The 115,343-nt window shown below is 61.0% G+C and carries 72 protein-coding genes, 1 tRNA gene and 2 pseudogenes (1 of these 75 running past the window's edge); 60 read left to right on the top strand and 15 right to left on the bottom strand.

Annotated features, from left to right (window positions below; all coding sequences use genetic code 11):
• The 3 genes from BW14_RS12090 to BW14_RS04030 all read left to right on the top strand — a co-directional run.
• Nucleotides 1-199 (top strand): hypothetical protein (locus tag BW14_RS12090; RefSeq protein WP_219847185.1); only part of this gene is annotated, 199 nt, incomplete at its 5' end.
• A 20-nt stretch (nucleotides 200-219) separates the two neighbouring features.
• The gene (locus tag BW14_RS04025; RefSeq protein ID WP_044090102.1) at nucleotides 220-3,783 is read left to right on the top strand and encodes a DNA-directed RNA polymerase subunit beta; all 3,564 of its coding nucleotides are present in this window, start codon (nucleotides 220-222) and stop codon (nucleotides 3,781-3,783) included.
• 141 nt (nucleotides 3,784-3,924) lie between these two features.
• Nucleotides 3,925-7,971 (top strand): DNA-directed RNA polymerase subunit beta', encoded by a 4,047-nt coding sequence (locus BW14_RS04030; RefSeq protein ID WP_044090103.1) that lies wholly within the window; start codon nucleotides 3,925-3,927, stop codon nucleotides 7,969-7,971.
• 112 nt (nucleotides 7,972-8,083) lie between these two features.
• Here the strand turns inward: BW14_RS04030 and BW14_RS04035 are convergent, their stop codons facing one another.
• From BW14_RS04035 to BW14_RS04065, 7 genes are all read right to left on the bottom strand, one after another.
• Nucleotides 8,084-8,695 carry an FHA domain-containing protein gene (locus BW14_RS04035; RefSeq protein WP_238566976.1) on the bottom strand — a complete coding sequence of 204 codons (612 nt, stop codon included), beginning with the start codon at nucleotides 8,693-8,695 and terminating at the stop codon, nucleotides 8,084-8,086.
• 127 nt (nucleotides 8,696-8,822) lie between these two features.
• Complete coding sequence (locus BW14_RS04040) at nucleotides 8,823-9,458, bottom strand: hypothetical protein (protein WP_044090105.1); 636 nt, start codon at nucleotides 9,456-9,458, stop codon at nucleotides 8,823-8,825.
• Between the two features lie 35 nt (nucleotides 9,459-9,493).
• The gene (locus tag BW14_RS04045) at nucleotides 9,494-11,983 is read right to left on the bottom strand and encodes a transglutaminase domain-containing protein (protein ID WP_044090106.1); all 2,490 of its coding nucleotides are present in this window, start codon (nucleotides 11,981-11,983) and stop codon (nucleotides 9,494-9,496) included.
• Nucleotides 11,980-13,218, bottom strand: a complete 1,239-nt coding sequence (locus BW14_RS04050; RefSeq protein ID WP_375137548.1) for a DUF58 domain-containing protein — start codon at nucleotides 13,216-13,218, stop codon at nucleotides 11,980-11,982. The genes BW14_RS04045 and BW14_RS04050 overlap by 4 nt, the downstream gene beginning before the upstream one ends.
• Nucleotides 13,219-13,229: 11 nt before the next feature.
• Nucleotides 13,230-14,426 (bottom strand): MoxR family ATPase, encoded by a 1,197-nt coding sequence (locus tag BW14_RS04055; protein ID WP_044090107.1) that lies wholly within the window; start codon nucleotides 14,424-14,426, stop codon nucleotides 13,230-13,232.
• Between the two features lie 63 nt (nucleotides 14,427-14,489).
• Nucleotides 14,490-20,678 (bottom strand): Ig-like domain-containing protein, encoded by a 6,189-nt coding sequence (locus BW14_RS04060; protein WP_140489285.1) that lies wholly within the window; start codon nucleotides 20,676-20,678, stop codon nucleotides 14,490-14,492.
• Between the two features lie 45 nt (nucleotides 20,679-20,723).
• A complete protein-coding gene (locus BW14_RS04065; RefSeq protein WP_223847925.1) occupies nucleotides 20,724-22,121 on the bottom strand; it encodes a serine/threonine-protein kinase in 1,398 nt (465 codons plus the stop codon).
• Nucleotides 22,122-22,248: 127 nt separating this feature from the next.
• Here BW14_RS04065 and BW14_RS04070 point away from each other — a divergent pair, with 127 nt between their 5' ends.
• The 21 genes from BW14_RS04070 to BW14_RS04175 all read left to right on the top strand — a co-directional run bounded on the left by BW14_RS04070 (nucleotide 22,249) and on the right by BW14_RS04175 (nucleotide 56,217).
• Complete coding sequence (locus BW14_RS04070) at nucleotides 22,249-26,523, top strand: PD-(D/E)XK nuclease family protein (RefSeq protein ID WP_140489286.1); 4,275 nt, start codon at nucleotides 22,249-22,251, stop codon at nucleotides 26,521-26,523.
• Nucleotides 26,520-30,491: a UvrD-helicase domain-containing protein gene (locus BW14_RS04075; RefSeq protein WP_140489287.1), complete on the top strand. Its 3,972-nt coding sequence runs from the start codon at nucleotides 26,520-26,522 to the stop codon at nucleotides 30,489-30,491. The genes BW14_RS04070 and BW14_RS04075 overlap by 4 nt, the downstream gene beginning before the upstream one ends.
• A gap of 180 nt (nucleotides 30,492-30,671) precedes the next feature.
• Complete coding sequence (locus BW14_RS04080; RefSeq protein ID WP_140489288.1) at nucleotides 30,672-32,054, top strand: MFS transporter; 1,383 nt, start codon at nucleotides 30,672-30,674, stop codon at nucleotides 32,052-32,054.
• A 238-nt stretch (nucleotides 32,055-32,292) separates the two neighbouring features.
• On the top strand, nucleotides 32,293-33,048 hold the full coding sequence (dapB, locus tag BW14_RS04085; RefSeq protein ID WP_140489289.1) for a 4-hydroxy-tetrahydrodipicolinate reductase: 756 nt from the start codon (nucleotides 32,293-32,295) through the stop codon (nucleotides 33,046-33,048).
• Nucleotides 33,049-33,231: 183 nt separating this feature from the next.
• Complete coding sequence (gene dapA, locus BW14_RS04090) at nucleotides 33,232-34,137, top strand: 4-hydroxy-tetrahydrodipicolinate synthase (RefSeq protein WP_140489290.1); 906 nt, start codon at nucleotides 33,232-33,234, stop codon at nucleotides 34,135-34,137.
• 66 nt (nucleotides 34,138-34,203) lie between these two features.
• Nucleotides 34,204-36,048 carry a ribonuclease J gene (locus BW14_RS04095; protein WP_140489291.1) on the top strand — a complete coding sequence of 615 codons (1,845 nt, stop codon included), beginning with the start codon at nucleotides 34,204-34,206 and terminating at the stop codon, nucleotides 36,046-36,048.
• 200 nt (nucleotides 36,049-36,248) lie between these two features.
• Nucleotides 36,249-38,858: an aminopeptidase N gene (gene pepN, locus BW14_RS04100; protein ID WP_140489292.1), complete on the top strand. Its 2,610-nt coding sequence runs from the start codon at nucleotides 36,249-36,251 to the stop codon at nucleotides 38,856-38,858.
• A gap of 316 nt (nucleotides 38,859-39,174) precedes the next feature.
• Nucleotides 39,175-40,560 (top strand): phosphoglucosamine mutase, encoded by a 1,386-nt coding sequence (gene glmM, locus BW14_RS04105; RefSeq protein ID WP_044090115.1) that lies wholly within the window; start codon nucleotides 39,175-39,177, stop codon nucleotides 40,558-40,560.
• A complete protein-coding gene (locus BW14_RS04110; protein ID WP_044090117.1) occupies nucleotides 40,560-41,213 on the top strand; it encodes a peptide deformylase in 654 nt (217 codons plus the stop codon). Before glmM ends, BW14_RS04110 begins: the two co-directional genes overlap by 1 nt.
• Nucleotides 41,214-41,341: 128 nt before the next feature.
• Complete coding sequence (gene prfB, locus BW14_RS04115; RefSeq protein ID WP_044090118.1) at nucleotides 41,342-42,466, top strand: peptide chain release factor 2; 1,125 nt, start codon at nucleotides 41,342-41,344, stop codon at nucleotides 42,464-42,466.
• Nucleotides 42,467-42,567: 101 nt separating this feature from the next.
• Nucleotides 42,568-43,827, top strand: a complete 1,260-nt coding sequence (gene ftsE, locus BW14_RS04120) for a cell division ATP-binding protein FtsE (RefSeq protein WP_044090119.1) — start codon at nucleotides 42,568-42,570, stop codon at nucleotides 43,825-43,827.
• Nucleotides 43,828-43,835: 8 nt separating this feature from the next.
• Complete coding sequence (gene ftsX, locus BW14_RS04125; RefSeq protein WP_044090120.1) at nucleotides 43,836-44,759, top strand: permease-like cell division protein FtsX; 924 nt, start codon at nucleotides 43,836-43,838, stop codon at nucleotides 44,757-44,759.
• Nucleotides 44,760-44,840: 81 nt separating this feature from the next.
• Nucleotides 44,841-46,181, top strand: a complete 1,341-nt coding sequence (locus BW14_RS04130) for a CHAP domain-containing protein (RefSeq protein WP_044090121.1) — start codon at nucleotides 44,841-44,843, stop codon at nucleotides 46,179-46,181.
• A 318-nt stretch (nucleotides 46,182-46,499) separates the two neighbouring features.
• Complete coding sequence (gene smpB / locus BW14_RS04135; protein ID WP_044090122.1) at nucleotides 46,500-46,976, top strand: SsrA-binding protein SmpB; 477 nt, start codon at nucleotides 46,500-46,502, stop codon at nucleotides 46,974-46,976.
• A gap of 285 nt (nucleotides 46,977-47,261) precedes the next feature.
• Complete coding sequence (locus BW14_RS04140; protein WP_044090123.1) at nucleotides 47,262-48,215, top strand: ABC transporter substrate-binding protein; 954 nt, start codon at nucleotides 47,262-47,264, stop codon at nucleotides 48,213-48,215.
• 223 nt (nucleotides 48,216-48,438) lie between these two features.
• Nucleotides 48,439-49,377 (top strand): ABC transporter substrate-binding protein, encoded by a 939-nt coding sequence (locus BW14_RS04145; protein WP_044090124.1) that lies wholly within the window; start codon nucleotides 48,439-48,441, stop codon nucleotides 49,375-49,377.
• Between the two features lie 134 nt (nucleotides 49,378-49,511).
• Nucleotides 49,512-50,495, top strand: a complete 984-nt coding sequence (locus tag BW14_RS04150) for an amino acid ABC transporter permease (RefSeq protein WP_044090125.1) — start codon at nucleotides 49,512-49,514, stop codon at nucleotides 50,493-50,495.
• Between the two features lie 22 nt (nucleotides 50,496-50,517).
• Nucleotides 50,518-51,339 (top strand): amino acid ABC transporter ATP-binding protein, encoded by an 822-nt coding sequence (locus BW14_RS04155; protein ID WP_140463285.1) that lies wholly within the window; start codon nucleotides 50,518-50,520, stop codon nucleotides 51,337-51,339.
• A 533-nt stretch (nucleotides 51,340-51,872) separates the two neighbouring features.
• The gene (gene glmS, locus BW14_RS04160) at nucleotides 51,873-53,765 is read left to right on the top strand and encodes a glutamine--fructose-6-phosphate transaminase (isomerizing) (RefSeq protein ID WP_044090127.1); all 1,893 of its coding nucleotides are present in this window, start codon (nucleotides 51,873-51,875) and stop codon (nucleotides 53,763-53,765) included.
• Nucleotides 53,766-53,841: 76 nt separating this feature from the next.
• Nucleotides 53,842-54,801: a pseudouridine synthase gene (locus BW14_RS12220; RefSeq protein WP_330935785.1), complete on the top strand. Its 960-nt coding sequence runs from the start codon at nucleotides 53,842-53,844 to the stop codon at nucleotides 54,799-54,801.
• Between the two features lie 414 nt (nucleotides 54,802-55,215).
• Complete coding sequence (locus BW14_RS04175) at nucleotides 55,216-56,217, top strand: hypothetical protein (protein WP_052381984.1); 1,002 nt, start codon at nucleotides 55,216-55,218, stop codon at nucleotides 56,215-56,217.
• A gap of 287 nt (nucleotides 56,218-56,504) precedes the next feature.
• Here the strand turns inward: BW14_RS04175 and BW14_RS04180 are convergent, their stop codons facing one another.
• On the bottom strand, nucleotides 56,505-57,494 hold the full coding sequence (locus tag BW14_RS04180; RefSeq protein ID WP_081977833.1) for a LacI family DNA-binding transcriptional regulator: 990 nt from the start codon (nucleotides 57,492-57,494) through the stop codon (nucleotides 56,505-56,507).
• Nucleotides 57,495-57,813: 319 nt separating this feature from the next.
• Between BW14_RS04180 and BW14_RS04185 the strand changes: the two genes are divergently transcribed.
• The 5 genes from BW14_RS04185 (at nucleotide 57,814) to BW14_RS04205 (ending at nucleotide 65,597) form a co-directional block, all read left to right on the top strand.
• Nucleotides 57,814-58,740, top strand: a complete 927-nt coding sequence (locus BW14_RS04185) for a carbohydrate ABC transporter permease (protein ID WP_044095769.1) — start codon at nucleotides 57,814-57,816, stop codon at nucleotides 58,738-58,740.
• 64 nt (nucleotides 58,741-58,804) lie between these two features.
• Nucleotides 58,805-59,806 carry a carbohydrate ABC transporter permease gene (locus tag BW14_RS04190; RefSeq protein ID WP_044090617.1) on the top strand — a complete coding sequence of 334 codons (1,002 nt, stop codon included), beginning with the start codon at nucleotides 58,805-58,807 and terminating at the stop codon, nucleotides 59,804-59,806.
• A gap of 181 nt (nucleotides 59,807-59,987) precedes the next feature.
• A complete protein-coding gene (locus BW14_RS04195; protein WP_044090618.1) occupies nucleotides 59,988-62,069 on the top strand; it encodes a beta-galactosidase in 2,082 nt (693 codons plus the stop codon).
• A gap of 614 nt (nucleotides 62,070-62,683) precedes the next feature.
• The gene (locus tag BW14_RS04200) at nucleotides 62,684-64,030 is read left to right on the top strand and encodes a sugar ABC transporter substrate-binding protein (RefSeq protein ID WP_044090619.1); all 1,347 of its coding nucleotides are present in this window, start codon (nucleotides 62,684-62,686) and stop codon (nucleotides 64,028-64,030) included.
• 145 nt (nucleotides 64,031-64,175) lie between these two features.
• The gene (locus BW14_RS04205) at nucleotides 64,176-65,597 is read left to right on the top strand and encodes an ABC transporter substrate-binding protein (protein ID WP_044090620.1); all 1,422 of its coding nucleotides are present in this window, start codon (nucleotides 64,176-64,178) and stop codon (nucleotides 65,595-65,597) included.
• Between the two features lie 18 nt (nucleotides 65,598-65,615).
• Here BW14_RS04205 and BW14_RS04210 read toward each other — a convergent pair whose 3' ends face one another.
• On the bottom strand, nucleotides 65,616-66,395 hold the full coding sequence (locus BW14_RS04210; RefSeq protein WP_044090621.1) for a type III pantothenate kinase: 780 nt from the start codon (nucleotides 66,393-66,395) through the stop codon (nucleotides 65,616-65,618).
• Between the two features lie 168 nt (nucleotides 66,396-66,563).
• Here BW14_RS04210 and BW14_RS04215 point away from each other — a divergent pair, with 168 nt between their 5' ends.
• From BW14_RS04215 to BW14_RS04265, 11 genes are all read left to right on the top strand, one after another.
• The gene (locus BW14_RS04215; protein WP_044090622.1) at nucleotides 66,564-68,243 is read left to right on the top strand and encodes an ABC transporter substrate-binding protein; all 1,680 of its coding nucleotides are present in this window, start codon (nucleotides 66,564-66,566) and stop codon (nucleotides 68,241-68,243) included.
• A 217-nt stretch (nucleotides 68,244-68,460) separates the two neighbouring features.
• Nucleotides 68,461-69,438 (top strand): ABC transporter permease, encoded by a 978-nt coding sequence (locus BW14_RS04220; RefSeq protein ID WP_140489293.1) that lies wholly within the window; start codon nucleotides 68,461-68,463, stop codon nucleotides 69,436-69,438.
• Entirely contained in the window at nucleotides 69,435-70,463 is a 1,029-nt protein-coding gene (locus BW14_RS04225; protein ID WP_081886490.1) for an ABC transporter permease, read from the top strand. Before BW14_RS04220 ends, BW14_RS04225 begins: the two co-directional genes overlap by 4 nt.
• On the top strand, nucleotides 70,453-71,274 hold the full coding sequence (locus BW14_RS04230; RefSeq protein WP_044090624.1) for an ABC transporter ATP-binding protein: 822 nt from the start codon (nucleotides 70,453-70,455) through the stop codon (nucleotides 71,272-71,274). Before BW14_RS04225 ends, BW14_RS04230 begins: the two co-directional genes overlap by 11 nt.
• Nucleotides 71,275-71,470: 196 nt before the next feature.
• Nucleotides 71,471-72,274 carry an ABC transporter ATP-binding protein gene (locus BW14_RS04235; protein ID WP_140489302.1) on the top strand — a complete coding sequence of 268 codons (804 nt, stop codon included), beginning with the start codon at nucleotides 71,471-71,473 and terminating at the stop codon, nucleotides 72,272-72,274.
• Between the two features lie 139 nt (nucleotides 72,275-72,413).
• A complete protein-coding gene (locus tag BW14_RS04240; protein WP_140489294.1) occupies nucleotides 72,414-73,856 on the top strand; it encodes an MATE family efflux transporter in 1,443 nt (480 codons plus the stop codon).
• A gap of 511 nt (nucleotides 73,857-74,367) precedes the next feature.
• Nucleotides 74,368-75,438: a pyridoxal-phosphate dependent enzyme gene (locus BW14_RS04245; protein ID WP_140489295.1), complete on the top strand. Its 1,071-nt coding sequence runs from the start codon at nucleotides 74,368-74,370 to the stop codon at nucleotides 75,436-75,438.
• Nucleotides 75,439-75,631: 193 nt separating this feature from the next.
• On the top strand, nucleotides 75,632-76,816 hold the full coding sequence (locus BW14_RS04250) for a cystathionine gamma-synthase (RefSeq protein ID WP_044089995.1): 1,185 nt from the start codon (nucleotides 75,632-75,634) through the stop codon (nucleotides 76,814-76,816).
• Nucleotides 76,817-76,849: 33 nt separating this feature from the next.
• Nucleotides 76,850-78,895: a RecQ family ATP-dependent DNA helicase gene (locus BW14_RS04255; protein ID WP_044089993.1), complete on the top strand. Its 2,046-nt coding sequence runs from the start codon at nucleotides 76,850-76,852 to the stop codon at nucleotides 78,893-78,895.
• Nucleotides 78,896-79,031: 136 nt separating this feature from the next.
• Entirely contained in the window at nucleotides 79,032-79,526 is a 495-nt protein-coding gene (locus BW14_RS04260; RefSeq protein ID WP_044089992.1) for an S-ribosylhomocysteine lyase, read from the top strand.
• A gap of 282 nt (nucleotides 79,527-79,808) precedes the next feature.
• Complete coding sequence (locus BW14_RS04265) at nucleotides 79,809-80,351, top strand: N-acetyltransferase (RefSeq protein WP_140463299.1); 543 nt, start codon at nucleotides 79,809-79,811, stop codon at nucleotides 80,349-80,351.
• 156 nt (nucleotides 80,352-80,507) lie between these two features.
• Here BW14_RS04265 and BW14_RS04270 read toward each other — a convergent pair whose 3' ends face one another.
• Complete coding sequence (locus BW14_RS04270; RefSeq protein ID WP_044089991.1) at nucleotides 80,508-81,959, bottom strand: APC family permease; 1,452 nt, start codon at nucleotides 81,957-81,959, stop codon at nucleotides 80,508-80,510.
• Nucleotides 81,960-82,236: 277 nt separating this feature from the next.
• Between BW14_RS04270 and alr the strand changes: the two genes are divergently transcribed.
• From alr to BW14_RS04305, 7 genes are all read left to right on the top strand, one after another.
• On the top strand, nucleotides 82,237-83,595 hold the full coding sequence (gene alr, locus BW14_RS04275; RefSeq protein ID WP_044089990.1) for an alanine racemase: 1,359 nt from the start codon (nucleotides 82,237-82,239) through the stop codon (nucleotides 83,593-83,595).
• A gap of 38 nt (nucleotides 83,596-83,633) precedes the next feature.
• On the top strand, nucleotides 83,634-84,920 hold the full coding sequence (locus BW14_RS04280) for a deoxyguanosinetriphosphate triphosphohydrolase (protein WP_044089988.1): 1,287 nt from the start codon (nucleotides 83,634-83,636) through the stop codon (nucleotides 84,918-84,920).
• 245 nt (nucleotides 84,921-85,165) lie between these two features.
• The gene (gene dnaG, locus BW14_RS04285; RefSeq protein ID WP_044089986.1) at nucleotides 85,166-87,259 is read left to right on the top strand and encodes a DNA primase; all 2,094 of its coding nucleotides are present in this window, start codon (nucleotides 85,166-85,168) and stop codon (nucleotides 87,257-87,259) included.
• Nucleotides 87,260-87,430: 171 nt separating this feature from the next.
• Entirely contained in the window at nucleotides 87,431-90,286 is a 2,856-nt protein-coding gene (locus tag BW14_RS04290) for a transglutaminase domain-containing protein (protein WP_140463301.1), read from the top strand.
• A 166-nt stretch (nucleotides 90,287-90,452) separates the two neighbouring features.
• Nucleotides 90,453-91,328 carry a pyridoxal 5'-phosphate synthase lyase subunit PdxS gene (gene pdxS, locus BW14_RS04295; protein WP_044089984.1) on the top strand — a complete coding sequence of 292 codons (876 nt, stop codon included), beginning with the start codon at nucleotides 90,453-90,455 and terminating at the stop codon, nucleotides 91,326-91,328.
• A 215-nt stretch (nucleotides 91,329-91,543) separates the two neighbouring features.
• Nucleotides 91,544-92,182: a pyridoxal 5'-phosphate synthase glutaminase subunit PdxT gene (gene pdxT, locus BW14_RS04300; RefSeq protein WP_044089983.1), complete on the top strand. Its 639-nt coding sequence runs from the start codon at nucleotides 91,544-91,546 to the stop codon at nucleotides 92,180-92,182.
• A gap of 366 nt (nucleotides 92,183-92,548) precedes the next feature.
• Entirely contained in the window at nucleotides 92,549-94,312 is a 1,764-nt protein-coding gene (locus tag BW14_RS04305; protein ID WP_140463303.1) for a PLP-dependent aminotransferase family protein, read from the top strand.
• A gap of 309 nt (nucleotides 94,313-94,621) precedes the next feature.
• Here BW14_RS04305 and phnX read toward each other — a convergent pair whose 3' ends face one another.
• The 4 genes from phnX to BW14_RS04325 all read right to left on the bottom strand — a co-directional run bounded on the left by phnX (nucleotide 94,622) and on the right by BW14_RS04325 (nucleotide 100,498).
• Nucleotides 94,622-95,401, bottom strand: a complete 780-nt coding sequence (gene phnX / locus BW14_RS04310) for a phosphonoacetaldehyde hydrolase (RefSeq protein WP_140489296.1) — start codon at nucleotides 95,399-95,401, stop codon at nucleotides 94,622-94,624.
• Nucleotides 95,402-95,461: 60 nt separating this feature from the next.
• Nucleotides 95,462-96,670 (bottom strand): 2-aminoethylphosphonate--pyruvate transaminase, encoded by a 1,209-nt coding sequence (gene phnW / locus BW14_RS04315; RefSeq protein ID WP_140463305.1) that lies wholly within the window; start codon nucleotides 96,668-96,670, stop codon nucleotides 95,462-95,464.
• A 156-nt stretch (nucleotides 96,671-96,826) separates the two neighbouring features.
• Nucleotides 96,827-99,694: an ABC transporter permease subunit gene (locus BW14_RS04320; protein ID WP_140463307.1), complete on the bottom strand. Its 2,868-nt coding sequence runs from the start codon at nucleotides 99,692-99,694 to the stop codon at nucleotides 96,827-96,829.
• A 3-nt stretch (nucleotides 99,695-99,697) separates the two neighbouring features.
• On the bottom strand, nucleotides 99,698-100,498 hold the full coding sequence (locus BW14_RS04325) for an ABC transporter ATP-binding protein (protein ID WP_140489297.1): 801 nt from the start codon (nucleotides 100,496-100,498) through the stop codon (nucleotides 99,698-99,700).
• Between the two features lie 400 nt (nucleotides 100,499-100,898).
• Here BW14_RS04325 and BW14_RS04330 point away from each other — a divergent pair, with 400 nt between their 5' ends.
• The 5 genes and pseudogenes from BW14_RS04330 (at nucleotide 100,899) to BW14_RS04350 (ending at nucleotide 106,464) form a co-directional block, all read left to right on the top strand.
• Nucleotides 100,899-101,768 (top strand): MurR/RpiR family transcriptional regulator, encoded by an 870-nt coding sequence (locus BW14_RS04330; protein WP_044089978.1) that lies wholly within the window; start codon nucleotides 100,899-100,901, stop codon nucleotides 101,766-101,768.
• 367 nt (nucleotides 101,769-102,135) lie between these two features.
• Nucleotides 102,136-102,208, top strand: a tRNA-Arg gene (locus tag BW14_RS04335).
• A gap of 420 nt (nucleotides 102,209-102,628) precedes the next feature.
• A pseudogene (locus BW14_RS04340) lies at nucleotides 102,629-103,351 on the top strand (ABC transporter ATP-binding protein); the annotation flags it as partial.
• 314 nt (nucleotides 103,352-103,665) lie between these two features.
• On the top strand, nucleotides 103,666-104,949 hold the full coding sequence (locus BW14_RS04345) for a COG1361 S-layer family protein (protein WP_238566984.1): 1,284 nt from the start codon (nucleotides 103,666-103,668) through the stop codon (nucleotides 104,947-104,949).
• A 15-nt stretch (nucleotides 104,950-104,964) separates the two neighbouring features.
• Nucleotides 104,965-106,464: an ABC transporter permease gene (locus BW14_RS04350; RefSeq protein ID WP_044089960.1), complete on the top strand. Its 1,500-nt coding sequence runs from the start codon at nucleotides 104,965-104,967 to the stop codon at nucleotides 106,462-106,464.
• Here the strand turns inward: BW14_RS04350 and BW14_RS04355 are convergent.
• The gene (locus BW14_RS04355) at nucleotides 106,448-108,820 is read right to left on the bottom strand and encodes a 1-deoxy-D-xylulose-5-phosphate synthase (protein ID WP_375138430.1); all 2,373 of its coding nucleotides are present in this window, start codon (nucleotides 108,818-108,820) and stop codon (nucleotides 106,448-106,450) included. The genes BW14_RS04350 and BW14_RS04355 overlap by 17 nt on opposite strands.
• A 171-nt stretch (nucleotides 108,821-108,991) precedes the next feature.
• On the opposite strand from BW14_RS04355, the gene BW14_RS04360 reads away from it, so the two are divergent.
• The 8 genes and pseudogenes from BW14_RS04360 to BW14_RS04395 form a co-directional block, all read left to right on the top strand.
• Nucleotides 108,992-109,984 carry a zinc-binding dehydrogenase gene (locus BW14_RS04360; RefSeq protein ID WP_140463313.1) on the top strand — a complete coding sequence of 331 codons (993 nt, stop codon included), beginning with the start codon at nucleotides 108,992-108,994 and terminating at the stop codon, nucleotides 109,982-109,984.
• A 146-nt stretch (nucleotides 109,985-110,130) separates the two neighbouring features.
• Complete coding sequence (gene purE / locus BW14_RS04365; protein WP_044089958.1) at nucleotides 110,131-110,631, top strand: 5-(carboxyamino)imidazole ribonucleotide mutase; 501 nt, start codon at nucleotides 110,131-110,133, stop codon at nucleotides 110,629-110,631.
• Nucleotides 110,615-111,781, top strand: a pseudogene (purK, locus tag BW14_RS04370) (5-(carboxyamino)imidazole ribonucleotide synthase); the annotation flags it as partial. The gene purE and the pseudogene purK, both read left to right, overlap by 17 nt.
• Nucleotides 111,782-111,892: 111 nt before the next feature.
• On the top strand, nucleotides 111,893-112,285 hold the full coding sequence (locus tag BW14_RS04375; protein ID WP_044089957.1) for a Fur family transcriptional regulator: 393 nt from the start codon (nucleotides 111,893-111,895) through the stop codon (nucleotides 112,283-112,285).
• A gap of 286 nt (nucleotides 112,286-112,571) precedes the next feature.
• Nucleotides 112,572-112,778, top strand: a complete 207-nt coding sequence (locus tag BW14_RS12490; RefSeq protein ID WP_044089956.1) for a zinc-ribbon domain-containing protein — start codon at nucleotides 112,572-112,574, stop codon at nucleotides 112,776-112,778.
• A gap of 250 nt (nucleotides 112,779-113,028) precedes the next feature.
• Nucleotides 113,029-113,874 (top strand): hypothetical protein, encoded by an 846-nt coding sequence (locus BW14_RS04385; protein WP_044089954.1) that lies wholly within the window; start codon nucleotides 113,029-113,031, stop codon nucleotides 113,872-113,874.
• The gene (locus BW14_RS04390) at nucleotides 113,868-114,803 is read left to right on the top strand and encodes a hypothetical protein (RefSeq protein ID WP_140463318.1); all 936 of its coding nucleotides are present in this window, start codon (nucleotides 113,868-113,870) and stop codon (nucleotides 114,801-114,803) included. Before BW14_RS04385 ends, BW14_RS04390 begins: the two co-directional genes overlap by 7 nt.
• A 23-nt stretch (nucleotides 114,804-114,826) precedes the next feature.
• A protein-coding gene (locus BW14_RS04395) for a helicase-related protein (protein ID WP_140489299.1) crosses the window boundary here: on the top strand, nucleotides 114,827-115,343 show its start. Its footprint extends 3,821 nt past the window's final position; the window shows 517 of its 4,338 coding nt (coding positions 1-517); its start codon is at nucleotides 114,827-114,829; its stop codon lies beyond the right edge, outside the window.

Raw genomic sequence — 115,343 nt, forward strand, 5'->3', positions numbered from 1 at the left:
GAAAAAATGTGGCGAACAGAAGGCGAAAGCTTGTCCGCGCAAGACAGGCGCAAAGATAGTTGTTTTGTCAGCGCTTACTGCTATTCTTTGGAATTTGCATAAGGTGTGTCATATTGCGGGCATGCCGACGACAATGAAGCGCCCGCAGAGGCATATGGTGGCCATGCGCGCGCTCCCAGGGGAATTACCACATTTTTAGCGAGCGATAAGGAACGTCCATTGGCTAACACAGCTACGACGAACACCACTACCATCATCGCACGCGCCGACCAGCATGACATTGATCTGCACAAGGCGTCGGATCGCGTGAACTTCGGCTCCATCAAAGAGCCTATTGATGTACCCTATCTGCTGGGCGTACAGACAGACAGCTTCGACTGGCTGATCGGCAATGAGCGCTGGAAGAAGCGCGTCGAAGAGGATGAGGCGAACGGCACCAACACCGTCGCCCATACTTCCGGACTCGATGAGGTCTTCAACGAAATCTCCCCGATCGAGAACTTCGCGCAGACCATGTCCCTGACCTTCTCCGACCCGTACTTCGAGGAGCCGCGCCACACGGTTCAGGAGTGCAAGGAGAAGGACTACACCTACTCCGCGCCGCTGTACGTGAACGCCGAGTTCGAGAACGGCGACACCGGCGAGATCAAGTCGCAGACCGTGTTCATGGGCGATTTCCCGCTGCAGACCCCGCACGGCACGTTCATCATCGGTGGCACTGAGCGAGTCATCGTCTCCCAGTTGGTGCGTTCTCCTGGCGTGTACTTCGACCGTCAGCAGGACCGTACTTCCGACAAGGAAGTCTTCGGCGCCAAGATCATCCCGTCCCGTGGCGCATGGCTCGAGTTCGAGGTCGACAAGAGGGATCAGCCGCAGGTTCGCGTGGACCGCAAGCGCAAGCAGTCCGCCATCGTATTCCTCATGGCCATCGGCATGACCAAGCCCGAGATCGCCGAAGCCTTCAAGGATTATCCGCTGGTGCTGGATGCTCTCCAGCGAGAGACCCTGGAAACCCAGGACGAGGCTCTGGTGGACCTGTACCGCAAGATCCGTCCGGCCGACACCCCGACCCCGGAAGCCGGCAAGAACCTGCTGGATTCCTTCTACTTCAACACCAAGCGTTACGACCTTGCCCGCGTGGGCCGCTACAAGATCAACCGCAAGCTTGGTCTTGAGGCCGATTTCAATGACCGCTCCCTGCACCGGGAGGACATCATCGCCACCATCAAGTACCTGGTGGCCCTGCACGACGGCGCCAAGACCTTCGCCGGCAAGCGCAATGGCGAGGACATCGACCTGCGCGTGGACGTGGATGATATCGATCATTTCGGCAACCGTCGCATCCGTCAGGTCGGCGAGCTGATCCAGAACCAGCTGCGCACCGGCCTGAGCCGTATGGAGCGCGTGGTGCGCGAGCGCATGACCACTCAGGACGCCGAGGCCATCACCCCGCAGTCCCTGATCAACATCCGCCCGGTGAACGCCACCATCAAGGAGTTCTTCGGCACCTCCCAGCTCTCCCAGTTCATGGATCAGAACAACCCGCTCTCCGGTGTGACGAACAAGCGTCGTCTCTCCGCTCTGGGCCCCGGTGGTCTGTCCCGTGACCGCGCCTCCATGGAAGTGCGAGACGTGCACCCCTCCCACTTCGGTCGTATGTGCCCGATTGAATCCCCTGAAGGCCCGAACATCGGTCTGATCGGTTCTCTGGCTACCTTCGGCCGTGTGAACCCGTTCGGCTTCATCGAGACCCCGTACCGTAAGGTCGTCGACGGCCACGTGACCGACGAGGTCGAGTACATGACCGCAGACCGCGATCTGGACCACGTCATCGCCCAGGCCAACCAGGAACTCGACGAGAACGGCAACTTCGTGCAGAAGTCCGCTCTTGCCCGAGTCGGCGAGGAAGAGGCAGTCGATGTGCCGGTGAGCTCCGTCGATTACATGGACGTCTCACCGCGCCAGATGGTCTCCCTCGGTGCCTCCCTGATCCCGTTCCTGGAGCACGATGAGGGCCACCGTGCACTGATGGGTACCAACATGCAGCGTCAGGCCGTGCCGCTGATCGAGTCCGAGCGTCCGCTGGTGGGCACCGGTTCCGAATGGCGCGCAGCCAACGATTCCGGCGATGTGATCAAGTCCGACAAGGACGGCGTGGTGACCTACGTCTCCGCCGACCTGATCCGCGTGATGAACGACGATGGCACCACCAGCTCCTACAAGCTGGCCAAGTTCCAGCGCTCCAACCAGACCACCTGCTACAACCAGCGCCCGATCGTGCATGACGGCGAGCGTGTGGAGGCCGGCTCGGTCATGGCCGATGGCCCCGCAATCCAGAACGGCGACCTGGCTCTGGGCAAGAACCTGCTCATCGCCTTCATGCCGTGGAACGGCTACAACTACGAGGACGCCGTGATCATCTCCCAGCGCCTCGTGCAGGACGACACGCTCTCCTCCATCCACATCGAGGAGTACGAGATCGACGCACGTGAGACCAAGCTCGGCGCCGAAGAGATCACCCGCGACCTGCCGAACGTCGGCGAGGACGCCGTGGCAAACCTCGACGAGCGCGGCATCATCCGCATCGGCGCCGAAGTCGAGGCCGGCGACATCCTGGTCGGCAAGGTGACCCCGAAGGGCGAGACCGAGCTGACCCCGGAGGAGCGACTGCTGCGCGCCATCTTCGGCGAGAAGTCCCGCGAGGTGCGCGACACCTCCCTGCGCGTGCCTCACGGCGAGACCGGCACCGTCATCGGCGTCAAGGAGATCACCCGCGAGGATGCCGAGGAGGACGGCGACGAGCTGCCCAACGGCGTGAACCAGATGATCCGCGTCTACATCGCCCAGCACCGTAAGATCACGGTGGGCGACAAGCTCTCCGGCCGCCATGGCAACAAGGGCTGCATCTCCCGCATCCTGCCCGAAGAGGACATGCCATTCCTCGCCGACGGTACCCCGGTGGACATCATGCTGAACCCGCTGGGCGTGCCTTCTCGAATGAATCTGGGCCAGGTGCTCGAACTGCACCTCGGCTGGATCGCCCACGCCGGCTGGGACATCTCCCTCGACCCGAACCTGGAAGCCGAATGGAAGAAGCTGGTGCCGGCAGGCGCCGAGAAGGCCGAACCGGGCACCCCGGTGGCCACCCCGGTGTTCGACGGCGTCAAGCCGGAAGTGCTCAAGGGCCTGCTGTCCACCACGCTGCCGAACCGCGACGGCGACCGCCTCGTGGGCCCCGACGGCAAGGCGACCCTGTTCGACGGCCGTACCGGCGAACCGTACACCAAGCAGATCTCCGTCGGCTACATGTACATGCTGAAGCTGCACCACCTGGTCGACGACAAGATCCACGCACGCTCCACCGGTCCGTACTCCATGATCACCCAGCAGCCGCTTGGTGGCAAGGCCCAGTTCGGTGGCCAGCGCTTCGGCGAGATGGAGGTGTGGGCCCTTGAGGCCTACGGTGCCGCCTACACGCTGCACGAGATGATGACCACCAAGTCCGATGACGTCGACGGCCGTGTGCGTGTCTATGGCGCCATCGTCAAGGGTGATAACCTGCCGCCGGCAGGCATCCCTGAGTCCTTCAAGGTGCTCCTGAAGGAAATGCAGTCCCTGTCCCTCAACGTCGAAGTGCTCAACGCCGAAGGCGTGGCCATCGACATGAAGGACGAGGAAGACGATCCGGTGAGCTCCACCGACGACCTGGGCTTCAACATCGGCGCCCGCCCGGACGCGGCCGCCAAGGAAGACCAGAAGGTCGACGAGCCCGAATACCAGTGATCCCACGGGCCGCATGCCCGATTACGATGCCCCCGGCATCGGCCGGTCTCAACGGTATGAGACCGGCCCCGGGGCAGCCCGATCGATATGCGGCTCCACACAGCGTGAACGAAACATTTTCAACAAGGAACGGATTTATAAGTGCTGGACGTCAACGCATTTGACAAGCTTCGCATCGGCCTGGCCACTGCAGACGATATCCGCGGCTGGAGCCACGGCGAGGTCAAGAAGCCTGAAACCATCAATTACCGTACTCTGAAGCCCGAGAAGGACGGTCTGTTCGGTGAGCAGATCTTCGGTCCGACCCGCGACTGGGAGTGCGCCTGCGGCAAGTACAAGCGTGTGCGCTTCAAGGGCATCGTCTGCGAGCGTTGCGGCGTCGAAGTGACCCGCAGCCGCGTGCGCCGTGAACGCATGGGCCACATCGAGCTGGCCGCACCCGTGACTCACATCTGGTTCTTCAAGGGTGTGCCTTCCCGTCTCGGCTACCTGCTGAACGTCACCCCGAAGGATCTGGAGCGCGTCATCTACTTCGCCTCCTACATGGTCACCGAAGTGAACGATGAGGAACGCCACAACGACCTGCCCGGCCTGCAGGACGAGTTCGACTCCGAGATCTCCCGTCTCGAGCAGCGTCGTGACGCCGATATCGAAGCCCGCGCCAAGAAGGTGGAGGAGGATCTCGCCGCTCTCGAGGAGGCTGGCGAGGCCAAGGGCCCGGCCCGCGCCAAGCTGCGCAACGGAGCCGAGCGCGACATGGCAGCCATTCGCACCCGTTACAACGACCAGATCGCCCGCGTGGACGCCGTCTTCGACAAGTTCAAGAAGCTCAAGCCCGGCGACATGGTCGATGACGTCGATCTGTGGCGTGAGATGCAGGATCGCTACGGCGACTACTTCGACGGCTGCATGGGCGCCGAGGCCATCAAGAAGCGCCTGCAGTCCCTCGACCTCGAAGCCATCTCCAAGGAGCTGCGCGAGGAGATCAAGGACGCTTCCGAACAGCGTAAGACCAAGGCGCTGAAGCGCCTGAAGGTCGTCAACGCCTTCCTGACCACCGGCAACAAGCCGGAGGCCATGGTGCTCGACGTGATCCCGGTCATCCCGCCGGATCTGCGGCCGATGGTCCAGCTCGACGGTGGCCGTTTCGCCACCTCCGATCTGAACGACCTGTACCGTCGTGTGATCAACCGCAACAACCGTCTGAAGCGACTGATCGAGCTCGGCGCCCCCGAGATCATGCTCAACAACGAGAAGCGCATGCTTCAGGAGGCCGTCGACTCGCTGTTCGACAACGGTCGTCGTGGCCGCCCTGTCACCGGTGCGTCCAACCGCCCGCTCAAGTCCCTGTCCGACATGCTCAAGGGTAAGCAGGGTCGTTTCCGCCAGAACCTGCTCGGTAAGCGAGTCGACTACTCCGGCCGTTCCGTGATCGTGGTCGGCCCGTCCCTGCGTATGCACCAGTGCGGTCTGCCGAAGCCGATGGCCCTCGAGCTGTTCAAGCCGTTCGTCATCAAGCGCCTCGTCGACCTGAACTATGCACAGAACATGAAGTCCGCCAAGCGTCTGGTCGACCGCGGCGACTCCGAGGTGTGGGGCGTGCTCGAAGAGGTCATCTCCGAGCATCCGGTGCTCCTCAACCGTGCACCTACGCTGCACCGTCTGGGCATTCAGGCCTTCGAACCGATCCTGGTGGAAGGCAAGGCCATCCACCTGCCGCCTCTGGCCTGCGCCGCCTTCAACGCCGACTTCGATGGCGACCAGATGGCAGTCCACCTGCCACTGTCCGCCGAAGCCCAGGCTGAGGCACGCTCCCTGATGATGGCCTCCGACAACATCCTGAAGCCGGCCGACGGCCACACCGTGACCATGCCGTCCCAGGATATGATCCTCGGTCTGTACTACCTGTCCACCGTCATCGACGGTGCCAAGGGCCAGGGCCGCGTGTTCTCCTCCCTCGAGGAGGCCGAGATGGCTCTCGACCGTCACGAGATCGACATGCAGGCCAAGGTGCTTATCCGCCTGCCCAAGACCTTCACCCTCCCGAAGAACTGGGAGCCCGGCGAAGTCAAGGTGGTCGACCCGCGCGACGGCGAGACCGGCGTGGCCAAGGAAGAGCGTCTGCACGACGGCACCGTCCTGTTCGCGACCTCATATGGCCGCATCCTGTTCAACGAGACGCTGCCGACCGACTATCCGTTCGTCAACGAGCAGGTGGCCAAGGGTCGCCTGTCCAAGATCGTCGATGACATCGCCATGCGTTACTCCACCCAGCAGGTGGCTGCGACGCTGGACGCCCTGAAGGACCTCGGCTTCACCCGCGCCCCGTGGTCCGGCGTGTCCTTCGCCTTCTCCGACGTGAACGAGCCGCCTGAGCGCGACCAGAAGATCGCCGAGTTCGAAGCCAAGGCCGACAAGGTCAATGCCAACTACGAGATGGGTCTGCTGACCGAGGAGGCCCGCCGTCAGGAGCTCATCGACCTGTGGACCGAATGCACCGCCGAGGTGTCCAAGGAAGTCGAAGACAAGTTCGACCCGACCTCCAACCTGGCCATCATCGTGCAGTCCGGTGCACGAGGCAACATGATGCAGATCAACCAGATCGCAGGCATGCGTGGCCTCGTGGCCAACCCGAAGGGCGAGATCATTCCTCGTCCTGTGAAGTCCAACTACCGTGACGGCCTGTCCGTGCTGGAGTACTTCATCTCCCAGCACGGCGCGCGTAAGGGTCTGGCCGATACCGCACTGCGTACCGCAGAATCCGGTTACCTGACCCGTCGTCTGGTGGATGTCTCCCAGGACGTCATCGTCCGCGAAGAGGACTGCGGCACCAAGGCCGGCCTCATGATCCGCGTGGCCGACCGCGACGCCGACGGCAACTTGAACCTCGTCAAGGCCGCCGACGGTGGCCCGTACTCCCGTCTGCTCGCCGCCGATGTCATCGACCCGGCCGACGGCAAGACCGTGCTGTACAAGCGTGACGACGCCCTGTCCATGGACGTGCTCAACGACCTCGTGGCCCACGGTGTGGAAGAGGTCAAGTGCCGTTCCGTGCTGACCTGCGAATCCAAGCGTGGTGTGTGCTCCAAGTGCTATGGCTGGTCCCTGGCCACCAACACTCTGGTCGATGTCGGCGAAACCGTCGGTATCGTCGCCGCCCAGTCCATCGGCGAGCCTGGTACCCAGCTGACGCTGCGTTCCTTCCACTCCGGTGGCGTCGCCGCAGCATCCGATATCACGCAGGGTCTTCCTCGTGTCACCGAGCTTTTCGAAGCCCGTACCCCGAAGGGTGAGGCTCCGATCACCGAGTTCGCCGGCACCATCAAGATCATGGAGAACGATCGCGGTCGCCAGATCATCCTGACCCCGGACGCCGATTCTGGCGCACCGAAGGAAGACGGCGTGATCAAGCCGATCACCTACCAGGTCTCCAAGCGCGTTCCGCTCAAGGTGGCCGATGGCGATCACATCAAGGTCGGCACCCAGCTGGTCGAAGGTTCCGTGGATCCGAAGAAGATCCTCACCATCCTCGGCAAGCGCGCCGCTCAGGTCAACATCGTGGAGGAAGTGCACACCGTGTACCGCTCCCAGGGGGTGGACATCCACGACAAGCACATCGAGGTCATCGTGCACCAGATGACCCGTCGCGTGACCATCATCGACTCCGGCGACACCGACCTGCTGCCGGGCGAGCTGGTGGACAACGCTCGCTTCCGCGAGATCAACCGCAACGTGGTCAAGAACGGTGGCAAGCCTGCGGTCGGCCGTCCTGCCCTGATGGGTATCACCAAGGCATCCTTGGCCACCGATTCCTGGCTGTCCGCCGCCTCCTTCCAGGAGACCACCCGCGTGCTTACCGAAGCCGCGCTCTCCGAGAAGGTCGATGACCTCAAGGGCCTCAAGGAGAACGTCATCATCGGTAAGCTCATCCCGGCCGGTACGGGTCTTGCCCGTTACCGCAACGCTGTGGTGGAGCCTGACAAGGCCATCCGCGACACCATCTACCCGAACTTCGGTCTGGGTGGTGACAACGATCTCGGCGATGCGAGCTTCTCCGACTCCGATCTGTCCGATCTGAACTTCTCCAACTTGGAGTTCGGTGATCTGAAGCTCGGTGACGACTTCAACCCTGACGATTTCTACTCCGATCAGGGCGATTTGACTGACGGTGATGATGCGCAGCAGTGAGCGCTGATTGACCGATGACAGGTCGATGACGGGTGTCGGGCGTTTGCCTGGCACCCGTCATTTGTTAGCGAGACAGACCACTAGGGTTTGTCACAGGTCTGTCACAGGTCTGTCACATTTGGGTCAGCTTGAAGAAGAGGTCGCCCAGACGGACCGTTGCCGGAATATCGAGACGCATCGGTGTGCCCGCTGGCACTTGGGTTTCATGGTTGCCCCGGATGATGTAGGTGCCGTTCAAAGAGTCACAATCCTCAATCCAAAGCCGCCCTTGGTCGTCGATGCTGAGCGTCGCATGGGTGCGGGAGGTCGTGCGCGTCGGATCGTCGATTCGTGCGATGGTGAAGCCCTGCAACGAGTTCAGCGCCGGTTTGCGTCCGAGAAGGGTATTACGGCTCACTGTGATGTTTTGACCCGTCGTGTCGTTATGCAGCACGAATCGGTGGGGTGCTTCTGATGGTTGTGCGGCACTGCTCGGTGGTGAAGTATGGTTGGGCTGTGCCGTGATGATTGGCCGCGCAGAGCTGGCTGGTTGTGCGATGCTGGCTGGTTGCGCGGTGCCGGCTGGTTGTGCGGTGCCGGCTGGTTGTGCGGTGCCGGCTGGCTGCTTCGCGGTGTTCGGCCGCATGATGCCGTTCGGCTGCACCCCGTCTGCCAGCGGGGTTTTGTTCGGCTGTTGCTTGCGTATTGGCTGGGGTAGTGGATGGCTGACATCGCTGGTCTTCACATCGTCGGCATACCATCCGGGTTCAGGTGCCGGTGGATAGGGAAGTATGGCCATGATTACTGTCCTTTGTTGTTAGCCTGTGACTGCTTTGCGGCATGTCGTCGGTGTAGTGCGCCGGCGATGAACGCTACCTCCTGGAGGCCAGCGCCGCATCGATGTCGGGATCGCCCAGTTGTCGGAGCCAATCCAGCAGTGCCGGATACGTGTTGGGATTGCGGGCTATGCAGGCGCGCAGTTCAGGCGCATATTGTGCGATCTGTGCGATGGTCATCTGGTCGGTGGTGGTCAGTGCCTGCTGCACCGTGAATCCATATGGGTTGGTGGGCACCGGCTCTTTGGCTGCTGGCGATTGAGCTTCACGCTGGGACTGGAATTCGTGAGTGGCGGAATTTGCGGCATTTGCGGCGGAACTCACGGAGGATTTTGCAGCGGCATCTGCAACGGAACTTGCAGCACCCGCAGCGGCATTCGCGGCAGCTGCAGCGGAATTCACAGCAGAACGCTCCGCCTCTTCTCGCTCGATGTCAGGTCGGTTCTGCACCGGCCCACCGATGGAATCGGCGGTAATGCCCAGTTGCGACAGCGTTTCACGGGCTCGGGCATCGCCGAACTCGGCGAGCCAACGTTTCAGTCCGGGGTAGCAACGGGGATTCACCGCCACATTGGCACCGAACTCCGGGTTCTCATAGGCGATTTTCGCCAATAGTATCGGATCGGCATCGGGATCTTGAACTGCAGCGACTGCGGTGTCATAGTCGACCATGGGACTGCCTCCTTGGAAGATTGCCTCCTTGCTCTCTACGATAATCGCGACTGTTGCCTATCCTGCCGTGTCGTTTCATGATGGGACTCAGCAGGATGGGCAGTGCGTACGCGCGTGGTACTGTCACGCCGGACTGCGTTGCGCGCAATCCCTTGTAGGGAAAGCATCGTGACGAGTCGCCTCAGCCGAGGCAACGAATGCAACAGTGCTGCACGCGCCGCATCAACCTGGTTCCAATACCTATCGGCTTGTGCCGGTGGTATGTCTTGGCCGGAGAAGGTGACATAATCTGCGTCCCGGCTCAGTTGCTGCAACAATTTCGGCGATGTATGCAGTTCGTGGGCTATGCCGTTCGCCTGTTCGCGTCTGGTGCCGCGTACGGAAACGCCGCTTTGCAAGGCCAGTGTACGGACGGCCTCCCATCCCGCGGCCACACGCGTTTTCGGAGAGCCTCGACGTCTTGCGCGGGCCAGTAGCAAAGCCTTATAGGCGAGAATCATCGTGCAGACGAGGATGAGTGCCCATAGTGGACTGCCATACACGAGTATTGGACGGGCGATGTGCCATACGCGGTCCCAAACCGAGCTGGCCGGCGGATCGGCGTCCACGCCCGACAGTGAGCTCAGCCCTTTGGCCTGCGTCTGATCGCGCAGCGGATTGGTCAGTGGCACGGGTGGCTGCCGCACCAGTGTCTGCGGCTTTGGGGGAACCAGATTCTGAGTGTCGTCGGGGACCTTGGTCTCTTTGGGGGTGGGATAGAACGCCACCCAGCCGAAGTCGTTCAGTTTGATCTCCACCCATGCGGCGACGTCATTGCCGGTGAACGCAATGGTGGTCGTATGATCCGATGTGGTGGTACGGGACTTGGAAATGCTGCCGTCGCTGTCTTTGGGCAGGAATCCCATGACCACTCGGGAGGGTATGCCCAATTCGCGTGCCATCAAAGCCATTGCCGATGCATATTGTTCGGAGTCGCCCACCATTGCCGTGCCCGTGAGCAGCGCGTTGATGCGATAGCTGCCATGTCCTGCTGCGGACGGGTAGTCGCCTTGCAGCCCGTGCGAGAACCAGCCGGAGTCTTTCAGTGCCTTGGTGATGGTCTCGGCGGCGGCGCCACCGGTGGCCTGTCCGCCGGCCACAGCGGTGGCGAACTTGCCGACGGCATCCGGTACATCGTCGGCCGGCGGCTGATCGATGTGTGCGGCTGGTGCATTGCTGATTTGCGATGCGCTGGGAACAGTGGGGAGGACGCCGGATTCGCTATAGGTCATGTCTGCACGCAGGCCGGCGGCGAAAATAGCGGAATCGGTGCCGGAATTGTAATAGAACGAATCGGCATCGTCGCTTGTGGTAAATCGAACACGGGTGGCGGCACCGGCCAAGGGTAGCCACGTGTCGCCGAGCCCTTGATGTACATGGAAGGTGGCGGTGAATGGCTTGCCCCGTTCATCTGTGGCGATGGATGAGCCCACCCGGCGATAATCGGAGGAATCCGATGCCTGGGCGGAATCGGACAGATTCCACACCGAACCATCGAAGCGGTCCATCACGGCCAGGCGCACCGGTGTCCCGGCGGGCAGGCCGGTGACGCTTAGGAGCACGTCATCCTTGTGGTTCTTGAAGTATGAACGCATCCCGCTTAACGGGCTGGTGTAGTCATACGGGTTGATCGGCGGCTCATAATGATCCCGCAGTATCAAGCGATGCTGCGGAATGGCTATCGTTCCTGCGATCGCCAGGGTGGCGGCGAGGGCCGGAATGATTAGTGAGGGAACCCATCGCTTCCATTCCAGGAATCCCACGCGCCACGACAGCCAGACAATGAGCAGTATGGCGGTTATGATGCCGCTGGTTGCACGATGCCAGCCGGTACTGGTCCCCAACAGCGCGCATGATGCCATGGCCGCAGCCAATGGCAGGGCACTGACCAGCGAGAGCCAGGCGTTGGACGACACGGCGAATGATCCCGCCAGAAAAGTCAGCAGAAGGCCCATGCTCCATACAGCCATCAAGGAGCCATCTGCGGTGCCGACGGGAGGATCGATGGAAATCAGGTATGTAAAGGAGCCAAGCATGGCATACCAGCCTTGGCTTATCGTATCAAGACTGGGGATTACGTGGGCGATGGTGGTGTGAGGAAGTGTGATGATCGGCCCGAGAAGGAACTGGGAGCCGGCGAGGAACACCAGTTGCCACCATAATCGCAATGACGGCACCAGTCCGGCGAATGTGATCACGGCGCCAAGCAGGGTGGCGGTGATTGCGGTGATGGCCCATGCCGCAGGGTCGCCGTATACGTCGATGAGATTTGACAGTGACAGCAACATCAGGATGACGATGACTGCGAGACTGCCGATGCTGGCGGTTCGCGACTGCCGTGTGGCGCTCGCCGCATGGCGTGTGCCGTTGCCGATTGTCCAGATCGCCGATTGGGGAGAGTCCGCCCATGAACCGGTGTCTGAGGTGTTGGCGGACAGGCGGGGCAAAAGACGGGTGGATAGGCGGGAGAGTATGTCGGCTGTCATGTGAGGGCCTTCATGATGAGGGGAAGGTCATCCAGTTCGCCCACCGTCGCCAGAGTGAAGCGGGCGAACCGTTCCATGGAGCGATATGCGCCTACGCTGGCTTGCAGCACCACGCACTTGGCTGATGGGGGTAATGCCTGAGTGGCTTGCTTGAGCTGATCGACGGTGATGAGAGAACCCACGACGAACATGTAGCATGAGGCGTCGGGCGAGTGCTCCAGAGTGCTCTGTACGGGATTGAGATGGTCTTGACTCTGCCGGCTCGGTGCGATGCCGCTGGCTTCGTCAAGCAGCAGCATCGCATTGCGCGGGCGGACGTGTCTGGTTCCGGCATGCGTGGAGACGGGTCTATGCTGTGCAAGACATGCGACGCCGATGGACGCATGGATGGAGACCCCCAGTTCGAATTCCTGTGCTGTGGCGTATCCATCAGGATTGACGCTGATGGTCAGCGAGGTGTCTGTGCGTTTCGTGGCCTCATACTGACGGATCATCAGGGAGCCGGTTTTTGCCGAGCTCAGCCAATGCACGTTGCGCACATCATCTCCGGGCGTATACTCACGCAACCCGTGGAAGTCGAGGTCGTCATCGACGATCTGTCCGGAAGGACGCCCTTCCAGGTCGCGGGGAATGCCCGCATTCACTGAACGCAGCGGAATTGTTTTCGGATGGATGTAGACGATGATGCGCTCGGCCAATCGTTTGTCATGGCGAATCAGTCCGAAGGGGTCCCCTTTGCGGATGTGCAACGGTCCGATGGGCAGGGCGGCGCGTTGCAGGGCGCGGAATGCCAGCTCGGTGCGTTTGGCTTGCCGTGGCGCCAGCATGGGGATGCTGAACCATTCATGTTCGTCTCCGATGGGCAGGCTGCCTTGCGCGCTGGCCGTGGCTGCGGCACTGGTGTTGTCGATATCAATGGTGATGCGTATGTCGTCACCCACGGTCACGCGTTGATTTGACGCGCTGATATGTGCGGTGAAACTGGTGTTGCCCAGGGACAGTACGACCGCGACGATGAGCATCACTGCGGCCGTGATGCCGAAAGCGAGCAGCTCATGCCATCCGAGCCATGCGAACGATCCGAGGCAGGCTGCGGCGCTCAGCCCTACCGCCCATCCGAGCGGGGAGATGCAGGCATTGACAGCATGGGCGATATGTCTGACCGCATTGACGAACATGCGCCTGGGATGTATGCGTGACGATGAATGCGGCATGGTGCTGGATCGAATACTCATGGCCGTGTCCTTCAGGTGCTCAACGTGGGCGTCGGCACATCATTGAGAATCTGCGTGATCAGACGCTCTGCGGAGGTGCCGTCGAACGAGGCTTCGGGGGCAAGCACGATGCGATGGGCCAGAACGGGTATGGCAAGTTCGGTGATGTCATCGGGTATCACATAGGCCCTGCCATCGGCTGCGGCCCAGATTCGGGCGCATCGCGCGAGCGCCAGGGCGCCGCGCATCGACGATCCCACAGCGATGCGCTCGTTATGGCGCGTCGCCTCGACCAGGCGGACGATGTATTCGCGGATGGAGTCATCGATATAGACGCTGGTGGCGGTTTCCCGCATACGCAGCACGTCATCGCCGGTGAGCACCGGGGAGACGGTCCGTGCGCGGTCGACCACGTCGATCTGCCTGAGCAGGTCCACCGATACGTCATGGCCGGGGTAGCCGATCGATGTCTTGATAAGGAAGCGATCCATTTGCGCTTCAGGCAGGGCGTATGTGCCAAGCTGCTCTATCGGGTTCTGTGTGGCAATCACCATGAACGGTTGCGGCACCTGATGCGAGACCCCATCCACAGTGACGTTCTGCTCCTCCATGACCTCCAGCAACGCCGATTGGGTTTTCGGGGAAGCGCGGTTGATCTCATCCGCCAGCACTATGGATGCGAACACCGGCCCGTTGCGGAATTCGAATTCGCCATGCTTCTGGTCGTAATAGGTGATTCCTACCACGTCGGATGGCAGAAGATCGGGGGTGAATTGGATGCGTTTGAAACTCGCGGATATGGAATTGGCCAGTCCGCGAGCCAGTTGTGTTTTACCGGTACCGGGATTGTCTTCAAGCAGGACATGTCCGCCGGCCAGAAGGGCGGTGACGCATAGTCTGATCGGCATGGTCTTGCCTACGACCACGGTGCCGATGCTGTGTACTAGCCTGTCGTAGGAGTTCTGGAACGCGGCTATCTGCGGTGTCGATTGTTCCAGCATGCTGGTCGTTGCCTCTTCGACGACCGAGGTCTGGGCCATGGTGTCTTCCGTCTTGCCTGAGATGGTTTCCGGCGTGCCGGAAGGGGTGCGCGGTGCTGTGCCGGAAGGGTTATGCGGTGCCGCGTCGGAAGGGTTATGCGGCAGTCGGCTGATCCTCGTGCTGTCCGATATCCGAGTGGCATCTGAAAGCCGTGTCTCGTCGGTGATCTGTTCGCTATGCTCGCTCATACGTTCTCCCGATGTGTGATGTGTGAAGTGTGATGTGTGAAGTGTGATGTCGTGCGGAATGAATCAGGGATTTGATGGTCTGGGGGTTGTTTTGCTCGGGGTGTCATTGGAGATGTTCCCGTCTGCGCCGACGTTTGTCGGTGTGTTCGCCAGACCGAGAATCCATGGATGCCGTGCAAGGTCGCTGACGCTGGATGAGGCACGCAGCGACAATGGTTGTTCATTCGGAGTCGCTGGTGGTCGGGTCGTATACCGCTTTGTGGCGCCATTGTGCGTGACGGTGTTGTGATCTGCATTATGGTGTTCTTTGACGCTGATATGCCGACCGATGCCGGCATGGGGGTCGTCATCGTCATCGACACCAACGGGGTTGACGGTCGGGACGGTGCCTGTATCGGCTGATGAGGCAGCGCGCATCCCTTGGATCGTGCCGCCTTGTGCCGTGTTGTCGAGCCCCTGCAGGCCATTGTCTCCGGTCACCTTGACGCTCCATACGTATGTGGTCTCCTGTGGAAGACCGGTGACATCCAACGGTTGCCCGGGAATCCATGTGAATGGTCGGTCGTTGATGATGATCTGGATGCTTGCTGCCTTGCCGAAGGTGTTCACCGAGCCTCCGGACACATTCACCACGTGCTCATTGTCTCCCCAGCGTAATTCATATGGTGCGGTGATGGCTGCGCGGACTTGGTGGACATATGGTTGTCCTGAGGATGGTCCGCCCTCTGCGGCCGCGCTCGCCGTGCCGTTCAGTTTCTGCTGCACAGATGCATGGTTGCAGGTGGCCCAAGGCTGCATAGCGAATGAATACGATGTCTCGTCCGTGGTTTCGGCCGTGCCTATACCGTCTGCCGTGACGATGAATGATTGTGCAAGTCCCTGTCTGCTCCAGCGCACGGTGCATTGGTCGGCCGCTCCCGAAGTGCTCACGTCGGAAGGTGCTTGAATGGCGTATGCCGGCGTGAACGTGGTGGTCGCGGTTGCGCCTGTGGCATCGCGTTGTGGATTGACTGTTGCTTTTATCGTATATTCGGTGGTGTTGAGTGCGGCTTGCGGCACAGTGAATGTGGCGCTGCCGCCATTGCAGTCCACAGTGGTGTCCACGAGCTGGCCGATGACGTCGATGCCTTTGCACCCCGCGTTCCGGTTGTCGTTGGCATGCGAAGTCACTGTCACTGTGGTGCCCACGTTGGACACGGTGACGGTCGGGGCATCGGGGTCTGCCCATATGCTTGCGGGATCCGAGGCTGCGGATTCCGGCCCCCAGTTGGTCGCGTTGTGGGCTCGGACCGTTGCAGTGACCGCAGTGCCGTCCGTGATGTCGTTGGTGTTGAAATCGAATGTTGCGCTGGTGCTGGTCCCACCCGTCTCTTTGCTCTGGGTGGCCCCTGCGCCAGTGACAGTCACCGTATAGTTGTCCACTGCGCTGAAGTCGCCTTGAGGAGCGGACCAAGTGACTGTCGCTTTTCTGTTGCCTCCTTCGACGGCGACGTGCGATGGGGCGTTGGGTGCCTTATCGGGTGTGGCCGTGACGGCGACGGATGGTGCGGACCAACCGACTTCGTTCCTGGCGCTCACGGTGAATGAGTATGTCGTACCGTTGGCCAGGCCGGTGATCTGGCAGGAGGTCACTGCGCCACAGGACCGTTCACCGCTTCCTCCTCCCGTCCATTGCACTCGATAATCGGTTATCGGACTGCCGTTGGCTGATCCCGCAACCCAGCTGAGGGTAACTGCGCCGTCTTGAGCGGTACCGGCGACGGGAGAGAGCAGTGGGGTGTCCGGCTTGTCCACGACAGAAGCCGTGATGCTGCCTGTGACCTCACGTTCCTTGGACTTGGTGCCGTCTTGGACGGTGATGAGCACCGTATGCGAGGAGGCGCCGATATCGGAGGCCGCAGACAGTTCGATGATTCCTGACTTGCCGCATGCGGTCACGAACAGTTTGGATGCATCGTCTGTGCGGCAGCTGACTACGGTCAACGCCGAGTGGGGGAAGGGGTTGTATGCTCCATCTAGCATGTCCACTGTCGCGGAAGCCCCGGCTTTGATGGTGATGTCCCTGTTGCCGACGTGAGCCAGCGGTTGTGTGGATACTGCTACCCGCACAGTGAGTCCCGCATGTACGACGCCTTTGCTGTAGGTGATGGTAACCGGTACGGATGCCGTGGTGCCGGGTGCCGCGTCGATGGTCGCCGTGATGGTGAGCAGACCGGTCGAAGATACGGTGGCGGTGACCGGGCCGGATGCGATTCCGCCGGAATATGAGTATTGCTTGTCGTTTTCCTCAAGACCCGTCGGCGCATGGGTGAGAGCGGTCAGGTCGATGGTCGTCGTTGTCGCACCTGCCTCCACATCAATGGTGGGGGAGGAGAACGTGGGTGGCGGGACAGTGCGCCCGAGCACTGTGATCTGCAATGTGATGACAGCCGAATTGATGATTTTCGCCTTGGAACCGTGTTTGCCGTCCACTGCGGTGAAGGTGATGGAGGCCGGGCCGGCATAGTCCTGATCTGCGGTGAACTTCAGTGTCGTGCTGTTGACATACAGGTCGGAATTCATGGATTTGGTGGCGCTTACGGAATCGGCGTTCGTGATATACGCTTCCTTGCCGGCGCCTACACGCACATAGTCATTGATGTTGATTTCAATGGTCTCACCTGCATTGACGTTGAGCGCTGGCGCCTTGGGACGCAATGTGGGCGGAAACACGCCATAGGCCGGTACCTGTATGAACGCGGTGGAAGTGATGCCGTATGTGGTGTTGGTCACCGTGTAGGGGACGGCACGAGCCTCATCAGTGAGATCGACGGAGATGATGGTCGAATGCTTGCCTCCGGTGACTCGCGCATGGTCCGAGGCGGAGGGATGTACCGCCACGGCCAGCTCGTCGGTTGTGCCCGAGGGATTGGCGATCCATTGTGAGACATCCACGTCGACCGATCGCTTGTCTATGGTGGCCGCAGAAGGAACGCGGTAATCGTATGCCGTTGGTGGCTCTATGGGGGCTTCAGGATTGACGGTGATGCTGAGCGTCGCCGTATCCGAAAGACCTGCCTTGTCCCGAACTGTGTAGGCGATGTACGCGGTGGTGGATTCGTCCGGCGTGGTGAAGGTGATGGCGTTGTCCTGAACCGTCGCGTTGCTGACGCCTTGTGCCTGTATGGTTTGATCGACAGTCAGGTCCGTATTGTCTCCGGAGATGTCGTTCTGGGCCACCGGTACGGTGGCGGTGGTATTGGGGCGCAGGGCGATGGCGTCATCTCTTGCATAGACCCCCGAATCAGAGGTTCCTTGGAATACGCCTACGCGAATCTGTGCTTGCGCACGTTGGCCGGTCCAATCCTCTACGGCATAGGAGAAGGTGTCGGTGCCAGATGAATCCGGGTACGCCTCATAGACCAGATAGTCGGACCCGATTTCCGAAATGCGTCCCAATGAGGGAGCCTTGTTCCCCAATCCGAGTAGCTGGTCGTCATCGCCGTCCGCATCGATGCCGGTCAGGGTGATGGGAATTCGGACCTTGTGACCGGCGGCCACCTGAGCTTCGGTGTTGTGCGGGGTTGGAGGCGCCTTGCTTTCGGCATTACTGGCATGCACGGTTATGGTGATGGTGGCCGATGCCGCATTGCCGCGGTTGTCTTCCACGGTATAGGTGATGGGGAAGACGCCGGTATCCTGTGATGCCTGATATCGAACGGTGTCCGCCGAGACGAAGGCCAGGCCTTTGAATGTGTTGCTGTCATATTGCAGCTTGTTCTTCAACCGTATGGTGGTTCCGTCCGGATAGTCCACATGGTCCAGCACATCCACTGACACAATGCCGCCTGTACGTACTTGGGCATTGATATTGCCGGCTTTCGGAGTGGAAGTGGCGACGGTCAGAGCAGGTGGCTGCAATACGATGGTGCCTGTGGACGTGCCTGCGGCATTCGCCGCGATATACGTGATGGGCACGGGCGAGGTGGGTATCTGACGGGCGGTGATGTATACGCGCTTATGGCTCACCAGCCCCACTTTGATGCTTGAATCTGCCGGGGCACTCACGGAGGTGACGGATAGTATGCCGCCCATGGGGTCGACATCGTTGGAGAGAGGTTCCACAATCGCCGTATTCCCGGCACTGAGCAACGCCACGTCGTTGGCGGCGACCGGTTTCGCGGCCTCTCCGGCGACAGGTCGTACATCGACGCGCGCCAGGCCGTTGGTGGTATTCGATCCTTGGGCAATCGTATAAGGCACGTAATAGGTCCCCGGCTCGGAGGCCGTGAATGCAATCGACATGTCAGCCGTGTTGGTGGTTGTCGTCGCATTGTTCGGTGTATCCACTTGGTTGAGCTGTGCAGGCTGCACGGAAGTGCCATGCACGTATGGGACAAGGTCGATGATGGTCTCTATGCCGGGGGCTGCGGTCTTGACGACTGGATCGATGATTGCCGACAGCGTGTTTGCCGGCTTGATGGTGAAATACAGCGTGCCGTTTCCGGTGGCCTCGCCGTCGGAAACAGTGACTGTGACGCCTATTCGGCCTGAGGTCTGGGAGCCGGCGTTGAACGTCAGCTGTCCGTCTGCCCGTGTGGAGACCTGCACTTGGTCGCTGTTCTGCGGGACGGCCGAAACCAACGTCAGCGGGTCGCCGTCGGGGTCGGTGAAGCTGCCCAACGCATTGGCGTTGTAAGTTGCACCTTGCTCGATGCTGACCTCGGGGGGTGTATCGGATTGCACTGGCGCACGATTGCCTTGGTCCGTGAGCTCCACGGTCACGTTGGCGTTGGAGCTTTGGCCTCGACCATCGGAGATCTCATAGGAGAATGTCGCGGTCCCGGCGGGCGTGGAGGAGGCGTCCAATTGCAGATAGCGCCCATCATAGATGGGGGCGACTTTGACAGCTGCCCCGCTGACGGCGCTCACGTTGGTGATGCTGAGCACAGAGCAGTCCGTCTGCTCGTCATTGCGCAACACGTCAAGAATCTGCCCGCTGCCGGCACGTGCGCCTATGTGGTCGTCGGCGGCGTGAATCTCCCCGGATTGCGTGGAACACGACTTTGAGAATTCACGATGATTGTCGGCGGAATCGCTGTCGCTTTTGGTCTGTTCGGTGGTCTCGGTATGGATCCTGTTCCATTGGATTCGGATGACCTTGGTATTGCGGGCGACGTTCCATACATTGCCGGTGACCACGTCATTGAGCACGATGAGCCTGTGGTTGGTGCGGAACACCAATTCCGAGGTCCCGTCGACGGATTCGAGGGACTGCATATCGCGCTGCGATCCATTGGCCGCGCATATGCGGATATAGTTGTTCGTCTGTTGGCTCCACGCCGCATATACGCAATTGTTCATGGACGCTGGTTGGGCGGGATTGCCTGTGCCGCCTGTTTTGATGAATGTCGCTTTGTGGCTGGGGCCGAGATGGACTATGGCGAGTCCCTGCGTCGATGCGGCGGCAACCCATCCGGTTTGCTTGCCGTCTATGGAAGGTGACTGCAGGGTGAGCGGGCCTTCGGCATCCACGGTGGCTTGGCCGTCAAGGAACATCATCGTGTTTCCGGATGTGATTGCCGGGGTGTTGTCGATGACGGTGAAGCTGTCGGCAGGTTGTGGTTTTCCTCCTGATAACGATCCGATTTGCTGCGCAGATAGAGCGTGTGCATCCTTCAACATGAGTACCATGCCATCTGAGGGACGATATCCGTATACCTGTCCGGTGTCGGTCACGGCTATGCGTGCGCCAGTGCCCAGCGCCATCTGCGGGGCGGTTGTGTCCGGTGCCAGTGAATCGAGGTGGTCGGACGGCCCGGCCCATACGTTTCCGGTTCGTGTATTGAGGAACGCAAGGGTGCTTCCGCCCGACACGGCAGTGATATTGGGTGACGTATCAGTGGTGACTTCGGTGCCGAGGGTGGATGCCTTGATGGCGGTAGCACGTCTCGGTTCGGTGAGGATGGTATCGCCATTATGCTGGGCGATATCAAATCGTGGAGCCGATGACGAGATGCCCGCGTCCGCTTCCTGATTCCGGACATTGAACCGTGCGGCTTTTTGCTGATTGAGCGATGTGACCCATACGGTTCCATCATCCAATTGCACATGACTTCGCGTTGCCGCATTTACGATGATGGCCCCGACGACCAGTGTGAGCAGTACGAGAAGAGCGATCACCGGAAGGGCCCAGGATTGTTTCGCCGCAGGCGTCATGCGCCGCATGAAGGCATTCTTCCGCCTGTCCTGTTGGTGTGATGATGTGGCCATTGGCTTTCCTGAACTTTCATGTCCTGTGCACTAGCGTAGTGCGGTCTATGGGCGGACTGCGCAGGCTATGGCCGGATTCGCGGACATGTGCCTGTCGCTGCGGATGATGGAGACCTGAATGCAGGTCTGGGCGCCATCTTGAGGTGCGACCGAAATCGATGTCGCCGACGTGATAGTGGCTTGAGACCCGATGTCCGATGCATCGTTCTGTACGAATGACCAGGCGTAGCTGTCTCCCTGTTGTGGGCTTGGATTCGTCCAAGTGAACGTCACCGATGAGCCATCGACGGCATACTGGCCGGAGAGGTTCTGCGGAGAGGGAATCTGACCGTTCGCGGTGCCGGTGACGGTATCTTCGGCCTGATTGTTTTCCTTGCCCGGCATGTCCGCGTCCCGAGCATTCGCATGAGGTGCATGCGCCGAGGTGAACGACGGTGCCGCAATGATGACCGACAGGCATAAGGCGGCGATGACCGTGACCAGCGTGATTGCGATCGCGGTGCGTTTGCCCCAATGCCGGTGGGAAGGTCCGGACCCTTGATCGGTTGAGGTGCGACGTTGACGTGTGGTGTCGTCAGGGTATGCCGGTATGCCCTCTGCCGTTATCGCGGTGGTGTGCCCATATTCGGTTTGCTGAACACGCTGCATTGCTTGGGCGAATTCCAGCGCGGAGTAGTACCGCTGATCAGGTTCCTTGGCCAGCGCCTTGCCCAGTACGGATTCCACATTCGCGGGGATATCCGGTCGTTGTATGGGCGGCAATGGCGAGTTGATGATCAGGTCGGCAAGCTCTGCCTGCGTACGCGGGTGATAGGTGTGCTGATATGGCGAGTTTCCTGCCAGAAGGGCATACAACGTCGCTCCCAGGGAATAGATGTCTGCGGATTCGGATCCGTTGGAACGATGCTCTATGACTTCAGGCGGCGCCCAAGGCAGCGAAAACCCGGTATCGGTGTGGTCATAGGCGTCGGTCGAGATGCCGAAGTCGCTCAGCACTGGTACTCCCTGCGCCGTGATGAGGATATTGCTTGGTTTGATGTCATGGTGGATGATGTTGCTGCGGTGGGCGCAAAAGAGCGCTCCGGCAAGTTTGATGCCCAAATCGAGCACCTGATCGCAATCCATGGATCGCGATTGCACCTTGTCGCTATAGGAGCCCCCGGGCGCATATTCCATGACCATGTATCCGTGTCCGTCCGGGGTGATTCCGGCGTCGTAGACGGTCAGGATATATGGATTCGAAGAAAGCCTGGCCGTGAAGTTGGCCTCTCTGTGGAACGTGACCGCGGATGCGGAATCCAGTGCGGCATTGCTGACCTTGATGGCGACGGGGCGTTGCGGCATCTGTTGGTTGTAGAGGAAGACCGTTGCGGCGGCTCCGGAACCCAGCTGCTGCACGACATCATAGCCTGGCAGTTGCGGTGGTGCTATGGCAGTGGACATCAGAGCCTCCCCCTTGACGCTGGAATCATTGTTTCCCCCTGTGTGTTCAGGATACTGCCAGCATACGTGCATTCCTCAGGTGAGGTAAAAATTTTCCCTCTCGAAAAACAGGGCTTAGGCTTGAATCATGAATGAGAACCTGAACCCTGCAAGGCTGATTGATGAGCTCGAACGCGATGGCGCCTCGAGATTGGTGATAGGCGTGCCTGATGCGGGGAAAACGGAGTATGCCCTGCAGGTGATGCTTGAAGGCCTGCGCAGATATGGTGCATCCTGCGTGGTCATGACGGTCTCCAGCCGTGTCGTCGCCGACAGTCTGGGCAATCGTGTCATTCGCGAGTTGGGGGCGTCGGATCAGGTCAGGCCGGTCACCACGATTGGAGCGGTGGCGTTCCGTGTCATTGCATCGTCGCATGCGGCGCAAGGTCTTCCCGCGCCGCGCCTATTGAACGGAGCCGAGCAGGACGCGTTGCTGAGACGGGTGCTGGCTGTGCACGTAGGTCATGCGGTCGCGGGAGATGATTGCGGCACGTGCACGCTGTTGCGCGATTATTTCGCTCAGGCGCAATGGGCGTCCTTGGTAGTGGACGATCATGGGGCAGTGTCGGGCGGGTCGACCAGTGCCGATGTGTTTATGCAGGGCATCTCAGACACGTTTGTCAGCCAACTGCGTGACATGCTGGCGCGATTGGATGAACTGGGGGTCGGGCCTCATGAGGAGCCGGCTTTGCTGGATGCGGTTGCCGCCGATGACAGGCTGACGGTGCAATGGCGTCTGGCTTTTGCGCTTCGTCGGGAATATATCGAGGCTCAGCGTCAGGCGTATCCCGGTCAATACCGTGTGGATGCGTCATACCTGTTGGTGGATGGTGCGCGTGCAGTTCATGGAATACGCGCCTCGCATGTCAGTCAGGATGCCGTGGACATTCCCCGGTTGGTGGTGGTGGACGATGTGCAGGACATCACGTTGGCCGGTCTGCGTTTTCTGGAGGAGCTGCACCAGTCCGGGGTGTCGATAGTGCTGATTGGCAATCCGGATGAGGCTGTGCAGACTTTCCGTGGATCGTATCCGGAATATGTGATCCGGCGAGCCGTCACGGGCCCTCTGCAAGCGGTGGCGTTGCCCCTGCAACGGGACGTGGCTCCTGACCGGCATGAGGGCTACGCCGATGTGGTTGCATCACGGGTGTCGCTCTCCATCCCCTCTGAAGAGGAGGAGGAACTGCCGTTGTCACGACGCCCGGGCAAATTGGTTGCAGCATTGCGGGTTGCATCCCAAACTGGGCTGGAGCATGACGGAACAGTGCAGACCGGGCTCTACCGATCCGCCCGCGAAGAGCTTGATGACGTGGTGTGGCGCATCAAAAGAGCACATCTTGACCGACGGGTCCGATGGAACGATATGGCTGTCATTGCACACGACAATGCCACTGTGCGGTCGTTCGGCGAACGGTTGCGGCGCGATGGCGTGCCGGTGCGTTACTCTTCGGTCACGCGTCCATTGAAGGATGAATCCTTCATACAGGGGCTGTTCGCCTTTATCGAGCTTGCTTATCTGCGCATGGAAGGCATGAGTCGTCGTGACGGGCAGAATGGATGGCGCGGCATGGGGCTGACACGTACGGCTGCATATGTGCGGGCCCGCGTGAACACCATAATGAACAGTCCGCTCATCACTACAGGAACGAGACCCGGACAAGGCGGGCCGGCTCGCCTCGCACCTGTCGAATCCGCCATGGATGCTTTGGAATCATTGGCACCGGTAGCAGATCAGGATGCCATGTTGTCTGAGTTGGTCCATGGTTGGGAATCACTGATGTCGATGATGTCGGGGACGTTCCGGAAGGGACAGGATGAGTCTGAGACCCTGTCCGCGGGCATACCCGATTCCACTGCTGGGAGAAGCGACGGTATGACGGCGGAATCAGACGCGGTGGAGGACGCCGGTCAGACCGCCGAATCCGGACAGCCATTGATTCAGGTTGATGATGCCCTGGTCGAAGATGGTGCCGTCTCGCAGGACGAGCTTGGTTTCGGGTCTGATGCGCTGTTCGTGATGTTGGCATTGGATGATGAGTCGGCACCGGCAGCTTCAGTGCTTGCCGCGATCGACGCCGTGCTTGGTGGCAATCCACAGTCGCGTGCATTCAGCCGTGTGTGGCGGATGGTCGCGACAATATGCGCACAACTTCGCGCGTTGCCATACGACCAGCGCGAGAATCCCGGCAACGTGCTGTCCATCGCATGGAATGCTGTCGAGGTGGCGTCTGCTTGGCAATCAACGGCACTCCTCAACACGGCAGACGGCCGTGTCGCCAATGACCGGTTGGATGCCGCCATGCGACTGTTCCAATTCGCGACGGACTCCAGTGCGAGCGCAACCATCAGGGGCTTCATGACACAGGTCCGCACGATGCAGGTGCAGGCGGACTCCTTGGCGCACGTGGGCCCGGTGGAGGATGCGGTGACGCTTGCCACGCCTGCCGGTGCGTCCGGACGACATTGGCCGTACGTGTGGATTCCTGCTCTGCAGGAAGGTGTCTGGCCGAATCTGGCTGGGCGAAACACCATGTTCGGCGGTGAGGAACTGGTCGAGCTGGTCCTGCGTGGCGCGCTGGCAGCGGCCGATGGCACGGGTCATGACCCGCGATTCGTGGCCGTGTTGTCGGGGGAGAAGAAGAGCTTCCTGGTCGCATTGACCCGAGCGACGCGGCAAGTGACCGTAAGCGCAGTGTGGAACGACAAGTCCAGTCCCTCTGATTTCCTGTTCGGTTACTTGCCGGAGATGTATTCCCGCGACAAAGAGCAGTCGCGATTCACGGAGGTCGGCAATCGGCAAGACGGCGTTGAATCAGATGCGTGGTTCGGACTTGATGGCGATCCCCGTGGACTGGTGGCCATTGCGCGAGTGGTGCTGTCATCGGCGGCGGAAGACTCCGATGAGCTGAATGACGCGGCCGCTGCGCTGGGCATATTGGCGGCGCATGGCATCGCCGCCGCTCATCCGGATGATTGGCCGTTTGTGCGGCAATACAGTACACCGGATGCGGCGCCATCCATATACGGGAATACCGATGATTCGACTTCGGCATCCGATCATGATCAAGACGATCACGCCAATCGGCAGGCCGATGGTCGGCTTCGGTCCCCTGATGACGGCGCCCCGGTGGTGACACTGTCCCCCTCCGCAGTCGACGGTTTATGGGCTTGCCCGGTGTGCTGGATGCTTGAACACCAGTTCGCCGGTCCGCAGCCGGGGTCGGTGAACGCTGGTTTCGGCACACTTATCCATGCCGTGGCTCAGCAGGGGAGCGAAGAACGGCTCGATCACCTCCATGACGACGACGAAGTGTTGCGTGGATTGGGGTTGAACGCTTCCTCGACCTCCGAACAACGCGTTCAGGCCGTCGCCGAAAGGCTTGTCGAGATCTATCGGGGCAAACGTCCCGATCCCGATGCCATAGCGGATGTCCAAGAACGGTATCGGGCCATCCGGAAAGACGATTCGGCGTCCGACATGTTGAAACACATCGCAAGCTATTTCGTCCAAGGTGCAGAGAACTCCTATCTGGAGAAGAATTCCAGCAAGTTCTCCATCGGCACATTGGTCCAGGCTGATTGCGAGCTGCCCTTCAGCGCGCGTTTCGGATTCGACGATATCCTCGCTGCATACAATGCAGTGCCCGGCGTGCATGCGATTGACCGTGACACCTTGATTGCGTTGATGGGCGAGCTGGTCGGTGGGTGGCCTGAGGGCGTGGACGGGAACATGACGGTGCGACTTTCCGGCCGCATCGATCGCATGGAGACGCGTCGGATCGCGGACGGAGAGGAGATCAAGCGCCTGATTGATTACAAGACAGGCGCGGTGCCGAGCGGGAAGCAGATCTTCAACGATTTGCAGCTGGTGTGCTATCAGCTGGGACTGGTATTCCCCGAAGGCGGGCCGCGTGGAGCGGCGGCATTGCGAAAAGCGCCTCGAATCGAGCAGAGCGAATTGTTCCACGTCGCCAAGAACCTGGCACCTGCACAGAGCTTCGCGCCCGAAGGCATGTTCCAGCCGCCGCTGTTTACCAAGGGCAGCCTGAACGCCGAACCGTTTACCGTGCGCTATCATTACGCATCTCCGTCGGCGTGGTATGACATGCCCGTTCTTTGCGCCGAACAGCGTCCTGAGCATGTCGGTGAAGCGGCGTGGGAACAATGCATGAGTCTGAATGGTACTCAGGCCATATGGTCGCTGACCATGATCGCCCGCGTATTCTATGCCGCGGCCGCGAGCCGGTCGATTCATCTTGACGCGCACCCCCAATCCGAACACGTCAGATTCTGCCGTATGGGCAATGTATGCCCGGCTTGCGCTCGGCAGGTCGACACCGTATTTGAAACGAGGCAAGCATGAGTACCTTCACACCAAGTGCCGAGCAGGCCGCCATCATCAATGCTCCTGCAGATGCCGACGTGCTTGTGGTGGCGGGTGCCGGCTCCGGCAAAACCTTCACCATGACGCAGCGCATCATCGCATTGATTGGTCAGGGGGCGGCTCCGGAGCGGATTCTCGGCCTGACGTTCACGCGCAAAGCCGCAGGGGAACTGTTGGACCGTGTCTCGTCCGCAGTCTCCGGCCAATCCGTTGCAAACGCCGTGAACGCAGAGAACGCCGATGCGCATCATGAGGATATCGGGCGTCCCTCGTCATGGGACAGGTCATTCCTGAAGCCGTCGATCTTCACCTATGACGCTTTCTTCCAGACGTTGGTCAGTCAGTATGGACTGCTGGTCGGCTTCGACCAGAACACCCAACCGCTCAGCGAAGCGGGCGCACTGCAACTCGCCGTTGAGGTGATCGACCGACATATGGATTCGGCAATGGCGGGGGACTTCGGTTCGTTCGCCAATCTCGCCAAACAGGTCATCGAGCTGTCAGGCGCCATCGGCAGCGCCATGATTGGCACGGGGTGTGCGGATTTCGATACGGCCGTGAAGCGGGTCAAGCGTTGGGACACTGCGTTCATTGAGGTTCTGGAGCGCAATATAGGCGAGGAAACCATGCCGGAAAGCGAGCCGCGCATTCCGTCCATAACCAGACGCAAGAAAGACAGTGACGCTGATTGGCGGGCCAAAATAGAGGAACGTGCCGAACGATTGCATGCCCGATGCGTGTACCATTGCGGTGAATTGCTCGCCGCCACGCGCAAACGTGACATACTGTTGGAACTGGTGCAAGCCTATGCACAGGCCAAACGAGCGCGGAATATGGCGGAATTCTCCGATTTCACGATTGCCGCATATCAGCTCATCGAACGTTTCCCCTCCATCGGCGAGCGGGTGCGACGTCGGTACAGCCATGTGCTGCTGGACGAATATCAGGACACCTCCACCACGCAGGCGGCATTGATCGCCGCACTGTTCCACCCGGACGACGACAATCATTGTGCGGTCAACGCGGTAGGTGACCCATTCCAGTCCATTTACGCATGGCGTGGGGCGAGTCCAGGCGCGTTCCGCATGTTCCAGCGTGATTTCCATATGGCGCAAGACGTCGCACCGTTCCCGCTGTCCATCACGCGACGTAACAGCAGGATCGTGCTGGAGGCAGCCAACGACCTGACGCTTCCGCTGCGTTCCACGCCGTTGCGCCTTTCCAGCTCGCTGATGCATGAAGTCGACGTTCCCGCGCTCGGCGCCATGAGCGATGCCGAGGAAGGCACGATGGGCGTGCTCGGGTTCGACACGGCAGGACAGGAGATCGATGCCGTCGTCCGGTTCTGCGCTGCAGCCGTAAACCGCTACGGAGAGAAGCGGCAACATGGAACCGGGGCACAGGCGGAACAGGGCGCCGGACAACGGGTGCATGTGGCCGTGCTGTTTAGATCGAAAACGCGTATGCCCCTCTATCAGGAGGCCTTGGAACGTGCGGGACTGACCACATTTGTCGTAGGCTATTCGGCCTTGCTGGACCGTCCGGAAATCCGGGACGTGCTGGCGCTGCTGCATGTGGTATCGGACCATACCGACACAGGCTCGCTGATGCGTTTATTGGCCACGGCTCGGTTCAACATGTCGGCGTCCGATCTGACCGCACTGGCCCGCATCGCGGAGAATCTCAATACACAGCAGCGTTTCCGGGCTCTGGTGGAAGCCGGATTGGCTGACGCCGATACACCGGAAGCCGAACGTGCCGATGTGGTGCGCGAACATCGCGATCAGGTGGCCAATGCGGTGTTCGTCCCCGACCTACTATTGCGCAACGATACGCCTGCGAGCTGGGAGGGAATGAGCGAGCCGGGGCGTCGTGCCGTTCGGCAGGCGGCACAGGCGGCGCAACAGGTGCATCGTGCCATCGGACATCCTCTTGCGGATGTCGTCAGAACCGCCATCGAGGCTTTGAACCTTGATATCGATACGGTCGTAGCGAACGCATTGCGCGACCCCGGTCATCAGGTCAATCCCACACTGGCGCGAACGCCGATGAACACCATCGTGGATTTGGTGGATACCTATACGCAGGAACTCGCCCCTGACCAGACGCCATCATTGCGTGGATTCATCACATGGGTCGATTACCTGAGCAGCGTGGAGGACGAGGCGGCGAGCCTGCCTCCGGCTCCCGTGGATGTGGAATTGATGACCGTGCACCAGTCCAAAGGACTGGAGTGGGATGCCGTGGCCATAGGGGGCATGACTGCGGGCGGATTCCCCAGCAATCAAGGCGATCACCTTTCGGTGACATTGGACGACAATCATCCGGGAGGCACGGAACAGGGGCACTGGGTGGCCCCGGAATACCAAGAGACCGCAGACTCGTGGCTGACCAACCCCGTGGCCGTCCCGGTTCCCATGAGAGCCGACGCCGCCATCCTGCCACGATTCCCGCACGATGCCGATGTGGACGCAGACCCAGTGGAGTCCTTGGAATCCTTGGAAGATGTCGAGCTCATCGATGATGAGGCGTTCGGATCGATGCGTCAATACGGTGATGGGGTCGATGAGGTGGATCCGGCAGGATGGTATCTCACACAGGCCGAAGAATACGGACGAAGACTGCATGCCGACGAACGTCGACTCGCCTATGTGGCATTGACGCGTGCCAGATATGATGCCATGCTGACCTATTGCCGTCATTCGAGCGAATTGAGTCGGGATGCATCGGCGGCGAGTGCTCGATCGCATGCTGCCAAACCGTCCAATTTCTGGCTTGAGGTCCATGATGCCCTGCACGCTCATGAGCATATGGTCGATGCCGGAGAGTTCGTGGAGCGACTTGGCGATGCCGTGGCGCTTGTCTCCACGCAAGGGGAGCGCATGGCTCCGCCGGACGGATTCTTCGCGGGGGAGCATGCCGAGGAATACTGCGAGACAGTGGTAGGCGAGGCGTGGCGCACCCCATTGGAACAGGAAAGCCGTGTCGTGGACTTGCAATGGCCGGTTTCGTTGAGCGCGGATGTCGAACGGCGCTTGCATCGCGGAACCGCTGAGGCCCGGCATGCCATCGCCATTGCCAAGTCCATGATGGCGACTGATGTTGGTGCCGCCGGCAAGACACCTTCCAGAGGCGCCGCCCCTTCCGATGGGTCGTATCAACGATCCACTGCGGCGTTGATATGCGGACCATTGTCGCAACGCGCGCAATTGCTGGCCGACGATGTCGATTTGATGGCGGATACGTTGGAGGGCGAGGCGCTGGATCGGGCAGTCAAGGCCCGAGCGCAGCGTATCCTCGCATCCGGGCGGCAGAACGTCACCGGTCTGCAGGCCAGGGTGGGTGGCATGAGCGCACGGGAGGAACGCTCCTATTGGCGTTATGTGGTGCGCCCGATCCCGCGCCTTTCCTCACCGGTTGCGCAGGCGGGCATCCGTTTCCATGACTGGGCCGAGCACTTCGTCGACGCTGCCGCGGATGGCATGCAGACGCCGCCGGACCTGCCTGCTGCGGAGCATCAGGACATCCGGGACTGGTGCATCAGGCTCTCGCAATCACGGTGGGCCATGCGCAGGCCGTTGTGGGCCGAGCGTTCGATCGTCGTGGACATACCTACAATCGGCATCGTCAACGGGAAGCTGGACGCGGTGTTCGAGGGCGGCCTTAACGCCTCCGATACGTCGAAGCGCTTCACCGTGGTCGATTGGAAAACCGGCAGACGACCCTCGCGCCCCGAGGACATCGAGCGCAAACTCGCCCAGCTGGATATGTATCGGCTGCTGCTCTCCGTGGTGGAGGACGTGCCGCTGGATGCTATCGACGCCACCCTCTACTATGTCAGTGAGCCTCAGGAAGGCTTGCGCGAGCTGCATGCCCGCGACAAAACCAAACAGGAAATCCTTACCGAGTTGAGCTCCGGAATTCCCGAACAATCTGACAACGACTAGACCTCGACATGGTCTATGACATGGGTGCATACAGGGGCGGCGGATGGACGCCGCCCATCGCATACACCGCTATGTCCGCGGGAGAAACGCGCCGCGTGACGTTGCTCGGGAACCGCTACCCTCGGAAGGCACGTGTGGGCGGGCGCACGTGCCGGAGAACCCACCAGTAAGGAGCATTACGTGTCTACGGCTCGAGCTGTTACCAAGTCGTATCCCACCCCTTCGCCATATCGGCGTCTGTTCGCATTGCCCGGCACCAAGGCGTTCTGCGTCTCCGGTGCCGTGGCCCGTCTGCCGATCTCCATGATGAGCCTCGGCATCGTGCTGGCATTGAATCATCTGTACGACAATTGGACCATCGCCGGCACCATGAGCGCGGTATATGTGCTCGCCATGTCCTGTGTCACACCGTTCTACGCGCGTGCGTTCGACCGGTTCGGACAAGCTCGTGTCGGACGGCTGGCGCTCGCCGTCCAGATCGCGGCCATGCTGGGATTCGCGTTTGCCGCGCTGGTTCGGGTGCCCATTGCGCTGCTGTTCGTGCTGGCCATCATCATGGGGCTCACGCAGTTCTCGTTCGGCGCATTGGTCAGAACACGATGGTCATATGCCTTGCGCAACGTGGAGGACGGCGAGCAGCTGCTCAACACCGCATATGCCATGGAGGCTGCCATTGATGAGGTCGTGTTCATCCTGGGGCCGATCCTTGCGGCATGGCTGGCCACCTCGGTGCATCCGGTATCCCAGCTGTTCGTGCCTACACTCGCATGCGGCATCGGCGGAACCATCTTCTTCTCGCTGAAATCAACCCAGCCCCGCCTCCTTGTGGAGACGGTGGCCGTCGACGCCGCATCGGACCGGCGGCGTCAGGCATCAGATGCCACGATGGGCAATGGCACCAATGGCGCCGGCGGCACCGGTGGCGCCGCTGGCACCGCGCCGGTCGCCGACCAGCTGACGCTGCGCCAGCTGAAAACGCAAGGCGCCAAGCCCAGAAGCGCCTTGCTCTATGCGGGAGTGCTGCCGTTGCTTGCTGTGTTCATCGTGTTCAACATGAGCTTCACCTCATTCGACGTGTCGATCACCGCATCCATGAAGGCGCTTGGCCTCGAACCGTTCCTGGGCCTCCAGCTGGCCATGTTCGCGCTGGGATCGTGCATCGGCGCCCTGGTTTTCGGTTCGCGTCAGCTCAAAGGCTCACATTGGGCGCACATGGTGATGTTCCTCGCACTACTCACCGTGGGATACGTGTTCTTCCGCATCACCATGGACAACCTTCTTCTGCTCGGACTGGTGGAGATACTCGCCGGTCTGACAGTGTCGCCGCTGTTCGCCACCGGCAATCTCATCGTCAAGGATCTGGTGCCTGCTCAATCCCTGACCGAGGGACTGAGCTGGGTGACCACAGCAGGTACTGTAGGCACTTCGATTGGATCGTCGGTGGCAGGCATCGCATTGGATGCGGCCGGTCCGCATGTCGGCATGATGCTGCCGTTCCTGTTCACGCTGGCGGCGGTGCCCCTTGCCCTGGTGGGTTGGTGGCTCGCCAGACGGCGTGATTGACGATAGTGGATGACCGGCTGGCATGGCGGTTTCGTCGATCTCCGGTCTGTTGATGCCGTTGCGTTCGTCGCAGCCGGTGTCGCCGCGTCCGACACGCCACAGCCGGTGTCGCCGTGTTCGTCATATTGAACATTCGTGTGGCGCGCACGCTGTCCAGTGATAGGCTGGTTGCCGTTTACCGGCAATACAACGGCAATACAGCAAGCAATACGCGCCTGACCTGAAACAGGGGGTAGACATGATCAGAGTTTCCGTAGTCGGTGCCAAGGGCCGTATGGGTTCGCATGTGGTCGAGGCGGTGAACAACGCCGAAGACACACAGTTGGCCTTGGCCTTGGACGCAGGTGATGATCTGACGCAGATCGATGCCGACAACACCGACGTGGTGGTGGAATTCACCGTGCCCAGCGTCAGCCTGAACAATGTGCTCACCCTCATCGGTCAGGGCGTGGATATCGTCGTCGGCACCACCGGTTGGACTGACGAGAAACTGTCTCAGGTCAGGGACGCCATCGCCCAAAGTCCCAAGCCCCTGACGCAGAAGGTGTTCATCGCCCCGAACTTTGCTATTTCCGCCGTATTGGCCGATTACTTCGCCGTCAAAGCGGCCAAGTACTTCGAATCCGCAGAGGTCATCGAACTGCATCATCCTACCAAGGTGGATGCGCCATCCGGCACCGCCATCCACACCGCACGAGGCATCGCCGAGGCGCGCAAGGCCGCCGGGCTGGCTCCGGTGCCGGACGCCACCGAAACCGACGGCGGTTCGCGCGGCCAGGTCATCGACGGCATCCATGTCCATGCCGTCCGCCTGCGCGGGCTCAACGCACATGAGGAGGTGCTGTTCGGCAATGCGGGAGAGCAGCTGACCATCCGTGCGGACAGCTTCGACCGCACCAGTTTCATGCCGGGAGTGCTGCTCGCCGTACGCAAGCTCGCTTCCGACGCCCCGGCCGGCCTGACCGTCGGGCTCGATCACTTCCTTGATCTGTGATTCGGCGGACGCCGGTTCGCAGATCATCGAACAACGCACGTGCGACGCCCCGGCTGGTTACCACTCGGCCCTTCACGTGCGCCATCGCTGTTGCAGCGATTTATTCGTCGCCGCAGCAGCGCAGACAATCGCATCAATGAATCAATAAGATAAGAGTCCACAATGGGAAGTACGGTGAACACTATGAGCGAGCATGATATGCATCTTCTTGACCCAGCGCCTTTCGGTCGTATTCTGCCGGCGATGGTCACGCCTATGAAGGCGGATGGCAGTGTCGATTTCGATGCGGCGACCGCGCTCGCCAAGCATTTGGTCGCGGACGGTGCAGACGGTCTGGTGGTCAACGGCACCACCGGTGAATCGCCTGTCACCCACATGGAAGAGAAAGTCGAACTGGTCAGGGCCGTCAAGGAGGCCGTGACCGTTCCGGTGATTTCCGGAGCCGGCTCCAACGACACCGCTCATACGGTTCGCATGGTCGAGCAGACCCAGGAAGCGGGCGCCGACGCGGTGCTCGTCGTCATGCCGTATTACTCCCGTCCTTCACAGGACGGTGTCGTCGGTCATTACAAAGCCGTCGACGAATCAGCCGAGAAGCCGATCATCATCTATGATGTCCCCGGCCGTACCGGTTTGAAGGTCAAGGTCGAGACATACGACCGTCTGGCCGAACTTGAACACGTCAAGGCTGTCAAGGACGCCACCGGCGATCTTGCAGCCGCAGTGGAGAAGCAGCAGCGCACAGGTCTTGCCTGGTATTCCGGCGATGACGGCCTGTTCCTGCCGTTCCTTTCCATTGGCGCCGTCGGCATCATCTCCGTGATCGCCCACGTCGCCTCCAACCCCATGCAGCAGCTTGTCCAGGCATTCGACCGTGGCGATATCACCACTGCCCGTCGTCTTGCCAACCAGCTTGCGCCTCTCGTCCACGCGTTGAACGGTGACGGCTATCAGGCCGTCATGGCCAAGGCCGCGCTCAAGGTCAAGGGTTACATTCCCTCCACCGTCATGCGTCTGCCGAATATCGGGCCCGACGCCACTCAGCTCGATAAGGCTGAAGAGGGTATGCGCGCTGCCGGACTGCTGTAACGGGTTGCCAGCCCGCCGCCCCTGCATGACAGAGCAGAGGCATAACAACAGAAAATCCAAGAAGATATGGCACAAGAACACAAGAACACAACCAGAAACAGCAATTCACGCCGCCGCAGCTCCAACCGCAGGAACAACAGGAGCGACGGCGGCCGCACCCCGTCCCGCAAGATCAATCAGGCACCTACCGCTCCCCAGCAGGATGCCGTGCTGATTGCGCCTCCGAAGTACCGCAAGGGCTCCATGCGCATCACGCCGCTCGGTGGCTTGGGCGAAATCGGCCGTAACATGAACGTGATCGAATACAACGGTCACCTGCTGCTCATCGACTGCGGTGTATTGTTCCCCGAGGAGGAACAGCCCGGCGTCGACCTGATTCTGCCTGACTTCAGCTACATCAAGAACCGTCTCGACAAAGTGGACGCTCTGGTGCTGACCCATGGCCATGAAGATCATATCGGCGGCGTGCCGTACCTGCTTAAGCTCCGTCCGGACATCCCGCTGATCGGTTCCAAGCTGACGCTCGCCTTCGTGGACGCCAAGTGCAAGGAGCACCATCAGAACCCCACCAAGGTGGAGGTGACCGGCCGTGAGAAGCTCAAGGTCGGTCCCTTCGACCTCGAATTCGTCAATGTGACCCATTCCATCCCGGACGCCCTCGCCGTCTATGTCAAGACCCCGGCCGGATCGCTGATCGATACGGGAGACATCAAGCTTGACCAGCTTCCTCTTGACCACCGCATCACCGATCTGGTGGAATTCGGCAAGATCGGCGAAAAAGGCGTGGACCTGCTGATGATGGACTCCACCAACGCTGAGGTTCCCGGTTTCGTCAAGCCGGAGACCTCCATCGGTCCGGCACTGGACCAGGCGTTCGCTCAGGCAACGCGCAAGATCATCGTGGCAAGCTTCTCCTCCCATGTGCATCGCGTGCAGCAGGTGGTGGACGCCGCCCACAAGTACGGCCGCAAAGTCGTGTTCGTCGGACGTTCCATGGTGCGCAACATGTCCATCGCAGCCGATCTCGGCTACTTGCACATTCCCGAAGGCACCGTGGTCGACCTCAAGCAGGCCAACGACATTCAGGACGACAAGCTCGTCTACATGTGCACTGGTTCCCAAGGTGAACCGATGGCGGCCCTCGGCCGCATCGCGGACGGCAACCACCGTGACATCCACATCAACGAGTTCGATACGGTGATTCTCGCCAGCTCCCTGATCCCCGGCAACGAGCACGGCGTCTACAAGGTGATCAACAAGCTCGTGCAGCTTGGCGCCAAGGTGGTCAACCGTGATAACGCCGCCGTGCATGTGTCCGGTCACTGCAATGAGGGTGAGCTGCTGTACATGTACAACATCGTCAAGCCCAAGTGCGCCATGCCTATCCACGGTGAGAACCGCCATCTGGTGGCCAATGGCCTGATCGCGGTCAAGACCGGTGTCGATCCGCAGAACGTGGTATTGGCGGAAGACGGCGACGTGGTCGACCTCTATCATGGCAAGGCCGCGGTCGTCGGCTCCGTGCCGTGCGGCTACGTGTATGTCGATGGTGATTCGGTGGGCGAGCTGACCGACGAAGAGCTGGAGAAGCGCCGCATCCTCGGCACCGAGGGCTTCGTCTCCGCGTTCGTGGTGGTGGACACCGACAATCGCGAGGTCGTCACCGGACCGAAGATCTATCTGAACGCCGTGGCCGAAGACGAAAGCGAATTCGACCGGGTCCGCGGCCAGATCGTCGAGCAATTGAACGACGCGATGATGCAGGGCACCAAGGACACGTACAAGCTGCAGCAGATCATGCGCCGTACGCTTGGTGGCTGGGTCGCCCGACAGCTGCACCGCAAGCCGATGATCGTGCCCGTCGTGGCCGATATCGCCCAGGACGTCGAAATCGCCGACAACAACCAGTAGTCGTCAATAGTCCATGGACAGCCATCGGCAGAAGGCCAGCAGTCACCAGTAGTTATCAGCCTCCGGCGCGTATCCACGTGATACGCGCCGCAAGCATACCGAACAACCAATAATCCGGTTCATCGATTTCGTACGAATCCGAACATCCGAACATATGAATCCGAACAACACAGGTACGAGCATAAGGAGTATCGCACAGCATGCCCGGTTCTAATCTGACCCGCGTTGAGGCCGAGGAGCGCAAGGCGGTAGTCGAAGCGCCGATTCACTATCATGTCGATCTTGACTTGACGGTCGGCCCGAAGAACTTCGGTTCCAAGGCGCTGATCTGTTTCAATGCGCAGGAAGGCTCATCCACGTTCCTGGACCTTATCGCCGATGAGGTCACCGCCATCGAGCTCAATGGCACGCCGCTGGATCCGGCAAAGGCGTATCAGGACAACCGCATCGAGCTGACCGGTCTGAAGACCAAGAACGAAGTGACCGTCACCGCCCTGTGCCGGTACTCCAACACCGGCGAAGGCCTGCACCGTTCAGTGGACCCGTCGGACGGCAACATCTACCTCTACTCCCAGTTCGAGGTCCCGGACGCCCGCCGTGTCTATGCCGTCTTCGACCAGCCTGATCTCAAGGCCACGTTCGATTTCAAGGTGCTCGCGCCGGCCAGCTGGATCGTGACATCCAACATGCCGGAGGCAAGCGTTGAGGATGATCCGCGCGAAACCCTCGACGGCACGTTGGGCGAAAAGCCGAACGAGACCAGCCGTCTGTGGAAGTTCCAGCCGACTCCGGTGATGAGCTCCTACCTGACCGCAATATGCGCCGGTCCGTACGCGCAATGGCATACCGAATACCACAACGAGGACGGCCGTACCGTGCCCATGGCCCAGTACTGCCGCCAGTCCCTGGCCGAGGCCTTCGCCAAGGATGTGGACTACCTGTTCGACATCACCAAGAAGGGCTTCGCCTTCTACGCCAAGACCTGGGGCGTGCCGTACCCATACGCCAAGTTCGACCAGATCTACGTGCCTGAATACAACGCGGGCGCCATGGAGAACATCGGCATGGTCACCATCCGTGACTCCTACGTGTTCGAATCCAAAGTGACCGACGCTCTGGCCGAGCGCCGTGTGGTGACCGTGCTCCACGAGCTGGCGCACATGTGGTTCGGCGATTACGTGACCATGAAATGGTGGAATGACCTGTGGCTCAACGAGTCCTTCGCCGAGTTCACGTCCACATTGGCCACCGCCGAAGCCACCGAATGGCATGACGCCTGGGCCACCTTCTGCTCCGGCGAGAAGAGCTGGGCGCTGCGTCAGGATCAGCTGCCTACCACGCACCCGATCGTCGCGCCGATCAACGATCTGAACGACACCTATGTGAACTTCGACGGCATCACCTATGCCAAGGGCGCCTCCGTGCTCAAGCAGCTCGCCTTCTACGTAGGCCGCCAGCAGTTCTTCGCCGGCATCAACAACTACCTCAACCGTCATGCCTACTCCAACGCCACGTTGGCCGACCTCCTGCACGAGCTGGAGAATACCTCCGGACGCGACCTCAAGGCCTGGAGCGCCAAGTGGCTGGAGGAATCCGGCATCAACACCATCGCCGCGAGTGTCCAGGAGGGCAGGAACGGTACCATCGCCGAGCTGAAGCTCACGCAGACCGCACCCGCCGAGCATCCGGTATTGCGTCCGCACCGTCTGGCCGTCGGCTTCTACAACGAAGACAAGGCCAGCGGCACAATCGTGCGCACCGACCAGTTCGAGCTGGACGTGGACGGCGAGACCACACTGGTCCAGTCGGCGGAGGGCAGGAAGCGCCCCGCATTCATTCTGGTGAACGACGACGACCTCACCTACACCAAGATTCGTTTCGACGCCGAATCCCAGGCGTTCGCCGAAGCCAACCTGCATCGATTCGGTGATGCCCTGGCTCGTGCGGTGACCTGGCTGGCCTTCTGGGATATGACCCGTGACGGCGAGTTCCCGGCCGAACGGTTCGTCGACATGACCCTGCGTCTGCTGGCCACCGAAACCGAATCCACCACATTCCGTTACGCCCTCGCCTGCATGAGCACCACCGCCCACCATTACGTGGCCCCGGCCCGCCGTGAGGAGGTTCTTCGTCACGTCGCTGCCGAACTGTGGACCCTGGCCAATGCCGCGGAGGCGGGATCGGACACCCAGTTCCAGCTCATCACCGCCTACCTCGGCTATGGAGAGGAGGGCGATGCCGCATTCGCCGCCAACGCGCACGGTCTGCTGGACGGCACAGTGACGCTTGAAGGCCTTGACATCGACAACAACTTCACCTGGACGATCGTCAACGCGCTGGCTTCCGTCAATGAATTCGGCGACAGCGACATCGAGGCGCAGCTCGCCAAGAGGGACACCACCGAAAACCGTGAGTTCGCGCTTGGCGCCCGCGCGGTCAAGGCCACCGCCGAGGCCAAGGAATGGGCCTGGAACGAGGCGCTCAACAACAGCGAGCTGACCAATGCGCAGCTTGAGGCCGTCGCTCGTGGATTCTCCGCCACGCCGCGCCCCGATCTCGCCGAGCCGTTCGCCGCCAGGTACTTCGAGACGGTGGATTGGATCTGGGCCAACAAGACATACCATATGGCGGAAGCTCTGTTGAACGGACTGTATCCCGGATATGCCGATCCTGCCACCCTGACCAAGCTGGGCGATGCATGGCTGGAGGAACACTTCGCCGCGGACAATGCGCTGAAGCGCTTGATCGTGGAGAATGTGGCCTCCTCGCATCGCACGCTCGCAGTGCGCGACTACAACGCCGCCCTCTGACACGGTGGAGCACTGACACGGTAACGCGTGACAGTGAAATGAGATGCGTGTCATACGCCTCACTGATTTGATTGGCTCCCCTTCCTCACTTTTGAACTGCGCGAGGAAGGGGAGCCAATTGCGTTTGATGCGTCCCATGAAGACTCTCTGCTGGAGCGCTATGCCCCTCGGTGTGTTCGCGGACACCGCATGCCAAATGCAACCGAATTGAGCAGTATTGTGCAAAACGGCATGCATTCGTGGGGTCGCCCGATTACCATGGTGCACGTTATAGGACGAGACGGCATGAGGCCGCTCAAGCGAAGGATGCAATAGTATGCCGAAAATGTTTGGAACCGATGGTGTTCGCGGATTGGCCAACAAGGATCTGACCGCACGCCTGGCACTCGATCTGGGCGACGCAGCAGTGCGTGTGCTGGGCGATGCCGGTACTCAGGACGACCAGCCTGAAGGACGCCGGCGCGCGCTGGTGGGACGTGATACCCGTGTTTCCGGTGATTTCCTGGCGTCCGCGCTCGCTGCCGGCATGTCCGCAGGCGGCTTCGACGTGATCGACGCCGGCATCATCCCCACCCCGGGCGTCGCCTATCTGACTTCCGTGCTCAATGTGGAGATGGGCGCGGTGATTTCCGCTTCCCACAACCCCATGCCCGACAACGGCATCAAGTTCTTCGCCCGCGGCGGATTCAAGCTGCCGGACGAAAAGGAAGACGAGATCGAAGCCGTGCTCGGCCAGGACTGGGAGCGTCCGACCGGTGCCGGTGTCGGCCGCGTCAGCCACGACCAGACCACCGCCACCAACCTGTACATCGACCATCTCGTCTCCACCATCGCCCCTCTCAACGACGACCAGACCCAGCCGAAACCGCTCAAGGGCCTCAAGATCGTGGCCGATTGCGCCAACGGTGCCACCTCGGTGGTGGCCCCCGAAGCGTTGCGCCGCGCAGGAGCGGACGTCATCGTGATCAACGCCTCCCCGGACGGCTACAACATCAACAAGAATGCCGGGTCCACGCATCCCGAACAGCTGCAGGCCATGGTCAAGGCCACCGATGCCGTGATGGGCGTGGCTTTCGACGGCGACGCCGACCGCTGCCTCGCGGTGGACGAGGACGGCAACATGGTCAACGGCGATCAGATCATGGGCATTCTGGCCCGCGCCAAGAAGCGCGAAGGCAAGCTCAACCATGACACCCTTGTGGTCACGGTGATGAGCAACCTCGGTCTGAAGCTTGCCCTGAAGGATATGGGCATCAAGACCGTGGAAACCTCCGTGGGTGATCGCTACGTGCTTGAGGAGATGCTCAAGGGCGGCTATTCGCTCGGCGGTGAACAGTCCGGCCACGTGATCAACCGCGAGTTCGCCACCACCGGCGACGGCACCCTGACCGCACTGACCCTGTGCAACGAAGTCGTCAAGTCCGGCAAGAGCCTCAAGGAGCTTGCTGCCGACTTCCCGCAGCTGCCCCAGACCCTGATCAACGTGCCGAACGTGGATAAGATGGCGGCTTCCACCAACCCGCGCATCCAGGCCGCGGTGAAGCACGAGGAGGAGCTGCTGGGCGACTCCGGCCGCGTGCTGCTGCGCCCCTCCGGCACCGAGCCGCTGGTGCGCGTGATGGCCGAAGCCGCCACACAGGCCTACGCCGACGAAGTCTGCACCCGTCTGGCCAAGATCGTGGCCGAGGAGCTCGCGCTGTAATGTTCGGGAAAAACGCGAAAGTCGACATCGCGCTCAACCGTGACGTTGAGCAGCTCATCAAAACCGGCGGCAAGGAGCGTATCCTGCCCATCGTGCAGGCAGGCGAGCCGGTGCTGCGTCAGCAGACCGCAGCCTATACCGGGCAGCTGTCCAAGCACACGCTCACCAAGCTCATCGATGCCATGCATACGACCATGCTCGAGGCTCCGGGCGTAGGTCTGGCGGCCACACAGATCGGATTGGGGCTCGCGCTCGCCGTGGTCGAGGACCATGTACGCGATGATGAGGACGATCCGCGCGAAATCGCGGAGTTCCCGTTCCACGTCATCATCAACCCGAAGTACACCCCCGTGGGGGAGAAGACCGCATCCTTCTATGAAGGCTGCCTGAGCTTCGATGGATATCAGGCCGTGCGCAAGCGCTGGCTCGACATCACCGCCGAATGGGACGATGAGGAAGGCAACCATCACGCGGAACAGCTGCACGGTTGGCCGGCGCGCATCTTCCAGCATGAGACCGACCATCTGAGCGGCGAACTGTACATCGACCGCGCCGAGATCCGCTCGCTGACCACCTACGAGAACCTTGAGGATTACTGGTGCAACGACCCGGTGCCCACCGAAGCCGCCGAAGAACTCGGTTTCGATTTGTGACGATTCCCGGGCAAGGCCATGACGCGACACCAGGATGCAACGGTGTTCGCTCATGGCCTTTATGTCCAAAGACGCCGATAGTCATTAATAACAGAACATTTTCGTGAACAGACAATGAAGGTATAACGATGGCAGAATTCGACTTTACCCAAGCAATAGGCGAAGCCAGGGCCAAATATGATTCCATCGCCAAGGCGTTGGACGTGGATCGGCTCAAGGCCGACATCAAGGAACTGGAGAAGCAGGCCGCTGCCCCCGGCCTGTGGGACGATCCGGAGAACGCGCAGAAGGTCACCAGCAAGCTTTCCGCGACCGAATCCCAGCTCAAGCGCCTGACCTCCGCCGGACAGCGCATCGACGATGTGGAAACTCTTGTGGAACTCGGCCGCGAGGAGGAGGACCAGGATTCGCTCGACGACGCACAGCACGAGATCGGCGAAATCAAGAAGGATCTCGACCAGATGGAGATCCAGACCCTTCTTGACGGCGAATACGACGAACGTTCCGCCGTGGTGACCATCCGATCCGGCGCAGGCGGCGTGGACGCCGCCGATTTCGCGCAGATGTTGCTGCGCATGTACCTGCGCTACTGCGAACGCAACGGCTTCAAGGCCAAGGTCATGGACACGTCGTATGCCGAAGAGGCCGGCATCAAGTCCGCCACTTTCCAGGTCGACGCGCCGTACGCCTATGGCCGTCTTTCGGTGGAGGGCGGCACGCATCGACTGGTGCGCATCTCCCCGTTCGACAATCAGGGCCGCCGCCAGACCAGCTTCGCCGCCGTGGAAGTGGTGCCGCTGGTCGAAGCGACCGACCACATCGACATCCCGGACACGGATATCCGCGTGGACACCTACTGCTCCTCCGGTCCTGGCGGCCAGGGCGTGAATACCACGTATTCCGCTGTGCGCATCACCCACTTGCCGACCGGCATCGTGGTGACCATGCAGGACGAGCGTTCGCAGATTCAGAACCGTGCGTCCGCCATGGCCGTGCTCCAGTCCCGACTGCTGGTGCTTCGCCATGAGGAGGAGGCCAAGAAGAAGAAGGAGCTCGCGGGCGACATCAAGGCCAGCTGGGGCGATCAGATGCGTTCCTACGTGCTGCATCCCTACCAGATGGTCAAGGATCTGAGGACCGGTTACGAGACCAGCCAGACGCAGGCCGTGTTCGATGGCGACATCAACGGGTTCATCGAGGCAGGCATCCGCTGGCGTCATGATCAGCGTCGCGCTGCCGAAACCGAAGAGTAAGGGTAAAGGCAAACACCCGCCCTCTGCCGGCCTGTCGCGCGACGACTCGAACCCATCAACAGCGAACATGTGGATACGCACGTGGATAAAAGGAAACGAATATGGCTTTGATCTCATTGGACAAGGTGTCCAAGATCTATCCGAAGGGCACGCGCCCGGCGCTCGACAACATCAACCTCGATATCGAGCGTGGTGATTTCGTGTTCCTGGTCGGCGCATCCGGTTCCGGCAAAACCACGTTGCTGAGCCTCCTGCTCCGTGAGGAGGAGGCCACCAGCGGCGAGATTCGCGTTGCCGGCAACGATCTGCGTCGCATTTCGAATCGTCAGGTGCCGCAGTACCGTCGTTCGTTGGGATTCGTATTCCAGGATTACAAACTGCTCAATAACAAAACCGTCTGGGAGAACGTGGCTTTCGCGCTCGAGGTGATCGGTACGCGACGCTCCACCATCAGGTCTCTGGTGCCCAAGGTGCTGGATACGGTGGGACTTACTGGCAAGGAGAAGAACTATCCTCATGAGCTGTCCGGCGGCGAGCAGCAGCGTGTGGCCATCGCCCGCGCGTATGTGAATCATCCGCAGATCCTCCTCGCTGACGAGCCTACCGGCAACCTCGATCCCACAACATCGCTGGGCATCATGGAGGTACTGGATTCCATCAACCGCACCGGCACGACGGTGGTGATGGCCACGCATAATGAGGAGATCGTCAACTCCATGCGCAAGCGCGTGGTGGAGCTGCACAACGGCAAGATCGTGCGAGACGAGGCCCACGGATCGTATGACTCCGCGCTGTTCTTCCCGGACGCCGAAGTCGAGGCGCGCTCGGACAAGGCCAACCGCATCCACGTGGCGTCGCACGTCGTCGCCGCATCCGACGCCGAGTCCGTCGCCGTGTCCGCGATCGACACGGTGGCCATGAGCAAGACCATCGAGACGGGAGCCGGCCAGTCCGAGGGCATCGCGCGATTGGCAAGTTCGGTGCATTCCGGTCGTACCGGCCGTTATGGTGAGACCTTCGCGCCCATCGAGGATACGCTGACCTGGGGCAAGGGATTGCCGTTGGACGAGCAGGCGGCCGCATTGGAACAGACGCAGGCGTTCGACCCGTTGAAGGACGAAGCCGAGTCGTCGAACGCCGATGACTCCCGGTTCGCTCCGCCGCGGGACCCGGTGCCGCCGGCTCCTCCCGAGCCTCCGATGCCTCCGGCTCCACCTGCCGGGCAGGTTCCTACGTCTTCTCAGCATCCTGAGCATGCTGAGGCTCAGTCGGATGGAGAATCGTCCGACGCGGCCGCCGCAGGCACATCGAAGACCGACGCCGAGCCGACCGACGAATCGGACGCCAAGAAGGGGAAGTAGCAAGAGTCATGCGCGCACAATTCATCCTGTCGGAAACATGGACCAATCTACGGCGCAATGTGGCCATGCTGCTTTCGCTGACGCTGGTCACATTCATCTCGTTCCTGTTCATCGGCGCCTCGGTGCTCACCCAGGCCCAGATCACCAAGGCCAAGGGCGATTGGTATGACAAGGTCGAAGTCGTGGTTTGGCTGTGCCCGGACGGTACCAGCCAATCCGCCAACTGCGCTTCGGGCAAAGCCCCTTCCGCCAAGGAGATCACCGATCTGCAGAAGACCATCCGCGATGAGCTCAACGATGTGGTGGCGAACATCAACTACGTCAGCAAACAGGACTTCTACGACAACACCTTCACCAAGCAATATCCGAACGGCGAATTCCAAGGCCGTACGCTTACCGCCGACGATATGCAGGATTCCCTGTGGCTCAAGCTCAAGGACCCCACCAAATACCAGGTGGTGGCGGAAGTGCTGTCCGGCAAGGAGGGCGTCGAGGACGTCACCGACCAGCGTCAGATATTCGATCCGGTGTTTGCCGTGCTCAACCGTGCCACTGCCGTGACCGCGGTGCTTGCAGGCGTGATGGTGCTCGTGGCCATTCTGCTCACCGGCACCACGATCCGCATGTCCGCCGCATCCAGACGTACGGAGACCGAGATCATGAGGTACGTCGGCGCATCCAACTGGACCATTAGGCTGCCGTTCATCCTCGAAGGCGCCATAGCGTCACTGATTGGTTCGGTGCTCTCGTGTCTGATGCTCTCGGTGATCGTGCGCGTGTTCATCACCGGCTGGCTCGCGCAGTCGGTCACTTGGATTCCGTATGTGAACCAGATCACGGTGCTGATGATGTCGCCGTTCCTGGTGCTGGGCGCGGTACTGCTTTCGGTGATTGCGTCCACGGTGTCTCTGAGACGTTATCTGAGAGCGTAAGTCCGGCATGGAAGTGGTTCGGCTCTCAGACTCTCATGTTATGGTGTGCTTTTGTATGGCGATAGGAAGGATTTTTCGTCCATGAATAAGACGACGAACACATGGAAGCCCGTTCTGGCAGCGTTGACTGCGGGCATGTGCTGCGTGGCCGGATTGGTGGTGGCTCCTGCCCAGCCTGCATCCGCGGACACCTATTCGAATCTGGTGAATGCGCAGAACCAGCACGCGGCTTCGGCGCAGCGCGAGGCGCAGCTCAAGGCCCAGTTGGCCGGCGTGAACAGTGAGCTCGCCAATAAGATCGTCGAATTGGATGATCTGACCAACAACAAGATCGTCGCCGCGCAGAACAAGGTGACGCAGGCCAACGCCGATGCCGCCGCGGCCCAGGACGAGGCCGATGCCGCCGCCAAGCGTCTTGAGGCGGCGCAAAAGGACAAGGAGACCCTCGAGCAGCAGATAGCGCAGACCGGTAAGGATTACGACGATGCGCATGCGGCTGTCGCCGAACTGGCACGGGAAAGCATGCACGGCTCCAGCGCATCCGAAGTGATGAGCGTGGTGACCGGTGCGAGCAGCACCCAGGACTTTGTGAACTCGATGCAGTCGCGTGACGCGCTCTCCCGTAATGAGGCCAATGCGGCATCTTCTGCGGCAAGCGAGCTGAACACGTCGAAGAATCGTGGCGAGCGGCTGGCCGCCATCGAAAAGCAGATCTCCACGCTGAAGACCCAGGCCGATCAGAAGGCCGCGTCAGCGCAGACCGCTGCCGAGACCGCGCAGAACGAGCGCAATGCGCTGGAACAGTTGCGTGTGGAGGGTGAGCAGCGCCGCAACGAGCTGACCGCCATGGTGTCCTCGCTGAAGGATCAGCAGGCCGCTCAGGCCGCGCAGACGGTGCTGCTCGCCTCGCGCGTTGATTCCTATAACCAGCAGTATCTGAAGGAGCAGCAACAGTCTTCCGGTCAGGTCAATAATGGTCAGCAGGGTACCACCCAGCCAGGCGGTGGCGGGTCCTCGACTGTGCCGCCGACCACGGGAGGTGGCTCGGGTGGCAGCAGCGGCGGTCAGGGCACTTCGAATGGTGATTACGGCAACGCGTACTATGGGGGCCAGTGCACATGGTATGCCTACAACCGTCGTAAGCAGATGGGCATCGGGACCCCTTCATATCTCGGCAACGGCGGCCAATGGTATCTGACCGCGCCGGGCTACGGTCTGCGCGTCGACCACAATCCTCAGGTGGGTGCGGCCTTGTCCTTCCCGCCAGGGGTCGCCGGTGCCGACGGCACTTACGGCCATGTGGCGGTGGTGGAGTCCGTTTCCGGCAATACGGTGACGATCTCCGAGATGAATGTGGTCGGTGAATACGTCGTGAGTTGGCGTACGCTGTCCAATGCCGGCGCCTACTGGTACGTGCACTGAGCGCATCAGGGCTATGTGACCGAGCCGGCATCCTGTGTCAGTGATTCGTGGCTATTCTTGGCTCCCCTTGGCGGACTGTTGCCGTGAAGCAGACAGCGGAGCTGTCTGTAGGCAACGTGCGAGCCGACAGGCGAGCCAGCAGGTTGCGCGCGGGGCGCGTCTGTAATTGCGGGACGAGCTGGCTCGCGGAGCGGGACTGAGGGGTAGTCTCTTTGCCGACGGGTTTGTGACGTACAGCACTACCGAAACATATCGCGTAGTACGATGATTCCCCTCTATGCCGAGGGGGGATTATTGAGTATCAGGAAGGAGGAGGATATGGCCAAGGAGACCGGCGAGAAGCTCATCGTTCAGAACAAGAAGGCCCGGCATGATTATGCCATCGAAGACAAGTACGAGGCGGGACTTGCGCTGACCGGCACCGAGGTGAAGTCGCTGCGCGAAGGGCGTGCCTCGTTGGCGGAGGCGTTCGTCTCCATCGACCGTCGTGGCGAGATGTGGTTGGAAGGCGCCAACATTCCCGAATACCTGAACGGCACATGGAACAACCATGCCCCCAAGCGCAAGCGCAAGCTGTTGCTGCATCGTCAGCAGATCGCCAAGCTCGCCCGAGGCATCGAGGCCAAGGGATACACGATCGTGCCGTTGAGTCTGTATTTCAAGGACGGGCGCGTCAAGGCTGCCATCGCGTTGGCCCGAGGCAAGAAGGAATTCGACAAGCGTCAGGCGTTGCGCGAGGAGCAGGACAAGCGCGAGGCGTTGCGTGCCATGCGGTACGCCAATATGCGGCACTGATACGGGCTATGTGTCGGTTAGCGGACGCCGGCTGTGCGGCGTCTGTATGCCGGTTGGCGGTTGTTGGTTGCAGGTTGCCGGATGGGTGGCTGCTCATATCACGCCGCCGGCAACGGGCATTCTTCGCGCCAGTCTCAGCATTCCTGCCGCCGAACGTATCCGCCATATGTCCACAACGTGAACAGAATCTCGCAATGGTAATCATGCCGTAGCATTGCGGTCCTACTCTCTGAGCCAACTGGGAAATATACCCGCCCAGCCGACTTTACGGAGAGAGGAAATCCAATGTCTTTCAGCATGGGAATGAAATCCATGACGGCTGCCGCTGTGAGCGCGGCAATGCTTATCGCCGTGGCTGCCTGCGGCACCACCGACAGCGCTACCAGCGATACTTCGAATGGTGATTCCGGTTCGTCCAGCAAGACCAGCACACAGGGATTCGACACCAGCAGCATCAAGAAGGATGATGCCATCGCCGCGCTGCTGCCTGATTCGGTGGCGGGCGACGGCACGTTGACTGTCGGCACCGATACCTCGTATGCACCGGCCGAGTTCCTGGCCGAGGACGGCAAGACGCCGGTCGGCTTCGACGTCGACCTGTCCAAGGCCTTGGCCGCCGTGTTCGGCCTCAAGGAGGAGACTGTCTCCTCGACCTTCGACTCCATCATTCCTTCGGTCGGTTCCAAGTACGACATCGGCATCTCCTCGTTCACCGTGACGAAGGAGCGTCTGGATGCCGTTGATTTCGTCACCTACTTCAAGGCCGGTTCCACGTGGGTCACCAAGAAGGGCAACCCCGACAAGGTCGACACCTCGAACTTGTGCGGTGTCAAGGTGGCCGTGCAGACCGGCACCACGCAGGAGGAGGAAGTCACCGCTGCCAATGACCAGTGCAAAGCGGATGGCAAGGATGAAATCGACATCCAGTCCTCCAAGCTGCAGACCGATGTGACCACCGCCGTGGCGTCCGGCAAGGCGTCCGTGTTCTACGCCGATTCCCCGGTGGCCGGCTATGCCATCGAGCAGACCGGCGACACGTTGGCCGCACTTGGCGACGACACCGGTGTGACGCCGGAGGCCGTGGCCATCAAGAAGGGCGATTCTGCCACCGCCGAGGCGGTGCAGAAGGCCATGCAGAAGCTGATGGATGACGGCACCTACCAGAAGATTCTCGATACGTGGGGTGTGTCCTCCGGCGCCATCGACAAGGCCGAAATCAATCCTGCGGTCGACGAGTGAGCGTGGGCCAGTGCGTCTGTGGGCGGCCCGCGAAGCGTGCTGGTGCATGGCGCACATGGTGAGACGACGAAGGTTCTGAGATGACAAAAGCTCCCGACATGGGAGCTTTTGCATATGTATGCACTATAGTGTATACATATGCTTATTCGTTGGCTACGGTCTGAAGGCAGGTCATCTGCTGCGTAGGGCAAGGCCATAACGACAGAGAGAAGAAGAGACCATCATGCAGTTCAAGAAGACCAAGGCTATTGCCGCCGCTGCCGTCAGCGTCGCCATGCTGTTCGCCGTAGCGGCCTGCGGCACCACCGATGAATCCGCCACCGGTTCGGATGCCGCCAATGGTGATACCAAAGCCATCACCAGCTATGATGTGAGCTCCGTGAAGCAGGACGACGAGCTCGCCGCCCTGCTTCCGGACTCCGTCAAGGCCGATGGCAAGCTCACCATCGGCACCAACCCTTCCTACGCGCCGGCCGAGTTCCTGGACACGGACGGCAAGACCCAGATCGGCTACGATATGGATCTCGCCCATGCGCTAGGCAACATCTTCGGCCTCAAGACCGAAGTGGTCTCCTCCAACTTCGACACCATCATCCCGGCCATCGGCTCCAAGTACGACCTCGGCATCGCCGCGTTCACCATCACCAAGGAGCGCATGGAATCGGTCGACTTCGTGTCCTACTTCACCTCCGGCATGGCCTACGCCGTAGCCAAGGGAAACCCGAACAAGGTCGATGAGAACAACCTGTGCGGTCTCAAGGTCGCCGTCGAAACCGGCACCGTCGAGGAAGAGGCCATCAACGAAACCGCCAAGCAGTGCAAGGCGGATGGCAAGGAGGACATCACCATCCAGTCCTCCAAGCAGCAGACCGACGCCACCACCGCAGTGGTGACCGGCAAGGCGGACGTGTTCTTCGCCGACTCCCCGGTGGTCGGCTACGCCATCGCACAGACCGGCGGACAGCTGGAACAGCTCGGCAAGGACTTCGATTCCGTGCCGAACGCCATCGCTATCAAGAAGGGCGATTCCGCCACCGCCGAGGCCGTGCAGAAGGCCATGCAGAAGCTGATGGACGACGGCACCTACGGCAAGATTCTTGAGCACTGGGGTGTCGAGTCCGGCGCACTGACCAAGGCGGAGATCAACCCCGACGTTCAGTGACCGTCTGACTGGTTCGATGTCCATGAATGGGACGCCTGTGTTCGTCGTAACACGGACGCCCCATTCATGCGTTAAGGTGCATCGTTAGTTCAAGGCTGTGGGAAACGGCTCCAATACATCACAAGGAATCTCGAATGGCGAAGAAAGAAATCGACGGCGAAGGATTGGACATCCCCAACCGCATCAAGGCCCTGCCGGTCAAGCGTCCGGGGCCGATTGTGGCTGCGGTGATCGTGGCGCTGCTGGCAGCGATGCTCATCCAGGGCATGATCACGAACCCACGACTGGAATGGGCCATCGTGTGGAAGTACCTGTTCAACGAGAACGTGCTGGAAGGCATCCGCTACACGCTCGAGCTCACCGTGATCTCCATGGTGGTGGCGATCATCCTGTCCGTGATCCTCGCGATCATGCGCAAGTCCATCAACCCGGTGCTGCGCGGTGTCAGCTGGTTCTTCATCTGGTTCTTCCGCGGAACCCCTGTATACACGCAGTTGATCTTCTGGGGCCTGTTCTCCGTGCTGATTCCCAAGCTCAGTCTCGGCGTGCCATTCACCTCCATCGAATTCTGGAGCATCGATTCGTCCGTGGTGGTCACCGCGTTCAACGCCGCATGGATAGGCCTGGCGCTGAACGAGGCCGCTTATCTGTCTGAAATCGTGCGCGCCGGTCTTGAAGCCGTCGACCCGGGCCAGACGGAGGCCGCCGAAGCGCTCGGCATGAACCGTTCGCTGATCATGCGTCGCATCGTGCTGCCGCAGGCCATGCGCATCATCATCCCGCCTACCGGCAACGAGACCATCGGCATGCTGAAGACCACATCACTGGTCACCGCGGTGCCGTTCACCCTGGAACTCCAGTTCGCCACGAACGCCATCGCCAACCGCATCTACAAGCCTATTCCGCTGCTGCTGGTGGCATGCTTCTGGTATCTGCTCATCACTTCCATCCTGATGGTGATTCAATCCCGTCTGGAGAAGCACTTCGGCAAGGGCTTCGACGCCCGCGCCATGGGCACGCGCGGCAAGCAGCCGCCGCTGCCCGGCAAGACCGAGGGTGAACCCAAGGATGACGTGAACAAGCTCAACGAGGCCGCGTTCACCGGCATGACCGCGTGAAGCAAGGGGAGAGGCAATCATCATGACTGAAACAACTGCGTTCCAGACCGGGCTCCTGAACCAGGCCGCCGGCGTCGTCCCCGCCATCAGGGCCACCCAGGTGCACAAGGCATTCGGTTCCCTCCACGTGCTCAAAGGCATCGACCTGACCGTCATGCCCGGCACGGTGACCGTGATCCTGGGACCTTCCGGCTCCGGAAAGTCCACCTTCCTGCGTCTCGTCAACCAATTGGAGACGCTGACCGGGGGCTCCATCGAAGTCAACGGCGAACTCATCGGCTACAAGCATGTCGACAAGAACGGCCAGGACATGCTGCAGACCCTGAACGACAAGGAGATCGCCGCCCAGCGTTCCCGTCTCGGCATGGTCTTCCAGCGGTTCAACCTGTTCCCGCATATGACCGCGCTGGAGAACGTGATGGAGGCGCCGGTCCACGTCAAGCGCATGCCCAAGAAGGAGGCCCACGATCTTGCCGTCGCCGAATTGGAGCGCGTCGGCCTCGGTGATCGTCTCGACTATTACCCCGCGCAGCTGTCCGGCGGACAGCAGCAGCGCGTGGCCATCGCCCGCGCGTTGGCCATGAAGCCCGAGATCATGCTGTTCGATGAGCCGACCTCCGCGCTCGATCCCGAGCTCGTGGGCGAAGTGCTGAGCGTCATGCGTTCGCTCGCCAAGGATGGCATGACGATGGTGTGCGTGACCCACGAGATCGGATTCGCCCGTGAGGTCGCCGACCAGGTGGTGTTCATGGATGGGGGAGTCGTCGTGGAAAAGGGCGGCCCCGAGATCATCGAACATCCGACCGAGCCGAGGTTTAAGGACTTTCTACAGCATGTGCTGTAGAAAGGCTGTTCATATTACCTCAGCACTGTCGTGCTTCGGCGTCGCCTACGTACAGTCCACTGGACTGTCCGTTTTACGGCTCCGCAGCATGTGCTGTAGAAAGGCTGTTCATATTACCTCAGCACAGGATAAGTTCTTTTTCCCTCTCTTAAACGGGAAGGGGAAGGACGGATTCTGGGCATATCACCACCATAGGGATGACGTCTCTAGGCGTTCTGGGCATATACGTATCACGAAAGGGCGGTTTCGCCGTCGTTCGTGAACCGCATATGCCCAGAACGCCGTATTTTGTATCGATATGCCCAGAATAATTGGTAGGGATATGCCCGGAACTTGTGATAGTCAGTGGAGGTATGCCCGGAACTTGTGATAAGTGACAAAGGCATGCCCGGAACGTGTGCGGAGTGAGCGGGGCCGGCGGCCGGTTGAGGCCGGTGGCTCGGTTTTCCTGAGTGCTTTGAGATGTGACGATAGTATTGCAACAGGCCGGGTTGTTCGACTCAGGACATATGCGTCCGCTAGGCTGGTGAGCCATGTGTGGAATTGTTGGATATGCAGGAAATGTCGAAACCGCGTGCGGCAAGCCGCTTGAGGTGTGTCTTCAGGGTCTGGCGCGGTTGGAATACCGTGGCTATGATTCGGCCGGTGTGGCGCTGAGCGCGCCTGGTATGGATACGGTGGCCGTGCGCAAGAAGGCCGGCCGACTGAAGAACCTGGTCGCAGACATCGAGCGCAAGCCCATGCCGCTTGCCACCGTGGGCATCGGCCATACGCGTTGGGCCACGAACGGCGAGCCGAGCGATGTGAACGCCCACCCGCACACCAGCATGGACGGCAAGGTGGCCATCATCCACAACGGCATCATCGAGAACGCCTCCCAGCTGCGCCTCGATTTGCAGGCCGAAGGCTACCGTTTCGCCTCCGCCACGGACACTGAAGTGGCAGCCAAGCTGCTCGGCAAGATCGTGGACAAGATCATCGCCGAGCAGGGCAAGCCGGATCTGTTCGAGGCCGTCCGCCGCATGGCCCGTATGCTGCAGGGCGCATTCACCATCCTGGCCACCGACTGCCGCCAGCCGGACATCGTGGTCGGCGCCCGTCATGACTCCCCGTTGGTGGTGGGGCTCGGCGAGGGTGAGAACTTCCTCGGCTCTGATGTGGCCGCGTTCGTGGCCTACACCAAGCAGGCCATGGAAATCGATCAGGATCAGGCCGTATGCGTGTCCGCCGACAAGGTCGTCGTCACCGACTTCGACGGTAACGTGGTGGCCAATCCCAAGACCTACACCGTGGACTGGGACGCCTCGGCCGCTGAAAAGGGCGGCTGGGATTCCTTCATGGACAAGGAGATTCATGAGGATCCGGCCGCCGTGCAGCGCACGCTGCTGGGCCGGTTCGACGCCAAGGGCGACATCGCACTGGACGAGGTGCGCATCGACGAGCATGATTTCAAGGCCATCGACAAGATCATCGTCGTGGCCTGCGGCACGGCCGCATATGCCGGCACCGTGGCCAAATACGCCATCGAGCACTGGGTGCGCATCCCGGTGGAAGTGGAACTCGCCCATGAGTTCCGCTACCGTGACCCTATTCTGACCCCGCGTACCTTGGTGGTCGCCATTTCTCAGTCCGGCGAGACCATGGACACGCTGATGGCCCTGCGGCATGCCCGCGAACAGGGCTCCAAGGTGCTCGCCATCTGCAACACGCAGGGAGCCTCCATACCGCGTGAATCCGATGCGGTGCTGTACACGCACGCAGGGCCGGAGGTGGCCGTAGCCTCCACCAAGGCGTTCGTGGCGCAGATCACCGCCGCCTATCTGCTGGGCCTGTATCTGGCGCAGGTCAAGGGCGCGATGTTCCGCGACGAGATCCGGCAGGTGCTCGATTCCCTCAAGGACATGCCGCGCAAGATCCAGTGGGTGCTCGACACCCAGCCCAAGGCCATCCAGACAGCCGCCGAACGCATGGTGAACGCCAGCTCCTTCCTGTTCCTCGGCCGTCATGTCGGCTACCCGGTGGCGCTTGAGGGCGCGTTGAAGCTGAAGGAGATTGCCTACACGTTCACCGAGGGCTTCGCCGCCGGCGAGCTCAAGCACGGGCCGATCGCACTGGTGGACGAGGGTGAGCCGGTAGTGTTCATCGTGCCGCCGGAGCGTGGACGCAACGTGCTGCATGCCAAGGTGATCTCCGGTATCGAGGAGGTCAAGGCTCGCGGTGCCTATATCATCGCCGTGGCCGAACAGGGTGACCCCGATGTGGAGCGGTATGCGGACGTGGTGTTCTGGCGTCCTGCCTGCCCGACGCTGATGAGCCCGCTCGTGGATGTGGTGCCGTTGCAGCTGTTCGCCATGGATATGGCCCAGCTCAAGGGCTACGACGTTGACAAGCCGCGCAACCTCGCCAAGTCCGTCACCGTCGAGTGAGGCTATCGGCCGCTGCGGCGTGCTGAAGGAGCCACTAGTCGGTTAGGAGGAAACCATGCCACGTCCGCATCGATACGTGACCGAGGAGCCACATATCCCATTCGAGCTGGACGTGCTCTATGAGGACGAGCGGATTATCGTGGTGGACAAGCCGCATTTTCTGGCCACCATGCCTCGCGGTATGTGGTATCGGCAGACGGCGTTGATCCGGTTGCGCGAGCGGCTGGGGGAGCCAGACATCACTCCCGCGCACCGCTTGGACCGCATGACCGCCGGCGTGCTGGTCTTCGTGCGGGACAAGGCATCACGTGGGGCCTACCAGATGCTGTTCCAGAATAAGCAGGCCGCCAAAGTATATGAATGCCTTGCCCCTTGCCGCCCGATCGCGCGTCCCCGATACGGCACCATCGAACCGATTGCCCCGCCGCGTCCGTTCCCGCTGGTGCGGCGTTCCCATATCACCAAACTGCGTGGCACCATGGCCGCCTTCGAGGAGCCCGGCACGGTCAACGCCGAAACCCTTATCGAACGTGGCGAACGGCTCATGCCGGTGGCACCTGTACGTCTCCCATCGCATGCCCTGTATGGCGTGCGTGCTTCTGCGTGCCGCTTTGAGACCACGCCTGTGCGGCAAGACCATTCCGGTCTTCCCGGCGATGCGGGGGACGCAGACATCGCCGGTCTTGCGGGTATCTCCCGTATCGCCGGTATCTCCCGCCTCGTGGACGCCTCCCGTATCGCCGGCCTCGAGGACGGCATTCATGCCGATGCGGCAGGTTCGATGACCTGTCGCTACACCTTGCACCCGCGTACCGGCAAGACCCACCAGCTCAGGGTGCATATGAACTCGCTCGGTCTGCCCATAGTCGGAGATGATTTCTACCCGCGCATAGAGACCCGTGCGTACGACGATTTCAGCCGTCCTTTGCAGCTCGTCGCCCGTCGGCTGGCCTTCATCGACCCCATCACCGATGAGCCGCGTGAGTTCGTCTCCCGCGTTCCGCTGCAAGCCGCGTCATGCCGTCGCCATCCATAAGCCTGCAGGGCGGCACCGTATCCCCCTGAACGTCGCTGCATAATCATAATGCCTGTGCAGTGCCGTTTAGTACCGTGCAATGCTGTGCAGTACCGCGCAATACCGCGCAGCTGGGCTGTACAGCATTGCTGGGCAGCCCAGCCCAGAATCCCTCCCAAAACGGGTCGAAACATAAGTTATTGATGGCATCGGTTTATGTTTCGACCCATTCCGCACCCTCGAAACGGGTCGAAACATAAACCATAGACTGCGAAAACTTATGTTTCGACCCGTTTCTTCCAACTGCCCCGTGTGAAGCTGTATGCATTGCGGCTAGAGTGAAACGCCTGACGACTTTCCGGCGTACGATACCGGTGTAGACGCAAGGATGCGTCGACCATAATCGGCGTGTGCCGATTCAGGAAGGTCGTAATAATGAACAAGTCGTCGAGTGACAGTGTTGCTGATCAATCCGAGATCCAATTATGCATTGCGGGCGTGAATGCGGCTACGCGTAAACGAATGGTCCGTCGAATGCACAAAGGTGAGGTGGTCAGCCCATATCGTGGCATATATGCGGAGTCGTCCTATTGGAGCGGCCTGAATCCCAAGCAACGTATTCTGCATGTGCTGGAGGCATTGTCCCGTTGCCATCCAAGCTGGGTGTATGCAGGGCTCAGCGCAGCTGCGGCGATGGATTTGGATTATCCATGGTCTTTGTTGACCGATGAGAGCATTTACGTCGCATACAACTCAAGCAGACAGGGGCATATGCGGTCGCAGACGAAGCCGATTTTTGTCTCCTCGGATGCGGCGCTTACCACTCGCTTCGCTCTTGGGAACAGGACGGTGTCCGTGCTGACTACAACCGTGGGAAGGGCTCTTGTGGATTGCGCGTTGCGATATCCGTTTCGTGTGGTGCTGGGCATGTTTGATTCGGCGTTCCGACGCAAACTCGTTGATGCTGAGAGTGTTATAGAGGAATGCGATCATCTTCATAGCGATTGCGGTCCGGTGTTTCGTCTGCTCCATTACACAGATGCGCGTAGTGAAAACGGTGGGGAATCGTTGTGCCGCGCCACGATGATCGAACGCGGTTTCGCCGTTCCGCAATTGCAGCATGAATTTATCGATCCGGAGAACGCGTGGCATTCACGACGGGTCGACTTCGTATGGCATACGCCGGATGGCCGCATCATTGTCCTTGAATATGATGGGGCCCGGAAATATGTCGATCCAGCGATGACGAAACGACGTGACATACACCAGGTGGTGGCCGCGGAGAAGTCACGGGATGATATGCTGCTGCGCGCTGGGGTGACGACGGTAGTTCATGCCACCTATGACGATGTGGTAGACAGCAACGCAATTTGGGTGAAACTGATGCGGGCGCAGGTTCCTTTGACGGGTGCCAATTGGCTGTATGAGCGAGAATAGCGTGGCTGATGGCGCGAGCTGAGGGTGATGGCTGAGGTCGGGGAGAAATCATATGGAAGGGCTTGTTCGTCGGCGCGGCGTGGGCGTGGGTGTCGGCGCCAGTCGTTCGGATGACTTCTCCCGGCAGCATACGGGTCGAAACATAAGTTATTGATGGTATCGGTTTATGTTTCGTCCCATTCCGCACCCTCGAAATGGGTCGAAACATAAACCATAGACTGCGAAAACCTATGTTTCGACCCGCGCTCGGCGAAATCGGAGTTCCAGAGCGGCTCAGCAGGAGGCAGTCACTCGCTCAAATCGCGTACAGAGCCGCGTTCGACGAGTTCAGGGGGAATGACGGTTTTGATGCCGGTTGGCACTTTCTCTCCCTCGCATTGACGGCGGACCATGGAGAAGGCAGTGGCTCCGACATCCTTGAACCGCAGTCGCATGGTGGTGAGATTCAGCCGTGGCACCATGTCCGCCAACGAATCGTCGACGCCGACGACGCTGACATCGTCAGGCACGCGCTTGCCGGCGGATTGCAATCCGAGAATCGCGCCATAGGCCATCTGGTCGTTGGCAGCGTAAATAGCCGTGCAGTCGGGGTCATGAGCCAAGGCGACGCCTGCCTGATAGCCGGAATCCGCGCACCAGTCTCCGATGTACATGCTGGGCACCGGGGCTCCGATCTGCTCGAGCGCCTCGCGCCATCCTCGGGCGCGGCTTTCCGCGGCTCGGGATGTGGCAGGGCCGGCGATGTGGTACACCGTTTTGTGGCCTTTGCTCATCAGATAATCCACGATGGCGGTGGAACAGCCGTATTGGTCGGTGTCCACCGTGGGACAGTGGTCTGCGGCGCCTTCGGAGATAAGTACTACAGGGAGCTCTTTTGGTGGCTTGTATCCCGCGAAGTCGGAGATGCGCTCCTCGAGCACCACGATGACGCCATCCACGGGTTGCTGCTGCATGCGCTCGATTGCGGCGGCCAGCGTGCGCTCCGAGCCGTGGCGCATGGTCTGGATGGTGATGGAGTAGTCGTCATCCGCGGCGCTCGAAATGATGGAATCCAAGATACGGGAGTTACCGAAGGATGATGTGTTGAACATGACGACGCCGATGTCCTGGAACTTGCCGCGTTTGAGCGCGCGGGCGGCGTAGTTCGGACGGTATCCGAGGCGTTGCATGACGGCTTCGACCCGTTGACGGGTCTCCGGTTTGACCGCGTCGCTGCCATTGGCCACGCGGGATACGGTTTGGGGGGACACGCCTGCGGTTTTCGCCACATCCTGCATGGAGACTTGTGAAGACTTCGCCATTATGACCCCCGGTATGGAACCTACGACTGCTGCTATGGCTTGCTGCGCCACATCGTATGATGTCATACATCATCGAAAACGGCAACGATAACATCATTGTTTTCGTGACCATTGTACCAGCATTGAGGAAAACACAGTATTCAACACGGCTGTTCGGTGATTGGACAAGATGATAAATGGTGTTATTATGATAACGCAAACATTTTTGTTAGGGATGGGTGTACCGCCGTAATGGCTTTAGTGATGTAGCCATGACGGAACACTTGTCTACAGCCTTCGAAGGAGAGGGGTTGGAATGGCCTCAGCTGATGTTGCTGCCACTTCCGTGAAAACGGACGGGGCGCGCGTGAATAAGCATAAGGCGGATTGGCGTGGTTGGAAGTTCATGTGGCCTTTTGCGGTGGTGTTCGTGTTCGTGTTCATCATCCCGATCGTGTACGCGGTTTACATCTCGTTCTTCAAGAAGCAGATGATCGGCGGCACCCGGTTCGTCGGTGTGGAGAACTATGCGCGGCTGTTGCAGGACGGCCAGTTCTGGTCGTCGGTTGGTCGTGTGGCCTTGTTCACGGTGGTGCAGGTGCCGATCATGCTGTTCCTTGCGGCGGCGATGGCGTTGGCGATCGACAGCATGAAGCTGCATGGCACGAAGTTCTTCCGTATCTCCACGTTCCTGCCGTATGCGGTGCCGGCGGTGGTGTCGACCCTGATCTGGGGTTTCGTGTATGGCGCGAAGTACGGTCTGGTGGGTTCCCTGAACGGTTTCCTGGGTACGGACATCGACATGTTCGACCCGAGTGTGCTGCTGGCGTCGATCGGCAACATCAATACGTGGGAGTTCACGGGTTATAACATGCTGATCTTCTACAGCTCGCTGTCCACGATCCCGCATTCCCTGTATGAGGCGGCCTCGATCGACGGCGCGAGCGAGTGGCAGATCGTCAAGTCGATCAAGCTGCCGGAGTTGAGGGGTTCCTTGGCGATCACGGTGATCTTCAGCATCATCGGCTCGTTCCAGCTGTTCAACGAGCCGAGCATTCTGCAGAGCATGGTGCCGGGCAATGCGATCACGACGTATTACACGCCGAACATGTACGCGTACAACCTGTCGTTCTCCGGCAACCAGTCGAACTATGCCGCCGCCCTGGCGATTGTGATGGCGGTGATCACGATGGCGATCGCGTACGCGGTGCAGTTGAGGAGCATGAAGGAGCAGATGAGGTGATGCGCCCGGTGGCTGTCTCGAGGATGATTGTGATTGTGTCTGTGATCGTGAAGGAGCGTGCGTGATGAGTGCAGCTGAGACTTCCGCCCGTGTGTCGGCGGCGGGGCTGAGGGCCCAGGAGCGGGCCGCGAAGAAGGCGGAGAGGGAGCGTCAGAGGAGGATCGAGAGGGACGAGGCCGCGGAGCGCAGGCGCGCGGCGAAGGCCGGGTTCGCGAACGTGAATAACCCGAGGCGTTCCATGCTGATGACGGTGTTGTGCGCGGTGTTCGCCGTGTACTGCCTGTTCCCGTTCGTGTACCTGCTGATCAACGCGACGAAGACGCAGGCCGACTTCACGTCGACGTTCGGCCTGGGCTTCGGCAAGTCGTTCGCCCTGTGGGACAACATCGTGACGGTGTTCACCTACCAGGAGGGGATCTTCGGCCGCTGGCTTATTAACACGCTCCTGTACGTGGTGGTGGGCGCGGGCGGCGCGACCCTGCTGGCGATTATGGGCGGCTACGCCTTGGCGAAGTTCCGCTTCCCCGGCAGGAAGGCCGTGTTCGCGGTGATCATCGGCTCGATCAGCGTGCCGGGCATCGCGCTGGCGGTCCCGCAGTTCCTCCTGTTCGCCAAGCTGGGCCTGACGAACACGCCGTGGGCCATGATCATCCCCTCGCTGATCTCCCCGTTCGGTTTGTACCTGATGTGGATCTTCAGCGAGCAGGCGGTGCCGACCGAGCTGCTGGAGGCGGCACGCGTGGACGGCGCCTCGGAGTGGCGCACGTTCTGGACGATCAGCATGCCCCTGCTGGCTCCCGGCATCGTGACGACCGCCCTGTTCACGATCGTGGCGACGTGGAACAACTACTTCCTGCCGTTGATCATGCTCAAGGACTCGAACTGGTATCCGCTGACCATCGGCCTGAACCAGTGGAAGGACCAGGCCTCGACCGCCGGCGGCCAGGCGATCCAGAACCTCGTGATCACCGGCTCCCTGATCACGATCATCCCCCTGGTCATCGCGTTCCTCATGCTCCAGAAGTACTGGCAGTCCGGCCTCGCCGCCGGCGCAGTCAAGGAGTGAATCCTCCTTATGGAGACATTCCTCCTGCTGTGCATAGTGCAGATTCCGCCCAATAAGCGGTAGCGAGCAGGCGAGTATCTGGCCGGTGAGCCGTTTCCCATGGCTCACCGGCTTCTGTTCCATCGAAGTAGATGGAATGTCGATGGAGATATCACTACGCAAGTAAGGACAAACGATACCAATGACTGAACATAGGACGTTCAATTGGCCGCAACCGCTCGAGGGGCAGAAGCCCCGCATCTGGTACGGCGGCGACTACAACCCCGACCAGTGGCCCGAAGAGGTCTGGGACGAGGACATCGAACTGATGAAGAAAGCCGGGGTCAATCTGGTCTCCGTCGCCATCTTCTCTTGGGCCAAGCTCGAGCCCGAGGAAGGTGTCTATGACTTTGATTGGCTCGACCGCGTCATCGACAAGCTAGGCAAGGCCGGCATCGCCGTCGATCTCGCAACCGGCACCGCATCCCCGCCGATGTGGCTGACCCAGGCCCACCCGGAGATCCTCTGGGTCGACTACCGCGGTGACGTCTGCCAGCCTGGCGCACGCCAGCACTGGCGAGCCACCAGCCCGGTGTTCCTGGACTACGCGCTCAACCTGTGCCGCAAGATGGCCGAACACTACAAGGACAACCCTTATGTGGTCTCTTGGCATGTGAGCAACGAGTACGGCTGCCATAATCGCTTCGACTACTCCGAAGACGCCGAGCGTGCCTTCCAAAAGTGGTGTGAAAAGCGTTACGGCACCATCGACGCCGTGAACGATGCCTGGGGCACCGCCTTCTGGGCTCAGCGTATGAACAACTTCTCCGAGATCATCCCGCCGCGCTTCATCGGCGACGGCAACTTCATGAACCCGGGCAAGCTGCTCGACTGGAAGCGCTTCAGCAGCGACGCACTCCTCGACTTCTACCGCTCCGAACGCGACGCACTGCTGGAGATCACGCCCGGCAAGCCGCAGACCACGAACTTCATGGTCTCCGCCGGCGGCACCGGCCTCGATTACGACAAGTGGGGCTATGACGTGGACTTCGTGTCCAACGACCATTACTTCACGCCGGGCGAGGCTCACCTCGATGAGCTCGCATACTCGGCATCCCTCACCGACGGCATCGCGCGCAAGAACCCCTGGTTCCTGATGGAACATTCCACCTCGGCCGTCAACTGGCGCCCGATCAACTATCGTGTGGAGCCCGGCGAACTGGTGCGCGACTCCTTGGCGCATCTGGCCATGGGCGCCGACGCCATCTGCTACTTCCAGTGGCGGCAGTCCAAGGCCGGCGCGGAGAAGTGGCACTCCTCGATGGTGCCTCACGCGGGTGCCGACTCCCAGATCTTCCGCGATGTGTGCGAACTGGGTGCCGACCTAGGCAAACTGGCCGACGAAGGTTTGTTGGACACCAAGCTGGTCAAATCCAAGATTGCCGTCGTGTTCGATTACGAGTCCCAGTGGGCTACGGAACATACCGCCACGCCTACTCAGGAGGTACGCCATTGGACCGAACCGCTTACGTGGTTCCGCGCGTTGGCGGACAACGGTCTTACCGCCGACGTGGTGCCGGTCCGCGGCCCCTGGGACCAGTATGAAGCTGTGGTGCTGCCGAGCCTGACCATCCTTTCGGAAGAGACCTCGCGCCGTGTGCGTGAATATGTGGCGAATGGCGGCAAGCTGTTCGTGACCTATTACACCGGTCTGGTCGATGAGAAGGATCACGTCTGGCTGGGCGGTTACCCCGGCTCCATCCGTGATGTGGTGGGTGTGCGCATCGAGGAGTTCGCCGCCATGGGCGACGATTTCCCGGGCGCTATGGATCATCTCGACCTTACCAACGGCGCCGTGGCTCACGATTTCGCCGATGTCATCACCTCCGTGGCCGATACCGCCCACGTGGTGGCCTCCTTCAAGGCGGACAAGTGGACCGGATTCGACGGCGCGCCAGCCGTCACCGTCAACGACTTCGGCGACGGCAAGGCGGCGTATGTCGGTGCTCGTCTGGGCCGTGAGGGGCTCGCCAAGACATTGCCGGCATTGCTGGAGGAGCTTGGTATCGAGACCCCTGCTGGAGACGACCGTGGTGAGGTGCTGCGCGTGGAGCGCGCGGACGCCACGGATGAGAACCACTTCGTGTTCCTGTTCAACCGCACGCATGAGGTCGCCGTGGTGGATGTGGAAGGTGAACCGCTGGTCGCTTCGCTGGCGCAGGTCAACGAATCCGAGCATACGGCTGCGATTCGGCCCAACGGTGTTCTGGTGGTGAAGCTGTAGCGGTAACGCCGCTGTCTGATTGATGCGCCGGCCTCTGCCTTGTGTGGAGGCCGGCGCATTGGCATAGATTGCGAACATGCGCAGCACGGATCCCATGCGATCGCCGCAGTATCCGGATGGGTCATGATTCGATTGGGGTCTGCCGGCCGGGTTCTAGTATGCCGTGCCTGTGAAATTCGTCGATTATATCGTGGCTCCTCTTGCCAGGGGAGCTGGCCCTCGCGAAGCGGGACTGACGGGTAGTCAATTTGTTGACGCATTTCTGGCGCAGCATGCTAGCGATCGTTGTAATGCTTGGCTGACCTCCGTAGTGGGGGCGGATTGTCGACTGGATGAAGACTACTTTCGCAAACCGGAATGTAAGCGCTTACGCCAATTATTCCGGAATTGTGGATAGTGTTTGCGATAACACGCCGATATTGGCGCGCTTGCGTTCGTTGGCGGAGTGTGTATACTTGCAGATGTTAACGCAATCATAGTTGTTGGAGATGGCGATTGGAGCCACATCTCAGGGTCGAGGGGAATTCCAAGGAATTTGAATCGATTGCAGCTGGTGGTTGCGAATGACATACATATGAATCGTTCTGGACGGTTCAAGGAAGGAAAACAGAACGATGAAGTTCACCGCTGCAAAGAAGGCCGTCGCCCTTACTGGCGCCGTGACCATGCTGGTATCCGTTGCCGCCTGCGGTTCCGACAGCAACTCCAGCAGCCAGCCTGCACAGGAGAGTGATGTGCAGGAGATCACCGTGTGGGCTTGGGAGCCCACGCTGACCCAGGTCGCCAAGGATTTCACCAAGGAGACCGGCATCAAGGTCGACCTGAAGAACGTCGGCACCAACACCAAGGAATACACGCAGCTAGACAACGCCATCGAGGCCGGCTCGGGCGCCCCGGATGTGGCCCAGGTCGAGTACTACGCCATCCCGCAGTACGCCATCAAGGGCAACCTGCTTGACATCACCGACAAGACCTCCGGCTTCGAGGACTTCTACACCCCTGGCCCGTGGGCATCCGTGCAGTTCGGCGGCAAGGTCTACGGCCTGCCGATGGATTCCGGCCCAATGGCCTTCTTCTACAACAAGGAGGTCTTCGACAAGGCCGGCGTTGACGCCGAGCAGATCAAGACCTGGGATGACTACTACGAGGCCGCCAAGAAGATTCACGCCCTTGGCGACAACTACTACATCACTTCCGACACTGGTGACGCAGGCTTCTACGACTCGATGACCTGGCTCGCCGGCGGACAGCCGTTCAAGACCTCCTCCGACGGCTCCGAAGTCACCATCAACCTGACCGGTGACGAGAACGTGCAGAAGTTCAACGAATACTGGCAGAAGCTGCTCGATGAGGGCCTGCTCGACACCAAGACCGCCGGCTGGTCCGAGGATTGGTTCAAGGGCATGGTCGATGGCACCATCGCCTCCCTGCTCACCGGTGCCTGGATGCCGGCCAACCTGGCCAACTCCGCTGCCGGTGGCGCCGGCAAGTGGCGCGTGACCCAGATGCCGACTGCTGACGGCTCCGCCACCAACTCCGAGAACGGCGGTTCTTCGCTGGCTGTGCTCGCCTCCTCCAAGAAGGCCGAGGCCGCCTACAAGTTCATCGAGTACGCGAACCACGGCGACGGTGTGGCCACCCGTGTGGCCGGTGGCGCCTTCCCGGCTGACAAGGCTTCCATGGAGGCTGATTCCTTCAAGAACGCCACCACCGTCAAGAACGCCGATGGTCAGGACGTCGACTACTTCGGCGGCCAGAAGTACAACGAGGTCCTCGCCCAGGCGGCTGAGAACGTGTCCTCCGACTACCAGTTCCTGCCCTTCGAGGTCAAGGCCCGCACTATCTTCGGCGACTACGTCGGCAAGTCCTACACCGGCGACCAGAAGCTCGCCGATGGTGTAGCCGCTTGGCAGAAGGCCCTGCAGGATTACGGCAAGGATCAGGGCTTCACCGTCAAGTAAGCCAATGAGGCAAAGCCTGATGATCTGACGGTTCCCCATACCGTTTCCGATTGAACGAGCCCCTGAGGTGCATGCCTCAGGGGCTCGTCGTATTTGCATTGCCCCCCTTTCGGCCGATTCAGAGGATGATAGTAGACTCTGCACCATGGGCATGATCGGACGGCGACTTTCAAGAATGGCTACGGCAGTTGTGGCTGCAATCCTTTCCGTATCCCTTGCCTCATGCGGGCAGGCCACGCAGGACAATCGCACGCAGATCACCGTGTGGAGCTGGGAACCCAGCATGGGCAAGGTCATCAGTCGATTCGAAAAGGCCAATCCGGACATCAAGGTCAATTGGACGAACATTTCCGGCTACAACAATCTCAACACCGCCATCCAGGACGGATACGGCACCCCTGACGTGGCGCAGATCGAATACTATGCATTGCCGCAGTATGCGGTCTCCGGCCAACTGCTCGACCTGACCGACCGTCTTGGCTCCGATTACGCCAACTTCTACACGGGCGGTACATGGGCCTCGGTGCAGCTTGCCGGACGAATATACGGTCTGCCGATGGACTCCGGTCCGATGGGGTTCTTCTACAATGACGACATCTTCACCCAGGCCGGCGTCGATGCCACGCAGATCAAGACATGGGATGACTACTACGAGGCTGCGAAAAAACTCAAGGACATCGGCGTTTATATCGCAGCCGATGCGGGAGACGGCAGCTTCTACGATGCGATGATCTGGCTCGCCGGAGGCCAGCCGTTCCACACGTCGACCGATGGGAAAACCGTCACCATCGATCTTGAGCATGATGCCGGAACCCAGCGATTCACCGAATTCTGGCAGCGCATGATCGATGAGGGGCTAGTCGACACCACGTCAGCCACATGGTCCGACCGGTGGAAAACACGTGTGGGCAACGGGACCATCGCATCCGTGTTCATGGGAGCCTGGATGCCATCATTGCTGCTCGCCAACGTGCCGGGCGCGGCAGGCCTATGGCGCGTGACCACAATGCCTACCTATGACGGTCAACCAGCCAACGCGGAAAGCGGTGGCTCCGCGTTGACCGTATTGCAGCTCACCCGCAAGCCGGACGCGGCATACCGATTCGTTGACTTTGTCGCCCATGATGCGCAGGGCATCAGTGCGCGCGTGGCCGGCGGCGCATTCCCCGCCGACTATGCCACGCTGAATTCCGAGAGTTTCCTGGACAAGACCACCATCACGAATGATGATGGCATCGAAATCCCCTATTTCGGGGGGCAGAAGTTCAACCGAGTACTTTCCGAGGCCGCCGAGGACGTATCCGTGGGATACCAGTATCTGCCATTCGAGGTATATGCGCGCAGTGATTTCGAATCCACCGTAGGCAAGTCCTACAAGTGGACAAGCGACTTCCAGGCGTACCAGCTTCGGCAGGCCGACATCGATCTGGGGCGGAAGGACGCCAACGGCAAGCCTTTGCAGCCTCTGACGGATCCGGGCAAGAAGATCAGCCTTGAAACGGGACTCGCCCAATGGCAGAAGGACCTGAAGGAATACGGATTCAATCAGGGCTTCACCATCAAATAGACAACATAGCCTAACCCACTACCGCATGTTGCGTGCGTAGATATGCGCCATGCCCTTGAAGATGAGATCGGGGTCGTAGACGTCGATCTCATCGGTGTCGCCCTCGAACACGCGCCCGAGACCGCCGGTGGCGATCACCGTGAAGTCCTCGCCGCCGAGCTCCTTGCGGAACTGCTCGATGGTGCGCTCCACGCCGCCCAGGAACGTGTAATACAGTCCCGCCTGCATGCACACTTTGGTGTTGGTGCCGAGGATCGTGGTCGGTCGGGTGATCTCCACCTCCGGCAGTTGCGCGGTGTCGCCCCACAGGGCCGCGGCACCGGTCCGGATGCCGGTGGTGATTACGCCGGCATCGATCACGCCGTTGGCGTCCACATGGGTGAATGTGGTCGCCGTACCGAAATCGGCCACCAGTACCGGGCCGCCATATTCGTTGTAGGCGCCCGCGCAGTCGGCCAGGATGTCGGCACCCAGGGACTTCGGGTCGTCCACGCGCACATTCATGCCGGTCTTGACGCCGGGGCCTATCACCATGGGATCGAGTCCGAAGAACTTGATGATTGAGGAGCGGAAGGAATGCATCACCTTCGGCACCACCGAACAGATGATTACATCATCCACATCATCCGGGGTGAATCCGCTCATATGCAGGAATTCCGTGAGGAACAGCCCGTATTCGTCAGACGTGTGATTTGCTTTCGACGTAATGCGGTACGTGCCCACATTCGTATTGCCCGACTTGCCATCCAAAAAACCGATGACGATGTTCGTGTTGCCGATATCGACGGCCACCAGCATGATAACCCTCCAACGTCGAGATGGATTTCAAGGGTTATTCTACTCCCGCGTCTATGATGGGGCAGCGGTGGTCGACCCGACTGGGCGGCCAACCGGCTTATTGGAACTGCATATGTTCATAACCATGCATAGTGCATATTGAATATCAAGAATCACAGAGGAATACCCATGTCACAAGACAATGGTGCACAAGATAATGGTGCGCACGCCGGCAGCGGCGCAACCGGAGCGAACGGTACCGAATCCACGACTGCGGCGACCACGGACGCCAGCCTCGCCGCACGAGCGAAGAACCCGAAGAAGAACGGTCCCAAGTGGTGGCTGATCTCCCTGATTGCAGTCATCGCGGCGATCGCGGTCGTCGTGGGCGTCACGTTCGCCTTTTCCGCGAACGACGAAGGGCAGACGGACACATCCGGCGCATCCGGCGCCAAATATGCCGACAGCGTGACCGTCGGCCTCAAGCTCGCCCCCACCAACCTCGACATCCGCACCACCGCTGGCTCCGCGCTTGACCAGGTGCTCATCGGCAACGTGTACGAAGGCATCGTGGCGCGCGACTCCAAGAACCAGGTGGCCCCCGCCATCGCCTCCAGCTGGGAGGAATCCAAGGACGGCCTGACCTACACCTTCCACCTCAACAAGAACATGACCTTCTCCAACGGCGACAAGCTGGATGCCGAGGATGTGGCCTGGTCCATCAACGAGCTCATCGCCAAGCAGTATCATGACGCCGAGGCGCTCGCCGCCGTGATCAAGGTCGAGGCCAAGGACGCCGACACCGTAGTCATGACCCTGAAGACCCCGAACTCCAACCTGCTGTGGACGCTGACCGGCCGCGCGGGTCTGGTGTTCGACAAGGACGCCAAGTACGACCTCAAGACCCAGGCCATCGGCTCCGGCCCGTACACCGTGTCCAAGTTCGTCGAGAACAGCTCGATCACCCTCAAGGCCAACGAGAAGTACTGGGGCAATAACAAGGCCAAGACGCCCACGGTGGTCATCAATTACCTGGCCGACGACAATGCTGCGGTTAACGCCCTCAAATCCGGCGACGTGCAGGTGCTCGCCCCGATCACCGAGACCCTGGCCGAGCCGTTCGCGTCCGATCCGGACAAATACACGGTCAAGGCGGGCAACGGCACCGACAAGTACGTGCTCGCCTTCAACAACGCCTCCGGCTCCAAGCTTGCCGACAAGCGCATTCGCCAGGCCATCCGCTACGCGATCAACCACAAGGAGATCATCGCCTCACGCGGCGGCGCTGACAAGGCGCTCGGCGGCCCGATCCCGTCCCTCGACCCCGGATACGAGGACCTGACCGGCCTCTACCCGTACGATCAGGCCAAGGCCAAGTCATTGATGGCCGAGGCCGGCTATTCCACCGATAAGCCGCTCGAACTGAGCTTGACCTATGCGAACATCTACGGCACCGAGCTCGGCGACCAGCTGCGCTCGCAGCTGAAGCCCATCGGCATCGACCTCAAGGTGAATGTGGTGGAGTTCTCCACCTGGCTTCAGGACGTGTACACCAACCACGACTTCGACATCTCGCTCGTGGACCACAACGAAAGCCACGACTTCTATTCCTGGGCCGATCCGACCTACTACTTCGGCTACGACAACAAGGACGTGCAGAAGCTGTACAACGAGGGCGTGGCCGCCACCTCCGACAAGGAGCGCGACGCCAAGTTCGCCGAGGCCGCGAAGCTCATCTCCGAGGACGCCCCGGCCGACTGGCTGTTCAACTACCGTGTCACCACCGCCACCGCCAAAGGGGTCGAAGGCTTCCCGTTCGACCTGAATCAGACGGTGATGCCGCTGTACGACGTGACGTACACCAAGTAGCCGCGGCTCGCGAAAACCTCGGCTCCTCTCTCCGATGGGGGCTGTCGCGATGGGAGCTGTCGCGAAGCGACCGAGGGGAGCCGTCACCATAGATGTCACCATAGGTATCACCATAGGTATCACCATAGGTATCACCAAAGGTATCACTAAAGGTATCACCAAAGGTAACTGAGAAGATCTCCGAAATCATCCGAATGCCAAGGAAAGGAGACTGGCGATGCGGTTCGTGATTCACCGTCTGGCGCTGTTCGTCGTGGCGTTGTTCGGATTGTCCATCGTGATCTTTGCCGCGCTGCGCATCCTGCCGGGTGATGTGGCCTCCGTGATGGCGGGCGTCAACGCCTCGCCCGCACGTGTGGCTCAGCTGCGCGAGCAGCTCGGGCTGAACAGGTCGTTGGTCGAGCAGTACGGTGATTGGATGGGTGCTTTGGTGCGCGGCGACTTCGGCACGTCGATCCTTACCGGTCGCTCGGTGACTGCGCTGGTCGCCTCGCGCGCCGCCATCACCTTTCCGCTGATCATCGTGGGACTGTTGATAGCTCTCGCCATAGGACTGCCGCTCGGCTGCGCGGCCGTACTGGCCCGCTCGGCCCGTGTACGGACGCTGTTCCATATGATGGCGATCATCGGCGGCGCGATTCCCGCATTATGGGGCGGTCTGCTGCTGATTCTGCTGTTCGGGCGCGGCGTGGGATTGATCGGCATCCTGCCCTCGCAGGGATTCCCGCTCGATGGTTGGGCGATGCCCGGTCGCGCGCTGCTTTCGCTGGTACTGCCGGCACTGTCCGTAGGCATCATCGTGGGGGCCTCCATCATGCGGTACACGCGCGCCGCATTGGGAGGATTCGCGGATTCCGGATACGTCGACATGGCCCGTTCCTGCGGCATGACACGTACGCAGGCGGTATTGCGCGTGGGCTTGCGGCTTGCGACTCCGCAATTGGTCTCGGTGATCGGGCTCACGTTCGCCTCGATGATCACCGGTGTGATGGTCATCGAAAACCTGTTCGCCCTGCCCGGCATCGGCAATGGTCTGGTCACGGATGTAGGCAACCGCGACTTGATCGCCGTGCAGAGCGAGCTGTTCCTGCTTGCCGCGTTCTTCTTGGGAATAGGCCTGATTGTGGATGTGCTGCACCGTGTCCTCGACCCTCGCATGAAAACCGCCACAAGCCTTTCGGAGGTGAGTCAATGAGCGGGCTGAGCATCGTACTGCGCTCCATCTGGCGTCGCGCGGAAGGCAGGTTCGCGCTGATCGTTCTGGCTCTGTGGGTAGTCGTGGCGCTCGTCTCCCTGGTATGGACGCCTCAGTCGTTATGGGTCACGGACGGCTACCATGTGTGGGCCAGGCCGTCCGCCGACCATTGGCTCGGCACTGATGGCACCGGGGCGGATGTGTTCAGCTGGCTGATGGCCGGCTCGCTCACGAATCTGCTTATCGTGCTGCTCACTGTGGCGCTTTGTGCCGTGTGGGGCCTCGCATTGGTCGCCGCAATGGTGGCCCGTAGCGCAGCGCTTTCCAGTGTCGCCGTCGTGCTGGTGGATGCGCTGATTTCCATTCCCACAGTGCTTGTGGCCTTGATTCTGGCTGTGCCGTTAGGTGCTTCGATCGTGGTGGTCGTCATCGCCTGCGGATTCGGGTACGGGCTCAATCTGGCGCGAATCGCGCGGCCTGCCGCGTTGCTCGCCGCTCGTTCGTCCTATGTGGAATCGGCCTTGTCGAACGGGGCCGGCGGATGGCGGGTGCTGGTCAGCCACATCATCCCCAACATCCTGCCGGTGCTTGCCGTGCAGCTTTCCTTGTCCGCCGGCACGGCGGTACTTGCCGAATCGGGGCTCACATATCTTGGCATCGGCGTGCCCTCCGGCGTGCCGAGCTGGGGGCATTCGCTGGCCACCTCGGTCAAGCTCATCAATGTATTTCCGCTGACCGTGCTGTGGCCCGGTCTCATCGTCACTGTGGTGGTCGTGGCGCTGAACGTGTTCGGCGACGTGCTGCGTGACGCCATCGATCCCGTAGCCAATCCCGCGTTGCGTCGGGTTGAGGAAGGGGACGGCAAGGCCGGCCGGGGCTGCATGCCCAATGGCATTTTCGAAACGGATAAGGTGGTCGAGGCATCTCAGTCATGTGAAACCACGGAGAACCACGCTGGGAACGCGGCTGCTGTTGCGATTCGCGGCGGTGAGCATAACGGCGGGGAGGCATACGATGGGCGTTGATGTTCGTGGTCTTTGCGTCACCATCGGTGGCAGCCGCATCATCTCTGATGTGGATCTGCGGATCGTCGATGGCGAGCGTGTGGGGCTGATCGGTTCATCGGGCTCCGGCAAATCGATGATCTCCAAGGCCATGCTCGGCCTGCTGCCCGTGAATGCCGAACCTACCGGTTCGGTGAGCATGGGAGGCGTGGAGGTGCTGGGTGCCTCCGAACGCGCGCTCGCCGACCTTCGCGGCCGATACGTGGGCACGGTGTTCCAGAACCCGGCCGCCGCCTTGAATCCGGTGATGACCGTCGGACAGCAGGTCGCGCTTCCTCTCCGGTTACACTACGATCTCACGCGGGCCGAACGGGCCGAGCGCGTGCGCGCCATGCTCGGCAAGGTCGGCCTGCCGGGGGAGGCTTACGGCAAATACCCTCATGAACTGTCCGGCGGACAGCAGCAGCGCGTGGGTATCGCCACGGCGCTCATCACTTCGCCGCGATTCATCATCGCCGACGAGCCGACCACGGCGCTTGACTCCATCACGCAGCGGCAGATCGTGGACCTGCTCACCTCGCTGGTGGACGATGCCGGCGCTGCGATGCTGTTCATCACCCATGATTTCTCGGTGCTGGCGCGCGCCACCACACGGTGCTACGTGTTGGATGCCGGGCGTATCGTGGAGTCGGGGAATACGGTCGACCTACTCGCTGCTCCTGCCACAGCCGAGACGCGGCGGCTGGTTGGTGCCGCGCGGAGCCTGACGTTGCACGCCGGAGTCGGGGAAGCCAAGGAACCCGGGGAATCCAAGGAGCGGTCCGATGAGTGACGCATCAACAATTAACCCCCATTCCGAAGCGGGGAATCCGGGCAGTACAGAGGACCGGGGTGGCTCGGGGCTGTCTCATGCTCCGTATGCATCGTCTATGTCATCCGACTCGTCTGCATCGGCACGGTATGAGGCCCGTCATGGTGCGCTGCTGCTGTCCGCGCAAGGGGTTAATGCCTCCTTTGCCTTACGCGACATGCATCGGGGATTGTTCGGCGGTGGGCTGTTCGGGCTTGGTCGGGCGGCCAGGCGCCAGGTGCTGTTCGACGTGTCCGCCGACGTGCATGCGGGGGAGTGCCTGGCGGTGATCGGAGCATCCGGGTCGGGCAAGACCACGCTCACCCGCATCATGCTGGGATTAGGTGCTGCGGATTCCGGCGAGATCATGTATCGCGGAGTCGAGGTGAGCCGGGGTTCGGCAGGCATGAAGGCCCTGCGCGCCGAGTCGTCCATCGTGTTCCAGGACCCGTATGGTTCGCTCGACCCGCGTTGGACGGTCGAACGGTCGGTGTCCGAACCGTTGTGGCTGCGCCGGCGGGCATTGGGCTTTGCGGCCGACGAGGTGGAGGGCAAGACCGTACAGGCGCTGGCCCGCGTAGGCCTTGACCCGCGCATGTTCCTCGGACGCTACCCATGCGACCTGTCCGGCGGTCAGGCCCAGCGCGTCGCCATCGCCCGCGCCATCGTCAACGAACCGCGCGTCATCCTGGCCGACGAGCCGATGAGCGCCATCGACGTGGCCGCCCGCGTGCGGATCCTCGAGACCTTCCAGTCGATTCTCTCCGGCGAGGGTTCGCAGACAGTCGATCCGGCGACCGGTGAGCCTGTCAGGCCCGCGATCATCATGGTCTCCCATGATCTGGGCGTCGTGCAGCATATCGCCGACCGCATCGTCGTGCTGAACGAAGGCCGCGTGGTCGAATCCGGACCTACGGCGGCTGTGCTCGGTGCCCCTCAGTCCGACTACACCCGGCAGCTCATCGCCGCCGCCTCGCTGTAGTCGTTGTTCGTATGATTAAACCGGGAGTCAGACCAGGCAGCCAATGCGGCAGTTGGCAGTGGTGCTTGGAGGCAAACCGCGGTTCGATTCCCTCGCGATTTCAGCCTATGATTCGATCATTATTCCAAGCTTTTGAGGTATGCCGATAAGTGATCAGACAGCCGCTCCGGCGGAAGAGCGTGCCCGAACGAAGACGCAGTTGAAGCCGCCGGCCCGAACGGACGCCCAGAAGGATCTGGCGACCAAGCCGATTGTCCCGCTGGTGATCTCCTTGGCGGGGCCGGCGATCGTGGCGCAGGCCGCGAACGCGTTGTACACGATCGTCGATCGACTCTTCATAGCACATATCCCCGAAGTGGGCGATCTGGCCATCGCGGGCATCGGCATCTGCTTCCCAATCACTATCGCCGTGGCGGCGTTCGCGTTGCTCGTCGGCTCAGGTGGCGCTCCCTTGGCGTCCATAGCCTTGGGCAAAGGCGATGTGCGTGCCGCCGAGCATATTCTCGGCGCGAGTGCCGCAATGCTGGTGGCGATTTCGCTGACGCTCACCGTGTTGTTGGAGTTCGGCAAAGTGCCGATTCTGGATGCGTTCGGTGCCAGCGCCGATACGTTGCCGTATGCCTCGGACTTCCTGGGGGTTTATCTGCTGGGTACCGTGTTCGTTCAGGTGACGCTTGGACTCAACTCGTTCATTTCTGCGCAAGGCAAAGCGAAAGTGGCTATGGTCTCGGTGCTGATCGGTGCCGGCATGAGCCTGATTCTTGACCCGGTGTTCATTTTCGTGCTCGATATGGGTGTTCGTGGCGCGGCTGTGGCGAACGTCATCTCCCAATTCCTCTCTGCGGCATGGATCGTGGCATTTCTGGCTTCATCGCGTAGCGCCATACGATTTCGCGCGACGTGGTTCAGGGTCGATGCGACGATTCTGCCGGTGCTGGCTTTAGGGGCTTCTCCGTTTGTGATGCAGTTGACGGAATGTGCCATCAACGTGGTGTTCAACACGCAGCTGGAACGGTTGGGTGGCGATGATTATGTGGCCGCCATGACCATCATCACCAGCATGATGCAGCTGATATATGTGGTGAACAATGGTCTGCAGCAAGGCGTTCAGCCCATCATTAGCTACAACTACGGAGCCCGGAACCATGAGCGTGTGCGGCATGCGTACCGTCTTGGCATCGGGCTACTACTTGTGGTGATGTCCGCTATGGTGACGGTCATCGCGATCATCCCGGAAACGATCGCGGGGTTGTTCACCGCTGACGCTGGCATTATAGCCATCGTCGGCTCGATGATGCCGCTGTTCGTGTGCGGATGGGGGATCTTCGGCATCCAATGCGGCGTTCAATGCACCTTGGTGGGGCTGGGTCTGGCCAAGCCTTCGCTGTTTTTGGCCATTCTGCGCAAAATCATCCTCCTGATTCCGCTGGCATTCGTATTGCCTCAGTTCATGGGCGTCACTGGCGTGTTTGTCGCCGAACCGATATCGGACATCACCTCGGCGTTGGTGTCCATTGTTGTCTTTCGGCATGAGATCAGGCGTGTGCTCGGCGGACAAGACGCTGTGCCCGGCATGGAGTGATGCATCTGGCCGGGACGGAGAGTCGTGCTGTGTCGCAGTCGGTGGGCAACGATTTTGCCATCCTGGCTGGCGGCGGTAAGCCATTTTGCCGCTACGCCTCGCACCTTGGCAGAATCGTTGCTGTCCGGAATGCGGTTACCTGCGACACGCCTATGCTGTGCCCTGTGCTATCGTATGAGACATGCAGTTCATCTCATGTTGTTGTCGCTGACCGACGCCCTAGGGCGAGCGGTGAGTGACGCATAACTTGAGATAGAGCATTCGTAGAGCGGCGAATCGGCCGCCATTGTTATTTCCTGATTGCCGAAGAAGCGGCAGAAGATGCCATGCAGGTGAAGTAATAGGAAAAGCTATAGGGTACAGGTGAAGCGGGAACTCGGCCGCAACACAACCCGACGAATCTCAACATCACAAGGTCATCCACACATATCCACTCGCCTGCGGACGTCGGTTCACGACAATCAACAGACCCACCAGTCAACCGTCACCCGTACAGCAAAGGATTCCCATCATGACCGTCCACAGCAGCCTCGCGGAACTCATCGGCAACACCCCGCTCGTCAAGCTCAACCACATCCCCCAAAGCCTCGGCGTCAAAGCCACCATCGCCGTCAAGGTCGAATACTTCAATCCGGGCGGCTCCTCCAAGGATCGCATCGCCGAGCGCATCATCGATGCAGCCGAGCGGTCCGGCCAACTGAAGCCTGGCGGCGTCATCGTAGAGCCCACCTCCGGCAACACCGGCGTCGGCCTTGCCCTGGTCGCCCAGCAGCGCGGATACCGTACGATCTTCACCCTGCCGGACAAGGTCTCCGAATCCAAGCGTGCGGTGCTGCGCGCCTACGGTGCCGAAGTCATCGTCACACCCACCGATGCCGGCCCGGACGACCCGCGCTCCTACTACCAGGTCGCCGAACGCCTCGCCAACGAGATTCCCGGCGGCTTCCGTCCGAACCAGTACGACAATCCGAACGGCCCGGAAAGCCACTACTACACCACCGGTCCGGAGATTTGGGAGGCCACCGACCATAAGGTCACGCACTTCGTGGCGGGCATCGGCACTGGCGGCACCATCTCCGGTACCGGCAAGTATCTGAAAGAAGCCTCGAACGGTGCGGTCAAGGTCATCGGTTCCGATCCGGAAGGCTCTATCTACTCCGCCGATTCACTGGCCGACGTGCACCAATACGACATCGAGGGCGTGGGGGAGGACTTCTACCCCAAGGCCTTCGACCGGAACATCACCGACGACATCGTCAAGGTGAACGATGCCGAGGCGTTCGAGATGACCCGCAGGCTCGCCGGCGAGGAGGCGCTGCTGGTCGGCGGCTCGTCCGGCATGGCCGTGGCCAGCGCCATCAAGTATGCGCTCGCCAACAATCTGGACGAGAACCAGCTGGTGGTGGTCCTGGCTCCCGATTCCGGCCGCAGCTACCTGGAGAAGATCTTCAACGACGACTGGATGCGCGCCAACGGCTACGGCGACATCGTGGATCGCACCGCCAAGCCGTCGCTTGCCGAACAATACCTCTCCCAGCCGTCCCCCGACGAGACGGCCGGGAAGACCGTCAGCGAAAGCTGACCGGCGGAAAGCGGTCGATGCGGCCAGTGCGGCCGGCGTGGCCGGCGCGGCCGCATCGACAGTGCATCTACCGCGCATCAACAAAGGCAATTCCCGCGATAACCCGCTATCAATAACGCTGATATCAACACGCGCATTCACTGACCAACCCTGACTTACCCTCGAATACGGAATACACCGAAAGGAACAACACATGTCCGCCGAATACAACGCCAAGTTTGCATCCAATGCCCTTGCCACCCGTGCCATCCACGCCGGCCAGGAGCCCGATCCGACCACCGGAGCCGTGGTGACCCCGATCTACGCCACCTCCACCTTCAAGCAGGACGGCGTGCTCGGTCTGCGCGGCGGGCATGACTACTCGCGTTCCATCAACCCCACGCGCACCAGCTTCGACGAACAGCTCGCCTCCGTGGAAGGCGCGAAATACGCGTTGAGCTTCTCCTCGGGTCTCGCCGCCATCGACGTGCTGCTGCGTTCCACCATCAAGCCCGGCGACAACATCCTGCTCGGCAACGACGTATACGGCGGCACCTACCGTCTGCTCGCCAAGGTGTTTGTGCCGTGGGGCGTGGGACTCGATGTGGTGGACATCACCGACCTTGCAGCCGTGGAGACGGCGCTCGCCGCCAAGCACTATGCGTACGTGTGGGTCGAAACCCCTTCCAACCCGCTGCTGAACATCACCGACATCGCAGCCACCGCCGAAGTGGCGCACAAGTACGGCACCAAGGTCGTGGTCGACAACACCTTCGCTTCGCCGGCCCTGCAGCATCCGCTGGATGAGGGCGCTGACGCGGTGGTCTACTCCACCACCAAGTACATCGGCGGCCACTCCGACGTGGTGGGCGGTGCCGTGGTGCTCAACGACGAGGAGACTCGCGAGAAGGTGGCGTTCCTGCAGAACGCGGCCGGAGCGGTGCCCTCTCCGTTCGACTCCTGGCTGGATATCCGCGGTCTCAAGACGCTGGACCTGCGTGTCAAGCGCCACAGCGCCAATGCGCTGAAGGTGGCCGAATGGCTGGAATCCCAGCCCTCCGACGTGATTGAGCGCGTCTGGTATCCGGGCCTCGAATCCCATCCGGGCCATGAGATCGCCGCACGCCAGATGCACGGTGGATTCGGCGGCATCGTCTCCGTGCAGCTGGCCGCTGGTGCCGAGGCGGCCAAGCGGTTCGTGGACCATACCGAGATCTTCACGCTCGCCGAATCGCTTGGCGGTGTGGAGAGCCTGATCGAGGTGCCGGCGGCCATGACCCACGCCTCCGTGGCCGGCACCACGTTGCAGGTGCCTGCCAACCTGATCCGCATCTCGGTGGGCATCGAGAACGCCGACGACCTCATCGCCGACCTCAAGCAGGCGCTCGAGCGCCTGTGAATCACGCGCCCCCGTGCGCTATGGTTGTATGTCATGACGGCACGTGAGGCGGCGCTGGGGGCGCTTAAACAGTATTTCGGCTACGATTCGTTCCGGCCCGGCCAGCTCGGCATCGTCGAGGCGCTTCTGACCGGTCGGGACGTGTTGGGCGTGATGCCGACCGGCGCGGGCAAATCCGTGTGCTACCAGATTCCCGCCGCCCTGATGCCGGGACTCACGTTGGTGGTTTCGCCGCTGATCTCTCTGATGCGCGATCAGGTTGATGCGCTCAACGATCTCGGTCTGTCTGCCGCGTTCGTCAACACCACCCAGGACCCGGACGAGCAGGCCATGGTGCTGGCGCAGGCGGCAGCCGGACAGATCAAACTGCTCTATGTGGCGCCGGAACGTCTGGAAACACGAAGATTCCGTGATTTCGCCGCGCGCACTCCGATTGCCTTGATTGCCGTGGACGAGGCGCATTGCGTCTCCCAGTGGGGGCAGGATTTCCGCTCGTCGTATCTGGGCATCGGCGAATTCATTGCGGGACTGCCGCAGCGCCCGCCGATCGGCGCATTCACCGCCACCGCCACCGAAAACGTGCGCAAGGATATCGTTGGTCTGCTCGGATTGCGCGAGCCGGCGGTCACCGTCACCGGATTCGACCGGCCGAATCTGTATTTCGACGTGGTCAAGCTGGAAACCAAATACAAGGCTGCATGGGTGTCGGATTATGTGGCGGAGCACCCGGATGAATGCGGCATCATCTATTGCGCCACCCGCAAAACCACTGAGGCGCTCGCCGCCACGTTGAACCAGATGGGCCATACGGCGGTCGCCTACCATGGCGGCATGGCATCTGATGTGCGCGAACGGGCGCAGCGCGACTTCATCACCGACAAGGTGCCGGTGGTGGTGGCCACCAACGCGTTCGGTATGGGAATCGACAAGCCGGACGTCCGCTTCGTGATTCATTACAACATGCCTGAATCCATCGAGGCCTACTATCAGGAGGCCGGTCGCGCGGGGCGAGACGGCGAGCCCAGCCGCTGCACGCTGCTGTGGAACGAGTCGGACATCGTGACCAGACGCCGGCTGCTCGACAGCGATTACGAGAATGAGCGCATGACTCCCGAAGAACAGGAGATTGCGCGCCTGCGCAAGCGTCAGTTGCTCGATGGCATGGTGGGCTATTGCCGCACCACCGACTGCCTGCACCGGTATATGACACGGTATTTTGGCCAGGATCTTTCCGGGCTTTCCACTGATGCTTCTTCTGCGTCAGAGGATACCGCGAAGGCGGGCGGCGCCAAGGATGCCGTCAGGTGCGGTGCCTGTTCGAATTGCGAAAGCACTTTCGAGACCATCGATGTGACCCGCGTGGCACGCGCGATCAGCCGATGCGTGCACGATGTGCAGCAGCAGGTGGGCTCAGGCAAGATCGTCAAAATACTGCGTGGCTCCAAGGCCCAGGAATTGTCGAGTCTGAATCCCGAACAGATGCCGACGTTCGGCATGCTGAAAGATACCGACACCGCATTGATCCGTGATGTGCTCAGTCAGATGACCTCCGACGGTCATCTGACCATTGCCGAAGGCCGTCTGCCGATCGTGCACTTCGGGCCTCGCGCGGCGGAGACCACCTCTCCTGATTTCCATTACGAGATGAAAAAGCTGCGGCGCAAGGTGTCGGCAAGAGCGGCCGGTATGAGCGCTGCCGGAAGCACGGTCGGAGGCGCCGGTGAACGAACCGGCGTGCGCGGCGGGGGAGTGTACGTTGATGGGGGAGTGCCCGTCGGTGTCGCAGCGTCGAACGTATCCGGTGCGGCGCTGGGCTCGTATATTCCCGATGACGACGCCGAGGCGTTGTTCCGGAAGCTGCGCGACCTGCGCCGCACCATCGCCCAGGAGATCGGCAAACCGCCGTACATCGTCTTCTCCGACAAGACCTTGCGGGACATGGCCCTCATCAGGCCTGTCACCGACGCACAGTTTTTGGCCGTCAGCGGTGTGGGGCAGCGCAAGCTGGACCTGTACGGCAAACGCTTCATGGAGGCGGTCGCTTCGTTCGGTGCAGCCAGCGCAGCCAATGCGCGGTAAGCAGTCGCCGAATCCAGTGGCTCGCGCCATAACTATCGTCTATAGCGAACCGTGGGATGTCGATGCGTAATCCCGTTCGGCGGCGACTACGATTGCTGGCGGTACCGCGAATGCTGACAGTGGAAAGGACAACGAAATGGCAGAAGAGCAGTCCGAAAAGCCGGTCGTGGAAAGCTTCCAGCTCGACCACACCAAGGTCAAGGCGCCATACGTGCGCTACATCGACACCGAGAAGGGCCCGCACGGTGATGTGATTTCCAACTACGATCTGCGCCTGACCCAGCCGAACAAGCAGGCCATCCCCACCGGTGGCCTGCACACCATCGAGCACACGATCGCCGTGCTGCTGCGCGAGCGTATCCCGGGCTATATCGACTGCTCGCCGTTCGGATGCCGCACCGGCTTCCACCTGCTGACTTGGGGCGAGCATCCCACCGAGGAAGTGGCGAAGGCGCTCAAGGAGTCGCTGGAGTTCATCGCCTACAAGGCCACGTGGGATGACGTGCCAGCCACCACTGAGAAGAGCTGCGGCAATTACCGCGACCACAGCCTGTTCACCGCCAAGGAATGGGCCAAGCAGATCCTCGAGGAGGGCATCAGCTCCGACCCGTTCGAGCGCAAGGTCGTCTGACCGACTGGTTGCCGGTCGTCGGTTTCGAGTTTCCGATTCCTGCTTGCCGGTTGACGAGCAGGATACGTCAGATTCCGTCCTATCCCGTCCGCATCGCAACGCGGGCGGGATTTTTATGCTCGAGGCATGGTAGGTTTACCGTCAGTTATCCGTGAGTTTGCCGTTTGGCTTTGGTTATTGAGGCTGACTGCTGAGGTCAGCTGGCGAAGCTGGGCGACGGACTGGACGTTGACGGCTTGATTATTGAGAGAAGTCGGACACAACGAGTGAGAGAGGTGAAAGGTGACGCAGTCGAGTGCTGCCACTGCAGCGACAGGCCGGCGTTTCCGCCATGCCACCATGCGTGATCTGCCGCAGATGCAGACGATCTACGCTCGCGCTCGCGCGCTGATGGCTGCCAACGGCAATCCGACGCAGTGGGGCACGCAGTTTCCCCGGGAATCCGTGATCATCGATGATATCGCCAACCAGCGTACGATGCTGCTGGTGGATACGATCGGCGGACACGAGCGTATCCTGGCGCAGTTCGCGTTGTGCCCGGGCAAGGATCCCACGTATGCGTCGATTGATGGCGCATGGCTCGACAATGACACCTATGTGACCATCCACCGCATCGCCTCATCCGGGTTGGTGCGTCATGCGGCCCGCGACTGCATCAAGTGGGCCTTGAAGCATTATGGCAATGTGCGCGCCGACACCCATCCCAACAATAAGGCCATGCAGCATGTGCTGGAAAGCTCCGGTTTCGCCCGCTGTGGCCTGATTCAGCTCGTCGACCGGCCGACTGACACCACGAGGATCGCCTACCAGCGCCACGAGTGGTGAATTATCGGTGTCTGGACTTGCGCATGGCGATTATATGGAAAGGCGTACGCTGGGCATCACTCAGCGTACGCCTTTCCATATAAACGATTGCCGGCCGAGGGGTTCAGCATCGGCCGGCAATCGTTTCAGTTCTTGACTTTGGTCCGTGGCGGGGACTCAGTCCTTAGCCTCAGCAGCCTCAGCGGCAGCCGTCTCGCCGACGAGCTTGGAGCGCTTGCGGCTGTAGGCGAAGTAGACGATCAGACCGAGGCCGAACCACACCGCGAATCGCACCCAGGTCTCCCAGTTGAGGCCTGCGATGAGCACGAAGCAGAACACGATGGAGATGATCGGCGTGAACGGCACGAGCGGGGCCTTGAAGCCGCGGTGCGCGTCCGGCTGCGTCTTGCGCATCCACAGGATGCCGGCGGAGACGATGATGAACGCGGTCAGGGTGCCGATGTTCACCAGCTCGAACAGCACGTTGATGTTGATGAAGCCGCCGGCGATCGCGGTCAGGATGCCGAAGAACCACGTGCCCTTGAACGGTGTACGGTACTTCTCATGCACATGGCCGAAGAACTCCGGGAACAGGCCGTCGCGGCTCATCGCATAGCAGATGCGGGACTGGCCGTACAGCTGGACGAGCATCACCGTGGTCATGCCGATCAGGGCACCGAGGTTCACGATCACGGCGAGCCAGTTCAGGCCGGTGGCCAGAATCACACCGGCGACCGGGGCGTCGATGAACTCGGCGAACTGCTTGTAGGGCACCACGCCGGTCATGATGAGCGTCATCACGATGTACAGCACGGTGGAGATGGCCAGCGACAGCAGGATGCCGCGAGGCAGCGTCTTGTTCGGGTTGACGGTCTCCTCGGCGGAGGAGGAGACGGCGTCGAAGCCGATGAAGCTGAAGAACACGATGGATGCGGCCGGCACGATGCCATAGGGCTGGGTGGAGCCGGGCTGGAAGGTGTAGATGCCGTACGGGGAGAACGGATGCCAGTTGGCCGGGTTCACGAACCATACGGTGCAGATGATGAACAGCACGATGATGATGAGCTTGATCATCACCATGATGTCGTTGGTGCGCTTGGTCTGGTTGATGCCAATGGACAGCACCCACGTGATGAGCAGCACGATCACGAAACCGGGAAGGTTGAAGTACGTGGTCACGCCCGGCGTGGTGCCGTAGGCGGCGGTCAGTTCGACCGGCAGATGCAGGCCGAACCCTTCAAGCAGCTTGTTGAAGTAGCCTGACCATCCGGCGGACACAGTGGCCGCCTGCAGGGCGTACTCCAGAATCAGATCCCAGCCGATGATGAAGGCGATGAGTTCGCCGAACGCCAGATAGGCGTAGGAGTAGGCGGAACCGGAAACCGGTGCCATGGAAGCGAATTCGGCATAGCACAGGCCTGCGAAACCGCAGCAGATGGCGGCCAGCAGGAAGGAGACGGACAGTGCCGGTCCGGCGGTCAGCGCACCCTTGCCGGTAAGCACGAAGATACCGGTGCCGATGATCGCGCCGATGCCGAGCATCGTCAGATCAAAGGTGTGCATCGTACGCTTCAGCGGAGTGGATTCAGATACCAGCTGATCCACGCTTTTCTTGCGGAAAAGATCCATGTTCTTCTCTCATGAACTTGGTGTATGGGGCTAGACCGGACGGATTTCCGGGATCCCGGCACGCCTCAACGCCGGGAATCAGACAACGGTTCGCATCGAATAACCATGCGGAGCTCCGTATAATTCGCATAGTGTACGCCGTATGCGGGGACAATGGCGGCATGGTTCCGTGATAAGAGCCGCCTATGTGTAACTTTTGGGTTACTTTTCGTTCAATATGGCTTATCGGGGGTTCCGGATGTGCGCACGTCACATTGTCGCGCAACAATAGGGTCTCATGAGCATGAACGCAGCACCCGAAATAGATTTCTCCGGCGAGCAGGGTAAGGCCAATTATGCGGCCGCCCGTCGCCAATACCCTGCACAGGCCATCGTGGACCTCAAGGCCTTGCGGGACAACATGGCGCATCTGGTCTCCGTGGTCGGCGGCCCGGATTCCGGTACCGCGGTGATGGGCGTGGTCAAGGCGGACGCCTATGGCCACGGTCTGCTGCCGGCGGCTCTGGCCGCGCTCGCCGGTGGGGCGACCTGGCTGGGCACCGCTCAGTCGCATGAGGCGCTGCTGCTGCGCAAACTCGGCATCGGGCCCGACCGCTGCCATATTCTGACGTGGGTCTACAACGGCACCGAAGTGCCGTTCGACGAGCTGATCGCCGCGGACATCGACGTGTCCGTCGGCTCGCTGCCTGGCATCGATGCCGTGGCCGCCGCCGCGCGCAAACTCGGCAAGCCGGCCCGGGTGCACGTCAAGGTCGATTCCGGATTCGGACGCAACGGCTTCACGCCCGCAGGCTTCGACGCGGCGCTCGCCAAACTGGTGCCGCTCGCGCACGAGGGCGTGATTCAGGTTATTGGCCAGTGGAGCCACCTGGCCGTGGCCGATTCGCCGGATGTGCCCGAGTTCGTGGCCTCCACCGACCGCCAGATCGAGACATTCAAGGACTTCACGCGCCGCATGGAGAAGGCTGGCATTCCGCCGCAGATCCGCCATCTGGCGAACACCGCCGCAACCCTGGACCGTCCGGAGATCCACTTCGAGCTGACCCGTCCGGGCATCGGGCTCTATGGCTATGAGCCCGACCCGGCCATGGGCACGCCGCGCGACTGGCATCTGACCCCGGCCATGCGTCTGCAGGCCCAGCTCGGCACGGTCAAGGACGTGGAGGCGGGCCACGGCATCTCCTATGGCCGCACCTATTTGACCCCGGACAACACCTCCACCGCCATCGTGCCGCTCGGGTACGCGGACGGCATCCATCGTTCGGCCTCCGGCTTCGACATGCAGGGTGCCAAGCACATCGAGAAGGACGGCGGTCCGGTGCGCATCATGACCGCTGCCGGCCCGCGGCTGTATCGCGTGTGCGGCCGCGTGTGCATGGACCAGTTCATCGTGGATCTCCATGGTTCGGCCGCCGAGCTCGGCGTGCACGAGGGCGATACGGTGGAGCTGTTCGGCCCCGGCCGCGGCGAGGAGTACGCCGAGCCGACCGCCGACGATTGGGCCCGCGCCGCCGACACCATCAGCTACGAGATTTTCACCTGTCTGAGGAACCGCATCCCACGCCTGTACGAGCACGCCGCCGAAGTGTTGCCGCCTGAGGATTTGGCCATGCTAGACCCGGCGTCGCTGCTGTAAGGTGCCAGCCGGGCGGTGTCTCGTCCTATGCTTGAGCCATGGAAACAACGCGGGATGGGGAACCGGTACTGAGCAACGAGGGATACAGCGCCTTTGACGAGGAGCGTTGGGCCCCCGAGCCGCCCAAATCGAAGTATCGAACCGCCTTCGAGCGCGATCGCGCCCGGCTGATTCATTCCTCGGCCCTGCGCAGGCTCGGCGCGAAAAGCCAGATTCTGGTGGCAGGCACCGACGACTTCGCCCGCACGAGGCTCACCCATACATTGGAGGTCGCCCAGATTGGCCGGCAGATCGGCGCGATGCTCGGCTGCGATCCGGATGTGGTGGACTGCGCCTGTCTCGCCCATGACCTCGGACACCCACCGTTCGGGCATAACGGCGAACGGGCGCTCGCCGAAATCGCCCGTAACATCGGTGGGTTCGAGGGCAACGCCCAGACCATGCGCATCCTGACCCGTCTGGAACCCAAGATATTCCACCCGGACGGCCGTTCGGCCGGCGTGAACCTCACGCGCGCGGCACTCGACGCCGCCGTCAAATATCCGTGGACGCTTGCCGAAGCCGATCTGCATCCCAAGGGGGAGCGGTCGAAGAAGTTCTGCGTCTATCCGGATGATGAACCGGTATTCCGCTGGCTCAAGGTCAATGCGCCCAAAGACGCCAAGCCGATGGAATGCCAGATCATGGACCTGTCGGATGACATCGCCTATTCGGTTCATGACGTCGAGGATTCGATAGCCACTGGTGCGTTCGACCCGATCGTGCTCGCCGACCCGCAGATCCTCGACCACATCATCGAACAGACCCGCGCATGGTACGGGGCGAAATGGGATGCGGACAAGCTGCTCGCCGCGTTCACCCGATTCCGGCGCGAGCATGTGTTCCCTGCCCATTTCAATGGGTCGCGGCAGGCGTTGGCCCAGTTGAAGAACATCACCTCCGATCTGATCGGCCGGTTCTGCTGGTCGGTGGAGATGGCCACCAGGGACACGTACGGGCCGGGGCCGCTGACCCGGTATTCCGCGAACATCGTCATTCCCGAAGAGACGGACTACGAGATTGTGGCGCTCAAGGGCATCGCCGTGTATTTCGTCATGGCGCCACGCGAACGCGAGCCGTTCCATCAGGAGGAGCAGACCATCGTGGAGGATCTGATCGACGTGCTCATGGCCGATTCGCCGGCCCCCTCGGACGCGCTGGAAAGCCAGTTCCTCGCCGACTGGAACGAGTCCACCAACGACGACGAGCGTCTGCGCGTGGCCGTGGACCAGGTGGCCTCCCTGACCGACAACTCCGCCCTGGCGCTGCATTCCATCCTGTGCTGATTTGGGATTGGTGACCATCCGTTGTGCGGTGGTAGTGGTCTATCTCGTAATTGTCTGAGTGATGTTGGCCCCTTCTGACGAGGGGCTGTCAGCGAAGCTGACTGGGGGAGAGACAGGAGATGCAGTGCTCAATTATTAGTGAGACGGATCACTAGACAATGCCATCCTGCGGTGAAAACGGCTTTCTAACGTCGCTTTCGGTAAAAATTTACCCTGTCCTGAATCAGGCGGTACTCTTGGTTCTTATGGTCGGGATGATTAAGAAAGAAGACGTTGAGAAGGTGCGCGCCGCCGCGGATCTGTATGACATCGTATCCGCGACCGTGACGCTTAAGCCTTCCGGCACCGGCACGTTCGTGGGACTGTGTCCTTTCCACGACGAGAAAACCGGCAGTTTCAACGTACGCCCCTCGCTCGGTGTGTGGCACTGCTTCGGCTGCGGTCTTGGCGGAGACGTATTCAAATACGTGGAGCAGGCCGAGAACATCGACTTCCGCGAGGCCGTGGAACTGCTCGCGGACAAATACCACATCGAGCTTCACTACGAGAACAGCGGCAACGGTTCGGGACGGCCGGACGGCACCGGCTCCAAGCGCACGCGGCTATTGGAGGCGTGCGAGGAGGCGCAGCGGTTCTTCGTCTCCCAGATCCTCACTCAGGAGGCTCTGGCTGCTCGCAAGCTGCTCGGCGGTCGCAACTTCTCCCAAGCCGACTGCGAACGTTTCGGCTGCGGGTATGCTCCGCAGGGCTGGGATAATCTGGTACGCCACCTGGCGTCCAAAGGCTTCACTCAGAAGGAGATCCTTGATGCCGGTCTGGCGAGGCAGGGCCAGCGGGGCATCTACGACTACTTCCGTGGCCGTGTGACTTGGCCCATCCGCGATTCGACCGGCCGCACACTCGGTTTCGGCGCACGCAAACTGTATGAGGACGATCAGATTGCCGCCAAATACATCAATACCCCGGATACCCAGCTTTACCGTAAAACGCAGGTGCTGTATGGCATTGACCTGGCGAAATCGTCGATTGTCAAAAAGCGTCAGGTGGTTATCGTCGAGGGATATACGGATGTGATGGCTATGCACTTGGCCGGCATCGATACGGCCGTGGCCACCTGCGGTACCGCGTTCGGTGCCGAGCATGCCAAAATCGTCCGCCGGCTTATCGCCGACGATTCTCTGGGAGCCGTTCAGCTGGTCGGGCCGTTGAAGGTCAAGGATCAGCCGTTGAGCTCGCGCATCGTGTTCACCTTCGACGGCGATGCCGCCGGTCAGAAGGCCGCACTGCATGCGTTCGGTCTGGATTCCGCGTTCCTCTCGCAGACGTTCGTAGCTGTGGCTGATGATAACCTCGACCCATGCGACCTGCGAATCCAGCGCGGCAACGAGGCGGTGCGGTCGTTGATCGCCAATGCCAAACCGTTGTATGACTTCGTCATCGATACGGCCATCGCCCGTTTTGACCTGACCTATACGCCCGGTCAGGTGGGGGCGATGAAGGCGGTCGCCCCATTGGTGGCACAGATTCGCGACCGGTCCCTTTGGGATGCCTATGCGCGCAAGGCCGCCGGACGGATTGGCGTGGAGCTTGAGGTGATGCGGCGTGAGGTGATGGACGCCCGTCGCCGTATGCAGGTGCGCGATGACGACGCCTACGCGCCGAAGCGGCGTTTCCAGAGCGAGGAGCCTCGATTGGAAGCCGGAGCCAATCCGTATGCGAATCCGGCTGCGCGCAAGGCGCTGGAGCGGAGGGACGCCAAGGAGCAGGCATATTTCAAGATCGATGATGCCGTATTCATCGCTGAACAGCAGTTCATGGCCACGCTGATTCAAGTGCCACGCGCCATCGATCGCACGATGTTCGGGCAGCTCACCATCGACCATTTCATGAGTCCAGTGTTCCGCACACTGTTTCAGGCGATTTCGGCGGCGGGAGGATTGCCGAATACGGATACGCCTCAGGGCTTGTGGATGCACAACCTCACCAAGGCCGGAGGTCCGATGCTCGATCAGGTCATCAACGAGCTGGCGGTCATGCCGCTGCCCTTGCCGGGAGACGACACCGGCAAGGGTGCGCAGCCGCCGCAACCGGCCACTCAGGGGATCCCCGCAGCAGAGGTGCAATTGCGCCCGCCCACCAAGGAGGAACAGCGCTATGCCTCGGAATTACTGACCAGATTACTGGATATGGGCTTCATGCGCCAGATAGGTCTGGCCAGACGTCGCATGGCCCAACTGCCTGACGGCGAGGAGAAGATCGCGCTGCTCGGTCAGATCACCCGCATGGAGACCGCCCGAAAGGACCTTCAGGCGCAGGTCTACGGCAATACCATCGGCTAGGGTTCCGGCCGGGAGACTTCTTTTCGTCGGCCAGAGTCTTTTGTCGCCGGACAGTGAGTGTTAAGCTCGTGCATAGTGTAAGGGATATCACACTGAACACGACACTGACAAAGGTGTTTCCTGAAGCGACATTCAGGATGTAGGGGGAGGCGGATCGAAGTGGAACCGCAAATGAATGGTGGCAATCAGCTGAACGGCGATGAGCAGTTCAACAGTACTGAGCAGTTCAAGGGGAGCGGCCAGCAGGGTGGCAATGCCGTGCCGCAATGGCCGCAGTCGGGCCAGGGACGCCAGTTCGACCAATCGCATGGCGCCTACCCGCAGCCTCAATATCCACAATCTCAGTACCCGCAATCGAATGGTGCTCAGCTTGGACAGCAACCGTATGGGCAAGGGCAATATCCTCAGTATCAGCCTCCGTACCGGCAAGGTCGGCCCCAGCCGAGTACGCAGCCATCGCCTCAAACCTCCGCGAACCAGTCATATCAGTATCAGGCTCCCCAGCGCCAGCCGCAGTATCCGGCACCGCAGTACCAGGTGCCGCAGTACCAGGCTGCGCCTCAGCAGCAGGGATGGGCGGCGGCACAGAACCAGTACACTGCTCCGCAGCCGCAGCAGCCTGGCCCGCAACCGAAGCAGTCCGCTCCGCAGCCGCAGCAGCCTGGCCCGCAATCGTATTCAGGCCAGCCGCAGTACCCAACTGCTCCACAGGAGAGCACTCGCGGCGGTGCGCATCGGGGCAAGGCGGCGAAGAACGCCAAGGTCAAAGGCAAGAGGCGCAAGCCGAAGTGGTGGGTCATCCTCATCGCGATCGTCGTTGCGCTCGCCTTGGTATTCGGCATCGCCTCGGTGGCGGGATACTACATGCTCAAGGCCGATGGCGCCATCGACGGCATCATGGCTGATTCCACTATGCCCACCAAGGAACAGGCCTATGCGGGCATGCCGAACGGCAAGTATGAATTCAAGGACCCCATCGCCGTCGATACATATTACGAATTCAAGACAATCATGAAGGATCCGGTCAAGATCCGCGACACCGTCAAGATGGGGCAGTCCCAGCTTGACGGCGTGGACCTGCAGCTTGACGATTGTGCGCGCGTCTATCAGGATTCCTCATTCGCGGTTCCCGTTCCCACGTCGACCATCGCATCCAGCCCGTTCGACGAGAAGGAAGGTGCCGGCACCCTCATACTGAGCGGTGCCATGAATCTACCGGAGAACATGCAGCACGGGGACTCCATCGGCAAGGAGTACGGCTTCCTGCCCTCCAACGGATACTATTACGTGCAGTACGTGGCCCCGGATGGTAAGAAGCTGGCGAAACCCATCGTGCAGTTCTTCCGTGTCAAGGAGCATACCGGCATCACCCGTCTGCCGCAGGTCAACAACGTCACTCCGGTGGTGAACAAGGACGGCGGCGTCGACATCTCCTGGGACAAGGTGGACGGAGCGAAAACCTATAACGTGTATATCTACACGACCCACAAGCAGATCGGCAAAGAGGGCGACGAAAACTACATGCCGGAGTCCCATGCCATCGACAAGCTTGGATCCACCGACAAGACCCAGCTGCTCTCCGCGGATTATGACAAACCGAAGTCATACTCGGACGAGACGCTTGGCACCAGTGTGCAGCAACAGAACATCGCGTTCCGCTCCCTCGCCGTGGAGCATCAGGACTCCATCGACCACTGCCAGCGGTCGATGTCCGAGAACTGCGCCCAGATCCTGCAGGATGCCGGCGGATCGTGGGATGCCGATTCCGCAGGAAGACTGTACTTCGTGGTCACCGCAGTGGATGAGGCCGGCAATGAGGGCCTCTGGCATGCGATCGACGCCAACGACCTGGTGCCGTCCATCCCCATCGGTCAGGCGGAGCAGGCCAAGATTGACCAGTGGGGCCAGAACATGAGGGGTGTATTCGGCGAGGAGAACACCGTCGAAGAGGATATGCAAACGTATATCTACACCTTCGTGGAGATGGCTAATGGCGCCACGGTGACGGTGCCGAGCACATTCAGCGATCTGAAAAGCGATGGCAAGAACGGGTGGACTTTCATCTACAGCGCACCTGGCACCAAGTTGAAGGACACCGGTCGCCTCTACTATGAAGGCGATCTCAACCCGGTGTTCGCTCAGGTCACCAAGGCAGCCACGGATGCCCTGCCCAAGGCGGGCGGCATGCTTGACCGCATCTATTCGGTGGGCAAGGTGGATTGGTCGGGGTATGACAACAAGAAGATTGATTCCGATACCAAGGAGTCGCCGCTCTTCAACTACGCATCCACCGACTTCGGCAAGTATCTGGCCAACAATCTGCTGAACGGGCATGAGGTGATCGACATCAGCAAGTACGCCAGCGACGCTTATCAGACCAGCACCTCGGATGTGATGACCGAGGTCATGTACCAGAACCCGTATATCAGCATCGTGTCCAACGGTGTGAACTACACCGTGCGCAAAAACGGCGACAAGACAGTGATGTGGGTCAAGTATCCCGACGGCTACCAGCAACGCCAGAAGGCGGTGGAAGACACTGCCAAAGCCGCGGTGGGCCAATTCCAAGGCTCCGATCGGGACAAGGCCGTCGCCATCGACCGGTTCCTGACCGGCAAGATGGAATACGACTACGATGCGTCCAACGCCTTGGGCAAGGATGGTATCGCCAATGCGTACGAGAGCAACGACGCCCTCAACAACTTCCCGGATGCGTGGAGCTCCTATGGCATGGTGAGCGGCAAGGGCGTATGCCTGTCCTACGCATACAGCTATCAGATTCTCGCCAAGGAAGCCGGATTGGACTCTCGTGTAGTGTCCGGCAATGTGGCGGGGACGAAGGCCGGGCATGCGTGGAACTATGTGAAGGTCGACGGGCAGTGGCTGCTGATCGACCCCACATGGGATGACGATGGAACGACCACGTCGGACAAGTACCAGCTCAAGAGGCCATCCGAAGTGACGGACCATTACGCCTCGTCGGATGGTTGGACCTTGGCTTCCGAGGTCGGCCAATACGCCAACTGACTGACGCCAACTGACTGACTCTGCGCGGGCCTGCGTCACGAATTGGACGGGTCAAGAACTTGCCAATTGGCCCCATCCAAATTGGACTGGTTTGGCTGGCGATGTGCTGAGGTACCTGATAATGGGCGGGACGACATCATTCGATACCGCACATAAGGGGATACCAATGGCACAGAACCGTGCAGAACTCAATCGAAACCTCGCCCAGATGCTCAAGGGCGGCGTGATCATGGACGTCACCACGCCCGAACAGGCCAAGATCGCCCAGAACGCCGGCGCCTGCGCGGTCATGGCTTTGGAGCGTATCCCGGCGGACATCCGTGCGGCCGGCGGCGTCTCCCGCATGAGCGACCCTGCCATGATCAAGGGTATTCAGGAAGCTGTCTCGATTCCGGTCATGGCCAAGGTGCGCATCGGCCATATCGCCGAGGCCCGCATCCTGCAGGCCATCGACATCGACTACATCGACGAATCCGAAGTGCTGTCCCCGGCGGACGACGTGTACCACATCGACAAGAACCAGTTCGATGTGCCGTTCGTGTGCGGTGCGAAGAACCTTGGCGAGGCGCTGCGCCGCATTGCGGAGGGTGCGGCCATGATCCGCACCAAGGGCGAGCCCGGCACTGGCGACGTGATCCAGGCCGTGCGCCACATGCGCACGATGAACAAGCAGATCCACGAGCTCGTCTCCCTGCGCGATGACGAGGTCTATGAGGCCGCCAAGCAGTTGGCGGTGCCGTACGACCTCGCCAAGTACGTGCACGACAACGGCCGTCTGCCGGTCGTGAACTTCGCCGCCGGCGGCGTGGCCACCCCGGCCGATGCGGCACTCATGATGGAACTTGGCGCCGAAGGCGTGTTCGTGGGCTCCGGCATCTTCAAGTCCGGCGATCCGGCCAAGCGCGCTGCCGCCATTGTCAAGGCCACAGCCAATTGGCAGGACGCCGATCTGCTCGCCAAGCTGTCCGAGAACCTCGGCGAGGCGATGGTCGGCATTAACGAGGACGAGATCCAGACCATCATGGCCGCACGCGGCGAGTAACGATTCTTGTGCTTCCCCTGGCGGAACTTGGTCGGTGAGGCCGCCGATTATCCGGTCGGCGCGCCTCTTCGCTCAGGCCGGTCTCCCTTGGTCGGTGAGGCCGCTGAAGCCGATGCGGCAGAACATGCGAACAATCCCATTTCCGGCCCCCTCGCCGAGAGGAGCTGTCAGCTCTGCTGACTGAGGGGAGACGAGACATCGCAAAAGAGGTAACCATGGTTGTAGCTGTTGAATACATTTCCAAAGAGGAATCGGACGGTGCCGAATCCGCCAAGCACGGCGTGACCGGCATCCTCGCCGTGCAGGGCGCCTTCGCCGAGCATGCGGCCGTGCTGGACAAGCTTGGGGCCCCGTGGAAGCTGCTGCGCGCCGCCGAGGATTTCGATGAATCCATCGACCGAGTGATTCTGCCGGGCGGTGAATCCACCACGCAGGGCAAGCTGTTGCGCTCCACCGGGCTGTTCGAGAAGATCGACGCGCACATCAAGGCCGGCAAGCCGGTGTTCGGCACCTGCGCCGGCATGATCCTATTGGCGCGCAAGCTCGACAACGACCCGAACGTATACTTCGGCGCGCTCGACGCCGTGGTGCGCCGCAACGCCTATGGTCGCCAGTTGGGCAGCTTCGCCGCCACCGCGGATTTCGGTAAGCCGGATGCGCCGGACTTTATCACGGACTTCCCGCTGGTGTTCATCCGCGGGCCGTACGTAGTGTCGGCGGGGCCGGAGGCCACGGTGGAGACGGAGATCGACGGGCATCCGGTCGCGCTGCGGCAGGGCAACATCCTCGCCACCGCGTTCCATCCCGAACTCACGGATGACACACGGTTGCACGAGCTGTTCCTGTCGCTGTAATGGGCGTCCTGTCGCTGTAATGGGCGCTTGAGACCTTCATGCGGTCCATCGCGCCTTGCGATCTACGACTGCCCATGAGTTATGAGTCCCCATAACGGCTCCACGGTGTAGGGACTGCTCCATGATGTAGGGAAACTCCCACCGTGCAGGGAAACTCCCACGGTGTAGGGATGAAAAACGGCGGAAAACCGCCATTCCTGAAAAACGGCTCCCTACACGGTGGGGAAATCCCTACACGGTGGGCGTACGTATGGATGCGCGGCGGGCTGCAACCCCGCAAAATGTATAATTATTCGCCGGTGCGCATGAACGATATGCGTGTATAGGCACGTGCGGCGTGTATCTCATGCAGGAAGGTGGCGGGCCATGCGGCTTGAGCTCAATCGACGCAGCAATGTGCCGTTGTATCGGCAGCTGGCAGGTGAACTGCGTGAGCAGATCGTCTCCGGGGCGCTCGCCGAAGGCTACCGTCTCCCGCCTGAGCGCGAACTCGCGGTGCGGCTCGAAGTCAACCGCACTACTGTCTTACAGGCGTATCAGCAGCTCAAGGATGAGGGGCTCATCGCATCCAAGGTCGGCAAAGGCACGTTCGTGCTGCCCAAGGATCCATCGGGGCCGGCGGTGGCCGGAGAATCCGCATCCTCTCGGCAGGCGCAGGTGCGGGCAAACCTTACGACAATCTCATCCATACCGGCATCATCGTCCTCTTCGTCCTCCTCCCTCGCGGCCTTCGCGCCGTCACGAGGGTCAATCGCCATTTCGGTACAGGGACAGGCTGATGTCACAATGCGGGGCGCGTCGCCCGAATCCGCTGAGCCTACGGTCATCCGCCCACCGTGGTCGGTGCTGTTCAGTGATTACTCCAATCGGTTCACCTATCACGACATCGCCTCCGCCGAACGCGCCCAGCAGTCGAGCAACACGGTGATAGACTTCGCCACCGGTTCGCCGAATCCGGCCGATATTCCCGACGATCTATTGCGCAGGGTGAGTCTGGAAGCCTTCGCCTCACATGAATTCGACGGCCAGCCGGAGTCGCCCATCGAGGGTTTCCCGGAATTGCGCGAACTGCTCGCCGACCATATGCGCTCCCGAGGCGTGCATTGCCGGGCGCGCAATGTGATGGTGCTTTCCGGCTCCGAACAGGGCATCGATCTGATCGTACGTGCATTCGTCAATCCCGGGGACTGCGTGCTGGTCGAACAGTCCACGTTCTTCCCGGCCCTGCAGTCATTCCGTTCGGCGGATGCGCGCATCATTGGCGTGCCTATGGACGGGCATGGCATGCGTACCGATCTGCTTGAGGGGTATTGCGCGCGGTTCCGGCCGAAGCTCATCTATACCGTACCTACATTCCAGAATCCCACCGGCACCGTCATGCCGCTCAACCGCCGTCGTGAGCTCATTGAGGTGGCTCGCCGGTATCAATGCCTCATCGTCGAGGATGACGCCTATGGCGAACTGTGGTACGGGCCGGCGGAGGAAACCGAGGCGGACGACGCATCGGGATTCGCATTCGGGCCTGTACCGAGTCATGTGCAGGAGGACATGCATGAGCCCGCGGAGGACGCGGCGCTGTCGCGGCGCAGACCGGTACCGTTGGCCGGCATGGAGAACGAGGGATACGTGATGTATCTGTCCACGTTCTCGAAGACCGTGACCTCGGGGCTCAGAACCGGGTGGATTGTGGCCGACCCGCACGTGATCGGCCGACTTGCGGCGTTGCGGCGGATGGTGGACCAGCATACGAGTACATCCTCGCAACGCATCTGTCTGGAACTGCTCAAAGAGGGTCGCATCGCCGAGCACGTCCGCGCGCTGGTCGTCTCGTATCGACGACGCCGGGATACGGCGGTCGCTGTATTGCGGCGGTATGCGTCCGATGGGATGGACTGGATTGTTCCGGAAGGCGGCTATTACATCTGGGTATCGCTGCCGGAGGGGGTGCGATCGCTGGATGTGCTCGCAGCGTGCCGGGCGCAAGGTGTCACCTTCATGCCGGGAGGGGTTTTCGACGTCGACGAGATGGATGATTCCCACCTGCGTCTCAATTTCGTGCGCCCCGATGCTGTGGACATCGAGCGTGGCATCAGGGCCATCTGTGGAATCATCCGCGAAGCGCTGCGGTGACGAGGCGTACGGCGGTGCCGAGGCGTACGGCGGTATGCCATGAGACACTATGAGACTCTATGCATCATCTGTTCAAAACGTATGCTGCCTCGTGGCAACGAAAAAACGGGACGAAACATAAGTTATTGACGAGGTCACATTATGTTTCGTCCCGTTTTGGGGTGTCAAAGTGGGACGAAACATAATGCTATGCCATCAGAAACTTATGTTTCGTCCCACTTCAGCCCATGATTCGCCGGATTGGGCCAATCCGATTGTCCCGGCTGGTCAGTGCTGGTTGGTCTGATTGGGCCAGCGAATCCGCCGGATTCACGCGATCTGGGCGAGCAGGGTCGGCAGCTCGGCCATCGTGTCGATGACCGCGTCGGCACCGGCGTTGACGAACGCGTCACGGGCGGCCGAGCGGGCGGCGGCCTTGTCGGCTTCGGACAGGGCGTTGAACTCATCCTCGGACAGCGCCATCTGGGAGCTGCCTTCGGTGACGCCCACCGTGAACACGCCGGCGTTCTTGCCTTCGCGGATGTCGGAGAGGGTGTCGCCCACCTTGACGGCCTTGCGCACGTCGGTGACGCCGAGCTTCTCAAGGTTCCTGAACACCATGTACGGGTAGGGGCGGCCGAAGCCGTTCGTGCCGTCCGGGCTGATCCAGAAGTCCGGTGCATAGCCGTTCTCGGCTGCCTTCGGCACCACGATTTCCATCATTTTGTCGGTGTAGCCGGTGGTGGAGCCGATCTTGATGCCGGCGGCGCGCAAAGCGGCCACAGCATCCACGACGCCCGGCTTCGGGTCGGCGAATCCGTCGAGGATGGAGAGCAGCTTCGGCTCGAAGTGGCTGTAGACGGCGTCCACGTCAGCGTCGGTGGGGGCGGAGCCGTGGGCGTCCTCCCATGCGCGGGCGATGCGGTTCATGTGCAGCATCGTGTTGATGTGGTCATGCTTGAGCATGCCCATCGGCTTGCGGGTCTCGTCCATGGTCGGCTCGATGCCGAACTCCTTGAACGCTTCCTGGAATGCGCGCACCGGGGCGAAACAGCCGTAGTCCACGGTGGTGCCGGCCCAGTCGAAAATGACGGCTTCAAAACGAGTCATAACATTGCTTTCTCTTAGTAGAACGAATGCGATTGAGGGATCTTGGTGGTACGGGTTGTGTCAGGCGGTGAGCTTCACGTTGGCGGGGGCGGCGGCCTTGATCGGGGCTCCCGCGGCGTCCATCGCGGCGATGGCGGCCGGTACGGAATCCAGTCCGGTCGCGGCAGCCAACAGGCCGCGCTCGCCCATGTACAGGGCCAGCAGCTCGGTCACCTTCTCGATATCGTCGGTGTAGATCTCGCCGATGTTGCCGAGACGGAAGGTCTCCTCATCGGTCAGCTTGCCCGGGTAGATGGCGTAGCCGCGCTCCTTGATGAACTCGTACATGTCGTGGAAGTCGAACTGCGTGCCCTCCGGGTAGAGGAACGTGGTGATGATCGGGCCCTGGTGGTCGGCGAGGAACACGCGGAAGCCGAGCGCCTTCATGCGGGCGATGAGCAGGTGGTTATTCAGGGCATAGCGGGCGGAGCGTGCCGGGATGCCGCCTTCGGCGAACATCTCGTCAAGCGCCTTGGAGAAGGCGAGCACCACGTGGGTGGGGGAGGTATAGCGCCACTTGCCGTTGGCCTTCTCGAGGGTGTTCCACTGGTCCCACAGGTCGAGGGAGAGGGAGCGGGCCTTGCCCTTGGAGGCTTCGAGCTTGGCCTTGTTGCAGATGATGAAGCTGAAGCCGGGCACGCCCTGGATGCACTTGTTGGCGGAGGAGACGAGGAAGTCGATGCCCCAGTCCGCCACCGGGATGTCCACGCCGCCGAAGGAGCTCATGGCGTCCACCATGAAGGTGCAGCCGTGCTTCTTGGCCACGGCCGCAACCGCCTGGATGTCGTTGAGCAGGCCGGAGGTGGTCTCGGAGTGGATCATCGAGACGTGGGTGATGGACGGGTCGGCGGCGAGGTATTCCTCCACGCGGGCTGCGTCCGGGATGCGGTCGTACGGCTCGGCGTACTGCGTGTAGGCGATGCCGGCGTGCTCGCAGATCTTGACCTGACGGTCGCCATAGGCGCCGTTGGTGCACAGCAGCACCTTCTCGTCCTTGCCGATCACGGAGGTCAGCACGCTCTCGACGCCGAAGGTGCCGGAACCCTGCATGAGCACGACAGTGTAGTCGTCGGCGTTGCAGTGGGCCAGCTCGAGCAGCTGGCGGCGGATCTTCTGCGTGATCTGCTGGTAGTCCTCGTCCCAGGTGCAATGGTCGAAGAGCATCTCCTCCTTGACGGTGCGGGTGGTGGTCAGCGGGCCGGGGGTCAGCAGCTTGTATTCGTTTGCCATGGTGATTGATTCCTTTCTGGTGATGCTGCGGGTGAGTCTAGTCATCCGCGTAGTTTCTGTAATCTTCTACGTAGTCTGTCGAATGAAAACGGCGTGTTGCCTGTAGTCGACTACAGGCAACACGCCTGTGGGCGGGGATTATGCTGGATTATTCGCTTAGTCCTCGCCTTGTGCGATGCGCTTGCATTCGGACGAGAAGTCCTGATGCTGTTGCAGCAGATCCACGGTCAGCGGCTTCGGGAAGGACTTGGAGCGCTTGGAGGCGTTCGCAGGGGCCTTCTCGCCTTCGTAGAGCGGGGTCGGGTAGGTCTGCAGGAGTTCCTTGCGGCCCTTGTCGATGATGATGCCGGCCATCTTCTGCGCCTTCGGGTTGGTCTTCGCGCCCTTGTCGAGCACGGCCACCGACTCGGTCAGCGAGTAGTTGCCTTCGGTCGGGTCGACATAGTCGATCGGCAGGCCCTTCTTCTTGTCCGCGACCGCTTGGTGTCGCAGGCCGAAGCCGATCGCCACTTCCTTGGCGCGCACGGCCTTGAGCGGGCCGGAGCCGGACTGCTCAAGATGCGGGCCGGCGTTGCGGTAGATGTCGGTCAGGATCTGCTTGCCCTTGTCGCCGGTGCCGTAGGCGTCGACGATGGCCTGGATCATCAGCCAGCCGGTGGAGGAGCCTTCCATGTCCGGCACGGAAATCAGTCCCTTGTATTCGGGCTTGGCCAGATCGGCGTAGCTCTTCGGCGCCTCGACGCCTGCGGCCTTCAGGGCCTCGGTGTTGATGATGATGGCGCCTTCCTGGGCGGTGGTCGGGGAGCGGTAGGCCGGTGCCTTCGAGTTCTCCGTGTTGCCCAGCAGCTTGGTGTGCACATCGGTCAGATCGGCGAACATGTGGTTGCGCTCCTGCGCGGAGTCCACATAGTAGGAGCTCATCGTCAGCATATCGGCCTCAAGCGCCTTGCCTTCGGCCAGCATCTTGCCGCCGAGCTCGGAGGTGCCGAACTCCTGGATGATGTACTGGTCCTTGTAGCCGTTGTTGTCAAGCGCGTTCTCAAAGGCGGTCACCGCCTCCTCGTCGGCGTTCGTGTAGATCACGACCTTGCCGCCGGCCGCAGCGGCACCAGTGGAGAAGGTACCGAAGGCCACCAGCAGCACCACGACCACTGCGGAGACGATGCCGGTGAACATGTTGCGGGTCTTGCGGTTGCCGTCGTTCGGCAGCTGGAAGGCTGCGGCAGCGGCGGTCAGCTGGCTGCTCGGACGGACCGCGGCGGCCGCAGCGGCCACCTGCGGGGTCTTCACGGCGGCGCGGGCCTTCTTGGCCTCCTTGGCGCGTTCCTTCGAGCGGTCACGGGTGGCGAGGGCGATCAGGCCCTTGACCACGAGGTTCACCACGAGGATGAGCAGCGAGAGCACGAACACGTCATCGAACTTGGCGATGTGCTGCAGGGCGGAGATCTTGGTGGTGATCACCTGCGTGCGGGCGCCGGTCAGGAAGACCACCGCGGAGATCGTCACCATCGCGTTGACGAAGTAGTATCCGAAGATCTGCAGCAGCGTGGGCCAAGCGTTCGGCGTGACCACGCGCACCAGCGTCTTGAACCAGCTGTCGCCCATGAGCTTGGCCGTGGTCTCCCAGCCTGCGTTCATCTTGGTCAGCGAGTCCTTGATCATCTGGTATGGCGTGGCGAAGTAGTGGATGATGTTCGCGATGATGAGGATCCAGAACGTGTTCTGCAGCGGGGAGCCGGAGAACATGAACAGGAAGGCGATGCCGAGCACCATGCCAGGCACGGTGTTGATGATCGCGGAGATCGCGTCCACCGAGCGGCGTGCCCAGGCGGGCAGCTTGGAGCGCGAGGTCACCAGGCCTGCGGCGTAGACGAACACGCATCCGAAGATGGCGGTCATCACGGCCACGTACAGCGAGTTGGTGAACACCTGGGTCAGCTGGGAATCGGTGAACAGGTTGGCGATGTGGCTGAAGGTGAAGCCGAGGTGGTCGGGCCATTCCTGAACGAACGGGATGAGCAGGATCACCAGGAACACGGAGAGCACGCACACCAGCGTCACCACCGAGAGGATGCCGCAGATCCAGTCGCGCTTCTTGCCCTTGGGCAGGTCGACCTGGCTGATCTGCTTGTAGCGGATGGCGAAGCGCTCAAGGACGGTCATCAGGATGATCGAGATGATCGAGGGGATGAGCATGAACACGGCGATCACGGCACCACGGTTGAAGTTCGGGATGGAGCCGAGCATCTGGTTGAACAGCGTCATGGCCAGCACGTCGTACTCGCCGCCCACCGAGGTCGGGATGCCGTAGTCGGTGAACGCCAGGAAGAACGATTGGATGAAGGCCACGGCCATCGTGCCGATCAGCGGCCTCAGTACGGTGTTGAGGAAGGTGGTGAACGGGTTGTCGCCCATGATGTGGGAGACGATGATGAACTTCTTGTCCACGAACTGGAAGCTGTTGTTGATCAGCAGGAAGCAGGTGGGCAGTGTGTAGATCACATAGCCGATCAGCAGGCCGTTGAAACCGTAGATGTCGAACAGCGGGTGGCCGATGAGCTGGGTGATCAGACCATTCTTGCCGAACGAGTAGATGATGGCGAAGCCGTAGGTGATGGTCGGCAGCAACATCGGCAGCTGCGCGAGCAGGGCCACGGCCTTCTTGAAGCCGGCCGGCACGTTGGTGCAGTTGATGGTGTAGCTCAGCAGGAACGCGAGGATCACGGCCACCAGCGCGGAGACCGCGGCCACGGTCAGCGAGTTGGTGATCGACCGCATGAACTCGGGCCGGGAGAGGATCGTCGCATAGTTCTCAAGGGTGGCCGCGCCGCCTGCGGTGGTGAACGAGCGGATGATCACGAGGATCATCGGCACCACGAGGAAGCCGACGAAGCACACCGCCACGATGATGAGCAGCGTCCACAGTTCCGTCTGCTTCGGCTTGGATGGGCGGCGCTCGTAATTGACTATTTCAGGGCGGATGCTGGGCAGTTGGTTGCCCGCCTGGATGGATTCGACCGACATCGCTCAGGCCTCCTGACCTTCGGCGGCGAGCTGGGCGTTGGCCTTGGAAGCGTTCGCATCGCCCTCGTTGAACAGGGTGTAGATGTTGTTGCGCTTGACTTCGAGCTGGTGGAGGATGAACTTCTTGACGAAGTCGCTGGCCGGATGTTCGATGATGTTCTCCGGGGTGTCGAACTGGGCCACCTTGCCGTGGTTGATGATGAGCACCTTGTCGCTCATCGTGCAGGCTTCCTCAGGGTCGTGCGTGACCATGATGGTGGTGAGCTTGTACTGCTCCACGATCTGCTTGATCTTGGCCTTGATGGATTCCTTGATCACGCCGTCCAATGCGGACAGCGGCTCATCGAGCAGCAGCAGCTTCGGCTTCATCACCAGCGTGCGTGCCAAGGCCACACGCTGCTTCTGGCCGCCGGAGAGCTCGTCGATGTGCTTGTTCAGGTGCTCTTCGAGGCCGAGCAGGGAGATGAGCTCCTTGATCTCCGCCTCGGAGGAGATGCCGGGGTTGTTGCGCAGGCCGTAGGTGATGTTATGGTATGCGGTGAGGTTCGGGAACAGCGCGTAGTCCTGGAACACGATGTTGAAGCCGCGCTTCTCCATCGGCACGTTCGTCAGGTCCTCGCCGTTGTAGAGCAGCTGGCCGCTGGTGGCGTCCGTGATGCCCAGGATGATGTTGAGCAGCGTGGTCTTGCCGCCGCCGGAGGGGCCGAGGATCGACATGATCTGGCCGTCGCCAAGGGTGATGCTGATGCCGTTCAGCACGTGGGTGTCGCCGAACGACTTGGTGATGTTCTTCAGTTCGAGCATATTTCTCAACTTGCCTTTCGTTTGGCCGCCTTTTCGTCTGTCTGACGGTGTGTGTCAGGTTTGACGCTCGGACGGTCCGAACTTGCTTGACGCCGCATGATGTGACGTCATGATCGGTGTTCCGTTATCACGGCTCCAACCTCATGCCGTACTTCCATAGTGCGTCGATGCGGGGTAGCGATTGTATTACATCGGGGAAAGCTCGGAGAAAGGACTGTGAACAGCAAGTGAAATTACATGGTTTTCGTGTAGTCGTGTAGTTTTGTGCAAACGGAGGCGGCCGGCGGAAGAGTTCAGTCACAGTTCATATTGCGGTCAATGCAAATGTCCGATTTCGCGGCGTGAGCCGGTAGGCTCGGAATCGTACAAGATGGCAATGGCAATGAACGGGAGCGTACCTGTGCAATCGTCAGTGGGAATACGGGAGCGTATCGACCACGTGTACCCTACGCTGCGTCCGGCCGAGCGGGCCGTGGCCCAATACATTCGTGACCACACCGAGGAGGCGGCCGATCTTACGGTCGGACAATTGGCGGATGCGTCGCATGTAAGCCAGCCCACCGTGATTCGGTTCTCCCGCAAACTGGGATTCGGCGGCTACCGTGAACTGCGGTATGTGCTGCGTCACCCCGCCGCCGCTCATCAGGTGACGTTCGATCCATTGTCCGGATTCGACCTGAATCCTTGGGATAATGTCGATGAGATTCCTGCCAAGGCCGCCGATGGTGCCAAAGCGCTGATCGACGAGATGCGCGGTGCCTTGGATGCCAAAGCCTACCGTAAGGCGGTCGAGATCATCGCCGAAGCGGGTTTGATTGATATTTTCGGCGTGGAGAATTCGCTGACGCCGGCCATGGATCTGTTCACGAAGTTCGAGTATCTGGGGCTCACCAGTCGCCTCAATACCGATGCGTACCTGCAGCAGATCGGCGCCGGACACCTGACTCATGGCGATGTTGCCATCGCGTTCTCCCACTCCGGAAGCTCGGCTGATACGGTCAAGGCGCTGAGGTTGGCGAAATCGCGTGGGGCCAAAACCATCGCGATCACCAACGCCATCGGCGCTCCCTTGGCCAGCTGGGCTGATGTAGTGCTTGTGACCGGGCGCGACTCGCATGCCATCTACGGCAATGCGATCTTCTCGCGCGTGGCCGATACCGCGCTCGTGGACATGCTGTACATGGGCGTGATTCTCTCCGATTACGGCCGCTTCTCCACCGCGCTGGACGAATCCGGCCGTATGATTCGCGACCGCGTCTTCGAAAGCTGAACTTCTGGATTGATTCGTTCGGCTGTGGCGACTTGCGATGTGATGGATCGCGCCACGATTGGCAATGGTCTGCGTGCCCCGCTGCTGCTCGCGGTTGCCTGTGGTGCTCGGGAGAACTGTAGTCGATTCTATAAGCGGCTGTAAGTGCGCGTCCCAACGATGATGGCGCGTACTTACGGTCTGTATTGCCGCTGAAACCGGCTGTAAGTACGCGTGACCTTCGTCGAGACGCGTACTTACAGTCCCTTTCCGCGAATCGCAGCGTATTTCATGCTCCAATAGCGCGACGGGTATTTCCTTCAGCGTCGTTTTTTGAGAGGCAAATGCATCATGGGTCGTGGCCGTCTAGTACGTTATTCCTTTGCATGCCCCTGTAGCTCAATGGATAGAGCCACGGCCTTCTAATCCGTCGGTTGCCCGTTCGAGTCGGGTCGGGGGCACGTGGACAGAGCCGGTTTTCGTTGCGTGAGTGTGACGAAACCGGCTTTTTATGCGGTCGGGTGAAGAGGCCTTTGCATGCGTGATTCGGGAACACTGTATCCGGGAACACCCTTAGGGGATGCACAAGCATGGGCAAACGCTATAGACTGGCTGCGGATGCGCTGACAGCTGGATGAATGCGACGGTCTGGAGGCCTCACGTCGAGGACCGTGCATTCGCAGGGCGGGTCTCCTCTGCGGATGTCAGTGCACGCAGCGTCCGCCAACGGCGACGAACGAGGGGAGAGGGTGCCTATGGCCCAGGATGTTGTTCGGCATGATGCCGATGACGTTGGAAATGACGATGCCCGAACCAATGACCGCAGTGCTGGTTCCGGCAGTTTTCGCACGAGTGCGCCGATTAACCGTCAATCCACTGGCGTGCCTGGTGCTCGACCCATCATCGAGGTGCGCAACCTACGCAAGGAGTATCCGGTCGAGGACGAGACCGTAGTGGCATTGGAGCGCGTGAACCTCGCCATCCCGCAAGGCCAGATTTGCTGTATCTTCGGCGAATCGGGCTCCGGGAAATCCACCTTGCTCAACCAGCTCGCCGGCATGGAGAAGCCCACGCGCGGCGGCGTCAGAATCGGCGGTGTGCCGGTCAGCAAACTCGACGAGCGTGAATTGGCGGCCTTCCGCCAGAAGCACATCGGTTTCGTGTTCCAGTCCTACAATCTGCTGCCCAATCTGACCGCGCTTGAAAACGTGGCCATGCCGCTCATGTTCCGGGGCGTTCCGAAAGCGCAACGCGAACGGACGGCGCGCGGCATCCTCAAGCGCGTCGGCCTTGGACACCGCATCGGGCACTACCCACGGCAGATGTCCGGCGGCCAGCAGCAGCGTGTCGGCATCGCCCGCGCGTTCGTGACCAGGCCCGAGGTCGTGTTCGCCGACGAACCCACCGGCAACCTCGATTCCAAGACCAAGGCCGAGGTCATGGCGATGATCTGCGCGTTCGCCCGCGACTTCAACCAGACCATCGTGCTGGTGACCCATGACCCGCAGATGGCCGCATACGCCGACCGCATCGTCACCCTGCTGGACGGCCGCATCATCAGCGATACGGCCAATCGTCCAGCAGCGGCGCAGTGGCCGGATTCAATGCATCCAACGGATGCGGCCAAATCCCAGTTGTCTGCAACCACAGCATCCCGTCGAGGCGACAACAGCACACAGCGCCTTGAGTACAACCGGAACCAATACCAGTCCCCAACCCAGCCGAACACCCAGGAGCGGCGCGAACAAGGAGCCACAAGATGACCATGCATTCCATTGAAGCCGATACCCGCAAGCCGGGTTCCGCGATCGCGCTGTCCACAATAACCCCGGACGCAATAACCCCGGACGCAATAACCCCGGACGCAACCGGGCCCTCTGCCGCTCGCCGGGGCGTCGTCCGCCTGTTCGCCGCCATCATGGCGATGTTCGTCGCACTGGCGTTGCTGGTCGCCATGCCGGCAGCCCATCGGCAGGCGTTCGCCGAAGACGGCGCCAGCGTGTCCGGCGATGGCGGCTCGGGCGAGGTCACGACCCCTGTGGCCGGACCGGTGCCGAACATCATCGTCACCAACTTCACCACCGGCGCCGACACGGTGGCAGCCGGCTCCAAGTTCGATCTGAACTTCACCTTCCAGAACAAAGGCCAGGTGGCCGTGACGAACATGGTGGTCACAGTGGACGGCGGCGAAAGCTTCGCGATCGCCGGCGGTACGAACACCTTCTACGTGGACGCGCTGTGGGCCGGCTATTCGCTGTCCCAGACCGTGCCGATGCAGGCGCTGTCCTCGGCGAAAAGCGGCGCGCAGCCCATCGGGCTGAGCTTCAAATACGAGTATCTGGACTCCGGGGCGCGCAACTCGACCCAGTCCGACATCAAGATCTCAGTGCCGATCAGCCAGCCCGACCGCTTCGAGATCGGCGAGCCGGTGCTGCCCGATCAGGTGATCGCCGGCCAGGAGGCTACGCTCACAATGGAATATGTGAACAAGGGCAAGGGCGACATCGCCAACGTGGAGGCCACGATGGAGGGCGAGGGCTTCGACGCCACGATGAAGAACCAGTATGTGGGCAATGTGGCATCCGGCGCCACCGGCTCGATCGGCTATGCGTTCACCCCGCAGGCGGCGGGCGAGCTCGACGCCAAGCTTAAGATCACGTATGAGGACTCGGACGGACAGACCAAGACCAAGGAATTCCCGGTCAAGCTCACCGTGGCGGACATGCCGCCCGTGGACGAGACGATGGTCGACGACTTCAGTGAGCCCGCCGCCGGTCCTGCCGTCCCTTGGTGGGTGTGGGTGGCAGGTGCCTTGGGCATAGTGGTGCTGATTGTGGTGATTGTGCTGTTGGTGCGCCGCCATCGCAAGAAGAAAGCGAAGAGCGATATCGATGAGGAGTGGGACGACTGGGCGGAAGGCAAGGGCGCGGATGGCACGTCCGCCGAGCGGAACGCCGGTTCGGCGGGCTCCTTGGCAAACTCCAGGACGAGCTCCCCGACAGATTTCAAGATCGGTGGCTCTGGTTCGGATGCGACGCCGACTGTGGTGATTACGCCGGCTGCCGGTGCTTCGGCTGCCGGTTCCACGGCCGCCGCCGGTGGCCCTGCCGAATCCACTGCGACTGTTGCCCCTGCGGCGGGCGCGTCGCGGTCCGAGGCACAGACCGCCATCCAGCCTTCCTCGCCTGCCCACAAGGCCTGAGCGAAAGGCCATGCCATGCGATTCGGCGATATCCTGCGGCTCTGCCGCCAGAACCTATGGAGACGCAAATCACGCACGATCCTGACCGTGCTCGGCGTGATCGTCGGCTGCTGCTCCATCGTGCTCATGATCTCCCTCGGCCAGGGCATCAACGAACAGAACGAGAAGATGCTCAAGCAGATGGGCGATCTCTCCATCGTCACCGTCTACACCTCCGGCGGAGGCAGGACGAACACCGGCTCGGGCACCACCGAGGTCAAGCTGGACGACAAGGCCCTCGAGAGCTTCCGTTCGCTGGGCAACGTCTCCGGTGTGACACCGGTGATGAACCTGCCGTACAACGCCACGCTCAAGGCCGGTTCGGGTGGGCGGTACGTGGCCGACTTCGTGCAGATCATGGGCATCGACATGACGCAGTTCGACCAGATGGGCTACACAATCAAGGACGGCTCCATGCCGGTCCGCGATGGTCAGGTCCTGGCCGGCGAGTGGCTGGCGTACGACTTCATGGACACCCTGCGCGGCGGCGAGATGCGTTACGCCAACCGTGGCGACGGCTCGTATTCCTGCACGTATAACGAGGCCACCGGCCAATGCGAGGAGCCTGAGGACCAGGACCCGTATTTCGATCCGATGAAAACGCGGCTGACGCTGGTCACCGGCACCGACTACCAGGGCAGCTCCTACAGCATGCAGATGATGGGCGGCGGTTCCGGGAGCGGCACGGGCTCCCAGTCGGAGACCGTCACCGTGGACCTCACCGTCTCCGGCATCACCAAGGCGGACCAGAGCAAGGGGTACTCCACCTCCAGCGGATTGGTCATGGACCTGAAGGACCTGAAGGCGCTGATTGCCAAAGTGGACCCGTCCACGGCCAAGAAGACCTCAACCACATACGATCAGGCGTTCGTCAAGGTCACGGATCTGTCGTCCGTGCCCGAGGTGGAATCGCAGATCAAGGCGATGGGCTTCGACACCTCGTCCTACGAGGACATGCGCAAGTCGCTGGAGGAGCAGTCGCGGGCCATCCAGCTCATCCTCGGCGGCATCGGTGCCGTGTCCCTGCTGGTTGCGGCCATCGGCATCGCCAATACGATGGTCATGTCCGTGACCGAACGCACGCGCGAGATCGGCATCATGAAGGCGCTCGGCTGCTATGTGCGAGACATCCGCGTCATGTTCCTGGCCGAGGCCGGGGCGATTGGCTTCTTCGGAGGACTCATAGGCTGCATCATCAGCGGACTGATTTCGCTGGCCATCAACCTCATCGGCATGACCTATCTCTCGTCGATGATGTACGGAGCGCCCGAGGACGCCGCATCCCTCTCGTTCGGGGAGCGGCTCTGGCAGGCGCTGGTCGGCGGCGAGGACGTGACCCGCTACTCGGTGATCCCTTGGTGGCTGTTCGGATTCGCCATCCTCTTCTCCACGTTGATCGGCCTGCTGTTCGGTTTCGGACCGGCCAACAAGGCGGTGAAGATTCCGGCGCTGGACGCCATCAAAAACAGCGAATGATCGCGTCGACGACCTGCTCCACGGTCAGGCCGTAACGTTCGTTGAGCTCGGCGAGGGGAACGCGGTCGGTGAATTCCTTGGCGGCGCCGAAGTTCAATACGCGGGGATTCGCTGGCGTGGCATTGGATGCGCCGGAGAACGCGGGATTGTTAGGGACAGAGTCGGTGCCTTGGGCTTCGGACGCCGTCCGGCTCCAATGGTTGGCATAGTAGGCGGTGATTTTCTCGCCCCAGCCGCCTTCCAGCTGACCGTCCTCAAGGGTGACGACAAGCTGGTGGCCGTTGCGCAGCGACTCCAAGACGTCCGTATCCAGCGAAGTGCACTGGCGCGGATCGATGACCGTCGCGCCGATGCCGTGCCGGGCGGCAAGTTCTGCCGCAGCACGCTCCGCCAGCGGATAGGCGTTGCCAAGGCCCACAATCGCCACTCGCACACCCCGGTGGGTGATTCGCCATCTCAGCATGTCTGCCTGGGACTGCGGCAGCGGGGCCGATTGCAGATCGCGGATGGTTGCGGCGATGCGTTCGGCATCGCCGCAACCATCGTTCAGGGTCTCCTTCGCCGTATTGAGTGAACCAGTGAGTGAACCAGCCGCTGCGCCGCCGGTCAGCGGCAGCAGGGAGGAATCACGGTCGGCTGCCAGAATCGCTTCACCCGGTACGCGAATCACCACCGCGCCCTCCGGTGCGCCGGGCTTGCCGACCGGCATCGTCGACCAAGCGAGGTCGTGAAGGAACTCGCGGCCGGACGTCGGCACCAGCATCGTGACACCGGGGATGTTGGCGAACATCGTCAAGTCATAGGCACCGGAATGCGTATTATCCGAGCCGGACAGGCCACCCAGGAAGTCGAGCACGGTCACACGCGAACGGTTCAGGCTCATCTCCAGGAAAAACTGGTCGTAGGCACGCTGGAAGAAGGACGCCGTCGTGGCCACCACCGGCGTGCCGCCCGCACGGGCGATGCCGGCAGCGAACGCCACCGCATGGGATTCGGTGATGCCGGTATCCACGTAATGCATGCCCGCGCGTTCGCGGAAATCATGCGTGATGCCGTTGGAGCCCGGAGTGGCGGGGGAGATGACCACGAGCCCTGGCTCGTAGTTAAATCGCGGTTCGAGCGCGGCCATGGCCATCTTGCCATAGTATTTGCGCGGGTCGTCCGGATTGCCCAGCGCGGAATCGGGTTTCTGCCAATGCGACGCCTCGCACTGGCCCTCATGCGGTTCGTGGTCGGACAGATTGCAATGGTCGGAATGCCAAGGCTCCGTATGCAGCACGTTGTCGGTGGAAGCAATGCCCTCGGCCAGATCGCCGGGACGAGTCGTGCCATGTGACATATCGCCGGTATCCATACCCTGCTGCGTGGTGTCGCTCGCTTGCCCATTGCACTCGGGACATCCATCATATCCCGCATATCCCGCGCCTTTCAGCGTATGGATATGCACCACCACCGGATGATCGATGTCCTTTACCTCCTCGAAAGCGGCGACCAGCGCATCCACATCGTTGCCGGCCTCCACATAGCGGTAATCCAATCCGAACGCCTCGAACAGGTTCGGCTGCGCTGTGCCTCCCGAGGCGCGCAGACGGGCGAGCGGTCCGTACATGCCGCCGAAATCGCCGGCGATTGACATCTCGTTGTCGTTGAACACGATGATGAGGTTGCCGCCCTGTTCGGCGGCGTTGTTCAGTCCCTCGAACGCCACGCCGGAGCTCAGCGAGCCGTCGCCTATCACCGCCACCACGTTGCCGATCGTGCTGGATGCGCCTGTCGCGGCGTTTTCGGCGGCGGCATTCTCGGTATCGCGGGTCTTCGCGATCCCGCAGGCCAGCGAAATGGACGTGCCGGTGTGCCCGAGCACGAACTGGTCATGTTCGCTCTCCTCGGGGTTGGTGAATCCGGTCACGTCGCCGAAGCGTTCCGGGTCGAGGTATGCGGCGGCGCGGCCGGTGAGCATCTTGTGCACGTAGCTTTGATGGGAGACATCGAACACGATGCGGTCGCGGGGTGAGTCGAACACGCGGTGCAAGGCCACCGTGGCCTCGACCATGCCAAGATTCGAGCCGATGTGCCCGCCGTGATGGTGCCCATAGGAGAGGAGCGTGGCACGAATCTCACGGCACAGTTCCTTGAGCTGTCCTGCCGGCAGCGCCTTGACGTCGGCCGGGCCGGTGATGCCGCGCAGCAGGGGTGCGTCGGTGGTCGCGGGTGCTGCGCCTTGGGCGGCTGTGGCTGTGGCTGCAGTCGTAGCGGACCGGGGAACGATTGGACGCTCGCTGCTCACGCCGTCGGTGATGACACTGTCCGATTCGTTGCCCCGCACCTCGCCCATATCAGAATTCTCCCCTCGCATCAGACTTCCGAATTCGACATGCTAGCGTCACCTGTTGCCTAAGTCGTTTCGGGCGGGGCAAATACCCCCAACATCTCCGTAAATGCAGTGAGGCGTATGCCGCGTTGGTTCGGGTGTGGAAGAATGGATGCCAGCTCGTCATTGTCAGGTTATTTCGAAGGAGTCAAGCCGATGAAGGCCGTATACGCATCCACCGTCAACCATGATGATCCGCTTGCCGCGCTCGCGGTCGGAGAGCAATCCGAGCCGCAGCCGCGCCAATACTGGTCCACGATTACGACCTGTGCCGTGAGCGTGAACCATCACGATATCTGGTCCCTGCAGGGCGTGGGACTCGCCGCCGAGCAGACGCCGATGATCCTCGGCACCGATGCCGTGGGTGTGCTGGATGAGGACATCCCCGGCAAGCACGGACTCAAGGCGGGCAGCGAAGTGGTGCTGTACACCGTGGTCGGCTCGGATGGCAACGGTGTGGCGCCGGGGGAGCGGCGTTCGATCCTGTCCGAACGATATCCGGGAACCATGGCCGAGAAGGTGGCGGTTCCCAGCGCCAACGTATTCGCCAAGCCGGCGAATCTCACCACTGTCGAAGCCGCCGCGCTTGGCACCAGCTGGCTGACCGCCTATTCGCTGCTCTTCAATGCCGCCGGCGTCAAACCGGGCGACTCCGTGCTGATCCAAGGCGCAGGCGGCGGCGTTTCCACTGCCGCCATCCAGCTCGCCCATGCGGCGGGTCTTGAGGTGTATGTCACCTCGCGCAACGAAGCCAAGCGGGCCAAGGCCTTGGAGCTCGGGGCCGATGCCGCATTGGAGACCGGCGCCCGTCTGCCGCGCAAGGTGGACGCGGTGATCGAGTCCGTGGGTGCGGCCACATGGAGCCATTCCGTCAAATCCGTGCGTCCCGGCGGCACCATCGCCATCTGCGGCGCCACCACCGGTGACCAGCCCGGTGCCGAACTGACGCGCGTGTTCTTCCAGGACATCCGGGTGCAGGGCAGCACGATGGGTTCGCGTGAGGACTTCGCACGGCTCTTGCGGTTCGTGCAGATCGCCGACATCCATCCCGCCATCGATTCCGTGTTCTCCGGTCTCGGCGCCGCGCCCGAAGCCTTCGCCAAGATGGTCGCCGGAGACGTCTTCGGCAAGATCGTCATCGAGCTGTAGGAGACTCCACCGCTGGGACGGCCTGAGAAGAGCGTTGCCTGGCGCTTCAGTGGTGGTGCGACACCAAGAACTCATCGCCTCTGCCGATATGCAAGGCGTAGGAGTACAGTGGGGGCATATTCTCAATAACTAGGGAGTAAATGATAATGGCAAATGAATCCAAGCCCGAAGTCGCGGTGGTCATGGGCTCCTCCAGCGACTGGGAGACCATGAAGCGTGCCTGCGATATCCTCGACCGGTTCGGCGTCGCCTACCACAAGCAGGTCATCTCCGCACACCGCACGCCGGAGCTGATGGCTGATTTCGCGCATAACGCCCGCGCCAACGGCCTCAAGGTCATCATCGCCGGTGCCGGTGGCGCCGCCCACCTGCCGGGCATGATCGCCGCGCAGACCACGCTGCCGGTGATTGGTGTGCCTGTGCGCTCCCACGCCCTCTCCGGCTGGGATTCGCTGCTCTCCATCGTGCAGATGCCGGGCGGCATTCCGGTGGCCACCACCGCCGTCGGCAACTCCGGTGCCACGAACGCCGGTCTGCTCGCCGTGCAGATGCTCTCCGCGTTCGAGCCGGAACTCGCCGACAAGCTTGAGGATTATCGCAACGAACTGAAGGAAAAGGTGGCTGAATCCAATGCCCAGCTTGTCTGAGGAGACGCACGGCGCCACGCAGATGCTGCAGCCGGGTGCCACGATCGGCATCATCGGCGGCGGCCAGCTCGGCCGTATGATGGCCCTGTCCGCCAAATACATGGGCTTCCGCATCGGCGTGCTCGACCCGACGCCGGACTGCCCGACCGCACAGGTCGCCGACTTCCAGATCGTCGGCGAATACGACGACAAGACCGCCATCCATGATCTGGCGGAGAAATCAGACGTCCTGACCTACGAGTTCGAGAACGTCGACGCCGATTCCATCGACGAGGTGCGCCATCTGGTCGCAGCCCCGCAGGGTACCGACCTGCTGCGCGTCACCCAGGACCGCATCAACGAGAAGACCTTCATCAACCAGCACGGCATCGAGACCGCGCCGTGGCGTGAGGTCAACGACTTCGACGAGCTCGAGGCCGCCATCGACGAGCTGCGCTACCCGTGCGTGCTGAAGACCCGCTCCGGCGGCTACGACGGCCACGGCCAGCACGTGCTCAAAAACGATATGGATCTGGAGAAGATTCGCGCCCGCGGCGACCGCGGTGGCGGCTTCCCCCCGTCCATCCTCGAAGGGTTCGTCGACTTCGCGTTCGAGGCGTCCATCCTCGTCTCCGGCAACGGCAAGGATTACGTCACCTTCCCGATCGTGCGCAACGACCACCGCAACAACATCCTGCACATGACGATCGCCCCCGCCGAGGTCTCGCCCGAGATCGCACGCACTGCGCATGAGATGGCCCTGGCGCTCGCGAAGGGCTTCGAGCTCGCCGGCACGCTCGCCATCGAGCTGTTCGTCACCCGCGACAACCGCGTGATCGTCAACGAGCTCGCGCCTCGTCCGCACAACTCCGGCCACTACACCATCGAGGCGTGCTCCATTGACCAGTTCGACGCGCATATCCGCGGCATCGCCGGATGGCCGCTCATCCAACCGAAGCTCCTGAGCCCGGCCGTCATGGTGAACGTGCTCGGCCAGCATGTGCTGCCCACGCGCGCGCAGATCGCCACCCACCCCGAGTGGAACGTGCACGACTACGGCAAGGCGCAGCTGCGCCACAACCGCAAGATGGGCCACATCACCGTGCTCACCGACGACACCGCCCGCACGGTCGCCGAGCTGGAGGCCACCGGATGCTGGGACGACCTGAAACCGTATGAGCGTCCGTTCGTGCAACCGGTGTCGGCAGGCGCGTCTGACGCGGCCGGTACTGCAGCTGCGGCCAGCTCGGCGGCAGGCAGCAGGGAGGCGTGACGTTTCCGTATGGTTGAACATATCGAACGTCAGACCAAGCAGAAAGACGCCATCCGCGCAGCGCTCGCCGGTTGCGAGGAATTCATCTCCGCCCAGGATTTGCATCGCAAGCTGGAGGACGAAGGCTCCAGGATCGGCCTCGCCACCGTGTACCGTCAGCTCAACGCGCTGGCGGACACGGGCGCAGCGGATACCATTCGTCTCGACGGCCAGCAGCTGTTCCGCCTGTGCGGCGACGACGGCCATCACCATCATCTGGTGTGCCGCAACTGCGGCAGGACCGTGGAGATCGACCCGCCGAACGAGGCGTGGCTGCGCAGCGTGGCCGGCAAGCATGGATTCACCGTCGAGTCGCACACGCTGGAGGTCTTCGGCCTGTGCCCCGAATGCCAGAAACGGTGATCGACGCGAAGCGGTGAGACAAACCGACAATAAGCATCGAGGGCATCCTGCGACAACGCGGGATGCCCTCGATGCTTATTGTTAAAAACCAAGACACGCCTGATATTCCGGTGTTTCCAACGGGTGTGAGGCGATTGTCCGGTTACTACCGATTGACGGGCGGTTACAAGGGAGCTGCATCACGGTATATGCCGGGAAGCGGATTATCAAGTGACTGGCCTGACACATTGGCCAGTGGGTCTCATGGTGAGGCTCATCAGAGGAGATTGAGAAGGAGAATACACTCATGAAACCATGCACTCAGTGTGGTACATCCAATCCGGATGAGGCGAAGTTCTGCCGTCAGTGCGGCACGCCGTTCGCATATGCCAATCCGGTGTCCGCCAATCCGGTGTCTGCCGGTCCGATTCCTGCGGGCCCTGCTCCGGCACAGGCCCCTGCGGAGGTCAAGCCTCTGATCAGTTCCGTTGACCATGAACATCCTGGTCAATGATAGCAAGCAGGAGTCGTTCTACCAGCAGTAATAGGTTGTGGCTCCACGCAACGGGTGTGGGCCGGGCGGCATGTGCCTTGGGAATGTCGACGGCTCACTCAGGAGGAACTGCAACGCAACATGCCAGGATACCCGTTCGACCGGAATCGCAACGGCAATGTAACTCTCAAGGACTTGTAGATGGTCTTGGCCGGCTTGCATTTCGCGCTGGTAGTAGACTGGCTTTGTTTCCATTCGATGGGGAGGAGTTATGCCGACAAGTTACGGTAAAGAGCTGCTGGAGGACCGTTGTTTTGCCAGACTCTATGATCTGATATACAACGCTATATCTCCGAAACTGGAATCGTCTGGATATGCGACGGGTCTTAATCCCGCCATCGTGGCGAGGTTCGGCTCCACTGATCCCGATACGTGGACCATGAAATTCATCTTTTCCAATACAAGAAAGAGCAAGGGCATGACCTCGCTCGATTATGAGGAGAAGAGCATCAATCCGCAAATCATCAAACTGCTGCACTCCTCTGGAACGGATGCTGAATTCGAGTCCGGTATTCGCGGTGAAATCAAACATTGGTTCGCTGACTTGTTTGACATGACGGAATTTGGCTTGACCAGACGCGTCATCGAACACGATATGGAGATAGCTGCAACCGTCGTTGATGGCACGAGTTTCGCGAATGTGCCGGAAACCAATCTATGGCATCTACAGACCTGCTCCCCGTTGCAGACGAGATTCTCGGAACAGGAGATTCGTTCGTTTGCATGGCCCTATAGGAGACTGATCGATTGGCCCGATGACCGGCAATATGATGATTACCGAAAGGGGAAGCGCAGTCGACGGCCATTCCTGGATCGCAAACAGATGATTGCGTGCCTCAGCGGTATCCTGCAGAAGGCTGAGGGCTCTGTGGCGATCAACGTGCTGACACGAGCCATCATCAATCTTCATCCATATATGGTTCAAGACGAATCGGACAAATACACCTATGCCGATACCGATGTGGATCTGACGAACATAACCTATGAATCCGTCGGCATGAATGACGATGATACCGACGATTATTCCATTGATGAGCACGGAGGTGAATCATGGTAGAACATGTTCAGACGCCGATGAGGCGTTCATTTACGCTTCCAGCATCTGCGATTCCAGACGAAATCTTCCGCCTCGAGAATCCGGAATACATTGCGAAGCGGCTGGAGCAGCCTGTGGCTGCCGGTCAGCTGTGGATGGCGAAAACCGAGGTCGGCGCCCAGTATGTACTGGTCGGAGGCGTGAATGATGACGCGCGTCTTATCACGGCGATTCCGATGAGCAACAATGACGCTGAGCGAACCGAAGAGGCATTGGTGGTGCGCAATACTCCATTGGGCATGACTATGGTCGCATGGCCGCAGTTGGCGACCGAAGTGCCGGTCCGCATACTGTTCAAGCCGTTGGGCGAATTCGGACAAGCCGCGTCCGATGCGCTGGTCAATGACCGCGAGGATGATGCGCTTGGCATTGAACGCGCGACAACTCCGGAGGATGCGACAACGTCTGCGGCAAAGGCGATTGTCGAGATTCGCAGATGCATGGAAGCATGGCATGCCATGTGCGCCAAGCTGCCGAAGCTGCATGATGAGCAGAAGGTCACTCGGCATTCCGGTGAAGAATTGGAAGCGTACGCGAACGCGTTGAAAACTGTGCTGCAGTTGTCTCCCGGCCAGCGCATCGCTGTCAGCCGCGGTAAGGCGTTGACCGCTGAGCAGCAGAGGAAAATGGCCGAAGCCGGATTCCCGCAGTCCCCATATGACAAGCCTGCTGTGGATGACGATTACCTGATCGAGGTTGAACAGCCGTTGTGGCGCGCAGCTGCGGATGCGTATGCCGCCAGTGGTTTGCCGGGCGATTCGCGTGAGGGTTTGGCATACAAGGCGCAGTTCGAGCTTGCAGCTAGGGTGAACGGGCATGGTGTGCAGGCTTTGCGTGGTGCGCTGCATAAGGCCGCGAACGAAGTGCTGTCAGCATCCGGTAGCCGGTAAGGAGAGGCCGCGGCGGTGTAACAATGTCAGAGTTCCTGCAGCATCATCGCAAGGTGGAGAACCAGGCGCGAGCCATGCTCGCCCTGGCCTCGTCCCGGCACTCCGAGTTTCCTCCAGCGCCCAAAGCCGATCCCGGTGAGGTCGTGGATCGTTGGAAAGGTGAGGTGCTGATTGAGTATGTCGCTTCGCTGAACGGCAGCGATGTGGATGATTACGTCACTGTGGACGATAACATCGAAGCCGGTCTGCTTGGCCTGTTCAGCCTTGCTTTGGAAGAGGGTGAACGAAGCCGAATACAGGTTCAGTTCACAGACGGCGAGTATACGGCCCGCCGTAATTTCACTCTGATGCATGAGCTTGGCCACTATCTGCAGCAAACGGATGATGATTTGGCACGACCGTTCGAGACTATTGCTAGTCCCGCTGAGAGCAAGCGTCTGGAAGAGGATTCATGCAATCGTTTTGCATCGTTTTCTTTGTTGCCTGAATCGTATGTGCGTGACGCGATGCGTGGCAAGTCCGTCAATGCGGCTGCAGTCA

The organism is Bifidobacterium sp. UTBIF-68, from assembly GCF_006408855.1.
Lineage (GTDB): Bacteria > Actinomycetota > Actinomycetes > Actinomycetales > Bifidobacteriaceae > Bifidobacterium > Bifidobacterium reuteri.

Bases quoted from the DNA above. Each gene is read 5' to 3' on its own strand.
- BW14_RS04040 (WP_044090105.1), bottom strand. From the start codon at position 9,458: ATGGTCGACTATGACACCGCAGTCGCTGCAGTTCAAGATCCCGATGCC.
- BW14_RS04045 (WP_044090106.1), bottom strand. From the start codon at position 11,983: ATGACAGCCGACATACTCTCCCGCCTATCCACCCGTCTTTTGCCCCGC.
- BW14_RS04050 (WP_375137548.1), bottom strand. From the start codon at position 13,218: ATGAGTATTCGATCCAGCACCATGCCGCATTCATCGTCACGCATACAT.
- BW14_RS04055 (WP_044090107.1), bottom strand. From the start codon at position 14,426: ATGAGCGAGCATAGCGAACAGATCACCGACGAGACACGGCTTTCAGAT.
- BW14_RS04060 (WP_140489285.1), bottom strand. From the start codon at position 20,678: ATGGCCACATCATCACACCAACAGGACAGGCGGAAGAATGCCTTCATG.
- BW14_RS04065 (WP_223847925.1), bottom strand. From the start codon at position 22,121: ATGTCCACTGCCATAGCACCACCGCAACTGCCAGGCTATGATGTCGTG.
- BW14_RS04070 (WP_140489286.1), top strand. From the start codon at position 22,249: ATGAATGAGAACCTGAACCCTGCAAGGCTGATTGATGAGCTCGAACGC.
- BW14_RS04075 (WP_140489287.1), top strand. From the start codon at position 26,520: ATGAGTACCTTCACACCAAGTGCCGAGCAGGCCGCCATCATCAATGCT.
- dapB (WP_140489289.1), top strand. From the start codon at position 32,293: ATGATCAGAGTTTCCGTAGTCGGTGCCAAGGGCCGTATGGGTTCGCAT.
- dapA (WP_140489290.1), top strand. From the start codon at position 33,232: ATGAGCGAGCATGATATGCATCTTCTTGACCCAGCGCCTTTCGGTCGT.
- BW14_RS04095 (WP_140489291.1), top strand. From the start codon at position 34,204: ATGGCACAAGAACACAAGAACACAACCAGAAACAGCAATTCACGCCGC.
- pepN (WP_140489292.1), top strand. From the start codon at position 36,249: ATGCCCGGTTCTAATCTGACCCGCGTTGAGGCCGAGGAGCGCAAGGCG.
- glmM (WP_044090115.1), top strand. From the start codon at position 39,175: ATGCCGAAAATGTTTGGAACCGATGGTGTTCGCGGATTGGCCAACAAG.
- BW14_RS04110 (WP_044090117.1), top strand. From the start codon at position 40,560: ATGTTCGGGAAAAACGCGAAAGTCGACATCGCGCTCAACCGTGACGTT.
- prfB (WP_044090118.1), top strand. From the start codon at position 41,342: ATGGCAGAATTCGACTTTACCCAAGCAATAGGCGAAGCCAGGGCCAAA.
- ftsE (WP_044090119.1), top strand. From the start codon at position 42,568: ATGGCTTTGATCTCATTGGACAAGGTGTCCAAGATCTATCCGAAGGGC.
- ftsX (WP_044090120.1), top strand. From the start codon at position 43,836: ATGCGCGCACAATTCATCCTGTCGGAAACATGGACCAATCTACGGCGC.
- BW14_RS04130 (WP_044090121.1), top strand. From the start codon at position 44,841: ATGAATAAGACGACGAACACATGGAAGCCCGTTCTGGCAGCGTTGACT.
- smpB (WP_044090122.1), top strand. From the start codon at position 46,500: ATGGCCAAGGAGACCGGCGAGAAGCTCATCGTTCAGAACAAGAAGGCC.
- BW14_RS04140 (WP_044090123.1), top strand. From the start codon at position 47,262: ATGTCTTTCAGCATGGGAATGAAATCCATGACGGCTGCCGCTGTGAGC.
- BW14_RS04145 (WP_044090124.1), top strand. From the start codon at position 48,439: ATGCAGTTCAAGAAGACCAAGGCTATTGCCGCCGCTGCCGTCAGCGTC.
- BW14_RS04150 (WP_044090125.1), top strand. From the start codon at position 49,512: ATGGCGAAGAAAGAAATCGACGGCGAAGGATTGGACATCCCCAACCGC.
- BW14_RS04155 (WP_140463285.1), top strand. From the start codon at position 50,518: ATGACTGAAACAACTGCGTTCCAGACCGGGCTCCTGAACCAGGCCGCC.
- glmS (WP_044090127.1), top strand. From the start codon at position 51,873: ATGTGTGGAATTGTTGGATATGCAGGAAATGTCGAAACCGCGTGCGGC.
- BW14_RS04175 (WP_052381984.1), top strand. From the start codon at position 55,216: ATGAACAAGTCGTCGAGTGACAGTGTTGCTGATCAATCCGAGATCCAA.
- BW14_RS04180 (WP_081977833.1), bottom strand. From the start codon at position 57,494: ATGCAGGATGTGGCGAAAACCGCAGGCGTGTCCCCCCAAACCGTATCC.
- BW14_RS04185 (WP_044095769.1), top strand. From the start codon at position 57,814: ATGGCCTCAGCTGATGTTGCTGCCACTTCCGTGAAAACGGACGGGGCG.
- BW14_RS04190 (WP_044090617.1), top strand. From the start codon at position 58,805: ATGAGTGCAGCTGAGACTTCCGCCCGTGTGTCGGCGGCGGGGCTGAGG.
- BW14_RS04195 (WP_044090618.1), top strand. From the start codon at position 59,988: ATGACTGAACATAGGACGTTCAATTGGCCGCAACCGCTCGAGGGGCAG.
- BW14_RS04200 (WP_044090619.1), top strand. From the start codon at position 62,684: ATGAAGTTCACCGCTGCAAAGAAGGCCGTCGCCCTTACTGGCGCCGTG.
- BW14_RS04205 (WP_044090620.1), top strand. From the start codon at position 64,176: ATGGGCATGATCGGACGGCGACTTTCAAGAATGGCTACGGCAGTTGTG.
- BW14_RS04210 (WP_044090621.1), bottom strand. From the start codon at position 66,395: ATGCTGGTGGCCGTCGATATCGGCAACACGAACATCGTCATCGGTTTT.
- BW14_RS04215 (WP_044090622.1), top strand. From the start codon at position 66,564: ATGTCACAAGACAATGGTGCACAAGATAATGGTGCGCACGCCGGCAGC.
- BW14_RS04220 (WP_140489293.1), top strand. From the start codon at position 68,461: ATGCGGTTCGTGATTCACCGTCTGGCGCTGTTCGTCGTGGCGTTGTTC.
- BW14_RS04225 (WP_081886490.1), top strand. From the start codon at position 69,435: ATGAGCGGGCTGAGCATCGTACTGCGCTCCATCTGGCGTCGCGCGGAA.
- BW14_RS04230 (WP_044090624.1), top strand. From the start codon at position 70,453: ATGGGCGTTGATGTTCGTGGTCTTTGCGTCACCATCGGTGGCAGCCGC.
- BW14_RS04235 (WP_140489302.1), top strand. From the start codon at position 71,471: ATGCATCGGGGATTGTTCGGCGGTGGGCTGTTCGGGCTTGGTCGGGCG.
- BW14_RS04240 (WP_140489294.1), top strand. From the start codon at position 72,414: ATGCCGATAAGTGATCAGACAGCCGCTCCGGCGGAAGAGCGTGCCCGA.
- BW14_RS04245 (WP_140489295.1), top strand. From the start codon at position 74,368: ATGACCGTCCACAGCAGCCTCGCGGAACTCATCGGCAACACCCCGCTC.
- BW14_RS04250 (WP_044089995.1), top strand. From the start codon at position 75,632: ATGTCCGCCGAATACAACGCCAAGTTTGCATCCAATGCCCTTGCCACC.
- BW14_RS04255 (WP_044089993.1), top strand. From the start codon at position 76,850: ATGACGGCACGTGAGGCGGCGCTGGGGGCGCTTAAACAGTATTTCGGC.
- BW14_RS04260 (WP_044089992.1), top strand. From the start codon at position 79,032: ATGGCAGAAGAGCAGTCCGAAAAGCCGGTCGTGGAAAGCTTCCAGCTC.
- BW14_RS04270 (WP_044089991.1), bottom strand. From the start codon at position 81,959: ATGGATCTTTTCCGCAAGAAAAGCGTGGATCAGCTGGTATCTGAATCC.
- alr (WP_044089990.1), top strand. From the start codon at position 82,237: ATGAGCATGAACGCAGCACCCGAAATAGATTTCTCCGGCGAGCAGGGT.
- BW14_RS04280 (WP_044089988.1), top strand. From the start codon at position 83,634: ATGGAAACAACGCGGGATGGGGAACCGGTACTGAGCAACGAGGGATAC.
- dnaG (WP_044089986.1), top strand. From the start codon at position 85,166: ATGGTCGGGATGATTAAGAAAGAAGACGTTGAGAAGGTGCGCGCCGCC.
- BW14_RS04290 (WP_140463301.1), top strand. From the start codon at position 87,431: ATGAATGGTGGCAATCAGCTGAACGGCGATGAGCAGTTCAACAGTACT.
- pdxS (WP_044089984.1), top strand. From the start codon at position 90,453: ATGGCACAGAACCGTGCAGAACTCAATCGAAACCTCGCCCAGATGCTC.
- pdxT (WP_044089983.1), top strand. From the start codon at position 91,544: ATGGTTGTAGCTGTTGAATACATTTCCAAAGAGGAATCGGACGGTGCC.
- BW14_RS04305 (WP_140463303.1), top strand. From the start codon at position 92,549: ATGCGGCTTGAGCTCAATCGACGCAGCAATGTGCCGTTGTATCGGCAG.
- phnX (WP_140489296.1), bottom strand. From the start codon at position 95,401: ATGACTCGTTTTGAAGCCGTCATTTTCGACTGGGCCGGCACCACCGTG.
- phnW (WP_140463305.1), bottom strand. From the start codon at position 96,670: ATGGCAAACGAATACAAGCTGCTGACCCCCGGCCCGCTGACCACCACC.
- BW14_RS04320 (WP_140463307.1), bottom strand. From the start codon at position 99,694: ATGTCGGTCGAATCCATCCAGGCGGGCAACCAACTGCCCAGCATCCGC.
- BW14_RS04325 (WP_140489297.1), bottom strand. From the start codon at position 100,498: ATGCTCGAACTGAAGAACATCACCAAGTCGTTCGGCGACACCCACGTG.
- BW14_RS04345 (WP_238566984.1), top strand. From the start codon at position 103,666: ATGGCGATGTTCGTCGCACTGGCGTTGCTGGTCGCCATGCCGGCAGCC.
- BW14_RS04350 (WP_044089960.1), top strand. From the start codon at position 104,965: ATGCGATTCGGCGATATCCTGCGGCTCTGCCGCCAGAACCTATGGAGA.
- BW14_RS04355 (WP_375138430.1), bottom strand. From the start codon at position 108,820: ATGCGAGGGGAGAATTCTGATATGGGCGAGGTGCGGGGCAACGAATCG.
- BW14_RS04360 (WP_140463313.1), top strand. From the start codon at position 108,992: ATGAAGGCCGTATACGCATCCACCGTCAACCATGATGATCCGCTTGCC.
- purE (WP_044089958.1), top strand. From the start codon at position 110,131: ATGGCAAATGAATCCAAGCCCGAAGTCGCGGTGGTCATGGGCTCCTCC.
- BW14_RS04375 (WP_044089957.1), top strand. From the start codon at position 111,893: ATGGTTGAACATATCGAACGTCAGACCAAGCAGAAAGACGCCATCCGC.
- BW14_RS12490 (WP_044089956.1), top strand. From the start codon at position 112,572: ATGAAACCATGCACTCAGTGTGGTACATCCAATCCGGATGAGGCGAAG.
- BW14_RS04385 (WP_044089954.1), top strand. From the start codon at position 113,029: ATGCCGACAAGTTACGGTAAAGAGCTGCTGGAGGACCGTTGTTTTGCC.
- BW14_RS04390 (WP_140463318.1), top strand. From the start codon at position 113,868: ATGGTAGAACATGTTCAGACGCCGATGAGGCGTTCATTTACGCTTCCA.